This window comes from Oerskovia enterophila (assembly GCF_044748475.1).
GTDB classification, from domain to species: domain Bacteria; phylum Actinomycetota; class Actinomycetes; order Actinomycetales; family Cellulomonadaceae; genus Oerskovia; species Oerskovia enterophila.
The window spans coordinates 593,293-706,026 of record NZ_JBIVFZ010000001.1; the positions used below are offsets into that span (position 1 = coordinate 593,293).

At 72.0% G+C, this 112,734-nt stretch carries 100 protein-coding genes and 3 tRNA genes (1 of these 103 only partly in view); 58 read left to right on the forward strand and 45 right to left on the reverse strand.

Features of this window, described 5'->3' with window-relative positions; translation table 11 throughout:
- Positions 1-311: 311 nt before the first annotated feature.
- Positions 312-1,199 (forward strand): VOC family protein, encoded by an 888-nt coding sequence (locus ACIPWA_RS02560; RefSeq protein ID WP_400288456.1) that lies wholly within the window; start codon positions 312-314, stop codon positions 1,197-1,199.
- 87 nt (positions 1,200-1,286) lie between these two features.
- On the opposite strand, the gene ACIPWA_RS02565 is transcribed toward ACIPWA_RS02560, so the two are convergent.
- The 3 genes from ACIPWA_RS02565 to ACIPWA_RS02575 all read right to left on the reverse strand — a co-directional run bounded on the left by ACIPWA_RS02565 (position 1,287) and on the right by ACIPWA_RS02575 (position 3,372).
- Positions 1,287-1,889: a DUF4203 domain-containing protein gene (locus ACIPWA_RS02565; RefSeq protein WP_400287947.1), complete on the reverse strand. Its 603-nt coding sequence runs from the start codon at positions 1,887-1,889 to the stop codon at positions 1,287-1,289.
- Positions 1,890-1,913: 24 nt separating this feature from the next.
- Complete coding sequence (locus ACIPWA_RS02570) at positions 1,914-2,309, reverse strand: universal stress protein (RefSeq protein ID WP_056647815.1); 396 nt, start codon at positions 2,307-2,309, stop codon at positions 1,914-1,916.
- 208 nt (positions 2,310-2,517) lie between these two features.
- Entirely contained in the window at positions 2,518-3,372 is an 855-nt protein-coding gene (locus tag ACIPWA_RS02575) for an IclR family transcriptional regulator (RefSeq protein WP_400287948.1), read from the reverse strand.
- Positions 3,373-3,445: 73 nt separating this feature from the next.
- Between ACIPWA_RS02575 and eda the strand changes: the two genes are divergently transcribed.
- The 13 genes from eda (at position 3,446) to ACIPWA_RS02640 (ending at position 18,953) form a co-directional block, all read left to right on the forward strand.
- Complete coding sequence (gene eda, locus ACIPWA_RS02580; RefSeq protein WP_400287949.1) at positions 3,446-4,165, forward strand: bifunctional 4-hydroxy-2-oxoglutarate aldolase/2-dehydro-3-deoxy-phosphogluconate aldolase; 720 nt, start codon at positions 3,446-3,448, stop codon at positions 4,163-4,165.
- Positions 4,166-4,171: 6 nt separating this feature from the next.
- Positions 4,172-5,299 carry a sugar kinase gene (locus ACIPWA_RS02585; protein WP_068625219.1) on the forward strand — a complete coding sequence of 376 codons (1,128 nt, stop codon included), beginning with the start codon at positions 4,172-4,174 and terminating at the stop codon, positions 5,297-5,299.
- A 250-nt stretch (positions 5,300-5,549) separates the two neighbouring features.
- Entirely contained in the window at positions 5,550-5,918 is a 369-nt protein-coding gene (locus tag ACIPWA_RS02590) for a hypothetical protein (protein ID WP_068625220.1), read from the forward strand.
- 623 nt (positions 5,919-6,541) lie between these two features.
- Positions 6,542-6,634, forward strand: coding sequence for a potassium-transporting ATPase subunit F (locus ACIPWA_RS02595; protein ID WP_139107727.1), 93 nt, complete (start codon positions 6,542-6,544; stop codon positions 6,632-6,634).
- A gap of 53 nt (positions 6,635-6,687) precedes the next feature.
- Entirely contained in the window at positions 6,688-8,361 is a 1,674-nt protein-coding gene (kdpA, locus tag ACIPWA_RS02600; RefSeq protein WP_400288459.1) for a potassium-transporting ATPase subunit KdpA, read from the forward strand.
- A gap of 152 nt (positions 8,362-8,513) precedes the next feature.
- Entirely contained in the window at positions 8,514-10,718 is a 2,205-nt protein-coding gene (kdpB, locus tag ACIPWA_RS02605; RefSeq protein WP_400287950.1) for a potassium-transporting ATPase subunit KdpB, read from the forward strand.
- A 1-nt stretch (position 10,719) separates the two neighbouring features.
- The gene (gene kdpC / locus ACIPWA_RS02610; protein ID WP_082608640.1) at positions 10,720-11,442 is read left to right on the forward strand and encodes a potassium-transporting ATPase subunit KdpC; all 723 of its coding nucleotides are present in this window, start codon (positions 10,720-10,722) and stop codon (positions 11,440-11,442) included.
- A 144-nt stretch (positions 11,443-11,586) separates the two neighbouring features.
- Positions 11,587-14,328: a DUF4118 domain-containing protein gene (locus ACIPWA_RS02615; protein ID WP_400288462.1), complete on the forward strand. Its 2,742-nt coding sequence runs from the start codon at positions 11,587-11,589 to the stop codon at positions 14,326-14,328.
- Positions 14,325-15,014, forward strand: coding sequence for a response regulator (locus tag ACIPWA_RS02620; RefSeq protein ID WP_056647830.1), 690 nt, complete (start codon positions 14,325-14,327; stop codon positions 15,012-15,014). Before ACIPWA_RS02615 ends, ACIPWA_RS02620 begins: the two co-directional genes overlap by 4 nt.
- Positions 15,015-15,113: 99 nt before the next feature.
- Entirely contained in the window at positions 15,114-15,539 is a 426-nt protein-coding gene (locus ACIPWA_RS02625; protein WP_068625223.1) for a TFIIB-type zinc ribbon-containing protein, read from the forward strand.
- 108 nt (positions 15,540-15,647) lie between these two features.
- Positions 15,648-16,418, forward strand: coding sequence for an SDR family NAD(P)-dependent oxidoreductase (locus tag ACIPWA_RS02630; RefSeq protein WP_400287951.1), 771 nt, complete (start codon positions 15,648-15,650; stop codon positions 16,416-16,418).
- A gap of 365 nt (positions 16,419-16,783) precedes the next feature.
- On the forward strand, positions 16,784-17,827 hold the full coding sequence (locus ACIPWA_RS02635) for a multicopper oxidase domain-containing protein (RefSeq protein ID WP_400287952.1): 1,044 nt from the start codon (positions 16,784-16,786) through the stop codon (positions 17,825-17,827).
- Positions 17,828-17,984: 157 nt separating this feature from the next.
- The gene (locus ACIPWA_RS02640; RefSeq protein ID WP_400287953.1) at positions 17,985-18,953 is read left to right on the forward strand and encodes a bile acid:sodium symporter family protein; all 969 of its coding nucleotides are present in this window, start codon (positions 17,985-17,987) and stop codon (positions 18,951-18,953) included.
- 120 nt (positions 18,954-19,073) lie between these two features.
- Here the strand turns inward: ACIPWA_RS02640 and ACIPWA_RS02645 are convergent, their stop codons facing one another.
- On the reverse strand, positions 19,074-19,445 hold the full coding sequence (locus ACIPWA_RS02645) for a DoxX family protein (protein ID WP_068625225.1): 372 nt from the start codon (positions 19,443-19,445) through the stop codon (positions 19,074-19,076).
- 167 nt (positions 19,446-19,612) lie between these two features.
- Here ACIPWA_RS02645 and ACIPWA_RS02650 point away from each other — a divergent pair, with 167 nt between their 5' ends.
- Complete coding sequence (locus tag ACIPWA_RS02650) at positions 19,613-20,080, forward strand: winged helix-turn-helix transcriptional regulator (RefSeq protein ID WP_400287954.1); 468 nt, start codon at positions 19,613-19,615, stop codon at positions 20,078-20,080.
- A 101-nt stretch (positions 20,081-20,181) separates the two neighbouring features.
- Here the strand turns inward: ACIPWA_RS02650 and ACIPWA_RS02655 are convergent, their stop codons facing one another.
- Positions 20,182-20,631: a SufE family protein gene (locus tag ACIPWA_RS02655; RefSeq protein WP_056647981.1), complete on the reverse strand. Its 450-nt coding sequence runs from the start codon at positions 20,629-20,631 to the stop codon at positions 20,182-20,184.
- A gap of 169 nt (positions 20,632-20,800) precedes the next feature.
- On the opposite strand from ACIPWA_RS02655, the gene ACIPWA_RS02660 reads away from it, so the two are divergent.
- Complete coding sequence (locus ACIPWA_RS02660; protein WP_068625226.1) at positions 20,801-22,129, forward strand: DUF1254 domain-containing protein; 1,329 nt, start codon at positions 20,801-20,803, stop codon at positions 22,127-22,129.
- Between the two features lie 151 nt (positions 22,130-22,280).
- Here ACIPWA_RS02660 and ACIPWA_RS02665 read toward each other — a convergent pair whose 3' ends face one another.
- The 3 genes from ACIPWA_RS02665 to ACIPWA_RS02675 form a co-directional block, all read right to left on the reverse strand.
- Entirely contained in the window at positions 22,281-23,189 is a 909-nt protein-coding gene (locus tag ACIPWA_RS02665) for a sulfurtransferase (protein WP_056647844.1), read from the reverse strand.
- Between the two features lie 221 nt (positions 23,190-23,410).
- Positions 23,411-23,911, reverse strand: a complete 501-nt coding sequence (ybaK, locus tag ACIPWA_RS02670) for a Cys-tRNA(Pro) deacylase (RefSeq protein ID WP_056647847.1) — start codon at positions 23,909-23,911, stop codon at positions 23,411-23,413.
- Positions 23,912-23,926: 15 nt separating this feature from the next.
- On the reverse strand, positions 23,927-25,192 hold the full coding sequence (locus ACIPWA_RS02675) for an MFS transporter (RefSeq protein ID WP_056647849.1): 1,266 nt from the start codon (positions 25,190-25,192) through the stop codon (positions 23,927-23,929).
- 75 nt (positions 25,193-25,267) lie between these two features.
- On the opposite strand from ACIPWA_RS02675, the gene ACIPWA_RS02680 reads away from it, so the two are divergent.
- The gene (locus ACIPWA_RS02680) at positions 25,268-25,921 is read left to right on the forward strand and encodes a FadR/GntR family transcriptional regulator (protein ID WP_400287955.1); all 654 of its coding nucleotides are present in this window, start codon (positions 25,268-25,270) and stop codon (positions 25,919-25,921) included.
- Between the two features lie 19 nt (positions 25,922-25,940).
- Here the strand turns inward: ACIPWA_RS02680 and ACIPWA_RS02685 are convergent, their stop codons facing one another.
- On the reverse strand, positions 25,941-26,669 hold the full coding sequence (locus tag ACIPWA_RS02685; protein WP_056762462.1) for a VIT1/CCC1 transporter family protein: 729 nt from the start codon (positions 26,667-26,669) through the stop codon (positions 25,941-25,943).
- 219 nt (positions 26,670-26,888) lie between these two features.
- Here ACIPWA_RS02685 and ACIPWA_RS02690 point away from each other — a divergent pair, with 219 nt between their 5' ends.
- The gene (locus tag ACIPWA_RS02690; RefSeq protein WP_400287956.1) at positions 26,889-27,839 is read left to right on the forward strand and encodes an Acg family FMN-binding oxidoreductase; all 951 of its coding nucleotides are present in this window, start codon (positions 26,889-26,891) and stop codon (positions 27,837-27,839) included.
- Between the two features lie 6 nt (positions 27,840-27,845).
- On the opposite strand, the gene ACIPWA_RS02695 is transcribed toward ACIPWA_RS02690, so the two are convergent.
- A complete protein-coding gene (locus tag ACIPWA_RS02695) occupies positions 27,846-30,509 on the reverse strand; it encodes a DEAD/DEAH box helicase (RefSeq protein ID WP_400287957.1) in 2,664 nt (887 codons plus the stop codon).
- A 218-nt stretch (positions 30,510-30,727) separates the two neighbouring features.
- Between ACIPWA_RS02695 and ACIPWA_RS02700 the strand changes: the two genes are divergently transcribed.
- From ACIPWA_RS02700 to ACIPWA_RS02715, 4 genes are all read left to right on the forward strand, one after another.
- Positions 30,728-34,336, forward strand: a complete 3,609-nt coding sequence (locus ACIPWA_RS02700) for a GH92 family glycosyl hydrolase (RefSeq protein WP_400287958.1) — start codon at positions 30,728-30,730, stop codon at positions 34,334-34,336.
- A gap of 162 nt (positions 34,337-34,498) precedes the next feature.
- Entirely contained in the window at positions 34,499-37,987 is a 3,489-nt protein-coding gene (locus tag ACIPWA_RS02705) for a GH92 family glycosyl hydrolase (protein WP_400287959.1), read from the forward strand.
- 135 nt (positions 37,988-38,122) lie between these two features.
- Positions 38,123-38,719 carry a YdeI/OmpD-associated family protein gene (locus tag ACIPWA_RS02710; protein WP_400287960.1) on the forward strand — a complete coding sequence of 199 codons (597 nt, stop codon included), beginning with the start codon at positions 38,123-38,125 and terminating at the stop codon, positions 38,717-38,719.
- Between the two features lie 79 nt (positions 38,720-38,798).
- On the forward strand, positions 38,799-40,250 hold the full coding sequence (locus tag ACIPWA_RS02715; protein WP_068625233.1) for an alanine/glycine:cation symporter family protein: 1,452 nt from the start codon (positions 38,799-38,801) through the stop codon (positions 40,248-40,250).
- Here the strand turns inward: ACIPWA_RS02715 and ACIPWA_RS02720 are convergent.
- The 7 genes from ACIPWA_RS02720 to map form a co-directional block, all read right to left on the reverse strand.
- A complete protein-coding gene (locus tag ACIPWA_RS02720; RefSeq protein ID WP_400287961.1) occupies positions 40,229-41,113 on the reverse strand; it encodes an endo alpha-1,4 polygalactosaminidase in 885 nt (294 codons plus the stop codon). The genes ACIPWA_RS02715 and ACIPWA_RS02720 overlap by 22 nt on opposite strands.
- Positions 41,114-41,220: 107 nt before the next feature.
- Complete coding sequence (locus ACIPWA_RS02725; RefSeq protein WP_400287962.1) at positions 41,221-43,890, reverse strand: fibronectin type III domain-containing protein; 2,670 nt, start codon at positions 43,888-43,890, stop codon at positions 41,221-41,223.
- A 210-nt stretch (positions 43,891-44,100) separates the two neighbouring features.
- A complete protein-coding gene (locus ACIPWA_RS02730; protein ID WP_400287963.1) occupies positions 44,101-44,937 on the reverse strand; it encodes a phosphotransferase in 837 nt (278 codons plus the stop codon).
- A gap of 246 nt (positions 44,938-45,183) precedes the next feature.
- Positions 45,184-45,504: a hypothetical protein gene (locus tag ACIPWA_RS02735; RefSeq protein ID WP_400287964.1), complete on the reverse strand. Its 321-nt coding sequence runs from the start codon at positions 45,502-45,504 to the stop codon at positions 45,184-45,186.
- A complete protein-coding gene (locus tag ACIPWA_RS02740; RefSeq protein ID WP_400287965.1) occupies positions 45,501-46,526 on the reverse strand; it encodes a 3-methyladenine DNA glycosylase in 1,026 nt (341 codons plus the stop codon). The genes ACIPWA_RS02735 and ACIPWA_RS02740 overlap by 4 nt, the downstream gene beginning before the upstream one ends.
- 151 nt (positions 46,527-46,677) lie before the next feature.
- A complete protein-coding gene (locus tag ACIPWA_RS02745) occupies positions 46,678-47,052 on the reverse strand; it encodes a DUF1622 domain-containing protein (protein WP_400287966.1) in 375 nt (124 codons plus the stop codon).
- Positions 47,053-47,173: 121 nt separating this feature from the next.
- Positions 47,174-47,950, reverse strand: coding sequence for a type I methionyl aminopeptidase (gene map, locus ACIPWA_RS02750; protein WP_400287967.1), 777 nt, complete (start codon positions 47,948-47,950; stop codon positions 47,174-47,176).
- Between the two features lie 66 nt (positions 47,951-48,016).
- Between map and ACIPWA_RS02755 the strand changes: the two genes are divergently transcribed.
- Positions 48,017-48,319, forward strand: coding sequence for a helix-turn-helix transcriptional regulator (locus ACIPWA_RS02755; RefSeq protein ID WP_400287968.1), 303 nt, complete (start codon positions 48,017-48,019; stop codon positions 48,317-48,319).
- 14 nt (positions 48,320-48,333) lie between these two features.
- Here the strand turns inward: ACIPWA_RS02755 and ACIPWA_RS02760 are convergent, their stop codons facing one another.
- A complete protein-coding gene (locus ACIPWA_RS02760; RefSeq protein WP_400287969.1) occupies positions 48,334-48,714 on the reverse strand; it encodes an MmcQ/YjbR family DNA-binding protein in 381 nt (126 codons plus the stop codon).
- Between the two features lie 32 nt (positions 48,715-48,746).
- Positions 48,747-52,187 carry an FUSC family protein gene (locus ACIPWA_RS02765; protein ID WP_400287970.1) on the reverse strand — a complete coding sequence of 1,147 codons (3,441 nt, stop codon included), beginning with the start codon at positions 52,185-52,187 and terminating at the stop codon, positions 48,747-48,749.
- Positions 52,188-52,451: 264 nt separating this feature from the next.
- On the opposite strand from ACIPWA_RS02765, the gene ACIPWA_RS02770 reads away from it, so the two are divergent.
- The 8 genes from ACIPWA_RS02770 (at position 52,452) to ACIPWA_RS02805 (ending at position 59,464) form a co-directional block, all read left to right on the forward strand.
- Positions 52,452-52,757, forward strand: a complete 306-nt coding sequence (locus tag ACIPWA_RS02770; protein WP_400288464.1) for an urease subunit gamma — start codon at positions 52,452-52,454, stop codon at positions 52,755-52,757.
- A gap of 3 nt (positions 52,758-52,760) precedes the next feature.
- Positions 52,761-53,717: a sirohydrochlorin chelatase gene (locus ACIPWA_RS02775; RefSeq protein ID WP_400287971.1), complete on the forward strand. Its 957-nt coding sequence runs from the start codon at positions 52,761-52,763 to the stop codon at positions 53,715-53,717.
- 78 nt (positions 53,718-53,795) lie between these two features.
- Entirely contained in the window at positions 53,796-54,212 is a 417-nt protein-coding gene (locus ACIPWA_RS02780) for an urease subunit beta (protein WP_400287972.1), read from the forward strand.
- Complete coding sequence (gene ureC, locus ACIPWA_RS02785) at positions 54,212-55,936, forward strand: urease subunit alpha (protein ID WP_056648216.1); 1,725 nt, start codon at positions 54,212-54,214, stop codon at positions 55,934-55,936. The genes ACIPWA_RS02780 and ureC overlap by 1 nt, the downstream gene beginning before the upstream one ends.
- Positions 55,937-55,944: 8 nt before the next feature.
- A complete protein-coding gene (locus ACIPWA_RS02790; RefSeq protein WP_056648274.1) occupies positions 55,945-56,655 on the forward strand; it encodes an urease accessory protein UreF in 711 nt (236 codons plus the stop codon).
- Positions 56,656-56,740: 85 nt separating this feature from the next.
- Positions 56,741-57,376 carry an urease accessory protein UreG gene (gene ureG, locus ACIPWA_RS02795; protein ID WP_056648213.1) on the forward strand — a complete coding sequence of 212 codons (636 nt, stop codon included), beginning with the start codon at positions 56,741-56,743 and terminating at the stop codon, positions 57,374-57,376.
- Positions 57,373-58,437 carry an urease accessory protein UreD gene (locus tag ACIPWA_RS02800; RefSeq protein ID WP_400287973.1) on the forward strand — a complete coding sequence of 355 codons (1,065 nt, stop codon included), beginning with the start codon at positions 57,373-57,375 and terminating at the stop codon, positions 58,435-58,437. The genes ureG and ACIPWA_RS02800 overlap by 4 nt, the downstream gene beginning before the upstream one ends.
- A gap of 94 nt (positions 58,438-58,531) precedes the next feature.
- Positions 58,532-59,464, forward strand: coding sequence for an urea transporter (locus tag ACIPWA_RS02805; RefSeq protein ID WP_400287974.1), 933 nt, complete (start codon positions 58,532-58,534; stop codon positions 59,462-59,464).
- Between the two features lie 113 nt (positions 59,465-59,577).
- On the opposite strand, the gene crcB is transcribed toward ACIPWA_RS02805, so the two are convergent.
- Genes crcB through ACIPWA_RS02820 form a run of 3 tightly spaced genes read right to left on the reverse strand, consistent with a single transcriptional unit; the run spans position 59,578 to position 60,919 of the window.
- Positions 59,578-59,955, reverse strand: a complete 378-nt coding sequence (gene crcB, locus ACIPWA_RS02810) for a fluoride efflux transporter CrcB (RefSeq protein WP_400287975.1) — start codon at positions 59,953-59,955, stop codon at positions 59,578-59,580.
- Entirely contained in the window at positions 59,952-60,401 is a 450-nt protein-coding gene (locus ACIPWA_RS02815; RefSeq protein WP_400287976.1) for a fluoride efflux transporter FluC, read from the reverse strand. Before ACIPWA_RS02815 ends, crcB begins: the two co-directional genes overlap by 4 nt.
- Positions 60,401-60,919 carry a universal stress protein gene (locus tag ACIPWA_RS02820; protein ID WP_400287977.1) on the reverse strand — a complete coding sequence of 173 codons (519 nt, stop codon included), beginning with the start codon at positions 60,917-60,919 and terminating at the stop codon, positions 60,401-60,403. Before ACIPWA_RS02820 ends, ACIPWA_RS02815 begins: the two co-directional genes overlap by 1 nt.
- A gap of 209 nt (positions 60,920-61,128) precedes the next feature.
- Between ACIPWA_RS02820 and ACIPWA_RS02825 the strand changes: the two genes are divergently transcribed.
- Complete coding sequence (locus ACIPWA_RS02825) at positions 61,129-61,935, forward strand: hypothetical protein (protein ID WP_400287978.1); 807 nt, start codon at positions 61,129-61,131, stop codon at positions 61,933-61,935.
- Between the two features lies 1 nt (position 61,936).
- On the opposite strand, the gene ACIPWA_RS02830 is transcribed toward ACIPWA_RS02825, so the two are convergent.
- Positions 61,937-62,944: an aldo/keto reductase gene (locus tag ACIPWA_RS02830; RefSeq protein WP_400287979.1), complete on the reverse strand. Its 1,008-nt coding sequence runs from the start codon at positions 62,942-62,944 to the stop codon at positions 61,937-61,939.
- Positions 62,941-64,254: a heparan-alpha-glucosaminide N-acetyltransferase domain-containing protein gene (locus tag ACIPWA_RS02835; protein ID WP_400287980.1), complete on the reverse strand. Its 1,314-nt coding sequence runs from the start codon at positions 64,252-64,254 to the stop codon at positions 62,941-62,943. The genes ACIPWA_RS02830 and ACIPWA_RS02835 overlap by 4 nt, the downstream gene beginning before the upstream one ends.
- Positions 64,255-64,521: 267 nt before the next feature.
- Here ACIPWA_RS02835 and ACIPWA_RS02840 point away from each other — a divergent pair, with 267 nt between their 5' ends.
- Entirely contained in the window at positions 64,522-65,331 is an 810-nt protein-coding gene (locus ACIPWA_RS02840) for a class I SAM-dependent methyltransferase (protein ID WP_056648269.1), read from the forward strand.
- Between the two features lie 143 nt (positions 65,332-65,474).
- On the forward strand, positions 65,475-66,257 hold the full coding sequence (locus ACIPWA_RS02845) for a fumarylacetoacetate hydrolase family protein (protein ID WP_056648194.1): 783 nt from the start codon (positions 65,475-65,477) through the stop codon (positions 66,255-66,257).
- A gap of 90 nt (positions 66,258-66,347) precedes the next feature.
- Here ACIPWA_RS02845 and glsA read toward each other — a convergent pair whose 3' ends face one another.
- Positions 66,348-67,748, reverse strand: a complete 1,401-nt coding sequence (gene glsA / locus ACIPWA_RS02850) for a glutaminase A (RefSeq protein ID WP_400287981.1) — start codon at positions 67,746-67,748, stop codon at positions 66,348-66,350.
- Here glsA and gltX point away from each other — a divergent pair.
- Entirely contained in the window at positions 67,747-69,336 is a 1,590-nt protein-coding gene (gene gltX, locus ACIPWA_RS02855; RefSeq protein WP_400287983.1) for a glutamate--tRNA ligase, read from the forward strand. The genes glsA and gltX overlap by 2 nt on opposite strands.
- The gene (locus ACIPWA_RS02860; protein ID WP_400287985.1) at positions 69,333-70,169 is read left to right on the forward strand and encodes an HAD family hydrolase; all 837 of its coding nucleotides are present in this window, start codon (positions 69,333-69,335) and stop codon (positions 70,167-70,169) included. The genes gltX and ACIPWA_RS02860 overlap by 4 nt, the downstream gene beginning before the upstream one ends.
- Before the next feature lie 152 nt (positions 70,170-70,321).
- Here ACIPWA_RS02860 and ACIPWA_RS02865 read toward each other — a convergent pair whose 3' ends face one another.
- On the reverse strand, positions 70,322-71,395 hold the full coding sequence (locus tag ACIPWA_RS02865) for a LysR family transcriptional regulator (RefSeq protein ID WP_400287987.1): 1,074 nt from the start codon (positions 71,393-71,395) through the stop codon (positions 70,322-70,324).
- A 69-nt stretch (positions 71,396-71,464) separates the two neighbouring features.
- Between ACIPWA_RS02865 and ACIPWA_RS02870 the strand changes: the two genes are divergently transcribed.
- Positions 71,465-72,682 (forward strand): YeiH family protein, encoded by a 1,218-nt coding sequence (locus ACIPWA_RS02870; protein ID WP_400287989.1) that lies wholly within the window; start codon positions 71,465-71,467, stop codon positions 72,680-72,682.
- Positions 72,683-72,721: 39 nt separating this feature from the next.
- Here ACIPWA_RS02870 and ACIPWA_RS02875 read toward each other — a convergent pair whose 3' ends face one another.
- Positions 72,722-73,387 carry a hypothetical protein gene (locus tag ACIPWA_RS02875; RefSeq protein WP_400287991.1) on the reverse strand — a complete coding sequence of 222 codons (666 nt, stop codon included), beginning with the start codon at positions 73,385-73,387 and terminating at the stop codon, positions 72,722-72,724.
- Entirely contained in the window at positions 73,384-74,202 is an 819-nt protein-coding gene (locus tag ACIPWA_RS02880) for a class I SAM-dependent methyltransferase (RefSeq protein WP_400287993.1), read from the reverse strand. Before ACIPWA_RS02880 ends, ACIPWA_RS02875 begins: the two co-directional genes overlap by 4 nt.
- Positions 74,203-74,464: 262 nt before the next feature.
- Between ACIPWA_RS02880 and ACIPWA_RS02885 the strand changes: the two genes are divergently transcribed.
- The 4 genes from ACIPWA_RS02885 to ACIPWA_RS02900 all read left to right on the forward strand — a co-directional run bounded on the left by ACIPWA_RS02885 (position 74,465) and on the right by ACIPWA_RS02900 (position 75,218).
- A tRNA-Gln gene (locus ACIPWA_RS02885) sits at positions 74,465-74,536 on the forward strand.
- 94 nt (positions 74,537-74,630) lie between these two features.
- Positions 74,631-74,703: transfer RNA gene (locus ACIPWA_RS02890), tRNA-Glu, on the forward strand.
- A gap of 81 nt (positions 74,704-74,784) precedes the next feature.
- Positions 74,785-74,860, forward strand: a tRNA-Glu gene (locus tag ACIPWA_RS02895).
- Between the two features lie 100 nt (positions 74,861-74,960).
- Positions 74,961-75,218: a hypothetical protein gene (locus ACIPWA_RS02900; protein ID WP_400287995.1), complete on the forward strand. Its 258-nt coding sequence runs from the start codon at positions 74,961-74,963 to the stop codon at positions 75,216-75,218.
- Here ACIPWA_RS02900 and ACIPWA_RS02905 read toward each other — a convergent pair.
- The 5 genes from ACIPWA_RS02905 to ACIPWA_RS02925 form a co-directional block, all read right to left on the reverse strand.
- Positions 75,205-76,704: a beta/alpha barrel domain-containing protein gene (locus ACIPWA_RS02905; RefSeq protein ID WP_400287997.1), complete on the reverse strand. Its 1,500-nt coding sequence runs from the start codon at positions 76,702-76,704 to the stop codon at positions 75,205-75,207. The genes ACIPWA_RS02900 and ACIPWA_RS02905 overlap by 14 nt on opposite strands.
- Positions 76,705-76,872: 168 nt before the next feature.
- Positions 76,873-77,895: a PH domain-containing protein gene (locus ACIPWA_RS02910; RefSeq protein WP_157257440.1), complete on the reverse strand. Its 1,023-nt coding sequence runs from the start codon at positions 77,893-77,895 to the stop codon at positions 76,873-76,875.
- A gap of 8 nt (positions 77,896-77,903) precedes the next feature.
- Positions 77,904-78,071: a hypothetical protein gene (locus ACIPWA_RS02915; protein ID WP_169834240.1), complete on the reverse strand. Its 168-nt coding sequence runs from the start codon at positions 78,069-78,071 to the stop codon at positions 77,904-77,906.
- A 212-nt stretch (positions 78,072-78,283) separates the two neighbouring features.
- The gene (locus ACIPWA_RS02920; RefSeq protein ID WP_400288000.1) at positions 78,284-78,649 is read right to left on the reverse strand and encodes a nuclear transport factor 2 family protein; all 366 of its coding nucleotides are present in this window, start codon (positions 78,647-78,649) and stop codon (positions 78,284-78,286) included.
- Between the two features lie 138 nt (positions 78,650-78,787).
- Positions 78,788-79,507, reverse strand: a complete 720-nt coding sequence (locus ACIPWA_RS02925) for an IclR family transcriptional regulator (RefSeq protein ID WP_030150819.1) — start codon at positions 79,505-79,507, stop codon at positions 78,788-78,790.
- A 164-nt stretch (positions 79,508-79,671) separates the two neighbouring features.
- On the opposite strand from ACIPWA_RS02925, the gene leuC reads away from it, so the two are divergent.
- A complete protein-coding gene (gene leuC / locus ACIPWA_RS02930; RefSeq protein ID WP_056648171.1) occupies positions 79,672-81,153 on the forward strand; it encodes a 3-isopropylmalate dehydratase large subunit in 1,482 nt (493 codons plus the stop codon).
- Between the two features lie 79 nt (positions 81,154-81,232).
- Positions 81,233-81,871, forward strand: coding sequence for a 3-isopropylmalate dehydratase small subunit (gene leuD / locus ACIPWA_RS02935; RefSeq protein ID WP_056648168.1), 639 nt, complete (start codon positions 81,233-81,235; stop codon positions 81,869-81,871).
- A 157-nt stretch (positions 81,872-82,028) separates the two neighbouring features.
- Here leuD and ACIPWA_RS02940 read toward each other — a convergent pair whose 3' ends face one another.
- Together ACIPWA_RS02940 and ACIPWA_RS02945 are read right to left on the reverse strand one after the other, a co-directional pair.
- Positions 82,029-82,868 carry an LLM class flavin-dependent oxidoreductase gene (locus tag ACIPWA_RS02940; protein ID WP_400288002.1) on the reverse strand — a complete coding sequence of 280 codons (840 nt, stop codon included), beginning with the start codon at positions 82,866-82,868 and terminating at the stop codon, positions 82,029-82,031.
- Between the two features lie 133 nt (positions 82,869-83,001).
- A complete protein-coding gene (locus tag ACIPWA_RS02945) occupies positions 83,002-83,937 on the reverse strand; it encodes a DUF808 domain-containing protein (protein ID WP_056648165.1) in 936 nt (311 codons plus the stop codon).
- 217 nt (positions 83,938-84,154) lie between these two features.
- Here ACIPWA_RS02945 and lpdA point away from each other — a divergent pair, with 217 nt between their 5' ends.
- On the forward strand, positions 84,155-85,558 hold the full coding sequence (gene lpdA, locus ACIPWA_RS02950) for a dihydrolipoyl dehydrogenase (RefSeq protein ID WP_068707924.1): 1,404 nt from the start codon (positions 84,155-84,157) through the stop codon (positions 85,556-85,558).
- A 74-nt stretch (positions 85,559-85,632) separates the two neighbouring features.
- Here the strand turns inward: lpdA and ACIPWA_RS02955 are convergent, their stop codons facing one another.
- The 5 genes from ACIPWA_RS02955 to ACIPWA_RS02975 form a co-directional block, all read right to left on the reverse strand.
- Positions 85,633-86,520: a SprT-like domain-containing protein gene (locus tag ACIPWA_RS02955; protein ID WP_400288005.1), complete on the reverse strand. Its 888-nt coding sequence runs from the start codon at positions 86,518-86,520 to the stop codon at positions 85,633-85,635.
- A 361-nt stretch (positions 86,521-86,881) separates the two neighbouring features.
- The gene (locus tag ACIPWA_RS02960) at positions 86,882-87,235 is read right to left on the reverse strand and encodes a DUF6578 domain-containing protein (protein WP_400288468.1); all 354 of its coding nucleotides are present in this window, start codon (positions 87,233-87,235) and stop codon (positions 86,882-86,884) included.
- 210 nt (positions 87,236-87,445) lie between these two features.
- Positions 87,446-87,874 carry a GNAT family N-acetyltransferase gene (locus ACIPWA_RS02965; RefSeq protein WP_400288006.1) on the reverse strand — a complete coding sequence of 143 codons (429 nt, stop codon included), beginning with the start codon at positions 87,872-87,874 and terminating at the stop codon, positions 87,446-87,448.
- A 152-nt stretch (positions 87,875-88,026) separates the two neighbouring features.
- Positions 88,027-89,724, reverse strand: coding sequence for a DUF726 domain-containing protein (locus ACIPWA_RS02970; protein ID WP_400288007.1), 1,698 nt, complete (start codon positions 89,722-89,724; stop codon positions 88,027-88,029).
- A 193-nt stretch (positions 89,725-89,917) separates the two neighbouring features.
- Complete coding sequence (locus tag ACIPWA_RS02975) at positions 89,918-90,535, reverse strand: TetR/AcrR family transcriptional regulator (RefSeq protein WP_400288008.1); 618 nt, start codon at positions 90,533-90,535, stop codon at positions 89,918-89,920.
- Positions 90,536-90,612: 77 nt separating this feature from the next.
- On the opposite strand from ACIPWA_RS02975, the gene ACIPWA_RS02980 reads away from it, so the two are divergent.
- From ACIPWA_RS02980 to ACIPWA_RS02990, 3 genes are all read left to right on the forward strand, one after another.
- Complete coding sequence (locus ACIPWA_RS02980) at positions 90,613-93,087, forward strand: glycoside hydrolase family 3 C-terminal domain-containing protein (RefSeq protein ID WP_400288009.1); 2,475 nt, start codon at positions 90,613-90,615, stop codon at positions 93,085-93,087.
- A gap of 5 nt (positions 93,088-93,092) precedes the next feature.
- Positions 93,093-95,837 carry a glycoside hydrolase family 3 protein gene (locus ACIPWA_RS02985; RefSeq protein WP_400288011.1) on the forward strand — a complete coding sequence of 915 codons (2,745 nt, stop codon included), beginning with the start codon at positions 93,093-93,095 and terminating at the stop codon, positions 95,835-95,837.
- 195 nt (positions 95,838-96,032) lie between these two features.
- Positions 96,033-96,497 (forward strand): luciferase domain-containing protein, encoded by a 465-nt coding sequence (locus ACIPWA_RS02990; protein WP_400288013.1) that lies wholly within the window; start codon positions 96,033-96,035, stop codon positions 96,495-96,497.
- A gap of 97 nt (positions 96,498-96,594) precedes the next feature.
- Here ACIPWA_RS02990 and ACIPWA_RS02995 read toward each other — a convergent pair whose 3' ends face one another.
- Entirely contained in the window at positions 96,595-97,941 is a 1,347-nt protein-coding gene (locus ACIPWA_RS02995; RefSeq protein WP_056648415.1) for a PP2C family protein-serine/threonine phosphatase, read from the reverse strand.
- 167 nt (positions 97,942-98,108) lie between these two features.
- Positions 98,109-99,476: an MFS transporter gene (locus tag ACIPWA_RS03000; RefSeq protein ID WP_400288015.1), complete on the reverse strand. Its 1,368-nt coding sequence runs from the start codon at positions 99,474-99,476 to the stop codon at positions 98,109-98,111.
- A 190-nt stretch (positions 99,477-99,666) separates the two neighbouring features.
- Between ACIPWA_RS03000 and ACIPWA_RS03005 the strand changes: the two genes are divergently transcribed.
- The 9 genes from ACIPWA_RS03005 (at position 99,667) to ACIPWA_RS03045 (ending at position 108,835) form a co-directional block, all read left to right on the forward strand.
- Positions 99,667-100,704 (forward strand): adenosine deaminase, encoded by a 1,038-nt coding sequence (locus ACIPWA_RS03005; protein WP_400288016.1) that lies wholly within the window; start codon positions 99,667-99,669, stop codon positions 100,702-100,704.
- Between the two features lie 345 nt (positions 100,705-101,049).
- Complete coding sequence (gene murA, locus ACIPWA_RS03010) at positions 101,050-102,366, forward strand: UDP-N-acetylglucosamine 1-carboxyvinyltransferase (protein WP_056648421.1); 1,317 nt, start codon at positions 101,050-101,052, stop codon at positions 102,364-102,366.
- Between the two features lie 182 nt (positions 102,367-102,548).
- Entirely contained in the window at positions 102,549-102,848 is a 300-nt protein-coding gene (locus ACIPWA_RS03015; protein ID WP_400288018.1) for a hypothetical protein, read from the forward strand.
- A gap of 66 nt (positions 102,849-102,914) precedes the next feature.
- Positions 102,915-103,949: an ABC transporter ATP-binding protein gene (locus tag ACIPWA_RS03020; RefSeq protein WP_400288020.1), complete on the forward strand. Its 1,035-nt coding sequence runs from the start codon at positions 102,915-102,917 to the stop codon at positions 103,947-103,949.
- Positions 103,946-104,818, forward strand: coding sequence for an ABC transporter permease (locus tag ACIPWA_RS03025; RefSeq protein ID WP_400288022.1), 873 nt, complete (start codon positions 103,946-103,948; stop codon positions 104,816-104,818). Before ACIPWA_RS03020 ends, ACIPWA_RS03025 begins: the two co-directional genes overlap by 4 nt.
- A 220-nt stretch (positions 104,819-105,038) precedes the next feature.
- Positions 105,039-106,379 (forward strand): sensor histidine kinase, encoded by a 1,341-nt coding sequence (locus ACIPWA_RS03030; RefSeq protein ID WP_400288024.1) that lies wholly within the window; start codon positions 105,039-105,041, stop codon positions 106,377-106,379.
- On the forward strand, positions 106,376-106,981 hold the full coding sequence (locus ACIPWA_RS03035; protein WP_400288026.1) for a response regulator: 606 nt from the start codon (positions 106,376-106,378) through the stop codon (positions 106,979-106,981). The genes ACIPWA_RS03030 and ACIPWA_RS03035 overlap by 4 nt, the downstream gene beginning before the upstream one ends.
- A 91-nt stretch (positions 106,982-107,072) precedes the next feature.
- Positions 107,073-107,801 (forward strand): lysophospholipid acyltransferase family protein, encoded by a 729-nt coding sequence (locus ACIPWA_RS03040; protein WP_400288028.1) that lies wholly within the window; start codon positions 107,073-107,075, stop codon positions 107,799-107,801.
- Complete coding sequence (locus tag ACIPWA_RS03045) at positions 107,798-108,835, forward strand: NAD(P)H-dependent glycerol-3-phosphate dehydrogenase (RefSeq protein ID WP_400288030.1); 1,038 nt, start codon at positions 107,798-107,800, stop codon at positions 108,833-108,835. The genes ACIPWA_RS03040 and ACIPWA_RS03045 overlap by 4 nt, the downstream gene beginning before the upstream one ends.
- A gap of 6 nt (positions 108,836-108,841) precedes the next feature.
- Here the strand turns inward: ACIPWA_RS03045 and ACIPWA_RS03050 are convergent, their stop codons facing one another.
- Positions 108,842-109,558, reverse strand: a complete 717-nt coding sequence (locus ACIPWA_RS03050; protein WP_400288032.1) for an AMIN-like domain-containing (lipo)protein — start codon at positions 109,556-109,558, stop codon at positions 108,842-108,844.
- A gap of 190 nt (positions 109,559-109,748) precedes the next feature.
- On the opposite strand from ACIPWA_RS03050, the gene ACIPWA_RS03055 reads away from it, so the two are divergent.
- Positions 109,749-110,099 carry a DUF6191 domain-containing protein gene (locus ACIPWA_RS03055; RefSeq protein WP_400288034.1) on the forward strand — a complete coding sequence of 117 codons (351 nt, stop codon included), beginning with the start codon at positions 109,749-109,751 and terminating at the stop codon, positions 110,097-110,099.
- On the opposite strand, the gene ACIPWA_RS03060 is transcribed toward ACIPWA_RS03055, so the two are convergent.
- Both ACIPWA_RS03060 and ACIPWA_RS03065 read right to left on the reverse strand, forming a co-directional pair.
- Positions 110,096-111,274 carry a trans-sulfuration enzyme family protein gene (locus ACIPWA_RS03060; protein WP_400288036.1) on the reverse strand — a complete coding sequence of 393 codons (1,179 nt, stop codon included), beginning with the start codon at positions 111,272-111,274 and terminating at the stop codon, positions 110,096-110,098. The two genes, ACIPWA_RS03055 and ACIPWA_RS03060, sit on opposite strands and share 4 nt — an antisense overlap.
- Positions 111,275-111,347: 73 nt before the next feature.
- Complete coding sequence (locus ACIPWA_RS03065; protein WP_400288037.1) at positions 111,348-112,520, reverse strand: acyl-CoA dehydrogenase family protein; 1,173 nt, start codon at positions 112,518-112,520, stop codon at positions 111,348-111,350.
- Positions 112,521-112,604: 84 nt separating this feature from the next.
- Between ACIPWA_RS03065 and ACIPWA_RS03070 the strand changes: the two genes are divergently transcribed.
- Positions 112,605-112,734 carry the start of a D-alanine--D-alanine ligase family protein gene (locus ACIPWA_RS03070; RefSeq protein ID WP_056762372.1) on the forward strand. Its footprint extends 1,010 nt past the window's final position, so only the first 130 of its 1,140 coding nucleotides appear in the window; the start codon lies at positions 112,605-112,607; the stop codon falls past the right edge of the window.

The window sequence follows — 112,734 nt, forward strand, 5'->3', positions numbered from 1 at the left end:
GGGGGGGGGGGGGGGGTGGGCGGGCGCCCCCCCCCGGGGGGCGGGGGGGGGGGGGGGGGGGGCCCCCCCCCCCCCCGGGGCGCCCCCCCCACAACCACGCACTCGACGCCGACGGGCGGGCGCCGGGAACACCTCAGGCTTCCATTTAGTTTAACCTTCAACTATTCTGGAGGACAGAGGTCGGGACCCGGCCCTGGACGGAGGACATCATGACTGACCGAACGAACAGCCCCGCGGAGACCGCTTCTCGCCTGCCCGGCACCGACGCCACCGCCTTCGCGACCAAGGACCTGCTGTCCGCGGAGACCTCGATGGACGCCGTGACGCTGCACGTCGCGGACCTCGACCTCATGACCCGCTACTACCGGGACGCGCTCTCCCTGGCTGTGCTGACGCCGTCGGACGCCCTGCTCGCGGCGATCCCCGGCGCCGGGGCCGGCTCGCGCGACGAGACCGTGGTCCTCGGGCGCGGCGCGACCCCGCTCGTGGTCCTGCGCCGCGGCAAGGACCTGCCCCGCGCACGCCGCGGCGAGGCGGGCCTGTTCCACACGGCCCTGCTGTTCGACGACGCGCCCGCGCTCGCCGCAGCCGTCGCCTCGGTCGCGCGCACCGCGCCCAGCACGTTCGTCGGCAGCGGCGACCACCTGGTCTCCGAGGCGTTCTACTTCACCGACCCCGAGGGCAACGGCGTCGAGCTCTACCACGACCGCCCGCGCGAGACCTGGAGCTGGCAGGACGGCCAGGTCGCGATGGACACGCTCTACATCGACCCCAACGCGTTCATGCAGGAGCACCTCACCGACGCGGCGCTCGAGCGCGCGCTCTCGACCGACGTCGTCGGGCCGGACGACACCGTGGTGGGGCACGTGCACCTCCAGGTGGGCGACATCCCCACGGCCCGCGCGTTCTACGTCGACACCCTGGGCTTCGAGGCCACGGCCTCGCTGCCGAGCGCGCTGTTCGTCTCGGCGGGCGGGTATCACCACCACATGGCCATGAACACCTGGAACAGCCAGGGGGCGGGGCCGCGCGCCTCGACGCTTGGACTGGGGCAGGTCGCGATCTCGGTGCCCTCCGAGGACGACGTCACGGCGCTCGTCGACCGGCTGTCCCGGCGCGGGATCCAGATGCGTCACGACGGCGCGACGCTGCGGTTCGACGACCCGTGGAAGAACCTCATCGAGGTCGCGGTGCGCTGAGGCGCGCTCGCCCCCCCGCTGGGTGCGGCTCGTGCGGTGCGCGCCCGGCGCGGGCTCGCACGAGCCCCGCACCCAGCGGACCCCGTGTCAGCCCTTGGTGGCCTCGGCCTCGCCGCGTGTGATGCCCAGACGCTTGGCGAACAGCCTGCGCTGCACGAGCCACCCGGCGAGCGCGAGCGCGGCCCACGCCAGGAACGACACGACCTGCTCCCAGCCCGGGGACGGGTCGCGCAGGAACCCCAGGGTGTCGGGGGAGACGCGGCCGAGGCCGCCCAGCACGATGCCCGCACCACCGATCGTCGTGAGCCACAGCAGGGCCCGGCGCCGGTACTTGTCGGCGAGGAAGCCGCAGGCCGCCGCGACCGCGATGACGATGATCGCCGCGAGGACCCAGTTGCCCGAGTCGCCCGAGACCGTGCCGTAGAGCTTGGCGCCGATCACGGCGCCCGTCACGATCCCGATGAAGAACGACGCGAGCTTGAACACGAACGCCACGGCGATCCAGGCGACGAGCCCGCCCAGGACCCCGAGCAGCAGCGCGGTGGACTGGCTCGCCCCGAACAGGTCGCCGAGCATCCAGCCGAGGCCGAACCCGGAGGCGATCACCGCCAGGTGGACCGAGCCGATGCCGAAGAAGCACAGCAGCAGGCCGACGGCGACGATGACGAGACCTGCGACGACCGGGTCCATGAGACCTCCTGGCGTGAGGTGGGGCTAGTGCTTGGCCTTGATGACCAGCACGGGAGCGTGGGCGTCGAGCAGGACGCGCTGCGTGGTGCTGCCGAGCAGGAACTTGCCGACGGGGGAGCGCTTGCGCGAGCCGATCACGACGAGGCTCGCGGTCAGGCGCTCGGCCTCGTCGAGGATCGCGTCCGCAGGGTCGACGCGCGACTCGCGGTAGGTGACGCTCGCCGCGGGGGTGCCCGCGGGGAGGGCGTCGAGCAGGTGCGCCAGGTCGGGCGGGAGGGGCGGGTCGTCCTGCGGCGGGCCCTCGAGCGGGGTCAGGACGAAGATCGCCAGCGGAAGGTCTCGGCGGACCGCCTCGGCGGCTCCGGCATGCAGGGCCGCCTCACCCTGTGGCGAGTCGTTGTAGGCCACAAGAACGGTCATCGCCGTTGTGCTCCTCGTTCGTCGTGCCCGGATCAGCGGGCAGATCGCGTGTGCCCTCGCACTCTCTCACACCCCGGGGGTGCGCGCAGGGAGCGTGGGAGCGCGTCGCCAGTCCGGATGCCCGACGGCGCCGCGGGCCGCGCGGCGCTCGAGCCTCGTCGCGGGCTCCCCGACGGGAAGCGGGTGGCGCCGGACGTCCCGTCGCAGGTCAGGCGTTCGCGTCGAGCGCGTCAGGGAGGCTCAGTGACGAGGGCAGGAGCGGCGGGGCCACGGAGCGGACGATCCGGGCGAGCTCACGGTGCCGGTCCGGTCCCATGCGGTCGGCCGGTGCCGTGACGGACAGTGCGGCGACGGCCTGTCCAGCACGCAGCAGCGGCACGGCGAGGCAGCTGATCCCTGGCTCGTTCTCCTCGGTCTCGGTCGCATAGCCGTCGGCCCGGGCGGCGGTCAGCGTGTCCCAGAGCGAGTCCGCGGTGATCGTCGTGGGGCCCGTGTCGCCGGTCGCGGCGGCGTACCAGGACATGGCCGAGCGATCGGTGGTCCGGAATGCGAGGAGCGCCCGTCCGAGCGCGGTCGTCGCGGCGGGGCGGCGTCGTCCGATCGCCGACCAGACCCTGACCGCCCGTGCCGGCTCGACCTTGTCGAGGTAGACGATCTCCGGGCCCGACAGGACGCCCAGGTGGATGAGCTCGCCCGACGCCTCGCACACGGCCGTGAGAGCCGGTCCCAGGAGCGCCGGCAGGTTCTCCTCGCCCAGGAACGTGTCGCCGAGCGCGGTCGCGGCAGGGCCCAGCCGGTAGCTGCCCGTCGCGGGGTCCTGGTCCGCGTAGCCGCGGAAGCGCAGGGCCGACAGGGTGCGGTGCAGCGAGGTCTTGTTGAGGCCCAGCTCGGCCGCGAGCGAGCCCAGGGTGAGCCCGCCCGGCCCGGCGGCCGCGAGCCGTTCGAGGGCGAGCAGGGCCTTGTCGACCGAGCCGAGCGGGCTGCTCGCGGCGGCGTGGTCTGCCGGTGCGTGGTCCGCCGGGGAGTCGGCGCGCGGGGTCTCGGTGCTCGGGCGGGCTACCACGCGGGCGCGCCGCTCACGTAGAGTGATTTCGTATTCCAGAACATCCGTTCACTATAACGAAACGCGAGGCCTCATGTCACCCGCTGCGCCCCCGACCGACCTCGACCAGCTCTTCGCCACGGTGCGGGTCGTGCCCGTGGTCGTCGTGGAGGACGAGGCCCAGGCGCTCGCCCTCGGAGCCGCTCTCCTGGACGGCGGCCTGCCCATCGCCGAGATCACCTTCCGCACCGCCGGTGCCCGCGCAGCGATCGCCGCCGTCACGCGCGAGCTGCCCGAGCTCGTGACGGGGGCCGGCACGGTCGTCAACGCCGACCAGGTCGACCAGGCCGTCGACGCCGGTGCGCGCTTCCTGGTCTCGCCCGGGCTGAGCGCCGACGTCGTGCGCCGAGCGCAGCACCACGGCCTGCCGATCTTCCCGGGCGTCGCGACGCCGTCGGACATCATGGCCGCCCTGGCGCTGGGGCTCGACGTCGTGAAGTTCTTCCCCGCCGCGATCAACGGGGGAGTGCCCGCGATCAAGGCGCTGTCCGCGCCGTTCCCCGGCCTGCGGTTCGTCCCCACGGGTGGTGTGAGCGCGGCCAACGCGACCGAGTACCTCTCGGTGCCCTCCGTCCTGGCCGTGGGCGGCTCGTGGATGGTCGAGAAGTCCCTCGTGGAGGCTGGAGACTTCGCCGAGATCGCGCGCCGCTCGGCGCAGGCCGTCGCCCTCGCGGCGTCGCTCGCGCCCGCAGTTCCCACCGTCTCTCCGGCGCCCGTCGCCGGAGACCCCGCCGTTGCCGCCGCAGGAAAGTGAGCTGACATGACCGACACGACCACCCTTCCCGCGGGCGCCCCCCTGGAGCTGCGCCCGGCCGCGGACTGCACCTACGACGTCGTCTCCCTGGGCGAGGTCATGCTGCGCCTGGACCCGGGCGAGCGACGCATCAAGACGACCCGCTCGTTCGACGCGTGGGAGGGCGGAGGCGAGTACAACGTCGCGCGCGGTCTGCGCCGCTGCTTCGGTCTGCGCGGCGCGATCGTCACGGCGCTCGCGGACAACGAGGTCGGCCGCCTGGTCGAGGACCTCATGCTCACGGGCGGCCTCGACACGAGCTACGTGCAGTGGGTCCCGTACGACGGGATCGGTCGCACGGTCCGCAACGGGCTCAACTTCACCGAGCGCGGATACGGCGTGCGCGGCGCGGTGGGCGTGAGCGACCGCGGCAACACCGCGATCGCCCAGATGCGGCCCGAGGACGTGGACTGGGACGAGCTGTTCGGTCGGGGCGTGCGCTGGCTGCACACGGGCGGGATCTTCGCCGCGCTGTCCGCGTCGTCCGCGGACGTCGCCGAGGCCGCGATGCAGGCCGCGCGCAAGCACGGCACCGTCGTGTCCTACGACCTCAACTACCGTCCCTCGCTGTGGCAGGGCATCGGCGGGCCTGCGCGTGCGCAGGAGGTCAACCGCCACCTCGCGCAGTACGTCGACGTCATGATCGGCAACGAGGAGGACTTCACCGCGAGCCTCGGGTTCGAGATCGAGGGCGTGGACGAGAACCTGACGGACCTCGACACCGCGGCTTTCCGCGCCATGATCGAGACCGCCGCAGCCGCGTACCCGAACTTCCAGGTCATCGGCACCACGCTGCGGGCCGTGCGCTCGGCCACGCGCAACGACTGGGGGGCCATCGCGTGGTCCCGGGTCCAGGGCTTCGCCGAGGCCACGCACCGCGCCGACCTCGAGATCCTCGACCGCGTGGGCGGGGGAGACTCGTTCGCCTCGGGCCTCGCGTACGGGCTCATGGAGCTCGGCTCGATCCAGGAGGCCGTCGAGTACGGCGCGGCCCACGGGGCGATCGCGATGACCACGCCGGGCGACACGTCGACGGCGTCGCTCGCCGAGGTCCGCAAGCTCGCCTCGGGCGGGAGCGCGCGCGTGCAGCGCTGACCGTGCTCGTCGAGATGCGGCGAACGGGGGTCCGGGAGCGTTCCGGGCCCCCGTTCGCCGCATCTCGGGGTGGCTGGGGGCGGCCCCGGGGGGCGTCGCGCTCGCACTTCGCCCGGTCGCCGTTCGTCGGCGGCGCGCCGTCCCCATCCCGAGCGGTGCCCGGAGGTCGCGGCTAGGGTGGACGAGGACGGACAGATCGGACACGGTGCGTCGGGAGCCTCCGTGGCCCGACGCACACGAGGAGGTTCACGTGGTGCAGCGTGGTGAGGTGCCGTTGGGCCGCCTCCCGCGTCGCACGGTCGACGCGCCGTCCGACATCGCCCGAGCGGTCGAGCACGCGCGCATCCTGCGCGGGGCCGGGGACCCCACCGGCGCGGCCCGCGTGCTCGACAGGGCGTTCGACGCCGAGGGCGTCAGGACCCGCACCGTGTCCGAGCGCCTGCGCTTCCGGGCGCTCGTCCTGCGGGCGGACCTCGCGCTCCAGCTGCACGACGACGTCGCGGCCGCCCGGTTCCTCGCAGGCGCCGAGGCGCTGCCCCTGCTCGCGGACGCGCTCGCGGCGCTCGACGACGACCTGCACCTGGCGGAAGAGCTGCGCGAGCGTCTCGACGTCGACTGACGCTCGACGTCGACTGCTGCTCGACGTCGACTGCGCCGCTGCCCTGAGCCCGCCCGGTGGGTCTCGACGGAGGCTTCCCTTCCCACGGCTTCGTTGTCAGAACTGGGCCGGGGGATAGCCAGGTGTGGTTCTGACAACTCATCGGGGCGGCGCGAGTTCGCGGCGACCCCGGCGTGACGTGGTGACGTCGTCGACATGGCGGTGCACGACGCGGAGCGGCGAGGCGGTGGCGCAGCGTGGACTAGTTGTCAGAACTGGGCCGGGGGATAGCCAGGTGTGGTTCTGACAACTCATCCGTGCGGGCGCGTCCCCCACGCCGCCCCCAACCCCTCCCGTCAGGGTTGCGTCAACACCCGCGGCACCCCCGTCAAGAACCCGTCAACGTCCCGCCCCACGCCGTCCCGCACGGCATAGACCTGGGGTGTGCGCAGGAGCTGCGCACCGGCACGGCGCCTCCCCGCCGACCACGGCACCTGTCCGCGGTCCCCGAGATCCGCCCGCCGCACGACGTTCGAAGGCAGAACTCAGATGGCCGACCTGGCCTACATCCTGCTGACCGTGGTGTTCTTCACCGCCGTCGGCCTCGTGGCCCGCCGCCACGGCTCCTCCGGGGGGTCCACGTCATGACGGTCCTCGACTGGGTCGGGCTCGGTGCCGTCGTGGTGCTGCTCGGCTACCTGTTCGTCGCCCTCCTCCGCAGCGACAAGGTCCGGTGAGCGCGACCGTGCTGACCCAGACCAGCGTGCTGACCCAGACCGCAGCCACCCAGGTGACGCAGGCGCCCGGCGTGTGGCTCGCCGTCGGGCAGCTCGTCCTGCTGCTCCTCGCGCTCGCCGCCGTGCACGCCCCGCTCGGCGCCTACATGGCACGTGTCTTCACCTCGCCCCGGCACCTGCGGGTCGAGCGGGCCGGGTACCGGCTCATGCGCGTCGACCCCGACGCCGAGCAGAAGTGGAGCACCTACCTGCTCTCGCTCCTCGGCTTCTCGATGGCCTCGCTCCTTCTCCTCTACGGGATCGCCCGCCTCCAGCAGCACCTGCCGATGAAACTCGGCTTCGCCGCGTTCGACCCGGCCGGCGCCTGGAACACCGCGGTCTCGTTCGTCGCCAACACGAACTGGCAGTGGTACTCGGGCGAGGCCGCCGCGGGGCACCTGCTCCAGATGAGCGGGCTCGCGGTGCAGAACTTCGTGTCCGCGGCCGTCGGGATCTCGGTCGCGGTCGCCCTGATCCGCGGCTTCGTACGCTCGGGCACCGACGGGCGCGTCGGCAACTTCTGGTCCGACCTGACCCGCACGTGCGTGCGCATCCTGCTGCCCCTGGCGTTCGTGGGCGCGATCGTGCTGCTCGCGACGGGTGTCATCCAGAACTTCGACGCGCACACCGCGATCGACACGGTCGCGGGCGGCACGCAGCATGTGCTCGGCGGCCCCGTCGCCTCGCAGGAGGTCATCAAGGAGCTCGGCACCAACGGCGGCGGGTTCTTCAACGCCAACTCGGCGCACCCGCTCGAGAACCCCACCCCGTTCTCCAACCTGTTCGAGATCTTCCTGATCCTCGTGATCCCGTTCACCCTGCCCCGCACGTTCGGCCTCATGGTCGGCGACAAGCGCCAGGGCTGGGCGATCCTCGGGGCCATGGGCGCGCTGTGGTTCGTCGCGGTCGCGCTCATCACCTGGGCCGAGATGGCCGGCCCCGGTGCCGCCCCGCTCGCCGCGGGCGGCGCCATGGAGGGCAAGGAGACCCGCTTCGGCCTCGCCGCGAGCGCGCTGTTCGCCGCGTCGACCACGGGCACCTCCACGGGCGCGGTGAACGCCATGCACGACTCCCTGACCGCGCCGGGCGGCGGCGTCACGATGTTCACCATGATGCTCGGCGAGATCGCGCCGGGCGGCGTGGGCTCGGGCCTGTACGGGATGCTCATGCTCGCGATCGTCGCGGTGTTCGTCTCCGGGCTCATGGTCGGGCGCACGCCCGAGTACCTCGGCAAGAAGATCGGGCGCCAGGAGATCACGCTCGTCGCGCTCTACATCCTCACGGTCCCGTTCCTCGTGCTCGTCGGGACGGCCCTGGCGATCGCGCTGCCTGCCGGGCAGGCAGGCATCCAGGAGGCCGGCCCGCACGGGCTCTCCGAGGTCCTGTACGCCATCACGTCCGCGGCCAACAACAACGGCTCGGCGTTCGGCGGCCTCACGTCCGGCACGCCCTTCTACAACACTGCGCTCGGCATCGCGATGCTCGCCGGCCGCTTCATCCCCATGGCCCTCGTCCTGGCGCTCGCCGGACGCTTCGCCTCCCAGAAGACGGTCCCCGCCACCGCGGGCACCCTCCCGACGCACCAGCCCCTCTTCGTGGGCGTCTTGGGAACCGTCGCCCTGGTCGTCGTCGGGCTCACCTTCGTCCCCGTGCTGTCGCTCGGTCCCATCGTGGAGTCGCTCTCATGAATCGTTCCTCTTCCGTCGCTCCCTCCGGGCGCGTCCCCGCGGGGGGCGGGGCGGGTCTTCCAGAGGACCTCGTTCCTCGGTCCTCCGCCAGACCCGCCACGACCCGCCCCACCCCCCGCGGGGATGCGCCTGCTGGTGTATCCGATGCGGTGTTGCTTCCTGTCGCTCCAGGCTCGGACGGTGCTGTCGAGGAAGGTGCTGCCGGTGCTGCCCCTGCCTCCTCCGGTCGCAAGCCCGGGCCCGGGCGCGGCGCCTCGCTCTCGTGGGCGCAGGTCCGGGCCGCGCTGCCCGGTGCGTTCCGCAAGCTCGACCCGCGCGAGCTGGTCGCCTCTCCCGTGCTGTTCGTCGTCGAGCTCGGCGCCGTGGCCACGACGGCGCTCGCGGCGTTCGAGCCCAGCGTCTTCGCGTGGGCCATCGCGCTCTGGCTGTGGGCGACCGTGCTGTTCGCGACGCTCGCCGAGTCGGTCGCGGAGAGCCGGGGCAAGGCGCAGGCGTCGAGCCTGCGCGCGACCCAGCAGCAGACGACCGCGCGGCGTGTCATGGCTCCGTCCGACACCCTGGCGACCGGGACGGGCCTCGCGAGCTGCCCGACGGCGGAGGTCCCCTCCTCGACGCTCGCCGTCGGGGACGTGGTGGTCGTCCGGGCGGGCGAGATCGTCCCCGGTGACGGCGACGTCATCGAGGGGGTCGCGTCGGTCGACGAGTCCGCGATCACGGGCGAGTCGGCCCCGGTGATCCGTGAGTCGGGCGGTGACCGGTCGGCGGTCACGGGCGGGACCGTCGTCCTGTCGGACACGATCGTCGTGCGGATCACCGCGCCCGCTGGCCACACGTTCGTCGACCGGATGATCGCGCTCGTCGAGGGGTCGGAGCGCCAGCGCACGCCCAACGAGATCGCGCTCAACATCCTCCTGACCTCGCTCACGATCATCTTCCTGCTGGCGGTCGTGACGCTGCAGCCGTTCGCGGTGTACTCGGGGTCCAAGCAGTCGATGATCGTCCTCATCTCGCTGCTCGTGTGCCTCATCCCCACGACCATCGGGGCGCTGCTGTCGGCGATCGGCATCGCGGGCATGGACCGTCTCGTCCAGCGCAACGTGCTCGCGATGTCGGGCCGCGCGGTCGAGGCCGCGGGCGACGTCGACGTCCTGCTGCTCGACAAGACAGGCACCATCACGTACGGCAACCGGCAGGCGGCCGACCTCCTCGCGGTCGGCGACGTCACGACGGCGCAGCTCGCCGAGGCCGCCCGGCTCTCCTCGCTCGCGGACGAGACGCCCGAGGGCAAGAGCATCGTGGTGCTGGTCCGTGAGCGGTACGGGCTGGGTGACGCGCACGCCGACCAGACGGAGGCCCTCGCCGGGGCCGAGATGGTGCCCTTCTCCGCCCACACGCGCATGAGCGGGATCGACCTGCCCCTGCCCGACGGGCGGGTGCGCCGCATCCGCAAGGGGGCCGGCAGCGCGGTCCAGCGCTGGGTCCACTCGACCGGTGTCCGGACGAGCAGCGGGCCCGGCGCCACCGTCGCCGAGCAGCTCGCAGCCCACGTCGACGCCGTGAGCTCCTCGGGCGGCACGCCGCTCGTCGTGGCCGAGCAGGTCGGCGAGGGGCCCGCGCGCGTCCTGGGCGTCGTCCACCTCAAGGACGTCGTCAAGGCGGGCATGCGCGAACGGTTCGACGAGCTGCGCGCCATGGGCATCCGCACCGTCATGGTCACGGGCGACAACGCCGTGACCGCTCGGGCCATCGCCGCGGAGGCAGGCGTCGACGACGTCCTGGCCGAGGCGACGCCCGAGGACAAGCTCGCGCTCATCCGGCGCGAGCAGGCCGGCGGGCGGCTCGTGGCCATGGCGGGCGACGGCACCAACGACGCGCCCGCCCTGGCCCAGGCCGACGTGGGCGTCGCGATGAACACCGGGACCACCGCCGCCAAGGAGGCGGGCAACATGGTGGACCTCGACTCCGACCCGACCAAGCTCATCGAGATCGTCGAGATCGGCAAGCAGCTCCTCATCACGCGCGGGGCACTGACGACCTTCTCGATCGCCAACGACATCGCGAAGTACTTCGCGATCCTGCCCGCGATGTTCATGGTCGTGTTCCCGCAGCTCGCGGTGCTCAACGTCATGCGCCTGTCGAGCCCCGAGTCGGCCATCCTGTCGGCCGTCGTGTTCAACGCGCTCATCATCCTGGTGCTCATCCCGCTCTCGCTCAAGGGCGTGCGGTACCGGCCGTCGTCGGCGTCCGCGATGCTGCGCCGCAACCTCCTGGTCTACGGCGTGGGTGGGCTCGTGGCCCCGTTCGTCGGGATCAAGCTCATCGACCTCGTGATCTCCCTCATCCCCGGGATTGGCTGACATGCCTGGAACTCTGACCACCCCCGCGGGCGTCCCCGGACGCCCCGCACCCCTCGCGCGCCCCTCGGCCTCGGCCGGCGCCGCCTCGCTGTTCCGCCAGACGCTCGCGGGCCTGCGCGTCCTGCTCGTCCTGACCGTGCTCCTGGGCGTGGCCTACCCGCTCGCGGTATGGGGCGTCGGGCAGCTCGCCCTGCCCTGGCAGGCGAACGGCTCGCTCGTGCGCAGCGACGGCACGCACGCCACGTCCCTCGCCGACACGGGCGCGGACGGCGCGCCCGTCGTGGGGTCCGCGCTGATCGGGCAGGACTTCGCCGCGGCCGACGACGCCGAGCGCTGGTTCCACGGGCGGCCCTCGGCCGCGGGCGACGGGTACGACACGCTCGCGTCCGCGGGCACCAACCTCGGGCCTCTGAACCCCGAGCTGGTCGCGTCGATCGACGAGCGCCGGGCGGCGCTGGCCGACCTGAACGGCGTGGACCCCGCGTCGCTGCCCGCCGACGCGCTCACGGCATCGGCCTCGGGGCTCGACCCGCAGATCAGTCCTGCGTACGCGGCCTTGCAGGTCGCGCGGGTCGCCGAGGCGAGGGGCCTGGACGAGGCCGTCGTCGCGGACCTCGTGGCCCAGCACACCGCCGGGCGGGACCTCGGCGTCCTGGGCGAACCGCGTGTCAACGTGCTCGAGCTCAACCTCGCGCTCGAGAACTCGGAGAAGATGAACCCATGACGACGAGCGCGAGGCCCTCCGCCGTGGACCGGACGGCGCGGGTGCCCCGTGCCTGAGGGACGCGGCGGCCACGAGGCCGCAGGGTCCGGGAGCCCCCAGGAGGGGCGCCCGGACCCCGGCGCGTCCCCGGGCGGGGAAGGGCAGGTGGGTCGAGGGGCAGGGGGGCCCGACGGCGCCGCTCGCCGTCCCGGGCTGCTCACCGTGTACCTCGGAGCCGCGCCGGGCGTGGGCAAGACGTACGCGATGCTCGGCGAGGCGCACCGGCGCAGGTCGCGTGGCACGGACGTGGTCGTCGGCCTGGTCGAGACGCACGGGCGCGCCGCGACGATCACGCAGATCGGTGACCTCGAGGTCGTGCCGCGGCGCGTCGTGAGCCACCGGGACGTCGAGCTGACCGAGCTCGACGTCGAGGCCGTGCTCGCCCGCGACCCCCAGGTCGTCCTGGTCGACGAGCTCGCGCACACCAACGCACCCGGCTCGCGCCACCGCAAGCGCTGGCAGGACGTGCAGGACCTCCTGGCGGCGGGCATCGACGTGGTGACCACCGTCAACGTGCAGCACCTCGAGTCGCTCACCGCGGACGTCGAGGCCATCACGGGCGTGCGCCAGCGCGAGACCGTGCCCGACCAGGTGGTGCGCGACGCCGACCAGATCCAGCTCGTGGACCTGTCGCCGCAGGCGCTGCGGCGCCGGCTCGCGCACGGCAACGTCTACCGGGCCGAGCAGATCGACGCCTCGCTGTCGTCGTACTTCCGCACGGGCAACCTCACGGCCCTGCGCGAGCTCGCGCTGCTGTGGCTCGCCGACCGAGTCGACGACGCCCTGACCCGGTACCGGGCAGACCACGCGATCTCGGGCACGTGGCCGGCGCGCGAGCGCATCGTCGTCGCGGTCACGGGCGGCCCCGAGGGCGAGACGCTGCTGCGCCGCGGCGCCCGGATCGCCCAGCGCGCGGCCGGCTCCGAGCTCGTCGCGGTCCACGTCCTGGCGACCGACGGGCTGCCCAGCGCGCCGCCCGCGGCCATCGCGGCCTCGCGCGAGCTCGTCGAGTCGCTCGGCGGGACGTTCCACACGGTCGTGGGCGAGGACGTCGCCTCGGCGATCGTCGACTTCGCGCAAGGGGTCAACGCGACCATGATCGTGGTGGGCGTCTCGAGGCACTCGCGCTGGCGCGAGGCACTCCTGGGGTCCTCGAGCGCCGAGATCGCCCGCCTGGCCGGGACGATCGACGTCCACCTCGTGACGCACGAGAAGGCGCGCGCGGGCAGGCTGCTGCGCGGCCGGTGGTCGGCGCTGTCCCGACCGCGCCGGACCGCCGGGTGGGCGCTCGCGTTCGTGGTGCCCGCCGTGCTGACCGGGATCTTCTGGCTCCTGCGCGACGTCGTCTCGCTCTCGACCGAGCTCATGCTGTTCCTCGCCGGGTCGGTGGCCGTCGCGCTCGTGGGCGGGCTGTGGCCCGCCGTGGCCGCAGCCGTCGTCTCGTTCCTGTGCCTCAACTGGTTCTTCACGCCCCCGACCGGGTTCCTCACCGTCCAGGACCCCGAGAACCTCCTTGCGCTCCTCGTGTTCGTCCTGGTCGCCGCGGCCGTCGCGTCGGTCGTGGACCTCGCCGCTCGCCGAACCGCGCAGGCCTACAGGGCGCGGGCAGAGGCCTCGACGCTCGCGGCGCTGTCGCGCTCGGTGCTCTCGGGCGAGGACACCGCGCAGGCCATCGTCACGCGGCTCGCCGAGACGTTCGGACTGTCGAGGGTCGAGCTCGAGACGCGGGCGGGGGAGCGCGGGCCCTGGCGCACGGTCGCGAGCACGGGCCGGGTCGAGGGGGACGTACGCCTTCCCGAGGGCGACGGGGGTTTCGCCGAGGGCGACCTGACCCCCGCCAAGGGTGACGGGCGCACCGGGGCGCGCTCCGCCGTCGGGCACCTGGACGACGCCGAGCGGACAGAGCTGCGCGTCGACGACTCGCACCGGCTGTCACTGTGGGGGCGGGCCCTGCCTGCGAGCGACCGTCAGGTCCTCGAGGCGTTCGCGGCCCAGGCCGGGCTCGTCCTGGAGTACCGGCGCCTGCGCGAGCAGGCTGCCCAGGCCGCGGTCCTCGAGGAGGCCGACGCGACGCGCACCGCGCTGCTCGCGGCCGTCTCGCACGACCTGCGCACCCCGCTCGCCTCGATCCGCACGGCCGTCGACGGCCTCGCGTCCCCCGACGTGCACCTCGACGCCGAGGACACCGACGCGCTCACCCGCACCATCCAGGACTCGACCGGGCGCCTCGAGAAGCTCATCGACAACCTGCTCGACCTGTCCCGGCTCCAGACCGGGAGCGTGCGGCCCGTGCTGCGAGCGGCGTCGGTCGACGAGATCGTGCCGCTCGCGATCGAGCCCTACGGGCCCGGCGTCGTGCGCCTCGACGTGCCCGACGACCTGCCGCTCGTGCGCACCGACCCCGGGCTGCTCGAGCGTGCGGTCGCGAACCTCACGTCGAACGCGGTGCGGCACAGCCCGCCGGGCGAGCCCGTGCGGATCACGGCCTCGGCCGGGCCCCGGGAGATCGAGCTGCGGATCGTCGACACGGGCCGGGGCCTGTCGGACGAGTCCAAGGTCCGCATGTTCGAGCCCTTCCAACGGCTCGGCGACACGACCGGGGAGGGCCTGGGCCTGGGGCTCGCGGTCGCGGACGGGCTGGCGCGGGCAGTGGGTGCGAGCATCACGCCGGAGGACACGCCCGGCGGCGGCCTGACCATGGTGGTCACCGTGCCGCGCGAGGCACGGGAGGATGACGACGTGAGCACGGACGGCACAGGCAGGCGCAGAGGCGTTGGTACAGGCACGGCGGACGGCGGCACCCGCGACACGAGCAGCACGAGCGAGACGGGCGAGGTGCGCGGATGAGCGGCGAAGGCAACCGGGTGCTCGTCGTCGACGACGACGCGGGGCTCGTGCGCGCGCTCGCGATCAACCTGCGCGCGCACGGCTGGGACGTCACGGTCGCCATGACCGGGACCGAGGCCCTCGACGCGGCCGCGAGCGCGCGCCCCGACGTGATCCTGCTCGACCTGGGCCTGCCGGACCTCTCGGGGTTCGAGGTCATCGAGGGCATCCGCGGGTGGAGCGCGGTGCCGATCGTGGTGCTCTCGGCGCGTCAGCTCGGCGACGACAAGGTCGACGCGCTCGACGCGGGCGCCGACGACTACGTGACCAAGCCGTTCGCCATGAACGAGCTGCTCGCGCGGCTGCGGGCCGCGGTGCGCCGCGCCCAGCCCGCCGAGGTGTCGGAGCCCGTCGTGGAGGCGGGCGACCTGCGGATCGACCTGGCTCGGCGCCGTGTGCTTCGGGCCGGGCAGGAGGTCCGGCTGAGCCCCACGGAGTGGTCGCTGCTCGAGGTGCTCGTGCGTCACCGGGGCCGCATGGTGGGGCGGCTCCAGCTCCTGCACGACGTGTGGGGGCCGGCGTACTCGGCCGAGACGAACTACCTGCGCGTCTACACCGCGCAGCTGCGGCGCAAGCTCGAGGACGACCCCGCGAACCCCCGGCACATCATCACCCAGCCGGGCATGGGCTACCTCTTCGAGGTCTGACCCGCCGTCCTGCCCTGTGGCTCGTGCCTTTCCGGCGCGCGCGGGAACCCCCGCGGCGCGCCGACCGTTGTGCGTTCGACCCGACGAAGGAGACCCGTCATGCTGTGCCCTCTCGATCAGACCGTGCTCGTGATGTCCGACCGCAAGGGAGTGGAGATCGACTACTGCCCCACCTGCCGCGGCGTGTGGCTCGACCGGGGTGAGCTCGACAAGATCATCGACCGCAGCCTCGAGGCAGAGATCGCCGCCGAGGCAGGCGGCCCGGCGGCAGCGGCGGCTCCGCGTGCTGCGACGCCACCGCCCGTGCAGTACCCCCCGACCCAGCAGCTGCCGGTCCCGCCGCCGGCGCCCTACGGCTACGCGGACGACCGTCGCCGGGACGAGTACCGCGGCGACGACCGGCGTCGCGACGAGTACCGGGGCGACGACCGGTACCGCAGCCCGGAGCAGTACCGCAGCGACGACCCGCGCTACCGCAAGCGCAAGAAGAAGGAGTCCTGGCTCGAGGACCTCTTCGACTTCTGAGCCACGCACGGCGCCGTCCCTCCCCGGGGCGGCGCCGTCGTCGTGCGTCCCTGGAACTCTGTACCCTCTCCACCTGCTGGCTCCTCCTGACCTCCGGATCGGATCGACATGGCTGTTCTCGACACGTTCTCCCTCGCCGGCCGCACGGCGCTCGTCACGGGCGCGAGCCGCGGGATCGGGCGCGGGCTCGCGCATGCGCTGGGGGAGGCGGGGGCCCAGGTCGCGCTGACGGCGACGACGCTCGAGGCCGCGCAGGCGGCGGCAGACGAGCTGCGGGCGCTGGGGGTCGCGGCGCACGGCTACGAGCTCGACGTCACGGACCGCGAGCAGGTCGACGACGTCGTGGCGCAGGTCGGGCGCGAGGGCGGCGGCGTCGACGTGCTCGTCAACAACGCGGGGATCTCGATCGGGGGAGCGGCCCTCGAGATCGAGGACGACGTGTGGCACCGGACGCTCGCGACGAACCTCGACGGTGTCTGGTACTGCTCGCGGGCCGTGGCCCGGCAGATGGTCACGGACGGTCGAGGCGGGGCGATCGTCAACGTGGGGTCGATGTCCGCGCAGATCGTCAACCGCCCGCGGTGGCAGCCCGCGTACCTGGCGTCGAAGGCCGCGGTGCACCAGCTGACCAAGGGGCTCGCGGCGGAGTGGGCACCGCACGGGATCCGGGTCAACGCGATCGCGCCCGGGTACATCCTGACCGAGGCGTCACCCGTGGACCAGCCCGAGTACTACGACGACTGCGTGGCTCCCGCCGCGATGAAGCGGTGGGGTACCCCCGCCGAGCTGGGGCCGGTCGTGGTCATGCTCGCGAGCGAGGCGTCGAGCTTCATGACGGGGGCCGTCGTGACGGTCGACGGCGGGTACACGCTCTTCTGATCGGTGACATGTCGGCGGGCGGCCTCGCGGTCGCCCGCTCGGACTCCGCTCCTCTTCTGGGATATGAATCGCAAAACAAAAAGGGTGAACCTTCTACTTCTGCTTGACGGTTGTCAGAAGTCTCCCTAGGGTCGGGCGTGCACCGGGACCCCCTCACCGTGGGGGCCGGACCGAGGCCAGGGCCCACGACGCCGTGGGCCGCGGGGTCGGTCACGCAGCTCGTGTGCAGTCATGCTCGTCCGTCCGACCTCGCGTGCCTGCCATCGCGCGAGGTCACCGGTGCGAGCGCGCAGGGATTCAACGACGAATACCTGACCGCCACCGGCCCCCACGACCGGTCCGGCGGGCAGAGGAGAGGGAGAACCATGACGCAGGACACCGCCGCCCCCGACGGACTGCTGAAGCGACAGATCTCGCGCCGGTCGATGCTGGCAGGAACGGTCGCGAGCCTCGTGGCGCCCACGGCGCTCGGCCTCGGCGCGGCTCCCGCCGCGGCGCACGGCAACGGGAACGGGAACCACGGCAAGCCCGACAAGGACAAGGGCAAGCCGGACAAGAACAAGGTCCGCCGCCTGACGATGTACGCCGAGGCGCTGCCCGTCGGCCTCGTCGGCTACGGCCTCGAGCCCGGCAAGGCCACGGTCCCCGGCCCGACCCTCGAGATGTGGGAGGGCGAGACCTTCGAGATCACCCTGGTCAACACCACGGACAAGCGGCTCTCGCTGCACGCGCACGGTGTGAGCTACAGCTACGACTCCGACGGCAGCCCGCTCAACGCGTCGTTCAACGAGCCCGGCCAGTCACGGACCTACGTGTGGCGCACCCACGCCGCCTACACGACCAAGGGCGGTCAGTGGATGCCCGGGAGCGCGGGCTACTGGCACTACCACGACCACGCGCTGGGGACCGATCACGGCACCGAGGGCGTCAAGGTCGGCATGTACGGCGCGCTGATCGTCCGGCGCAAGGGCGACGTCCTGCCCGACCGCACGTACACGGTCGCCTTCAACGGCATGTCGATCAACAACCAGGTCGCGCCGAACGTGCCGGTGTTCGAGGCGAACGAGGGCGAGCGGGTCGAGTTCGTGGCGATCGGCCACGGCAACGCGTTCCACACCTTCCACCTGCACGCGCACCGGTGGGCGAACAACCGTACGGGATACCTCAGCGGCCCCAACGACCCGACCCAGGTCGTCGACACGCGCGACCTCAACCCCGGCGACTCGTTCGGGTTCCAGGTGATCGCGGGCGAGAAGGTCGGCCCCGGCGCGTGGATGGTCCACTGCCACGTGCAGTCCCACTCGGACATGGGCATGGGCGGGATCTTCCTGGTCGCGAACAAGGACGGCAGCGTGCCCGAGCATGCGCAGGCCGCGCTCCACCGCTACCAGGGGCACGCGCACCCGTAGCCCGGGCGCACCCACGGAACGACGGACCAGGACCGGCGGGGCCTCGAGGCCCCGCCGGTCCTGGTCCGTCGTAGGAGCCGCCCGCGGGTCGACGGTCGACGGTCGCCCGGCGGGCAGCCGGCGGGCCCTCGCCCCGCGACACCTAGACTCGGTCCTCGTGCGCCAGGTTCTCAAGCAGTGGGTCGATCCGTTCATCGTGGCGCTCGTCGCGACCATGGTCCTGGGGCTCGTGGTCCCGGTCCCCGCAGAGGCCCAGCGCGTCGTGGACGCGGTCGCGGACGTCGCGGTCGCCGTCCTCTTCCTGGTCTACGGCATGCGCCTGTCGACCACCGAGGTGTGGGCGGGTCTCAAGAACGTCCGCCTCCAGGGCGGCATCCTCGCCTCGACCTACGTCGTCTTCCCGCTCGTCGGCCTCGCGGTCTCCTGGGCCGTGACCCCGCTCGTCGGCGCGCCGCTCGCGGCGGGCATCCTCTTCCTGTCGTTGCTGCCCTCGACCGTCCAGTCGTCCGTGGCGTTCACGTCGGTCGCGCGCGGGAACGTCGCCGGGGCGATCTGCGGCGCCACGGTCTCGAACGTCGTGGGCATGGTCGTGACGCCGCTGCTGGTCCTGTGGTTCATGTCGTCGAGCGGCGCGACGGGTGGGCTGAGCGGCCTGCGTGACGTCCTGGTACACCTGCTCGCCCCGTTCGTCGTGGGCCAGCTCCTGCAGCCGTTCGTCGGCCGGTGGGTCCGGGCCCGGCGGTGGCTCACGCTGTCCGTGGACCGCGGCACGATCCTGATCGTGGTCTTCGGTGCGGTCGCCGCTGCGACGAGCGCGGGGGTGTGGGCCGGGATCTCGGCGTGGACGATCGTCGCGCTCGTCGGGATCAGCGCCCTGATCCTGGTGGTCATGCTCGCTGTCACGTGGTGGGGCGGGGCCGGGCTGCGGCTCGGCGTGGAGGACCGCATCGCGCTGCTCATGTGCGGGTCCAAGAAGAGCCTGGCCACGGGGCTGCCCATGGCCGCCGTGCTCTTCCCGGTCGCGGTCGCGGGCACCGTGGCGGTGCCCGTGATCGTCTTCCACCAGCTCCAGCTCATCGTGTGCGCGGTGCTCGCGCGGCGCCTCGCGCTGCGCGACGCGGCCTGAGGGCTGGGCCGGCCGGGCCGTGGGACGGCCCGCGGGGAGCGGGCCGTCCAGGCAGTCCCCGGTCGAGGGGCCGGACGCCGCGCCCGCCGCGGTGCGTCCGCTCTCATCCGCCCGACGGCGTCACGCGCCCCAGCCGGCGAAGCGCCCCACGGCGACGAACACGGCGAGCAGCAGCAGGAGGGCGTTGACCGGCACGGACTGCTTCTCGCCGAGGCGCGCGTGCAGGGGGATCGCGCCGATCTGCGTGATCGCGAGGCCGGTCGCGGCGATCGGGGTCAGGATCGGGGCGATGCCCGTGACGATCGGGAGGATCAGGCCGATCGCGCCGAGCAGCTCGAGCGCCCCGAGCACGCGCACGGCCGTGAGGCGCTCGGGCGTGACCCAGCGCATCTGCTCCATCAGCTTGCCGGCCGGGGTCGTGAGCTTCATGAAGCCCGCGCCGGCGAAGGCGACGGCGAGCAGTCCAGCGGCGATCCAGAGGGCGACGTTCATGTGATTCCTTCGAGGTCGGTGGCGCGACGTGCGCCACGGTGGAGAGGGCCACGAGTAACTGCCCGTCTGGTCAGTCACCTTTTGTGCCGGAGGACATCATGGGTAACCTGAAGGAGGTCTACAAAAGGCACACCGGTGTTCCCGGTGGGTCAGGAAACGGAGAGTCCATGACCACGACGGCCACGGGCGCCCATCAGGAGCCGGTCCCCGACGCCTTACAGGTGCCGGTCCCCGACGCCTTACAGGTGCCGGTCCCCGACGGTGGCGGCTGCGGCGCCGACCACGCGACCAGCGAGGTCCGGCGCGTGCTCGACCGGGTCGGCGACAAGTGGAGCGTCCTCATCCTCGGTACGCTCTCGGGTGGTCCGTTGCGGTTCACCGAGCTCCTGCACGGGATCAGCGGCATCTCCCAGCGGATGCTCACGCTCAACCTGCGCCAGCTCGAGCGGGACGGGCTCGTGAGCAGGACGGTCCACGCGGTCGTCCCGCCGCGGGTCGACTACGAGCTCACGGACCTGGGGCGCACGCTGCTGCCGCCGGTGCTCGCGCTGGTCCAGTGGGCGATGGAGAACACCGACGAGATCCAGGGGCACCGCGAGGGCTTCGACGCGCAGGCCGCGGGCGGTCAGGCGTGACGTCGGTCGGGTGGACGAGCCGGGCGACGTGATCGCTCAGCGAGGCGACGTGCGGTACGCGTCGTCTCGACCCCGGGGCCGGGCGTCCCCGCGGCGGCTCCTCAGCCCGCCGCGACCTGGTCGCGGATCTGACGCTTGGCGCGCAGCAGGATGCCCGTCATGCCGTTGAGGCGCAGGGGGCTCACCGCGTTGGTCAGCCCGATCGTGAACGGGTAGTCGTCGGGCACCGCGAGGGCCTGCTCGGGCGTCAGCCCCTCGAGCCCCTGGGCCAGGATCGAGGCGAACCCGCGGGTCGTGGGGGCCTCGGCCGGGGCGGTCGCGTAGAGGTGGACGCCGTCGGCCTCGACCTCGGCGAACGCGCGCACGGGGGACTGGCACTCCTCGACGCGCTCGAGCAGCCCCGGGGCGTTCTGGTAGCGCGCGGGCAGGTCCGGCAGCTCGCGCGAGAACTCGAGCAGGAGCTGGAGCCGGTCACGCTCGCCGAGCGCGAGGAAGTCGTCGCGGATCTCGGCGAGGACCGGGGGCAGCTCGGTCGTGGCGTCGTCAGTCATCCGTCGATCCTCCCACCCGAGGGCGCGGAGCGGCAGCCCGCGCCCGCCCTGCGGACGGGCTCACCGTGATGCTTCCGGAAGATCGCCCACGCTCGCCGCGCACCGCCCGACGGCCGTGGATACGTTGGGCCCGAGCGCGCCGACCCTCGGCGCCGAGGGACGGAGCGTCATGGGAAAGCTGTCGAACGATCTGCGCACGCTGAGCCAGGAGGCGTACCTCTATCTCTACCCGCTCGTGACGATGGACCTGACGCGTCGCCAGGGCACCAACGTGGAGGCGGGGGTCCGCCCGGGGTTCGGGCCGCCCAACACGTTCCACCACCTGCGCGCGTTCCCGCCCGCCGACTTCCGGGCGGTCGTCCGCCCGAACTTCGACACCCTCTACGCGAACCTGTGGCTCGACCTGACCGACGGCCCGGTGCTGCTGCACGTCCCGGACACCGACGACCGCTACTACATGCTGCCCCTCCTGGACATGTGGACCGACGTCTTCGCGACGATCGGCAAGCGCACCACCGGGACGGGTGCTGGCGACTACCTGGTCGTGGGGCCCGACTACGAGGGCGACCTCACCGAGTTCTACGACGACCTGCCCGAGGAGGTCGCGCTGATCGTCGCGCCGACCCCGCACGTGTGGGCCATCGGTCGCATCCAGACCAACGGCCCCGCGGACTACCCGGCCGTGCACGCGGTGCAGGACGGCATGAGCGTGCGCGCGCTGGGTGATCGCCCGCCGTTCGTGATCGACCCCACCGCGGACACGCGGACCGAGCCGCTGCGGCAGGTCGAGGCCCTCAGCGCGGTCGACTTCTTCACCTACGCGACCCGCCTGCTCGACACCAACCCGCCGCACCCCACGGACTTCTCGGTCCTGGCTCGCATCGGTTCGCTGGGCATCGTCCCGGGCGACGAGTTCGACCCCGGCCAGTTCGACGAGGCCGAGATCGTCGAGATCGAGGCGGGCGCAGCGAGCGCGCGCGAGCTGCTGGCGCAGTCCCAGCCGACGCTGGGGATCACAGCCAACGGGTGGTCGCTCTTCCGGGAGCCGATGGGCGTCTACGGCAACTACTACCTCCAGCGAGCCTTCGTCACCCTCGTGGGTCTGGGAGCGAACCCGGTCGAGGACGCGATCTACCCGATGCTCGTCACGGACGCGGACGGTGAGCCCGTGAACGGCGACCACGACTACGTGCTGCACTTCGAGGCCGACCAGCTCCCGCCCGCAGCGGCCTTCTGGTCGGTCACCATGTACGACGCCGAGGGCTTCCAGGTCGCCAACGCCCTGGACCGGTTCGCGATCGGGGACCGGGACGACCTGCGCTACGGCCCCGACGGGTCGCTCGACCTGTATCTCCAGCACGAGAGCCCCGGGGCGGACCGTGAGTCGAACTGGCTCCCGGCCCCGCGGGGACCCGTGGGCGTGACCATGCGGCTCTACGCGCCGCTGCCCGAGGCGCTCGACGGCCGCTGGGTCCCGCCGGTCGTGCGCAAGGCCTGAACGGAGGCGCCGGGCAGGCGAGCGGCCAGGTCGTGCCGTCTCCCCGGCGTCCGGCCGTGAGAACGCGAGATGCCCGACGGCGGTGGGCCGGGTGCGCGACCCGGCCCACCGCCGTCGGGCATCAGGAGGGTGCCCCGCGCGGGGCGTCACCTCAGAGGCGCGCGGGGACCTCGCCCGGCTCGGCGCCCTTGACGATCGGGACGCGGACCGCGTTGCCCCACTCGGTCCACGAGCCGTCGTAGTTGCGGACCTTGTCGAAGCCCAGCAGGTACGTCAGCGCGAACCACGTGTGGCTCGAGCGCTCGCCGATGCGGCAGTACGTGATGACGTCGTCGTCGGTCGACAGTCCCAGGCCGCCGTCCTGGTAGATCGCCTCGAGCTCCTCGCGCGACTTGTACGTGCCGTCCTCGGCGACCGCGGTCGCCCACGGGACGTTGCGCGCCGTGGGGATGTGACCGCCGCGCAGCACGCCCTCCTCGGGGTAGTCCGGGATGTGCAGGCGCTCGCCCGTGAACTCCTGGGGCGAACGGATGTCGACGAGCGGGCCGTTGCCCAGGTGAGCGAGCACGTCCTCCTTGAAGGCACGGATCGTCTCGTCGTCGCGCTCGACCACGGGGTACTCGACGGGCTCGGGCGTGGGGACGTCGGTCGTGGTCTCGCGGCCCTCGGCGATCCACTTGCCGCGCCCGCCGTCGAGGAGACGGACGTCCTCGTGGCCGAACAGCGTGAAGACCCACGCCGAGTACGCGGCCCACCAGTTGTTCTTGTCGCCGTACAGGACGACCGTGGTGTCGCGCGAGATGCCCTTGGAGCCCAGGAGCTGGGCGAAGCCCTTGCCGTCGAGGTAGTCGCGCAGGTCGGGGTCGTTGAGGTCGGTGTGCCAGTCGACCTTGACCGCGCCCGGGATGTGCCCGGTCTCGTAGAGCAGCACGTCCTCGTCGGACTCGACGACGACCACGTTCTCGTCGTGCAGGTGCTCGGCGAGCCAGTCCGTGGAGACGAGGCGGTCGGGGTGGGCGTAGGCGGCGATCTTCTCGGTCGTGTCGAGGGGAGCGGACATGGTGTCCTCCTGAGGGCTCATGGGCTGGCAGAGGCGGGTGGCGGAGATGCACGCAGGACGGCGCAGGCGGGGTCGAGCGGAGCGTGCCGGCGCGGTGGGTACCGCTCGGGCACGTTCGTCACTCTAGGAACGCTGTCCACGGACCGGAAGGCCCGTCGCACATGCTGAGACAGTGTTACCCGGGGGAGAGCAGCGCCGCGGGCGGCCGGGAGGGCGGCCCGTCAGTCCCGCGCGATGGGAGCGGTCACCGCGCCCGTGAGCGAGACCAGGTCGGAGGGCGCCAGGCCGACGTCGAGCCCCCGGCGCCCGCCCGAGACGTAGACCGCGTCGAACGCGAGCGCCGACTCGTCGATCACGGTCCGCAGCCGCTGGCGCTGGCCGAGCGGCGAGATGCCGCCCACGACGTACCCGGTCGCGCGCTCGGCCGCGGCCTGCTCGGCCATCGCGGCCTTCTTGCCGCCGGCCGCGTGCGCGAGCGCCTTGAGGTCGAGCTTGCGGTCCACGGGCACGACGCCCACGACGAGCGTCCCGTCGACCGAGGTGACCAGGGTCTTGAACACCTGCTCGGCCGGGATGCCGATCGCCGCGGCGGCCTCGAGCCCGTAGCTCAGGTCGGAGGACGGGTCGTGCTCGTAGGGGTGCACGGTGTGCGGGACGCCGGCCTTCTCGAGCGCGACGAGCGCGGGCGTGCCGGCGTGGGACGACTTCTGCTTCTTGGCCACAGGGAGATTGTGCCCCTAGGTGCGGGTCTCCGGCCGCGGCGAAGGAGCGGAGGCGGGCTCCGGCCGCGTCGCCGAGTCCTCCACGAAGCGCGGGCGGCACGCGAACCAGCCGGCGATCACTCCGGGGACGGCGGTCGCGGCGAGCGCGAGGAGCGGGACCGACCACGAACCGGTCGCCTCGCGGAGGAGACCCAGGCCGAGCGGGCCGAAGCAGGCCAGGCCGTAGCCGATTCCTTGGACGAAGCCGGACACCGCCGAGGCGGACTCCGGGGTCCTGGTCCGACGGTTGATCAGCGTCATGCAGAGCGGGAACGTGCTCACCCCGATGCCCAGCGCGCACACCCAGAGCAGCGTGCCGTCGAGCGGGGACAGGATCAGGCCCAGGTATCCGACGGTCAGGACGACCGAGCACGCGACGACCACGACGAAGGGGTTCGCCATGCGCGTGGCGACGTGCGGGACCACCAGGGCGGCGGCCACGCCCCAGGCCGAGTACAGGGCGATCATGGAGCCGCCCAGGGCCGGGCTCCCGCCCGCGTCGGTGAGCACGGCCGGCACCCAGGTGATGATGCCGTAGTTGGACAGTGCCATCATCGCGAACAGGACGACCAGGCCCCAGGCGGTCGACGACCGGCTGATCCTCGGCCTCGCGCCGGTCGTCGCCGGCGCCTGGGGGCGGTGGTGGTCGGCGGGCAGCCTGGATGCCAGGACGAGCCAGACCACTGCGGCGAGCGCGGCCGGGACCGCCCAGACTCCAACCGAGAGCCGCCAGCTCGTCGCCTCCGCCACCGGGACGGCCAGCAGCGGGGCGACGAACTGGCCCGTCTGCATCAGGAGCAGGTAGAGCGAGGTCCACAGGGCGATCCGGTCGGGGAACCAGGCCTTCACCAGGGGGACGATCACGACGTTCGCGGCGCCGATCCCGGCCAGGGCCAGCACGGTCGACAGCACGAGCGCGAGGGGCGTCGGAGAGTAGGCGCGCACCAGGAGCGAGAGCGCCGTCAGGCCCAGCGCCACCGTGGCCGTGCGCTCGAGCCCGAACCTCCTCGTCACGACCGGGGCGAGGAAGCCGAAGACGGCGAACGACGCCGCGGGCACGGTCCCGAGCAGGCCTGCCAGGGCCACGCCGAACCCGAGGTCCGCTCCGATGATCTCGAGGAGCGGGGTGAATCCGGTCACGGCCGTCCGGAGGTTGACCGCCGTCAGCGCGACGGCAAGGCCGGCCCACACGGTCAGGCGTCCGCGGCGGACCGGGATGCGCGCTGGAGAGAGTGTCGTCACGCTAAACTCCACGATGAGATCGGTGAATGATGGGATCATGGGATGAATTCTGGTGAGTCTGACACACGGCGGCCCGTGCGTCGAGCAGGCCTGATCGACCAGGCCGTCGAGCGCTTCCGCGAAGAGGTGGTCTCCGGCCGCTGGCCGGTCGGCGAGCGGATCCCGACCGAAGCCGATCTGGTGTCGGAGTTCGGGGTCGGGCGGAACACGGTCCGCGAGGCGATCCAGTCGCTGGTGCACGGAGGACTGCTGCGCCGTGAGCAGGGCCGGGGCACCTTCGTCATCTCCAGCTCCGAGCTGACGGGCACGCTCGAACGGCAGCTCGCCGGGGGATCCCGTCGTCACTACCTGGAGCTGCGCCGTGCCCTGGACAGCACCGCGGCCTCGCTCGCCGCATCGAGTCGCTCGGAGGCCGACGTCGAGCTGCTGCGCGAGCTGCGCGACCGACGGGAAGAGGTCTGGTCGACCGGCGATCGCGACCTTCGGGCCAGTGCTGACCTCGCCCTGCACCGCGCGATCGTGGCGGCGACGCACAACCCGCTCTACCTGCAGCTCTACTCCAGCATGCTCGACGTCTTCGCGGTCCACATGCGCGACGAGGAGCGCGAGGGCGACGACGAGGAGGCGGCCCACCGCCGCCACCACGAGCTGGTCGAGGCGATCGCCGACGGTGACCCCGACCGTGCGGCGGCGATGGTCGCCGCCATCTTCGGGCCGTTCATGCGCTGAACCGCGACGCCGGCTCCCGCTAGACGTTCACGTCGACGAGCGACCCGATCCCGTACGTCACGGCCATGGCGATCGCCCCGCCGAGGACCGTGCGGATCGTCGCGCGCCGGGTCGGGGACCGTCCCAGCCTCGCGCTGCCCCAGCCCGTGAGGACCAGGGCCAGGACGACCGCGACGAACGTCACGGGGATCCGGGCCGCGGTGGGGGCCAGGAGGATGGCGGCCAGGGGGAGCAGCCCGCCCACGGTGAACGAGACGATCGAGGCGAGCGCGGCCTCCCAGGGGGACGTGAGGTCGTCGGGGTCGATGTTGAGCTCGGCGTCCGCGTGAGCCGCGAGCGGGTCGTGAGCCGTGAGCTGGACGGCGACCTCGTGCGCGAGCTCGGGTGTCAGTCCCTTGGCCCGGTAGATCCCGGCGAGCTCCGCGAGCTCCTCGTCGGGCATGGTTGCGAGCTCCTGGCGCTCCTTGGCGAGCATGGCCTCCTCGGTGTCGCGCTGCGTGCTCACCGAGACGTACTCGCCCGCGGCCATCGACAGGGCTCCGGCGAGCAGGGCCGCGGCGCCCGCGGTCGCGATGACGGGGATCGACGTGCTGGTGGCGGCGACGCCCACGACCACGCCCGCGGTCGACACGATCCCGTCGTTCGCGCCGAGCACCCCGGCCCGCAGGCGATTGAGCCGTGCGCCCGTGCCCTCGCTCCGGTGCTGCTCTCCCTCGTGCGGTGTCGTCTCCTGGTCCCGTGCGCTCATGAGGCCACGGTAGGGCGGGGGAGCGAGCCTGTCGTGGCGGGCCACGACGTGCTCGCGTCCGCCTCGCGTCCCGGGCTGCCGTGCGTGTGACCTGCACCTCAGGCCTGCGAGGACCTTCGTCCCTGGCCGATCGGTGCTCGTCCTGAGAGGCTCGAGGTGGCAGAGGTGACCGCCGGCAGGGGATGCGTCAGGGGCGCATCGGAAGCAGGGAGAACGCACATGAGCATCGACGACCCCCGAATCGAACGGATCCTCGCGGCCGCGTCCCGGGCCCCCAGCGTGCACAACACCCAGCCGTGGTCCGTCCACGTGCACGGCACGACGCTCGACGTGCGCGCCGACGACTCGCGCCGGCTGACGCACGCCGACCCTGCGGGCCGCGAGATGTTCATCAGCTGCGGAGCGTTCCTCGCGAACCTGCGCGTCGCGGCACGCCGCGAGTCCTTCCGTCCGGTGCTGACGCTGCTGCCCGACGACGCCGACCCCGCCCTGGTCGCCCGCGTCGACCTGGTCCCGGGTGTCCTGCCCGACGCCGACGAGCTGGACCTCGCGGTCGCGATCGAGCGCCGCGCGACGTCCCGTGTGCCGTTCGAGGACCAGCCGCTCGACGCCGACGTGGTCGACGACCTCGACAAGGCCGCGACGTCCGAGGGGGCGCGGTTCGTGACGCTCGCCCCCCAGGCCCCCGAGCGGACGGTCCTGCTGGACCTCGTGCGCGAGGCCGAGGAGGCCGCCGGCATGGATCACACGGGCCGGGTCGAGCAGGCGCGCTGGGTCACGAGCGACCCCGACCGGCTCGACGGGATCCCGGTCGCGGCGCTCGGTCCCGCGAGCGACGACGCGCTGGCCCCCGTGCGGCACTTCGGCGGCGACTCCACGAGCGACCGGGCCGCGTTCGAGCACCGTTCGACGCTCGCGGTCCTCACGACCCCGGGCGACTCCGTGCGCGACTGGCTCGTTGCCGGCCAGGCGCTCGAGCGTGTCCTGCTGACCGCGACGACCTACTTCGTGCACGCCTCGTTCGCGACGACCGTCCTCGAGAACCCGACCACGCGGGCCGCGCTCGCAGCGGCGCTCGACGCCGGGGCGCCGCAGATGGTGCTGCGGCTGGGGTACAGCGCGACGTCTCCGCGGACGCCCCGCCGCCCGGCCGACGACGTGCTCCGGTAGGTCGCGTCAGATCGTCCCGACCGCCACGACGCTCAGCACCACGGCGCCGGCCTCGTCGCTCGCCGCGAGGTCGACGACGGCGCTGATCGCCCAGTCGTGGTCGCCGGCCGGGTCGTCGAGCACCTGGCGGACGAACCACGTGCCGGGCTCGACGCGCTCGCCGTCGGGGCGCACGCCGTTCTCGACGATCTGCACGAGGGCCGACGACCGTGCTGCGGCGTCCACGCCGATCGCGTCGTTGCCGTGCAGGTCGAACATCGGGTCGAGGGCGTCGGCCCACGCGTCGCCGTCCCAGCCGCTCGCCTTGTCGAGCGCCTCGAGCGCGTCGTAGTTCTCGCGCGCCGCGAGCTCGACCCGGCGGAACAGGGCGTTGCGGACCAGGACGCGGAACGAGCGCGGGTTGCCCGTGACGGGCCGGACCGGCGCCTCGGCGCCCGTTCCGGACAGCGGGCCGTCGCCGAGGTGGGGGTCGACGTCGTCGCCTGCGCTCACGTCAGGGTTGGCCAGGCGCTCCCACTCGTCGAGCAGCGACGAGTCGGTGCCACGTACCAGCTCGCCCAGCCACTCCGTGATGTCCTGGACCTCCTCGGTGCGGTGCTCCTCGGAGACCGTCTGGCGCATCGAGCGGTACGCGTCGGCGAGGTAGCGCAGCACGACGCCCTCGGTGCGGTCCAGGCCGTACACCGAGACGAACTCTCCGAAGGTCATGGCCCGCTCGACCATGTCGCGCACGACCGACTTGGGTGAGAGCTCGGCGTCGGAGACCCACGGGTTCGAGTGCTTGTACGTGACGAACGCAGGCTCGAGCAGGTCTGCGAGGGGCTTGGGCCACGTGATGGTCTCGAGCAGCGCCATGCGCTCCTCGTACTCGTACCCCTCGGCCTTCATGGCCGCGACGGCCTCGCCGCGGGCGCGGTGCTGCTGCGCGACGAGCACCTGGCGCGGGTCGGACAGCGTGGCCTCCAGGACCGAGACGACGTCGAGCGCGTGCGTGGGGGACTCGACGTCGAGCAGGTCGAGCGCCGCGAGCGCGAACGGCGACAAGGGCTGGTTGAGCGCGAACTCGCGCGGCAGATCGACCGTGAGGCGCACCGTGGGGCGCTGCCCGCTCGGGTACGTCGGGTCGGGCACGCGCACGCGCTCGACGATGCCCGCGACGCGCAGCGACCGGTAGATGCGGAACACCTGGCGCACGTGGCGCTCGCGCTGGGCCTCGGTGTCGTGGTTGGCCGTGAGCAGGTGCTTCATGGCTCGGACCGGGTCTTCGCCCTTGTCACCGCGCGCGAGCACGTTGAGCACCATGGCGTGGTTGACCGTGAAGTGGCTGGTCAGGGCCTCGGGGTCGGCGTCGCGCAGGCGCTCGAACGTCGCGTCGGTCCAGTTGACCGCTCCCGCCGGCGCCTTCTTGCGCACGATCTTCTTGAGCTTCTTGGGGTCGTCCCCGGCCTTGGCGAGCAGCTTGCGGTTCTCGATCACGTGCTCGGGGGCCATGACGAGGACCTCGCCGAGCGTGTCGTAGCCCGCCCGGCCCGCGCGGCCCGCGATCTGGTGGAACTCGCGCGCCGTGAGGTGGCGCATGCGCTCGCCGTCGAACTTCACGAGGCTCGTCATGAGGACCGTGCGGATGGGGACGTTGATGCCGACGCCCAGGGTGTCGGTGCCGCACACGACCTTGAGCAGCCCGGCCTGGGTCAGGCGCTCGACCACGCGACGGTACTTGGGCAGCATGCCCGCGTGGTGCACGCCCACGCCGTGGCGCAGGAACTTGCTGAGCGTCTTGCCGAACCCCGAGGTGAATCGGAAGTCGCCCAGCTCGGCCGCGATCGCGTCCTTCTCGGAGCGGCTCGCGACGTTGATGCTCAGCAGGGCCTGGGCGCGGTCCACCGCGTCCTTCTGCGTGAAGTGCACGACGTAGACCGGCGCGCGGTGCGTCGTGACGAGCTCTTCGAGGACCTCGTTGAGCGGCTCGACGACGTAGCTGAACGTCAGCGGCACGGGACGCTCGGCGCTCGTGACCTCGGCGACGGGGCGTCCCGTGCGGGTCTCGAGGTCCTCGGTGAACGTCGAGGTGTCGCCCAGGGTCGCGGACATGAGGACGAACTGCGCCTGGGGCAGCTCGAGGAGGGGGACCTGCCAGGCCCAGCCGCGCTGGGGGTCCGCGTAGTAGTGGAACTCGTCCATGACGACCTGCGCGACGTCCGCGTCGGCGCCGTCGCGCAGCGCGATGTTCGCGAGGATCTCCGCGGTGCAGCAGATGATCGGCGCGGTCGGGTTGACCGACGAGTCGCCCGTCATCATGCCGACGTTCGCGGAGCCGAACACCGCGACGAGCGCGAAGAACTTCTCGCTCACGAGCGCCTTGAGCGGAGCCGTGTAGTAGCTGCGGCCGGGGACTCCCGCGCGGTGCGCGGCGAGGGCCGCGTAGTGCGCGCCGACCGCGACGAGCGACTTCCCCGAGCCCGTGGGCGTGGCCAGGATGACGTGCGCGCCCGAGAAGATCTCGATGACGGCCTCGTCCTGGTGGGCGTAGAGGTCGATCCCCGTCTCGGTGGCCCACTCGGTGAACCCTTCGTAGAGGGCGTCAGGGTCCGGGGTACCCGAGCCGTCCGGTGCCGGCAGGTGACGAACCAGGCCGGGCTCGGGACGGGTGGTGGGGGTCGTGGTGCTCATCGTGGCCATTGTCGCAGAGCGGGCGCCGGGCGGTGGGCCGCGCTGCGCCTGCCCGCGGGTGCCGTCCTCGGTGCGTCGCAGGGCTGTCGTCCGACCTGGCGGCAACCTTATGGCTCCTGTGGACAGCGCTGTCATGCCATGCAAAGGTGCAGAACGCCCAGCACTGACGCTGGGTACACCGAGCAGCCCGCGCCGTGGTGGGCAGGAGGGCGAGCCGTATGACTCCTCGTCAGCACGCGACAACTCGTTCGAAGCAGCACCGTCGGAGCCCGATCCCGTCGACCGCCCTGGCGCTCGCGCTCCTCGTGGGGGCCGCGCCCGCAGCGACCGCGATCCCGGCCGCGGGCGCGGCGCCGGCCGCCGCCCCGACGGCGGTCCAGGCCGAGGTCGGCCCCGTGGACCAACCCCTCGTCTCCTACGTCAACCCGTTCATCGGGACCAAGGACGACGGGAACACCTACCCCGGGGCGAGCGTCCCGTTCGGCATGGTGCAGTTCTCGCCCGACAACGGCCACAACGTCGGGTACGACTACGGGCGCGACCGCATCCGAGGCTTCTCGCTCGTGCACCTCTCGGGGGTCGGGTGCGGGCTGGGCGGGACGCTTCCGGTCCTGCCCACGACAGGCGACGTCACCTCGACCGACTACGGGCAGTACGCCCTGAAGTACTCGCACGACGACGAGGAGGCCTCGCCCGGGTACTACCGCGTAGGGCTCCAGGCGTCGGCGGGCACGATCGACGCCGAGCTCACGGCCGGAGAGCACACCGCGGTCCAGCGCTACACGTTCCCGTCGACCGACAAGGCGAACGTGCTGATCAACACCGGGCAGGCCCTCAACCGGGTCACCGGGTCGACCGTGACCGTGATCGACGACCGCACGGTCGAGACGACCATCACCCAGCGCGGCTTCTGCCAGGACACGCAGCCCTTCACGATCCACACGCGCACGACCTTCGACCGCCCCTTCACGACCTACGGCACCTGGCAGGGCGGCGCCGTCACGGCGGGCGCGGCGACCGCCACGGGCGACGGCCGCGTGGGCGCCTACCTCCGGTTCGACACCACGGGCGGCGACCTCGACGTCGAGGCGACCACCTCGATGAGCTACGTCGACGCGGCCGGGGCGGCCGCGAACCTCGACGCCGAGGCGGGCACGTTCGACGAGGCTCGCACCGCCGCGACCGCGGCATGGGAGGAGCGGCTCGGGTCGGTCGCCGTCCAGCGCGGCGCCGAGGACGACCTGCGCACGTTCTACTCCTCGCTCTACCGGAGCTTCCTGGCCCCCAACACGGGCACCGACGTCGACGGGCGCTACCGCGGCTGGGACCAGGAGGTCCACGTCGCCGAGGACTTCACGTACTACCAGAACTTCTCGCTGTGGGACACGTACCGCACGCAGCAGCAGCTGCTCGCGCTGCTCGCCCCGCAGGAGTCGCAGGACATGGCGCTGTCCGTGGTCCGCGCCGCGGAGCAGGGCGGCTGGCTGCCGCGCTGGGGGTACGGCACGGTCGAGACCAACATCATGACGGGCGACCCGGCCACGCCCTTCCTCGTGAGCGCATGGAGCCAGGGGCTGCTCGCGGGGCACGAGGAGGAGGCCTACGCGGTCCTCCAGCAGAGCGCCGACAACATGGCCCCCGCCGACTCCCCGTTCAACGGGCGCGCGGGCAACGACACGTACCTGGCGAGCGGGTTCGTCCCGCACGAGCCAGGACGTTCGGGCAAGCCCGGTGACTACGACCTGCAGCACGGCGGTTCGGCCACGCTCGAGTACGCGCTCTCGGACGCGATGCTCGCGACCATGGCACGGGGCCTCGGCCATGACGAGGACGCCGACCGCTACGCTGCGCGCGGCCAGAACTACCGTTCGGTGTTCGACCCGCGCACCGGGGCCTTCCGCGCCCGCAACGCCGACGGCCTGTTCGTGGGCGACCCCGACCCGGCCAAGAGCGACGGGTTCCACGAGGGCACCGCCGTCCAGTACCAGTGGCTCGTCCAGCAGGACGTCCCGGGCCTCGTCGACCTGATCGGCGGCACGGCCGCCGCCAACGAGGCGCTCGACGCGTTCTTCGCCTACGACCAGCTGCTCGTGGACCCCGAGAAGACGGCCCGCGAGGTGTGGGTCAACGGCACCTACTCCTACTACGACCAGGACACCTACAACCCCAACAACGAGCCCAACCTCCACGCGCCGTACGTGTACCTGTGGACCGGGCAGCCGTGGAAGACCAACGACGTGGTCCGCGCGGCCCTGACCCTCTTCACCGACGGCCCCGACGGCGTCACGGGCAACGACGACCTGGGCACCATGTCCGCGTGGCACGTCCTGTCGGGGCTCGGGATCTACCCGATCGTGCCCGGCACGGACACGTGGGGCCTCTCGACGCCCCTGTTCGACGACGTCCGGATCGACCTCGACGAGTCGTTCTACCCTCGTAGCGAGCTGCACATCACCGCCCCGGGGACGTCGACCGAGAACCGCTACACGGCCTCGGTCACCGCAGGGGCCACCGCGGTGGACCGCGCCTACCTCACGGGCCCGGAGCTGACCGCGGCGGGCACCTTGTCGTTCACCACGAGCGCCGAGCACACCGCGTGGGCCACGGGGTCCGACGCCGCGCCGGGCGCGGTCGACCGGGTCGACGCCGAGGTGAGCCGCCTGTTCGCGGGCCTCTCGACCGCGCACCCGGTCATCCGGCCGGGCGCGACGGTCGACCTGGTGGCGAGCGTCGTCGCGCAGGGCCCGGGTACCGTCTCGGGCGAGATCCAGGTGACCGGGAGCGACGCCGTCCAGGTCCAGGACGGCTCGGGCCCGTGGTCCGTCGTCTCGGACGGCCTGCCTGCCACGAGCGAGATCCCGCTGAGGCTCTCGGCCGCGCCGGGCGTCGCGCCCGGCGCGTACCCCGTCACGGTCGTCGTGACGGACGCCGCGGGGCACGAGGTCTCCCGCGAGGTGACCGTCGTCGTCGCGCAGGAGTCGTGGCTGCGCAGCAGCTTCGACAACGCCGGGATCGGCGACGCCGGTGCGGCCAACGCGAACTTCGACGGGCAGGGGGCCTACCTGCTGCGCGACCTGCTCGCCGAGCAGGGCGCGGTCCAGGGCGTGCCGGGACTCGTCCCGGGCACGCAGCTGGGCTACGTGCTCGCGGCCGAGGAGCCGGGTGCGCCCGACAACGTCCGCGCGAACGGTCAGGTGCTCGACGTCCGCGCGAGCATCGGCACGGCACGCCAGGTCTCGCTCGTCGGCTCGAGCAACAACGGCACGCACGGGGGCGACCTGGTCCTGGGCTTCACGGACGGCACGAGCCAGACGTCGCGCGTCGAGCTGAGCGACTGGTGCACGGGGTCGCCCGTGGCCGGCAACATCCTCGTCGCCAAGGCAGGGGCACGAGGCAGTGGCACGGGGACGCAGCGCATCGGCTGCGGCCTGTACGCCACGGCTCCGGTCGCCGTCCCCGAGGGCAAGGCCCTCGCGACGATCACCCTGCCGCGCGCGACCAACATGCACGTGTTCGCGGTGGCGAGCGATGCGGTGGTGGTGGCTCCTGAGTTCGACGTGGTGGTCTCGGCGAGGACGCAGTGCGTGGCGGGGCGTGTGGTGGTCTCGGTGCGTGCGGTGAGCGGTGAGGACCTGCCGGTGGACGTGAAGGTGTCCTCGGTGTTCGGGTCCAGGTCGTTCGTGGGGCTGGCGCCGGGCAAGAGTGCGTCGGCGTCGTTCGCGACGCGTTCGGGCGCGGTCGAGGCCGGCCAGGTCACGGTCGTGGTCTCCCAGGACGGTCGCTCGCAGGAGGTCGTGGCCTCCTACGACGCCACCACCTGCGACTGACCCACCACGTGCCCGCCCGGGGAGAGGGAACCCCGGGCGGGCCCGTCGGCGCGCCCCGCCCGACGCGCAGGACACGGGCGGGCGCGCCTCGGTCCGCCGGTGCGACCGGCGTACCGCAGCAGCACGTCACGAGGTCAGGGACGACCAACGAGGGAGCAGAGCGTGAGAACAGCACGAGGCAGGACACGAAGGGTCGTCGCGGCACTCGCCGCGGCAGCCGTCGCGGGCGCGGGGCTCGTGGGCGGGGCGGCGGCCGCCGCCCCGGCGGCGCCGGCGGTCGGGGCGTCCGACGCCGGGCTCGTGGCCGACCCGGTCGACCTGGTCGACCCGATGGTCGGTACGGGCCAGGCGAACGGCGTCGTCGGGGAGATCAACAACTTCCCCGGACCGTCGATGCCGTTCGGCATGATGCAGCTCTCGCCCGACACCCAGGTGTCGGTCGGGAACGGCGACCGGGCGTACGCGGGGTACCGGTACTCGCACCAGGCGATCCGCGGGTTCTCGATGAACCACGCGTCGGCGGGGTGCTGGGTGTTCGGCGACGTCCCCATCCTGCCGGTCGCGGGGGACGTGGGCAGTGCGCCGTGGGACCGCAAGGAGGAGTTCTCGCACGACCAGGAGAGTGCCGAGGTGGGCCGGTACGCCGTGACCCTCAAGAGCTCGGGCATCGAGGCCGAGCTGTCGGCCGCGACGCGCTCGGGGGGCATGACGTTCGAGTACCCGCAGACAGGTGACGCGCAGGTCATCGTCAACCCGGGCGGCTCGCTCGGCACGGTCTTCGGGTCCACGGTCGAGGTCACCGGCAGCCGCACCGTCACGGGCTCGGTGTCGAGCGGCGGGTTCTGCGGCAAGGGCAACCGCTACACGCTCTACTACGCGGTCGAGTTCGACCAGGACTTCTCGTCGTTCGGCACCTGGGAGGGCACGACCCTCACGACGGGTGACCGCTCGGCGCAGGGCCGCCGCGCGGGAGCGTGGACGACGTTCGCGCCGGGATCGACGGTCCAGGCCAAGGTCGCGATGTCGTACGTGAGCGTCGAGGGCGCGCAGGCCAACCTCGCGGCCGAGATCCCGGGCTGGGACTTCGACGCTGTCCGCGACGACAACCGTGCGGCCTGGTCCGACCTGCTGGGCAAGGTCCAGGTCGCGGGCGAGGACGCGGACGACAAGACCATGTTCTACACCTCGCTCTACCACTCGATGATGCACCCCAACACGTTCGACGACGTCGACGGGCGCTACGTCGGGTTCGACCAGCAGATCCACCAGGTCGCCGACGGCCGCACCCGGTACGCCAACTTCTCGGACTGGGACACGTACCGTTCGCTCGGTGCGCTCCAGGCGGTGCTCGCTCCTGAGCGCGCCTCGGACATGGCGCAGTCGCTCGTGAGCTCGGCCGTCGAGGGGGGCTGGCTCCCGCGCTGGCCCGTCGCCAACGGGTACACGGGGCAGATGACGGGCGACAGCTCGGTGCCGCTCATCGCGAGCATGTACGCGTTCGGTGCGCGAGACTTCGACGCCGAGACGGCGCTCGAGTACATGGTCAAGGGCGCCACGACCGAGGGCCGGACCCCGAGCGGGTACGTCCAGCGGCACGGGATCGGGACCTACCTCGAGCGCGGGTACGCCCCGCAGACCGAGGAGTTCCGGGGCGACCACCGCGTGGTCGGGGCGTCCATCACGCTCGAGTGGTCGGTCGCGGACTTCGCGATCGGTCGTCTCGCGGGGGCTCTGGGCCAGGACGAGACCGCGGCCGAGTACCAGGCGCGCGGCCAGTACTGGCAGAACATCTTCGACCCGAGCACGAGCACGGTCGCGGCCCGCAACGCGGACGGCTCGTTCGTGGTCCCGGACGGCAGCGGCGGGTTCGGGCAGGAGGGGTTCGACGAGGGCAACGCCGAGCAGTACACGTGGCTCGTCCCGCAGAACGTCGCGGCGCTGACCGAGGGGCTGGGCGGTCGGGAGGCCGTGGCCGAGCGCCTCGACCGGTTCACCACGACCCACAACTCGGGTCCCAACGAGCCCCGGCTCTGGATCGGCAACGAGCCGAACTTCGGTGTGCCGTGGCTGTACGACTACGTGGGTCAGCCCTGGCGAACGACCGAGCTGGTCGACGAGATCACCGCGACCCTGTTCTCCCCGACACCGGACGGGAAGCCGGGCAACGACGACCTGGGCGCGCAGGCGGGCTGGTACGTCTGGGCCGCCGCGGGCCTGTACCCCACGACGCCCGGGACCGACGTCCTGGCGATCAACACCCCGCGGTTCGACCGGGTCGTGATCGACCTCGGCGACGGCAAGACGCTCGACCTGCGGGCGCCCGGCGCGTCGACGGGCCAGCGGTACATCACGGGCATGACGGTCGACGGGCAGCCCTGGGACAGGACCTACCTGCCCGAAGGACTGATCCACGAGGGTGGTGTGGTCGAGCTGGCCTTGTCGGCCGAGCGCGACACGACCTGGGGCACGTCGCCCGAGGCCTCGCCACCGTCGTTCCGCGAGGGCGAGCAGGGGCTCGTCGCGAACGCGGGGAGCGCGCTCGTCTCGGTGGCTCCGGGCGGCACGGCGACGTCGCCGGTCGACGCCCAGCTCTTCGGGGACCTCGACGCCCAGGTCACGGTCGCGGTCGACGCGCCCGCGGACATCACGGTCACGGGCGAGACCCTCGTGCCCGACGGCGCAGGTCACCTGCGCGGTGACCTCACCTTCGCGGTGGGTCAGGACGTGCCCGAGGGCTTCTACGACGTCGAGGTCACGCTCACGGCCGGAGGCACCGAGAGGCGTGTGCCGGTCACGGTGCGGGTCGCGGCCGAGGGCAGCCTGTTCGCGGCGTTCGACACGGTCGGGAGCGCGAGCCAGGCCCAGCGGGCAGGTGCCAACTTCGACGGTGCGGGGAACTCGTTCTCGCGCGAGGCGCTCGCGCAGGCGGGGCTCACGCCGGGCTCGGCGCACGACGTCGGCGGCCTGCCGTTCGTCTGGCCCTCCTCGCCCGAGGGCCGACCGGACTCGCTCACGCTCGACGGCGAGACGATCGTCCTGCCGGCACCGAGCGCGGGCTTCTCGCTCGTCGGGGCTGCGACCAACGGGACCCAGCAGGGCCAGGCGACCGTGACGTTCCAGGACGGGACCACGGCCACGACGACCGTCGGGTTCGGCGACTGGGTCCTGCCGAGCGCGGACGGGAGCCCCGTCCTGGGGAACGCGGTGGTCGCGCGCATGGACCGCCGCAACGGGGACAAGGACAGCGCGTTCGTGTTCTCCACGGCCCCCTACGTGGCTCCCGAGGGGAAGAAGATCGTCTCGATCACCTTCCCGCGGAACAAGGATCTGCACGTGTTCGCGGTGGCGAGCGATGCGGTGGTGGTGGGGCCGGTGTTCGACGTGGTGGTCTCGGCCAGGGCGCAGTGCGTGGCGGGGCGTGTGGTGGTCTCGGTGCGTGCGGTGAGCGCGGAGGAGCGCCCGGTGGACGTGAAGGTGTCCTCGGCGTTCGGCAGCAGGTCGTTCGTGGGGCTGGCGCCGGGCAAGAGTGCGTCGGCGTCGTTCGCGACGCGTTCGGGCGCGGTCGAGGCGGGGCAGGTCACGGTCGTGGTCTCCCAGGACGGGCGGTCGCAGGAGGTCGTGGCGTCCTACGACGCCACCACCTGCGGCTGACCCACGAGCCGGGGAGGTGCTGGTCCGGACGCGTCCCGGACCAGCACCTCCCCTCGTCGTCCGCGGGGGCCGGGCCCCGACGGGACCCGCTGGTCTCGCCGGGACCCACGGGAGGTCCCGTGGCAGTCTGGGCGGATGGTGACCGACCGGCGCGCGGACGCGCCCCGCTTCCACCCCGAGACCGCGGCCGAGTGGCGCGCGTGGCTCGTCGAGCACCACGACGACGAGGTCCCCGGGGTCTGGGTCGTGCAGTGGCGGCGGGCCAGCGGTCGCGCCCCGATCGACTACGACGCGCTCATCGAGGAGGCGCTGAGCTTCGGCTGGATCGACGGGACCGTGCAGACGATCGACGACGACCGCTCGATGATGTGGCTCACACGCCGGCGCCCCGGCAGCCGCTGGACGCGCCTGAGCAAGGAGCGGGTCGCGCGGGCCGAGACGGACGGGAGGATGACCGACGCGGGGCGCGCGGTCGTCGAGGCCGCGCAGGCCGACGGTTCCTGGACGAGGTACGACGACGCCGAGGCGCTGATCGTCCCCGACGACCTGGCCTCGGCGTTCGCCGCCGTGCCGCCTGCCCGGGAGCACTGGGACGCCTTCCCGCCCGGGGTGCGCCGACTCGTCCTCGGCTGGATCGCGGACGCCCGGCGGGCGCCGACCCGCGCCGCCCGGATCGCCGAGACCGCGCAGAAGGCCCAGCGCGGCGAGCGCGCGCGCGAGCAGCCGCGCTGAGTGCCCGTCGCGACAAGGACCACCGCGAGAGGTTAGCGTCCTGCGGACGGCAGAACCGCCGTCGGGCTGGAGGAACCCCATGGACGTCCTGCAAGAGGCGCTGATCGACCCGGTCAGCAACTTCCTGTACTCCTACGTCCTGATCTACGTCCTCATCGGCGCGGGCATCTACTTCACGGTGCGCACGCGCGCCGTCCAGGTCCGGATGTTCGGGCTCATGTTCCGGCTGGTCGGCGGCTCGACCGGCGCGGCCGAGGGCGGCATCTCGTCGTTCCAGGCCTTCTGCGTGGGTCTCGCCTCGCGCGTGGGCACGGGCAACATCGCGGGCGTCGCGATCGCGCTGACGCTCGGCGGGCCGGGCGCGATCTTCTGGATGTGGTGCGTCGCGCTCATCGGCATGGCTACGGCGTTCGTCGAGGCGACCCTGGGGCAGATCTTCAAGGTCCGTGCCGACGACGGCTCCTTCCGCGGCGGCCCCGCGTACTACATCCAGCGCGGACTGGGCTCGCGACGCTGGGGGATCGTGTTCGCGATCCTGCTGATCTTCGCGTTCGGCTTCGCGTTCAACATGGTGCAGGCCAACACGATCAGCGAGGCCCTGGACAACGGGCACGCCGTCTCGCCGGGCTGGACCGCGGTCTTCCTCATGATCCTCGCAGCGCCCGTGCTGTTCGGCGGGGTCAAGCGCGTCGCGAAGGTCGCGGGTGTCGTGCTGCCGATCATGGCGGGCATCTACGTCCTGCTCGCGGCCACGATCATCCTCATGAACCTCGGCGCCGTGCCGGGCGTGGTCCGGCAGATCGTCGAGGGCGCGTTCGGGCTCGACCAGGCCGTCGCGGGCACGGCCGGGGGGATCCTCGCGGCGCTGCTCAACGGGGTCAAGCGTGGCCTGTTCTCGAACGAGGCCGGCATGGGCAGCGCACCGAACGCGGCCGCGACCGCGACGGTCTCGCACCCCGCCAAGCAGGGCTTGATCCAGTCGCTCGGCGTGTTCGTCGACACGATCGTGGTGTGCTCGGCGACGGCCTTCATCATCCTCATGGCGGGACCCGAGGTGTTCGACCCGGGGAGCACGACCGACGCGGCAGGGGCCTCGCTCACGCAGGAGGCCGTCGCGGCCCAGCTCGGGTCGTGGACCGTGTGGCCCATGACGATCCTGGTGTTCGTCTTCGCGTTCTCCTCGGTGCTCGGCAACTACTCGTACGCCGAGGTCAACCTGACGTTCCTCGGCATCCGCGCCAAGGCGCTCACCGCGCTGCGCACGCTCGTGCTCGCGGCGATCGGGATCGGGTCGCTCGTCGAGCTCGAGGCCGTGTGGGCGGTCGCGGACGTCGCCATGGCGCTCATGGCCCTCGTGAACCTGGTCGCGATCACGCTGCTGGGCCGGTGGGCCTTCGGGGCGCTCAAGGACTTCGAGCGCCTGCGGGCGAGCGGGGCGGGCGACCGGTTCGTCGGGGTCGGGAACCCCGACCTGCCCGGGGACGTGCCGGGCGACGTGTGGGCGCCGGTTCAGCAGGACTCGAAGGCGTAGCCCGGGTCGTCGGGCGTCGAGAGCGCGCGGTCGCGTCCCACGACCGAGACCCCGCGCGCGCACGCGTCGGCGAGGCGGGCGGAGAGGTCCGGCTCGTCGTCGTACTCGATCTCCAGGACGCGCGTGCCGTAGGCGGCGGCGTAGTCGCCGCACTCGTCGTGGACGGCGCAGTCCTCGGCGACCACGAAGTCGAAGCCGAGCGCTGGACCGTCCTCGCCCAGCTCGACCGTGTTCTTCTGCCCGATCGCGAGCCCTCGCGCGTGCGCGCGGTCGATCAGCAGCGCGGCCAGGGCGAGGTTGTCGTCGCGCGTGAGCGCCCCCGACGACCGGGTGAACGAGTCCAGGTTGTCGGGCTCGACCGCGTCGAACCCGGCGTCCGCGCACGCGTCCAGCTGTGCGCCGACGACCTGCGCGATCTCGCGGCGCGCGGTGTCGGTCGAGGTGTCGAGGAGCAGCTCGTCGGGCCAGCCGAGGTCGGCGACGGGTTCGCCGTCGTCGTCGCGCAGGACCAGGTCGGGGTGGTCGCGCAGCCAGGTCTCGTTCTCGCCGGGCTGGGTCTGGAACCCGTTGACGTAGCAGACGTCGTAGCCCGCGCCCGCGGGGGAGTCGGTGACGTCGCGGACGACGACGGTCACGCCGTCGGGCGGCGGGTAGGCCCCGCCCAGCTGGTAGTCGAGCCCGGCCCCGGCGGGCGGGGGAGCGGGTGCCGCGCCCTCCTGCCCGACGGCGTCGCTCACCGAGGTGGTCGGCTCGAGGTCGTCACGGGCCGAGGTGGGCGCGGGCGCCGGAGCGGTGCACCCGGCGAGGAGCGCGAGGGTGAGGGCCGAGAGGGCGAGCGGGAGCGCGGAGCGGGTCGGGAGCACGGGACCATGCTCGCACCGCGCACCCGTGCGCAGGTGTCCCGCGAGGCACGGCCGGCCGACCCCCGCAGAACGCGGGAGCCGGCCGGCCGAGGTGCAACCGACCGGTGTCAGCCGATCTTCGTCGTGAACCCCGCGGTCGTGCCGGCGAACTCGACGGAGTCGGTCGGGGTGAGCGTCGCGGTGACCTGGACGGTCGCACCGCTCACGCCGAAGGGCAGCGACTGGGGCAGCGTGACCGTCGTCGTGGCACCCTTCGCGACGGGGACGCTCGCGGTCGTCAGGAATATCCCCGAGACGACCGTGACCTCGACCGTCCCGGCCACGGACGCGTTGGCGGTCACGCGCGGCTTGGCGCCCGTGCGCAGCGAGGACGCGGCGAGCTTGAGCGTCGTCGGCGCCTTGGTCACGGTCACGGTGCTCACGGCCGAGGTCGTCGAGGACTTCCCGGCCGTGGCGACCACGCGGTAGCGGTGCTGGTCGGTCGTGGCCGAGACCTTCTTGAGCAGGAGGTTCTTCGACGTCGCACCGGCGATGTCGGTCCACGCGTCGGTGCCCGCAGCGGCGGTCTGCCACTGGTAGGCGACGCGGGGAGCGGGCGTGGCCGTCGAGGTCGAGACGGCAGTCGAGGAGATCGTCACGTTCTTGCCCGACTCGACCGTGGTGGCGGCGGCGGGCTGCGTCGTGAACGTCACCTCGCTCGGGACGGCGACGCCGGCCTCGGTGACCCACTTGGTGCCGTCGTCGCGCTTGGTGACCGTGAACTCGTCGTAGACCGCGCCCACGGGAAGGTCGGTGCTCGCGCCCGCGACCTTCTCGGCGATGTAGGACTTGTAGGTCAGGGTGTCCGCCGTGACGTCGACGACCTGGTAGGTCGTGATCTTCTCGCCGCGCAGCACCTGGGTCGCGCCGTTGTTGGTCCAGACGTTCTTGTCGGGGGCCGCGAGGTCGTAGTGCTTGGCTCCCGAGTTGGACACGATGTAGACGGGGCCGTCGGTCACGCCCTCGGTGTCGGTGCGGTCCTCGTCGTTGTAGCCGCGCGCGTAGGTGTGGTCGTGACCCATCATGACGAGGTCGATGTCGTGCTCCTGGAACACGGGGACCCAGTACTTGCGCAGCACGGGTTCGTCACGGCCCGACGACGTCGAGTAGACGGGCTGGTGGAAGGTCACGACGTTCCACTTCGACGGGCTCTCGGTGAGCACGGTGTCGAGCCACGCGGCCTGGAACTGGGTCCAGAGCTCGGCGACCTTGGCCTGCGGGCAGTCGGTGCCGGTGCACGCGGGCAGCGCGTCGGGCGTGAGGAACGCGGTGTCGCGGGTCGCGTTGATCGTGATGAAGCGCATGCCCTGGTAGTCGGTGAAGTACACGGTCTCGGCCGCGAACTCGCTCCAGTGCGCGAAGTAGGCGGCGTACTGGCGGGCCACGGGGGTGTCGCCCACGGCGAGCTGTGCGAGCTCGCCGACGGTCTCGGTCGTGGGGTTGTTGAGCGGGTACTCGAAGTTCGCCTTCCAGGCGGCGAGCTTCTTGTCGCCCGAGTACTCGTGGTTGCCGGGGGCGGCCATGACGTTGCTGGTCGCCGCGGCGTCCTCCATGCCCTTGAACCAGTTGACCCACTGGGTCTCGTTGCTCGCCGAGTCGATCAGGTCGCCCGCGTGGACCGAGCCGATCGCGTCGGGGGCCGTGGCCTGCGCCTGGGCGACGACCTTGGGCCAGGTGCTGTCGAGGCCGATCTGCGCGTCGCCGTAGTAGATGAAGGAGAAGTCCGTCTCGGCCGGGTCGGCCGTCCCGAAGGTCTTCCACCCGGTCCATGCGCCGGGCACGCCGACGCGGTAGGAGTACTCGGTCGCGGGCTTGAGGCCGGGCACGGTCACCGAGAAGTGCTGCTTGGCGTTGCCGTTGACGGCGCCAGCGGCGTAGGCGCGCAGCGTGCGGGTCGCGCCGCCGGAGGCAGGCCGGATCTCGACCTGTCCCGTGGTGTCGGCCTCGCTGCCCGCGAGCCACGAGATCGACTGCGAGGTCTCGGGCGTCTCGGTCGGGGTGAGAATGACGCGGGTCGGCGGGGCGACCACGACCGGGGCGTCCTCGGCGACCGGCGTGAGCGAGGTCAGGTCGAAGTAGACGTCCGAGCTCGACGCGCGGTCCTGGTAGAGCGCGACCGCGATCGTGTTGGTCCCGTCGAGCAGGGCCTCGGGGTCGAGGTCGAACGAGGCCGCGACCGGGTCGGAGGCGCCCGAGCCCGCGTACTGCAGGTTCGTCGTCGTGCTCGTGACACGCTCGTCGTGGAAGCCGGCGACCTTGGCGCCGTTGACGTAGACGACCAGCCCGTCGTCGTAGACGACGTTGCCGACGACCTTCTCGAGCTCGTCCGCCGTGTCGGCGTCGAACTCGAACGTCGAGCGGAAGAAGAACGTGGGGACGTCGGTCGTGGTCCCCTCGATGTACTGGGTCAGTAGGGTCGTGGGGGTGTGCGGCCCGACGGCCGCGAGCTTGCCGCCCTTGGCCCCGAACGACCCCTTGGCCGACTTCCACGCCGAGGCGTCGTAGGCGGGCTGGGTCCACGACAGCAGGTTCTCGGGCGTGCCCGGGTCCGTGTTGTCGTCGAGGTACTTCCAGGTGGTGTCCGCCGTGGTGAGCAGCGGTGCGGCGGGTGCGGTCGCCGCGGAGGCGTCCTGGGTGGGGGTGGCGGCGAGCACGAGCCCGCCGACCAGGGTGAGGAGGGCGAGCGCGGGCACGCTTCTCCGCACCGGGCGGACAGGGGTGTCCATCGTCTGCGTCATGTCAGTCCTTCGTCCGGTCCCGCGCGCGAGCGCGGCAGCTGGGCGGCGCGACCTTGGCGCCATCCCGATCCCACCTGACCCGGGTGGCTACGGGGTGAGCCGACGATGAACGCGAAACGTCCGCTTCGTGCCCATTCCCTGCCCGACGGCGTGGCGCGCCTCGCGCGTGGCGGTGCGCCCCGTCGTCGGGCAGGGGAGGGGGGGAGCGTCTCAGCCCAGGTCCCAGAGCAGCCGGTAGTAGGCGATCCGTTCCTCGTCCGGTTCGATGCCGTAGGCGTCGTAGACGATCCGGTCGTAGCCGGGCCCGTAGTTCCACTCGGTGCTCCAGGCCGCGACGGCCAGGTCGGCCCAGCGGTCGGCGACTCCCAGCGAGCCGAGGTCGACGTGCGCGGCGAACGACCCGTCGGTGTGCACGAGCGTGTTGGGTGCGCACGCGTCGCCGTGGCACACGACGAGGCGGTCCACGGGCGGCGCGAGGTCGAGCCGGGCGCGGGCCTCGGTGACCGTGAGCGCTGCGTGCTCGGGGAACCACTCGGTGGGGCCTTCGCCGTCGGCGATCCGTTCGTCGGCGTGCGCGACACGCTCCTCGACGCTCCAGGTGAAGGGGCAGCCCTCGACGGGCAGGGCGTCGTGCAGGACGCGGAGCCCGTTGCCGATCGCGGCTGCCGCGGTGGCAGGCTCGGCGACCCAGCGCGGGTCGACGGCCGAGGCCGCGTCGATGGCCTCGGTCACGAGCCAGGTGCCCAGCTCGTCCTGCCCGGCGTCCAGCACATGGGGCACGGCGGTGTGCTGCGACCCCCACGCGAGCCGCTCTGCCTCGGCGAGGAGGTCGATCTCGGGTGTGCCCGCGGCGACCCACTTGACGTACCGGTCCGTGCCACCTGTGCCACCTGTGCCGCTCGTGCCCCAGCGGAACGTGAGCCCGCCGAGGTTGTTCCGCCACACCGGGACGAGGTCGCCGCCCCCGGCGGCGTCGACGAGAGAGCGGACGGCGGGTGGCACGGGCACAGGGCCGGTCGGGATCATGGCAAGGGGCGGACGCGACATGCCCTGATCCTGCCAGGACCCGCCCCGTGCCTCATGACTCGCCGGGCTTCGGTGGTGAGGGAGCCCGGGGAGGGTCGGCCCCCGGTGGTGCAGGTACCCAGGGTGGGATGTGTTTTCTGCGTAGCCACCACAATTGTGGTGGCTACGCAGAAAACACTCCCCACCCCCTGGAATGCGGAACAGCCCGGCGCGCCTCGCCGGTGGTCTTCGGGGAGCACGAGCGATGCGGACGAGCGAGTGAGCCCGTCAGGCTGGACTGATCTCGAGCCGTGAGGGTTCGGGAAGCTCGGTCGGCCTGTCGTCGCTGACCCCGACCCATTCGATGCCGCCGAGCTCGCCGTCGATCAGATAGAGGAACAGGCTGTCGAAGGAGCCGGCCACGGTCGCGTTCACCATGACACGCATCCCGGTGCCGGGCCGGAAATCGATCGAGGGGCAGCCGCAACCGCACGTGCCGGACACCACGGTGCGCCGGGCTGCACGGCGAAGCTCGGCAGCCCCATCCACGTCGACGGACAGCAGAGCGTCGAGCACGCTGCGCTCGCGGTCCGTGAGAGGCCTGGTCATGCGGGCAACTGTCGCACGGCTCCGGCTCCGGCTCTCGACGGGACGACACGGGCTCGTGATGTCCCTCCGCTCAGCAGGCGCTCGCAGGCCTCGAGCAGCCGGGAGCGCAGCACGGCCGAGCGCTCGGCGAACCCGCGCTGCAGCCGCACGTACTCGGCCTTCCCCTCGGGCGTCTCGATCGCCACGGGCGCCTCGCCGTAGGACGAGACGTCGTAGGGGCTCGCCCTCATGTCGACCCAGCGGATGTCCCGAGCGAGCTCGAACGCGTCGAGCACCAGACCGCTCGGCACCGCGGGGGACAGCTTGGTCGCCCACTTGTAGAGGTCCATGTTCGCGTGCAGGCAGCCCGGTTGCTCGAGCGCCGGCTGAGTCTCCCGGGTGGGCTGCAGCCGGTTGAGGCTCACGGCCTCCGGGGTGAAGAAGCGGAACGCGTCGAAGTGCGAGCACCGGACCGGGTGCGACGCGACGACCTCGTCCGTCCCCTGCGCCCCGAGCCGCAGCGGCAGCGGGTGGCGGTGGTCACGCCCTTCGGCGTGGTCGCGGTAGACCATGGCCCACTCGTGCAGCCCGAAGCACCCGAGCGTCGCCGGGCGCGACGCCGTAGCAGCGAGCAGCTCGCGCGCGTAGCGCACGGTGTCGCCCCGGTCGGCGAGGAACGCCTCGACGTCGAGGCTCACCCGGCCGGCCGCGTCGGCCCGGTGCCACCGCCAGTCCGCACGCTCGGCGAGAAGGGGAGCGACGTCGTCGGGCGTGAGCCCACCGGAGGGCGAGAGCACGACGCCCGCACCCGGGTGCCAGCGGCGCAGCTGAGCCGGGCGCGTGGGGTAGTAGGTGAAGAGGAAGTCCTCGACCGCGTGCTTCTCGCCCTGGGCCTTGCGCTCGCGCCAGCCCGCGGTCAGGGCGTCGGCACGCGTGGCATGCGCCGCAGCGAGCGGGAGCCACGTGTCGCTGCCCAGGACCTGCCCGACGGCGCCGCGCACCTCGGGCGCGACGGCGCGGTCGGAGACGTCGAGGGAGGGCATGGTCCCAGGGTAGGCGGCTCGGCGAGCGAAGTTCACCCCGCCAGCAGGAGCGGAAGGGCGCGAGGACGAGGTCAGCCCCGGAGCGTCGAGTACGACTCGGTCATCTTCTCGACGGCTCCCTGAGCAGGGGGCACGCCGGTCGCGCCACGGCTCAGGACGCGGCCGGCCCCTCCTGCGCGCCGGGCTCTTCCCCTGCGGGCACCTGCTGCCACGGCCACCGGCCCGTGATCTCGAGCTCGAGCGAGAAGCTGAGGAACGTCCGGATGAGGACGATCGCCGCGAGCACCCCGACGCTCTCGAGCGTCGGGGTGATGGCGACCGTCCGGATGATGTCGGCCGCGACCAGCAGCTCGAGCCCGAGCAGGATCGACCTGCCGAGGCGGCGCCGGAACAACCGGTAGACGTTGCCCTCGTGGCGCCGGGTCACCGACAGGAACGTCGCGTACAGGGCGCCGACCACGATCGCGGCGACCCCTGCGGCGTCGACCACCTTGCCGACGACCTCGATCACCTCGGCGAACGTCATGAGCCGAGCCTAGGACGGAACGGCCCGGCGGGCCGGGCGAGAGCGTCGGGGGAGCGCCGGGGTGCACCGGGGCGTCCCGGTCGACCGCGTCAGGCCGGCAGCGGTGCACGGAGCCTCGACCTCACGAGGGGGTCGGCAGCGTGAGGATCTCGGCCCCCTCGTCGGTGATCGCGATCGTGTGCTCGCTGTGTGCGGTCCGGCAGCCCGTCGCACTGCGGAGCGTCCATCCGTCCGCATCGGTGACGAGCTCCGCGGTGTCCTCCATGACCCACGGTTCCAGCGCGAGCAGCAGGCCGGGGCGCAACCGGTACCCCCGGCCGGGACGTCCCGTGTTCGCGACGTGAGGGTCCTGGTGCATGGTCGACCCGATCCCGTGCCCACCGAACTCGGTGTTGATCGGGTACCCCGCCTCGCCGAGGACCGAGCCGATGGCGTGCGAGATGTCACCGACACGGGCCCCGGGCCGCGCGGCCGCGACACCGGCGGCCAGGGCCCGTTCGGTCGCCCCGATGAGCGCGACGCTCTCGGGAGGTTCCGAGCCCCCCACGACGAAGCTGAGGGCGGAGTCCGCAGCGACCCCGCCCAGCGACACGGCGAGGTCGAGCGTCAGCAGGTCGCCGTCGGCGAGCGTGTAGTCGTGCGGCATCCCGTGCAGCACGGCGTCGTTGACGGCCGTGCACACGTAGTGGCCGAACGGTCCCCGCCCGAACGACGGGGCGTAGTCGACGTAGCAGGACTGTGCTCCCGCCTCGGTGATCATGGCCTGCGCCCACCGGTCGACGTCCAGGAGGTTCGTGCCGACGGTGCTGCGGGCCTTGAGGGTCTGCAGGACGTGGGCGACCAGGGCGCCCGTCTCGCGTGCCTGGGCGAGCTCGGTGGGGTTCAGGATCTCGATCATGGAGTGCCTCTCTCGTGTTTCCGATAACTATACCGGTCATATCATCCCGGTACTAGAATCGGCACCATGGTCAGGTTGCCCCTCACAACAGCCGAGGTCGAGCGCGGACAGCGTCTCGGCGCCCTCCTGCGTCGGGCCAGGGGGGATCGCTCGATGCTCGAGGTAGCGCTCGACGCCCGCGTCTCGCCCGAGACCCTCCGGAAGATCGAGACGGGCCGGGTCGCGACCCCTGCCTTCCCGACCGTCGCTGCGATCGCCGACGTCCTCGGCCTCTCGCTCGACGCCGTCTGGGCCGAGGTCACCCAGGCGGAACCTGGCGCTCAGGGGACCGGAGCGCGCGAGGGCGCGCGCGAACGGTGGGCCTCCTAGGCGTCAGGCCGTACCTACTCGGACGCGTCGAGGAACGACTGGGCCAGGCGCTTCGGTGCCCGCGCCAGCCACGCGTCCTCGACGAGCTCCTCGAGCTCGGGGACCGCGACCAGGTCGAGGCGAGCCAGGACGATCGGGTAGCCCGCGAAGTGGGCCGTCGTGAAGAACGTGCCGGGCTCGTCGCCCACGAGGGCGAGCTTCTCGCCCTCGTGGGCGACGTAGAACGCGAGGGGAGCGGCATCCGGCGCCAGGTCGCCCAGCTCGTCGAGGTCCCGACGGCGCAGCGGCCTCTCCCACACGAAGTTCCGGCCGTGCACGGCCCACTCGCGCGGCCGGTGCTCCTCGGTGTCGGGGAGGACCGACGCGACCCGACCGACGTCGTCCCAGGTGGCCATGCCTCCGACGCTACGCCTGCCGGGCCCGGAAGTCAGAGCGTCGACCTCGCCGCGGTGTCGTCCTTCTCGGTGGCCCCGGGGGCGACGCTCTCGATGAGCACCACGAGCGTCTGGTTGATGCGCTCGAGCTGGCGCAGCACGACGTCCTCGCTGCGTGTCGTGGGCCCGGTCGGGTCGTAGTCGGCGCTGACGTCGAGGTTCTCCTCGACCTTGGTCGGGAGCCTGTCGGCGAGCGCGGCGCGGAGGGCGCCGATGTTGTGGCTCGTGGTGCGGCGCAGGTTCTCCCAGTCCTCGGACGTGAGGTCGCTCCCCGCCTCGATCATGCGTTCGACCGCGTGCGCGAGATGGCGGGTGTAGTAGGTCAGGGACCAGACGGCTGTGAGGCGACCCTCGATGCCGTCGACCTCGAGCGAGCCCGACGTCCGACGCAGCGGCGCGGCCGTGGCGTTGACCTGCCGGACGTCCTTGTTGATGAGCAGGAGCCGCTTGTCGATGGCCTTCCTCGAGATCTTGCTCCCGCCCTCGAGCCGCTCGAGGCCCGCGACGATCACGATCTCGATGTCCGTGACCAGCTGGGTGATGTCCTTGTTGAGCTTGGTGCGCGTGTGCGTCGGGAAGACGAACCACGCGACGAGCAGAGCGACCGCGGCCCCGAAGAGCGTCTCCAGGATCCTGATCTCGAGCGCCTGCGTGGTGAGCCGTCCGAGGAACTCGTACAGGAGCGCGAAGATCATGGTGGTCCAGAAGTTCGACACCGCGGGTGAGACCGGCCGGTAGTACGTCGACGCGAACACCGCGATGGCCAGCAGCGGCACGATGATCGCGGGGTCTGCTCCTGTCCAGATCGCGATGCCGAAGCCCACGGCTGCACCGACGACGGTGCCCGCGATGCGCTGGGCGCCCTTGACGAACGTCTCGCCGTCGGTGCCGCCCAGCACCTGGTACGCCGCGAGCGTCGCCCAGTACTGGTGGGTCGCAGACACGGCCTCGCCGACGCCGAGCGCCGCGCCTGTCGCCACGGCGACCTGTGCGGCCCGTCTCGTCATGGGCGACAGGGGCTTCTTCCCGTCCGTCGGTGGTACGGACGTCGCCAGCTCGTCGAGGCCCGCGTCGTCGACCTGCGCGTCGTCGGGATCGACCGTGGTGAGCGGGGGTGCGTCGGGGTCGAGGCCCGCGGTCTCGGCCGTCCGGAGCACGTCGGCCGCGCGGTAGAGCTCGTTGGCGGCCTGGTAGAGCAGACGGGCTGCCGGGGGCCAGTCCGCCGGCGGGCGATCGTCCTGCCAGGGTGCGAGGTGGGGTGTGGTGGGGGTCGGCGCGGAGCCGTCGAGCGGCCGGGCCGCGATCTCCGCGAGGTGGGCCTGCAGCAGCTCGAGCCGTCCCGCGAGCCGGCCCCGGAGCTCGAGAGGGATCGCGGTACCCGTGACGTTGCGAGCCGCCGTCTTGAGGTTGACCGCGGCGAGCTCGGTGTCGAACACGTGCAGGCGCAGCTCGGCGCTGCGGGCAGGATCGAGGCCCGTCGCGTTCTCCTCGCCGGTCAGCTGGCCCGCGAGGAACGCGGCCCCACGGTGCAGCTCGCGCATGTCGAGGCTCACACGCTTGCGGATGTCGGGGTCCCAGCGCGCCCAGGACACGGCGTCGATGAGGGAGTCCATCGAGGCCACCAGGCGCTGCCCGAAGCCTTCGATGCCACCCTGCAGCACCTTGCGGGGGCGCTCGGGGAGGATCACGTAGTTCAGGAGGAACGCCCAGGCGATCGCGAGCGCGGCCGCGGTCACGTACAGGAGCACGTCGGAGAGGTGCAGGCGCAGGATGAGCGCGAAGTAGTACGCCACGAACGTGACCTGGCCCAGGGCGCCCCAGCGTGGCCCGAACCGGCCGAGCCACACCCCGAGCGTCGCGACGGACACCACGAGCACCGCGGTCCAGGCCGGGGAGTCGGAGACCAGCGCGCCGAGCGCGACCACGAGGCTGATCGGCACGATCAGCAGGATGCTGGTGATCTTGCGCCCGCGCAGCGTCTTGTCGACCGAGATGCCGGTGCTGAGCATGGCCACGAACCCGCCGAACATCGCGGGTTGCATCCCGTCGCGCCCCGTGGCCTCGAACAGGAAGTACAAGGAGACGACGGCGGCGCTCGCCGCGAGCACGGAACGTCCGGCCGCGCGGAGGCGCGCGTAGCCGGGGTCGACGAGCGAGACGTGCTGGTCGACGAAGGTCTCCCAGCGCGAGAGCCGGCTGCGAGCGCCGCGGTCGCGGGGGCCGAGCGCCTCGACGACAGGGCCCGGGACGTCCTCCTCGAGGTTCTGGAGCGCCAGCGCGTCGTCGCTGTGCAGGATCGAGATCGGCTTGTCGGTGACGATGATCGGCTGGTAGTCCAGGTCCTGGCTGACCGCGAGCGTGATCTGCTGGGCGCGGTAGGCGAAGGGCAGCCACTCGGTGTAGCGACGGTAGGAGTCGTCGAGGTCGATGAGCGGCTCGATCGCCGCGAGCTCCGCCATGTCGCGCTCCAGGTCCACGAAGCGCGTGACCCACTCGTCCCGCCGGCCGCGGTGCCGCTTCTCCTGCGCGAGGCGCGCGAACTCCTCGGCGCTCACGATCTCCGGGACGTCGACGCTCGACCAGCGCAGCCTCTTCTGCAGATACTCCCCGAACTCCAGGAACTGGAACGAGAGGGGTATCAGGTCCGGTTCGGTCGACGCGGTGTGCCCGGTCGGCAGGCCCCAGCGGAGGGCGCCGAGGGTGCCGCCCAGCATCCGGATCGCGTACGGGAGAGCGAACTGGTCGCGCCCGCTCTGGAAGTAGTAGGCAGCGTGGTGGAGCCGGATCCCGTCCGTGTAGCTCGAGAACGTGCTCGCGATCCCGTCGAGGTGCCCGTCGAGGCCGGTGGGCTGCCCCTGCTGGAAGTACGGGGCGAGGCTCGCGACGGCCGAGCCGGCGCCCCGCTCGGCACTGAAGAACTGTGCCGACAGAGCGCGCAGGTCGCGGATCACGTCGTAGACCCCGAGGAGGAAGGTCAGGATCAGCGAGACGAGGACGACGCCGGTGAGCGTCTCCGCGATGCTCAGGAAGCGCAGCACGTCCGTCTCGGCGGTCAGGGACGATCCGCCGACCGTCGAGAGCTGCGCGGCGCTGAAGTACATCGCGTTGAAGAAGTCGAGGCTCGCCCCGGTGCCCGACACCGAGAACGCCGTCTTGGTCATCTGGCCGTAGTAGATCAGCCCGAACCCGAGGATCACCCCGAACAGCCAGGCGATCACCGTGATCATGATCTGCAGCCCCGTGACCTGGCGCAGCGCGAGGGGGCGCCACCGCCTGGACATCCGGCGTGTGACGCGACGCAGCAACCGCCACTGACCCGACGCGAGCGGCCCGGCGATGAATCCCGACTCGTCGTAGTTCAGCGCGGTGAGGAAGACGTCGAGCAGGACGAGACCAAGAATGACGATTCCGAGGACGAGCCACACGGTTTCCACGCGTTCAGGCTATACGGGGCGTTCCGTTCCGGCCCGACAGGAATGTCCGGGCGCCTCGGCGTGATCGTTTCGGGTGAATTGTGATGACGATCTGTTGCGACGACGTCGCATCTAGGTCGGGATTAACGGGCGATAAAACGCCTGCTCAGAGCCCTTTCTCTCCTCGGGTTGCAGTCCCGTGCGCCCCGCGTAGGGTCGATGACATCAGACGCGAAGACCGATGGCTTCCGGCTGCCGGTCGCACCCCGAAAGGTCGTGCAGGCAATGAATCTCACCCCACGAGAAATCGACAAGCTGTATGTGTACCAAGTGGCAGATCTCGCGCGGAAGCGTCGTGAGCGTGGTACCAAGCTGAACCTCAGCGAGGCACAGGCGTTGATCTCGGAAGCAATTCTCGAGGCCGCACGGGACGGAAAGTCAGTGGCCGAGTGCATGGAGCTCGGGAAGAAGGTCGTCGCCGAGAAGGACTGCATGCCGGGCGTGCGCGAGAGGCTCTCCCTTCTCCAGGTCGAGGCGACGTTCGTCGACGGCAGCAAGCTGGTCTCGTGTCACGACCCCGTGGCGGCCTGACATATGTCGGCAGGGGCACACGACGAAGCGCGGCTGGTCGTCGTCGGGGGGCACGAGAGCGACGACGGGGTTGACCTCGGATTCTTCCGGGACGCACTGCCCGGTGCGGTCGTCTCGCCGGCGGGGCGCGTCCTGCACAACACGGTGAGTGCACTGCTCACCTCCGGGGACACACCGGTCGCGGTACTGCCCATGACGTTCGGTAGGAACCCGACGATGGTCGCGGACGTGGCCAAGACCCTCAAGTGGCTGAGCACGGGGGACGGTGCGGGCCGAGTGGTCCTGTGCGACGACTTCGGGACGATCGACCACCTGATCGCGTGGCTCCGCAAGGCCGCTACCGAGACGGCCAAGCGCCGCCCCGGGGCGGCCCTCGTGATCACGGCCCGGGCGTCGAACCCGTTCGACGATGCGGACCTGTACCGCGTGGCGCACCTGGTGCGGACGCACGGGGCGGGACTCGAGGTCGAGGTCGCATGCGTCGAGGAGGACGGCGACGTCGCGGACGCGGTGCGTCGTGCCCGGCTGCTGGGCTCGGAGGAGTCCGTCGTGGTCCCGGCCGGATTCGCCAGGACCAGCTCCGCGCCGTGGGGGAGCGGTGAGCTCGCGAGGGCCAGGTTCTACGGTCCGCTCATGTCGGAGCAGGCGATCCTCCAGGTCGTCCGGCAGCGGCTCGCTGCCGCCGAGCACAGCCTGAGCCACGGGCACGACGGCATCGAGACAGGTTTGCTCGCCGACCACGGTCACGGGTACGCGCACTCCCACGCGTTCGAGGAGAGCCAGGGCGGTCATGCCCACCCGCATCCCCACCCGCATCCCCATCCGCACCCGCACCCGCACGGCGGAGGGGAGCCCACGCACGCCCCGGCTAACACCGCGCACGGGCACGACAGCAAGCATCACGAGGCACCTGCAGCCCACGGCGCCTCCAACGACGAGGTACTCACACATCGTCACTGAGCGGTCGCCGAGACCGTCTGGTCACTGCGTCGGCAGGCAGCACCCCGACGCGAACAGCAGCAAGTGGAGGGAAGAACGATGCTAGGTAGCCCCAAGTACCACCACACCGACGAGGACATCGAGATCAACGCGGGCCGGGAGACGGTGACGCTCAAGGTGAGCAACACCGGTGACCGCGCGGTACAGATCGGTTCGCACTTCCACTTCTTCGAGGTGAACCGTGCCCTGCTCTTCGAGCGGGAGAAGGCATACGGGATGCACCTGGACATCCCCGCCGGCACCGGCGTGCGCATCGAGCCGGGCGACACCCGAGAGGTCACGCTGACGGCCTACTCCGGTTCCCGTCACCTCGTCGGCTTCAACAACCTGGTCGACGGCGGGCTCGACTCGGGTCAGACCCGGATCGACTCGCTCGCGCGGATGACCGAGGGACAGTTCAAGGACGGCAAGCCGGCAGCGCGGACCACCGGAGCTGCGAAGAAGGGGAAGAAGTAATGGCCATCATCTCCCGCAAGCAGTACACGGACCTGTTCGGTCCGACCACCGGTGACAAGGTGCACCTCGCCGACTCGAACCTCGTGATCGAGATCGAGAAGGACTACAACGAGGGTCACTACGGCGACGAGGTCGTCTACGGCGGTGGGAAGAGCGCCCGTGACGGCATGGCCGCCGACCCGCAGGCCACCAGTGCTCAGGGTGCGCTCGACCTGGTCATCACCAACGCCATCATCCTCGACCCCGTCCTCGGCGTGATCAAGGGCGACATCGGCGTCAAGGACGGCAAGATCGCCGGTATCGGCAAGTCGGGCAACCCTCATCTGCAGAGCGGCGTCGACCCGCGGCTGGTGGTCGGCGCCACGACCGAGGTTCTTGCCGGTGAGCACTGCATCGCGACCGCCGGGGCGATCGACTCCCACGTGCACTACATCTCGCCGCAGCAGGCGCAGGCTGCTCTGTCGAACGGCATCACGACGCTGTTCGGTGGCGGCACGGGGCCGACCGACGCGACGAACGGCGTCACCACGACGCCCGGCGCATGGCACCTGCACCGCATGATCCAGGCCGCGGAAGAGATGCCCGTCAACATGGGCTTCCACGGCAAGGGGAACGGGTCCCTGCCCGCTGCGCTCGTGGAGCAGATCGAGGCCGGAGCCTCGTCGCTCAAGGTGCACGAGGACTGGGGCGCCACCCCGGCGGTGATCCGGAACGCGCTGACGGTGGCCGACGAGTTCGACGTCCAGGTCTCGATCCACACCGACAGCCTCAACGAGGCGGGCTTCGTCGAGGACACGATCTCGGCGATCGACGGCCGGACGATCCACACCTACCACACCGAGGGGGCGGGCGGTGGGCACGCGCCGGACATCATGAAGGCCGCGGGCTTCCCGAACGTGCTGCCGTCCTCGACCAACCCGACGCTGCCGTACACCGTGAACTCGGTCGACGAGCTCCTCGACATGGTCATGGTGTGCCACCACCTGTCGCACGACATCCCGGAGGACGTCGCGTTCGCCGACTCGCGTGTCCGTGCCGAGACGATCTCGGCCGAGACCGTGCTCCACGACGAGGGCGTCCTGTCGATGTTCTCGTCCGACTCCCAGGCCATGGGGCGTATCGGTGAGTCGGTGACACGTGCCTTCCAGACCGCCCACCACAACAAGGCGGTGCGCGGCCCGCTGCCCGAGGAGACCGGGGACAACGACAACTTCCGTGTCCTGCGCTACCTGGCGAAGGTGACGATCAACCCGGCGATCACGCAGGGCGTCTCCGACTACGTCGGCTCGCTCGAGCCCGGCAAGATGGCCGACATCGTGCTGTGGCCCGTGGACTCGTTCGCCGCGAAGCCCAAGGTCGTCGTCAAGGGCGGTCTCATCAACTGGGCCCTCATGGGCGACCCGAACGCGTCGCTGCCCACGCCCCAGCCCGTGTACTACCGGCCGATGTTCGGCGCGTTCGGGCAGGCACTGCAGAAGACCCGCATCACGTTCATGTCCCAGGCCGCGATCGACAAGGGCGTCCCGGAGCAGCTCGGCCTGAAGAGCCAGGTCCTGCCCGTGCGCCGCTGCCGGGGGATCGGCAAGGAGCACATGGTCCGCAACGACGTCGCACCCGTGATCGAGGTCGACCCGGAGACGTACAAGGTGACGTTCGACGGGAAGCCCGCGCACATCGAGCCGGCCGAGTCCCTGCCCATGACCCAGCTCTTCTTCCTCGCCTGAGGATGGTCATGATCGAGACGGCCCGGACGAGGACCGACGTGAGTGCCCTCCTCGTCAGCCTCCAGCTGTCGGACTCGGCCTTCCCGAGCGGCTTCTACACGATGTCGCACGGGTTGGAAGGGTTCAGCCAGGCGCGCCTGGTCGACCGCGGAGACGTCGAGGGGCTGCTCACCGGTCTGTTGCTGCACTCCGTGGGCCCGGGCGACGCGACAGCGCTCGCCCGGGCCCACGAGGCGGCGATGGACGCCGACTGGGACCGGGTCCAGGAGGTGGACCAGATGCTCTTCGCCTCGAAGCTCAACGCCGAGATGCGCAAGGCCTCGGTCCGCAGCGGGCACCAGCTCACCGACATCGCCCGTGAGGCGATCGGAGGGCCCGAGCTCGAGGAGTGGGGGCGACGGATCACGGCCAAGGAGACGCCGGGATGTCAGCCCGTCGCGACCGCGGTCGCGTACGCCGGCACCCGCGTGAGCACCGAGCAGGCGGTGGCGTCGGACATGTTCGCGTTCGCGGTGAGCTTCGTGGGTGCGGCGCTGCGCCTGCGTCTCACGGACCACCGGCACGCACAGGTGGTCCTGCACGCCGTCGGGCCGGTCATCGAGGCCGCGACGGCCGATGCGGTGACGCGAGACCTGACGGACATGGGTGGGTGCGTGCCTCTCGCCGACGTGATGTCGGCACAGCACGAGCGTGCCGAGGCGCGGTTGTTCGCCAGCTGAGCGGTGCCCGCGAGGAACCGTGGACAGGGCGTCGGACGAGACGTAGACAAGAGATACAGGCAGACGAGAAAGACGAGGCAGTCGAATGAGCGAGAACGTCCTGAGGATCGGCATCGGCGGACCGGTGGGTTCGGGCAAGACCGCTCTCACGGAGGCGCTGGTGCCCAAGCTGTTCGCGGCCGGGCGTCAGCCGGCCGTCATCACCAACGACATCTACACGCAGGAGGATGCGCAGCACGTGCGACGCGAGCTCGCGGGGATCCTCGACCCCGAGCGGGTCGTGGGCGTCGAGACGGGGGCGTGCCCGCACACCGCGGTGCGCGACGACCCGACCATGAACCTCGCGGCGGGCGCGGAGATGCTCGAGAAGTTCCCCGAGGTCGACACGCTGATCTACGAGTCGGGGGGCGACAACCTGACGCTCACCTTCTCGCCCTCGCTCGCGGACGTGTTCATCTTCGTGCTGGACACCTCGGAGGGCGAGAAGATGCCCCGCAAGAGGGGTCCGGGTATCACGGAGTCGGACATCCTGGTGATCAACAAGATCGACATCGCGCAGTACGTGCGGACCGACCTCGGGGTCATGGAGTCGGACGCGCGACGGGTCCGCGACGGCAAGCCCGTCGTGCTCACCAACTCGCTGACGGGGCAGGGGCTCGACGAGCTGTACGAGCAGATCTTCACGCTGTGGAACGGCCGACGAAGCGCGCTCGTCGGATGAGTGCGGAGCTCGTGACCGACGTGCCGGAAGCGGCACCCCTGCACGCGGTGCCCGGCGAGCCGACCGGCTCGCCGGGACCCGCGGGCCCTCGAGGGGACTCGTGGGCGAGCGCGGACGCCTACGGCGGCTATCGCCTCCAGCCCCCGCACTACGAGCCGGACCGTGTCCCGCGGGAGGTCCTGCAGCACGGCAGCACCCTGGACACGCTGGCGACGGGCAGTCCGGGCAAGGTGGGGCTCCTCGAGATCGAGTTCGGCAAGAACGAACGTGGCACCGAGGTGGTCCACCACTACCAGAAGTCGCCGCTCCAGATCATGCGTCCGCTGTACTACGACCCGCTGCGCCCCGACATGCCGTACACGTACCTCATGTCGACGGGCGGGGGCATCCTCCAGGGTGACCGGCTCCGGACGGACCTCACGTTCGGTCCGGGGACGTCCGCGCACGTCACGACGTCGGCGCACACCAAGGTGTACCGGATGGAGCACGACTACGCGGTCGCCCAGACCAACATCGAGGTCGGTGCGGGCGCGTATGCGGAGTACCTGCCTGATCCCGCGATCCCGTTCGCCGACTCGCGGCTCTACCAGCGGACGCGGGTCACGCTCGACGAGTCGGCCACGCTCGTGGCGGGGGAGACGGTCTTCGCGGGCCGGCTGGCACGGGACGAGCGGCACCGGTACACGGTCTTCGCCTCGGACTTCGAGGTCCGACGACCGGACGGGAAGATCGTCGCGCTCGACCGCGTGCGGCTCACGCCCGAGGACGGGCGGACCGGTGGCCTCGCGGTGCTCGGCGACAGGGACGTGCTGTCGATGCTCTACGTCCTCACGCCCCTGGCCCCTGCGGCCCAGCTCGCCGACCTGCTGCACTCGGTGCTCGCCGAACGGTTCGAGGAGGACCTGTTCCTCGGCGTGAGCGCCCTGCCGGGGGACACGGGCGTCTGGGTGCGGATCGTCGGGGACGACACCGAGGCGGTGGCCCACGCGAACACCGCGGCCTGGCAGGCGGTGCGCCTGCTCCTCACGGGGGTCGAGGCTCCGCTGATCCGGAAGAGCTGAGGTCCCATGAACGCCAAGGCCTCGTCCCTCCTGACCCAGGACGCCCCCGCCCCACCGACCGCTCGACCCGACACCCGACCAGCAAGGAGATGACATGTCAGCGACGAACGCAACGACAGCACCTTCGAACGCGGCGGCGGTGACGGCCGGTTCCCTGGCCCACGGCCTGTCGCAGATCTTCTTCCAGAAGAACGTCTGGACGGGTCTGCTGATCCTCGCGGCCTTCGTGGTCGCGGACTGGCGCATGGCCCTGCTGGTCGTCGTCGGGACGGTCGCCTCGACGGCCGCGGGCTACCTGATGAAGGTCGGCGCGGACAACGTCGAGATGGGCCTGCAGGGCTTCTGCGGCGCACTGGTCGGTGCCGCGGTGTTCGCGGCGATGGGCGGCGACCAGGCGTGGTCGTACGTCGTCGCGCTCATCGGTGGCCTGCTGTGCGCCCCGGTGACGTGGTTCTTCGTGTGGCTGTTCGGTACCGAGCCGCTCAAGCGGTTCGCGCTGCCCGCCACCACGGCCCCGTTCTGCACGGTCGCCGGGATCATGTACGTCACCACCACGAGCCTGCACGTCTCCTCGGCCGGCACGCACGTGGCCGACGACACCACGACGGCCTTCTTCCGCTCGTTGCTGACCAACGTGTCGGAGGTCGTGCTGGTCAACAGCCTGTGGGGCGGCGCGCTGATCCTGCTGGGACTGTTCGTCGCCTCGTGGAAGGTGGGCCTCGCGGCCGTCATGGGCAGCGTCGTCGGGAGCCTGTGCGCCCTGGCGTTCGGCGAGAACCTGCAGAACACGGCCAACGGGCTCGAGGGCTACTCGGGCGTCCTGACGGCGATCGCGCTCGCGGTGGTCTTCCTGCGCAGCACGACCGCGTCCTGGGTCTACGCGCTGATCGGCACGGTCGCGACGGCCGCGGTCACGCTCCTGATGCACGACCTCACGAGCGGCCCGGTCTACACGTGGCCCTACATCCTCACCACGTGGGTGTTCCTGATCATCGCGGCGTTCGTCCCGGCGCTCAAGCGGTCCTGAGCGGCGTTCTCACAGCACGCACGGCCTGACGGCGGCGCTCCCCGAGAAGGGGAGCGCCGCCGTCGGGCGTGACGGGAGTTCTCGCACCTGCCCGACGGCGACGGATGGGCTCCTCAGAGCGAGGCGCCCCAGCGATAGCCCACGTAGGCGAGCGCGACGCACACGACGAGGATGCCGATCGAGTAGGCGAACGCCGTCCCGTAGCGCTTCTGCTTGATGAGCTGGACGGCCTCGTAGCTCGCGGTGCTGAACGTCGTATAGCCGCCCAGGAAGCCCGTGCCGATCACGGCGCTGACGTCGGTCGAGGCGATCTTGCTCACGACCAGTCCGGTCAGGACGCCCAGGACGAGCGAGCCCGACATGTTGATGATCGCGGTGGGCCAGGGGAAGGCCGACTTGACCTTCGAGCGGATCAGCCCGTCGACCACGAAGCGCGTCCCGGCTCCCAGACCACCGGCGATCGCGAGGAGGAGGAAGATGCCGAGCGTCATCGCGCCGTCCCCTCGTCGCTGGTCTGCTTCTGGGCGTTGACCTTGGTCGCCACGACGATCCCCGCGAACGTCGCGACCGCACCGATCAGCACGGTCGCCAGGACGTAGACGAGGGCCAGGTCGACGCGCGACTTGTCGAGCAGGATCGCGGTGTCGGTCGCGAGCGAGCTGTACGTCGTGAAGCCGCCGCAGAAGCCGGTCCCGAGGAGCAGCTTGAGCCGGGGCCCACGCGGGTCGCCCGGCAGGCGGCGGGCCACGGCCTCGTAGAGGTAGCCCAGCAGGAACGCCCCGACGATGTTGACGATCGGGATCGCGATGGGCAGCTGGTCGATGTCGGGGACCGCGAGCGAGACGCCCTCGCGCCCCGCGGCGCCGAACGCTCCTCCGATCATGACGAGACCGATCGAGGCCCAGCGCAGGTAGCTGGGCCTCGTCGCCGCGGCCATCAGCGCGTCACCCAGGGCAGCGGAGACTCGACCCTGGGGGGCCGGGCCGGGACGACCACCACGGGCCGGTTCTGCCGGTGCGCGAGGTGGACCGCGATCGAGCGGTTGAAGAACTCCTGGACGCCCCCGCCGAACCCGCGCTCGTGCGTGCCCACGACGATCATCGCCGCGTCGACCGTCTCGGCGAGGTGGGCCAGCGCATCGGCGGTGTCCCCGACCAGGAGCCTCGTGCTCCAGCGCACACCGCTCGGGTCGAGCACCGCGGCGAGACGGGCCGCGAGCGCAGGGTCGAACTCGTCCTCGCGCTCGTCGTGGTAGTCCGGGTCGATCGGGGCCGACGTCACCGCCCCGGCCGAGTCCTCCGACACCGCGAAGCGACCGGCGTTCACGTGCGCGCAGATCAGCTCGGTGCCGAACTGCGTCGCGAAGCGGGCCGCGTCGTGGAGGATGTGGTCGGGTTGCCCGGGGGCAACGCCGAGGACGACTGGTTGCGGGTCGAGCCCCGTGTTCTCTCCCATGCTTCGAGGGTAGGTCGGAAGCGGAGGGCATGCCCGAGGAGGTGCTGCGGGCGCAGGATCGAGAGCGGACCGCGTCCCGGCGAGCGGTCGTGTCCTCCCAGGTGCTGGTTCTTCGGCACAATGGGGCCCGCCGCGGGGCAGTCGACCGGCCGCGGCGCCAGGCAGGGGTGGTGCCGCCTCTCGTGATCGACCTTCCTCCGAGGAGATACATGTCAGACCAGTCCCGCAGCGCTGCCCCGGGCAGCACGCTCGACCGGGGCGCTCCCGCTCCAGCGGCCCCGTCCGCGCCCGCAGCGCCGAGCCTGGCGCCCCTCGCAGCCGTGCTGCTCGTGGTGCTCGCCGTCCCGCTGTGCTTCCTCCCAGCGCTCCGGGTCCTCGCCGTGGTCCCGGCGGTCGTCGCGGTCGGGCTGGCCGTCGTCGGCATGGTCCAGGAGCGCCGGTCGGCGGGCGGCCGGCAGGTGCTCGCGGTCGCCGCCGCCGTCGGGGGGCTGGTCGTGCTGGTCGTCGCGGTGACGCTGCTCGTCGCGGGGAACGGGACGCCCCCCGCTCGCGCGGGGGTGGGTGACGAACCGTCCGCAGGTGGCGTGCTCGACGAGCAGGAGCCCGCACCGACTTCGACGGGACTCCCGGTCGAGCCCCCGGCGGCGACGGGCGACACGGCCCTCGTGCTCGGCACCGGCGTCGTGGTCCCCGAGTACCTCGCACTCACGGCCGCCGATCCCACGGGGCACCTGAGCGACGACGGCACGCGCGCCGAGGACGCCGGGCTGCCCGTGACGATCACCAACCTCGACGAGGAGGAGCACGTGCTGGCCTTCGAGATCCACGCGCTGGACGCCGCGGGCGACGTGCTCCTGTGGGGCGCCGCGACCGAGGTCGTGGTGCCCCCGGGCGAGAGCGCCCAGCTCCAGGTGTTCGACTTCGACAAGCCGTCGGCCCTGGCCGCCCTGGAGCGCGCCGTGACGTTCCGGGTCAGCAGCCTCTACGTCGACGTCGAAGCGCCCTTCGCGTCCTGACCTAGAACGGCGCCACCTTGCGGGCCGGCGGGAAGATCGCGTCGAGGGCCGCGAGGTCGTCGGCCGACGGGACCCAGGCGCCGGCCTGGGCGTTCTGGGCGACCTGCTCGGGCCGGGTCGCTCCCGCGATCACGCTCGACACCTGCGGCTGGGCCAGCAGCCACCCGAACGCGACCTCGACCTCGGTCACGCCGCGCTCGCGCGCGAACGTGTGGAGCGCCTTCAGTGCCTGCCAGGGCGCGGACTCGAGGAGGTGCGGCTTGCTGTGGACCAGGCGGCCGTCGTCGGGCCCCGTGCCGTCCGCGTACTTGCCCGTCAGCAGGCCGTTCGCGAGCGGGAAGAACGGCAGCACGCCCAGCCCGTACGCCTTCGCGGCGGGCAGGACCTCGAGCTCGGCCTCGCGGTCGATCAGGTTGTACTGGTTCTGCGCCGACACGAAGCGGACGGTGCCCGCCAGGCGCGCCTGGTACTCGGCGTCGGCGATCTGCCACCCCGCACGGTTCGAGTGCCCCACGTAGCGGACCTTGCCCGCGCGGACCAGGTCGTCGAGCGCGGACAGCGTCTCCTCGACGGGCGTGCGCTTGTCCGGCGTGTGGAACTGGTAGAGGTCGATCCAGTCGGTCCCGAGGCGCCGCAGCGACGCCTCGACGGCCTTGACGACGTACCGGCGCGAGCCGCGTGCCCGGAAGTCCTCGCCGTTCGCGCCGTGCATGGGCATGCCGAACTTGGTCGCGACCACCACGTCGTCGCGGCGGCTGCCCAGCGCCTTGCCGAGCAGCTCCTCGCTCAGGCCGGGGCGGGCGCCGTAGACGTCTGCGACGTCGAAGAACGTGATGCCCGCGTCGAGCGCGGCGTCGATCAGGGCCGTCGCCCCCTCGAGGGTCTCGGTCGCGGTGCGCGGGCGGCCCAGGTTGTTGCAGCCCAGGCCGACCGCGGAGACCGCGAGGCCGGACGAGCCGAGGCGACGGACCTCGGGGCGGACAGGGGCGGTGGGTGAAGACGTCGTCATGCGCCCGACTGTACGTCGCCTCGCGGGGTGGGCGGCGCCGTCGGGCCGTCGTCCCGGCTGGTGGGATCCGGTGCCGGTGCCGCGGGGATCGATGCCGCACGCCCGGCCACCCAGCCCACGAACCGTTCGAGCGGACCGCGCCCCAGCGCCCAGCGCCACACCGTCGCGAAGACCAGGCTCGCCACGACGAGCAGCGCGAGCTCGCCGTTGCCGGTCGCGCTCATGAGCTGGTCCTCCCACGCCCAGATCGCGAGGACCTGCAGGCAGTACACCGTCAGTGCCATGGACCCCACGGCCGCGAGCGGGGCCAGGACGCGCAGCACCGCACGGCTCGATCCCAGCAGGAGGCACAGGCCCAGGACCGCGAGCGCGAACCCACCCGATCCCAGGACCTCCAAGGTCGTGTTCGTGTGCGGCCCCGCGAGCCACAGGTACTCGGGCGTCGGCAGGGGAGCGGACCACGGCAGCGGCTCGGGCTGGTAGACGCCCGACGCGTCCGCGGCCTGCTGCTCGATCAGTGCCGTCGGGCCGCTCCCCGCGAGCACCGCCGTCAGCCAGCTGCCCGTGACGAGCGCCGACGCCATGTAGGCGACGAACGACGTCACGAGGCCGCCCCCGAGCAACGACACCTGCAGACGGCGCGAGGCCAGGTCGAGCCGCCCGACCGCGAGCCCCGCGAGCACGAACGCCATCCACACGAGGGCCGGGTACGTGCCCGTCAGGAGGAAGTCCGTCAGAGCGCCCGAGCCGTCCATCGGCAGCCAGAGCTCGGCCCGCAGCATGATCTCGGGCCACCAGTACGCGACCGGTGGGCCCAGGACCGCCACGACCAGCGCGAGACCCGCGAGCCGCGGCGGCGGCCACCGCAGGAACGGCAGCGCCAGGACGAAGTACGCCGCGTAGAAGCCCAGGATCAGCGCGACCGGGGTGCCCAGCAGATCGAGCAGTCCCGCGAGCGCGAGGAGCAGGACGGCCCGCACCAGGATGCGCGTGCGCGCCTGGAGCGCCGGGACCCCCGTCAGCGGGGTGCGACGCCCCGAGACCAGCGCGAGCGAGACGCCCGCGATCACCGCGAACAGGATCGAGGACCGTCCGTGCACCAGGGAGAGCCAGCCCTCCCCGGTCGAGAAGTCGTCCGACGTGACGCCCACGTGCGCCGCGAACATCCCGAGGATCGCGAGCCCGCGCGCCAGGTCCACCCCGGGGACGCGGTCTCCCGCGGGCAGGAGAAGGTCGGCGTGCCGCCGCCAGAACCCGCCCGACGGCGTCGCGAGGCTCGGGAGGGACAGGTCGGCCGCGGGGGTGGTCACGGGAGAATCCTGCCCCCCGGAGCCGGCTCGCACGTGCAGGACGCACCGGCCGCGGGGGCGCCCGACCGGGCCTCGCGACGACGCGCGACCCGCACCCCGACCCTCCACCGCCCATGATGTGAGAACGGGGCTGTGGGAACCGTGGAAGCGTTCTACCGTGCAAGCATGACCCACACCCCCACGCCGGACCAGGACGTCACCGTCGACGCCTCGCCCGACACCCACGCACCCGATGCCCCCACCGGGGCCCTGGGCAGCACTCCCAGCATGGAGTCCGAGTCGTACACCCACGGCCACCACGAGTCCGTCCTGCGTTCGCACCGGTGGCGCACCGCGGAGAACTCCGCCGGGTTCCTCCTGCCGCACCTGCGCCCCGACCACTCGATCCTCGACGTCGGCTGCGGTCCCGCGACCGTGACCGTCGACCTCGCGCGGCACGTGCCCGGAGGCACCGTGATCGGTGTCGACGCCTCGGCCGCGGTGCTCGACAGCGCCCGTGAGCTCGCCGCCGGCTCAGGACTGAGCAACGTCTCGTTCCAGCAGGCCAACGCCTACGAGCTGCCGTTCGCGGACGACACGTTCGACGTCGTGTTCGCCCACCAGCTCCTCCAGCACCTCTCCGACCCGCTCGCCGCGCTGCGCGAGATGAAGCGCGTCGCCAAGCCGGGCGGCCTCGTCGCCGTGCGCGACGCCGACTACGCCGCCATGACCTGGTACCCCGAGTCCGCGGGCCTCACCGAGTGGAACGAGCTCTACCACGAGGTCACGCACGCCTACGGCTACCAGGCCGACGCAGGCCGTCGCCTCCTCGCCTGGGTCCAGGAGGCCGGGTTCGACCCCGCCGGGATCGTGCCGTCCGCCGGCGTCTGGTGCTACTCGACCCCCACCGACCGCGCCTGGTGGGGCGGCCTGTGGGCCGAGCGCTGCATCGCCTCCAACTTCGCCGTCCAGGCCAAGGAGTCGGCGCTCGCGGACGACGTCGCCCTCGAGCAGCTCGCGCAGGAGTGGCTGCGCTGGGCCGAGGAGCCTGCCGGATGGTTCGCCGTCCTCAACGGCGAGGTGCTCGCCCGGGCCTAGCGCCGCCGTCGGGCCTCGCCGCTGCGACGGACACGCTGACGAACCGCAGGCGCGACGCGCCGCACGCACCAGCACGACCACCACGAGAAGGCCGCGGACCCCCGCCCAGGGGACCGCGGCCTTCTCGTCGGTAGGCTGGGCTCGTGCGCATCGCCAGATTCACCACCGGAGAAGACCCCCGCTACGCCCTCGTGCAGGAGGAGGCGGGCAAGACCTATCTCGCCGTCCTCAACGGCGACCCCCTCTACATGCCCGTCCTGCCGACGGGCGAACGGATCGAGCTCGGGGACGGCGTCCGCCTCCTCGCGCCCGTGATCCCGCGCTCCAAGGTGGTCGCGGTCGGCCGCAACTACGCGGCCCACGCCGCGGAGATGGGCAACGACGTCCCGACGTCGCCGCTCATCTTCTTCAAGCCCAACACCTCGGTCGTGGGTCCGGACGACCCCATCGTGCTGCCCGACTTCTCGGAGGAGGTCAGCTACGAGGCCGAGCTCGCGGTCGTGATCGGCCGCATGGCCAAGGACGTGAGCCCCGAGCACGCCGCGTCGTACATCCTGGGCTACACGATCGCGAACGACGTGACCGCACGCGACGCCCAGCGCACCGACGGCCAGTGGGCCCGCGCCAAGGGCTTCGACTCGGCCTGCCCGCTCGGCCCGTGGATCGACACCGACCTCGACATCGACGACGTCGCGGTGCGCTCGCGCGTCAACGGCGAGATCCGCCAGGACGGCCGCACGCGCGACATGATCTTCGACATCCCCTACCTGGTGTCGTACATCTCCGAGGCGTTCACGCTGCTCCCGGGCGACGTCATCCTCACGGGCACGCCCGCGGGCGTGGGCCGCATCGAGGCGGGCGACCGCGTCGAGTGCGAGGTCGAGGGCCTGGGCGTGCTGGCGAACCCGGTGGTCCGCCGCAACTGACCGTCGTGGGGGCGGAGGGCCGCCGTTCCTCGCGGGACGGCGGCCCTCTCTCGGCCCACGACGGGCGTCGACCCGGTCGAGCGCCCCGGGTCAGGCGGCCCGTGCCGCCTCGAGCAGCCGGTCCTCGCACCAGCGCTGCGCGTCCTCGAACGTCGTGAGCTCCTGGTCGACCCCGGGCAGCAACCCGCGCTCGAACGGGTCGACCACCACGACGTGCACGCCCTGCCCCTGCAGGCGTGCGACGAGCCCGCGCAGGAGCTGGGCCCCGAGCGTCACGACGCGCGAGGTGCGGTGCAGGTCGAGGATCAGCCATCGTTCGCCGCTCGGCAGGGGCGAGGGGAGCTCGTCGACCGAGCGCAGGATGGTCTCGGCGGCCGCGAACTCGACCGTGCCCTGGACTGCCCGCACCGAGATCGCCGAGCCCAGGTCGCGGAGCCGGCGGAGCTGGGAGGGCGTGCGGTGCGCGAGCTGGCGCAGCCGGTCGGCGCGCGTGCTCCGGTAGAGCGTCGGCACGTCGCGGTCGGGGCGGTGCATGAGGTGCAGGTCGAACTGCCGCGAGATCTCCTGCGCGGCCGCGACCGAGCGGACGCTGTTGCCGCGCGCGTCGAGCGGCGGGCTGAACAGGCCCAGGCCGAACTGCCCCACGCCCACCGACACGAGCCCGCCCGAGACCCCGCTCTTGGCCGGCAGTCCCGCCCGCAGCAGCCACTCGCCCGCGTAGTCGTACATGCCGCTCGTGGCCATGACGGCCAGGACCCACTCGGTCACGACCTCGTCGACCACGCGCTCGCCCGTGACCGGGTTGACGCCCCCGTTCGCGAGCGTCGCCGACATCACCGCGAGGTCGCGGGCCGTGACCAGGACCGAGCACTGGCGGAAGTACGTGTCGAGCGTGGCCTCGACGTCCGCGGTGAGCGAGCCGGCGCTGTGCATGAGGTAGGCGATCGCGCGGTTGCGGTCTCCCGTCTCGGACTCGCTCACGTAGACGCGCCCGTCGACGTCGAGCGGGCGACCCGCGAACGCGCCGAGCAGGTCGAGGATGCGCGCGAAGCGCTCCTCCTCGGAGGCCCCGCGGACCAGGGACGTCGTGACGATCGCGCCCGCGTTGACCATGGGGTTGGGCGGGCGCCCCGTGGCGGGGTCCAGGCGGATCGAGTTGAACCCCTCGCCGCTCGGCTCGGCACCCACGTGCTCGAGGACCTCGGCGAGCCCCCGGTCCATGAGGGCCAGCGCGAACACGAACGGCTTGGACAGCGACTGGATGGTGAAGGGGGTGTCGGCGTCGCCCGCGGTGTAGATGCTGCCCGTGACTCCTGCGAGGGCCACGCCGAACAGCGAGCGGTCGGCCGTGGCGAGCTCGGGGATGTACGTCGCGACCGTGCCCTCGTCGAGGTCGCGGAACGCCTCGTGGACCGCGGCGAGCGCGTCGGCGATGAGCTCGCTCGCACCGGTGCGGCCCGGGTCGGGCGGGGACTGCGAGGAGGAGGGCATGTACGCGATTGTGCCCGCGGGGCGTGCTCGGTGCCCGGCGACGGGCCGCGCACGGTCCCCGGGACCCAGCGGCGATAGGCTGTGGGACGTGATCCCTGCACCTGGTTCCTCGCCCGTCCGCGTCCGCTTCTGCCCGTCGCCCACCGGTACGCCGCACGTCGGCCTCATCCGCACGGCGCTGTTCAACTGGGCGTACGCCCGGCACGTGGGCGGGACGTTCGTCTTCCGCATCGAGGACACCGACGCCGCGCGCGACTCCGAGGAGAGCTACCAGCAACTCCTCGAGGCGCTGCGCTGGCTCGGCATGGACTGGGACGAGGGAGTCGAGGTCGGCGGCCCGCACGAGCCCTACCGCCAGTCGCAGCGCGGTGACATCTACCAGGACGTCATCCGCCGGCTCGTCGAGGGCGGCTACGCGTACGAGTCCTTCTCGACGCCCGAGGAGATCGAGGCGCGCAACGTCGCGGCCGGTCGCCCCAAGGCCATGGGCTACGACGGGTTCGACCGCACGCTGACCGACGAGCAGAAGGCGGCGTTCCGCGCCGAGGGCCGCGAGCCCGTGCTGCGCATGCGCATGCCGGACACGGACGTGGCGTTCACGGACCTGGTGCGCGGCGAGATCTCGTTCGGTGCGGGCTCGGTCCCGGACTACGTGATCGTGCGCGGCAACGGCCAGCCCCTGTACACGCTGGTCAACCCGGTCGACGACGCCCTGATGGGCATCACGCACGTGCTGCGCGGCGAGGACCTGCTGTCCTCGACGCCGCGCCAGGTCGTGCTGTACCGCGCGCTGCTCGAGCTGGGCGTCGCGCACGTCATGCCCCAGTTCGGCCACCTGCCGTACGTCATGGGCGAGGGCAACAAGAAGCTCTCCAAGCGCGACCCCGAGTCGAACCTGTTCCTGCACAAGGAGCGCGGCTTCACGCCCGAGGGGCTGCTCAACTACCTCGCGCTGCTGGGCTGGAGCATCTCCGCGGACAACGACATCTTCTCGGTCGAGGAGATGGTCGCGGCGTTCGACGTCGCCGACGTCAACCCGAACCCGGCCCGCTTCGACCTGAAGAAGGCCGAGGCCATCAACGCGACGCACCTGCGCATGCTGGCCCCCGAGGACTTCCGCGACCGCCTGGTCCCGTACCTGCACCAGGGCGGGTTCGTCCCGGCCGACTCGTTCGCGGACCTCTCGGCCGAGCACCAGGCGCTCGTCACGGCGGGCGCACCGCTCGTGCAGGAGCGCATGGTCCTGCTCGGCGAGGCCAAGGGCATGCTCGGCTTCCTGTTCGTGGCCGACGACGCGGTGCCCGTCGAGGACGAGGCGCGCGCTGCGCTGCGCGAGGAGGCCCCGGCCGTGCTCGACGCCGCGATCCGCGTGCTCGACGCCCTGGCCGACTTCTCGACGGACCCGATCCAGGAGGCGCTCAAGGCCGTCCTGGTCGAGGAGATGGGCATCAAGCCCCGCTTCGCGTTCACGCCGCTGCGCGTGGCCGTGACGGGTCGCCGCGTGTCGCCGCCGCTGTTCGAGTCGATGGAGATCCTCGGCAAGGAGTCCACCCTGGCGCGTCTGCGGGCGCTGCGCGCGTCGCTGTGACCGCGTCCGAGCCGTCGCCCGGCGCAGTGCTGCCCTCGCTCCCCGACGGTGTCGCTCCCCTCGCGGGGGACGTGGCGCCCGGCGGTGCTGTCGACGGTGTGGACGGTGTCCTGTTCGACGTCGACGACACGCTCGTCGACACCCGCGGCGCGTTCGCGCTCGCGATCGACGCGGTGTGCGCGGTGTACCTGCCCCACCTGCCGGTCGAGCGGTACGGCGAGGTCCTCGCGCTCTGGCGGAGCGACCCGCACGGCTGGTACCGCGCGTACACGCGCGGCGAGCTGACGTTCGACGGGCAGCGCATGCTGCGTGCGAACGAGCTGCAGGAGACGTTCGGCGGTGCGGTCCTCGACGAGGACGGGTACGCGGCGTGGAAGACGGTCTTCTGGGGCACGTTCGAGGAGAGCTGGCGCGCGCACGAAGACGCCGCACCGGTCCTCGGGCGGCTCGCCGCCGCAGGGGTCAAGGTGGGCGCGCTCTCCAACGCGTCGGTCGCGCTCCAGACGGACAAGCTGGCCCGGTCGGGGCTCTCGGACGTGCCCATGCTCGTGGGCGTCGACACCCTGGGCTTCGGCAAGCCGGACCCGCGGGTCTTCCTCGAGGCGTGCGCGCGCCTGGGCACGGACCCGGCGCGCACGGTCTACGTGGGCGACGAGCTCGACGTCGACGCGCGGGCCGCGGCCACCGCAGGTCTGACGGGCGTGTGGATCGACCGCCCCGGCACCCGGCGTGGTGGCCCGCACGAGGAGGACCCCGAGGCCGCGCGCGCGGCGGGGGTGCACGTCGTGGCGACGCTCGACGAGGTCGGCGACCTGGTGCTCGCGGGGCGCTGACCGGTCGGGCCCCTGCCGCTGTCACCGGTCCGGCACACGGCTGTGGGCTTGCCGGTCGCGAGGTAGAACGTGCTGCGTGAGGTAGTGCGCGGCGCGTCCTACCTCGCGCAGCACGTTCTATCTCGCGGTGAGGTTGATCGCTGGCCCGTGACCTACCGCACGGTCCTCGAGCGCGGCGCTCCGGCGCTCCCGGCCGCGACCGCCGCGATGCGTCTGGCCGCCGCCGAGAGCTCGGTGCCGTCTTTCCAGACCACCCGCAGCCGCCGTGAGAGGTCGAGACCGGGCACCTGGATCTCTGCGAGCGTGCCGCGAGCAAGGTCGTCCGCGACCGTCAGCCGGGACAGCACGGCGACCGCGCCGCCGTACTGCACCGCGGTCTTGAGCGACGCGGTCGAGCCCAGGTAGGGCAGGTGGTCGGGGAGGCGGGCGCCGGCCGCCACGAGCGACTTCTCGAGCGTCTCGCGTGTTCCCGAGCCGCGCTCGCGGACGACGAGCCCACCGGTCACCAGCTCATCGACCGTCGCGGTGCGCCGTCGCCGCCCGGCCCACGGGTGCGTCGCCGCGACGACCACGACCAGCTCGTCGTGGGCCAGGGTGCGGCTGTGCAGCCCGCGCCGCAGGGTCGAGCTCTCGATGAAGCCGAGCTCGGCGTCGTCCGACAGCACGAGCTCCATGACGCTGCGGGAGTTGCGCACGAGCAGCTCGACGTCGGGGGAGGCGGGCCCTCGGGCGGCCACCGACGGGCCGCGCTGCTCCGACGAGCCGCCCGGTCTCGACGCCGGACCGGTCGCCGCTCCGGCCCCGGGCGCCGGGGTCAGTCCGTCGAGCGCGAGCGTCGCGAGCCAGCGAGGGGCGAGGTACTCGGCGATCGTCAGGCTGGCCGCCAGGCGGATCCGGGCCGAGGGGGCCTCGCGCAGCGCCGCGGCCGAGGTCTCGAAGCGGTCCGAGGCGTCGATGACCTCGCGGGCCCAGGTCGCGGTCGCGCGCCCGGTCTCGGTGAGGCGGGCGCCGCGCGTCGAGCGTGCGACGAGCTCGAGCCCCAGGTGCTTCTCGAGGCGCCGCATGCCGGCCGAGGCGCTGGGCTGGGAGATGCCCAGCGCTCGTGCGGCGGCGCTGATCGAGCCGTGGCTGTCGGTCGCGACGAGCAGCTCCAGGAGGCCCAGCGACGTCCGGTCCCGGCGCGGGGGAGGGGTGTTCGGGAGGTGCTGCGGGGCGGTCTCGGCCATAGCTTCATCCTATGGCTCGGTCGCCAGGTAGGCCTTCCGGCGCCGTTCTCGTCGCGGCACGGTGGAAGCATGACCCCCACGACCGACCTCGACACCCCCACCCCGGACGTCGACCCCGCCGCCCGCCGGCCCACCACGCCCGGCCCCGCCCCCTCGGCCGTGGCCGCCGCTCCGGCCCCCTGGATCCGCCGCGCAGCCCCAGGGCTCGCCCTCTGCGCGCTCGCGACCGTCGTCGCCTACCTCCTCGCCCAGGTGGTCCCGCTCTCGCCCCTCGTGCTGTCCCTGCTCGTCGGGGCCGTCGTCGGCTCGGTGCTCGGAAGCCTGCGCCGCGTGCACGGGGCGAGCGACGCCGTCGGGCGGACGACGCGTGCCGGGCGGTGGGCGGACGCCCTCACCGCCCGGACCCAGGAGGGGACGCGGTGGACCGCGATGCGCGTCCTGCGCGCGGGCGTGGTCCTGCTGGGGCTCCAGCTCTCGCTGCCCGAGGTCCTCGCGCTCGGTTGGCGCGGCCTCGCGGTCGTGGCGATCACGGTCGCCGTGACCTTCAGCGCGACGCTCGCCCTGGGGCGGGCGCTGCGCGTCCCGCGCGTGACGTCGCTGCTCGTCGCGACAGGGTTCTCGATCTGCGGCGCGGCCGCTATCTCGGCCATGCAGGGCGTGGTCGGGGGAGGCGACGACGACGAGTCGCGCCGCGAGGCCGACGACGCCGTGGCGACGGCCCTCGCGCTCGTGACGATCTTCGGGTCGCTCGCGATCTTCGTCCTGCCGTGGCTCGCCGGGCTGCTCGGGCTCGCCGACGACCGCGCGGGGCTCTGGATCGGGGCGAGCGTCCAGGAGGTCGCCCAGGTCGTGACCGCAGGAGGTGCGATCTCCGCCGCGGCGCTCGCGACCGCGACCGTGAGCAAGCTGGCCCGGGTCGTGCTGCTCGCGCCGCTCGTCGCGGGTGCCGGGGTGCTGCGGGCGCGTCGGGAGCGCGTGGCGCGCCCTGCGGACGTCGAGGCCGCCACGGGGGCCCGTGCGGCCCGCAGGACGCCACCCGTGCCCCTGTTCGTCGTGGGCTTCCTCGTGGCCGTGCTGGTGCGCAGCACGGGCCTGCTGCCCGCGTCCGTCGTGGAGGTGACGACCGTGGTCACGACGTTGCTCTTCACCGCCGCGATGTTCGCGATGGGCCTCGGGGTCGACGTCGCGCACCTGGTCCGCACGGGCCGGCGCGCGCTCGTGCTCGGGACGGCCTCGGCCGCGGTCGTGACCGGAACCTCGCTCGTGGCGGTGCTGGCGCTGACCTGAGCCTCCTCGCGCACGGTGGAGGAAGGTTCGACGCTTGCTCTACCGGACCGTCGCGTCCCAGCGCCAGCGGGTGCGGCGCGCGAGGCCGGGCAGCTCGCTGCGGCCCGTCGCCCACACGAGGACCTCGGTCGCGGGGAGGCCGCGCGTCGCGTCCGGCAGGTCGGGGAAGAGCCGCGTCAGCACCCGTGCGCTGAGCCCCTCGGGCAGGGAGGGGGCGACGCCCGTGAGCCCTTCGAGGATGTCGCGCCCGTGCACGAGGATCTCGACGATCCCCATGGCCGCGAACCCCTGCGGGTCCGAGAGTCCGTACGGGTGGTAAGCGCGGGCCGAGTCCGGACGCGCGACCACCTGGGCCGCGAGCAGCTCACCGCTCGCGCGGAGCACCTCGGCCATCCCGGCTGGGCCGGCCTCGCGCTTGACGTGCGCGATCTCGTCCTCACCCTTGGGGCCGGCGAGCGGCAGGTAGTCGAGCAGGGGGAGTCCCGCGACCTGGAGCGCGTAGGCCAGGAGGTCGTCGACGACGTGCTCGGCCGTCGCCCAGCACGACCACCGCACGGGCCCTGCCTGCGCGTCGAACGCGGCGTCCGGATGGTGTGCCACGCCGTCGGCGAGCCAGCGCGCCGCGGCACGGACGTCGTCGGGCGTGACGGGAGCCGGTACGAGACGGACCGGCGAGAGGTCGGCGTCCTCGGGCTGCGCGCTCACTCGTCGACCATGCCCGCGTCGGCACCGAGGACACGGTCCGCGCGCCAGCACTCGGCCCGGTAGGGGAGGTCGATCTCGGTGAGCCCCGCGAGCGCGGGGTGCGTCGCCGCGAGGTGGTCGACGGCGTCGAGCAGCTCGTCGCGCTCGGCAGGAGGCAGCGTGAGCAGGTGGCTCCGGGTCGCGGCGAGCGTGCGCAGGCCCGCGGCGGGGAGGCGGTCCACCCAGGGGAAGGTCGCGTGCATGAGCGGCGTGAAGGCCTCGTCGACCCCGTCGAGCGACGGCGTGCGGTGGACGGGCTCGAGCGAGTCGCCGCGGTGGATGATCTCGGTGAACTGCTCGACCCAGTCGACCGTGTGGTCGCGGACGTTCCAGACGACGCCGAGCCGCCCACCGGGGCGCAGCACGCGTGCGATCTCCGGGACGGCGGTCGCGACGTCGAACCAGTGCCAGGCCTGGGCCACGAGGACCGCGTCGACGCTCCCGTCCTCGAGCGGGATGCGTTCGGCCGTGCCAGGCAGCACGTGGGCGCCGGGCACGGCGTCCTGGAGCTGGGCGCGCATGCCGTCGGAGGGCTCGACCGCGGTCACGTGGAGGCCGCGGGCGACCAGCTTCTCGGTGAGCTTGCCGGTCCCGGCCGCGAGGTCGAGCACGTGGCGGGCCCCGGCGGGCAGCATCCAGTCGATCGCGGCGTCGGGGTAGGAGGGGCGGACGGCCCGGTAGTCGCCGGCGCCCGCGCCGAACGAGGACGCGCGTTCCGCGTGGGACGCGCGCGGGATGCTGGGGGACGACGGCTCGGGAGGCGCTGCGGTGCTCATGTCTTCGACGGTGCCACGTCGGGAGGGCGTGGTCCACCGTTTCCGAGCGGTTGCGTGCGACGTGTCGGACGCGGCGGTGCCCGACGGCGGCACGTCCGTTCCGGACGGAGGCTCACCGCGGGTGCGGGAGGGATCGGGCAGGGGCTGACAGGGCAACCGAGGGCGATTTGGCCGGACCGGGACTCTCCGGTAATGTTTTCTCTCGGTGAGGCGCTCACCCGAAGCCCGGGAACGGGAAGAGGACGCGGCGCTGATACCTCCTTGGGGTATGGTGTAATTGGCAACACAACGGTTTCTGGTACCGTCATTCTAGGTTCGAGTCCTGGTACCCCAGCGCAGAGCAAGTAGCGCATCGCGTCGGTCAAACCGACACGAATCGTGCAGTACAGTTCTCAACGGCACGGCGCCCCTCGGGGTGACGAGCTTAGGCCCCCATCGTCTAGCGGCCTAGGACGCCGCCCTCTCACGGCGGTAACACGGGTTCAAATCCCGTTGGGGGTACGTAGTACGAGGCCTGGCCATCGTCAGATGACCGGGCCTCGATGACGCTCGATCACTCTTCGGAGTGTGAGAGCGGTCCAGGCCCCCATCGTCTAGCGGCCTAGGACGCCGCCCTCTCACGGCGGTAACACGGGTTCAAATCCCGTTGGGGGTACCAGCGCAAAGCCCGATCATCGAGAAGATGGTCGGGCTTTCGTCGTTCGTGGGCCAGGGCAGTCTGCCGATGGGCGACATCTCGGTGGTGCTAGGTTCCTGTGATGTTCGTCGAGACGGCCTGCAGGGTCTGCGGATGGTCCGATCCGGCGCTCCCGGAAGACCTGTGGCGCGGGGGGACTCCTCTCCACGTGATCTGCGACTGCTGCGGTTCCGAGAGCGGGGTCGAGGACATCTCCTGGCGCACCGCGCTGCGGGCCCGGAAGGCGTGGCTCGATGCGGGGGCGCAGTGGTTCGCGCCCGAGGAACGGCCGGCCGACTGGGACCTGACCGCTCAGCTCGTGCGTCTCAGGAGCCGATGACCGCCGGTTCTGCGGTGAGGTCCGTCACGCCCTCCGCAGGCTCGTCGCCGAGCAGCCAGTCCAGGGCGTCACGGGCCGTCCATGCGCCCGCGTGCCGCTCGGCGAGCCGGGAGGCACCGGCGACGTCGACCCCGAGCGTGACGAGCGGTGGCTCGACGTACCCGTCGGCGCGGGTCTGCCCCAGCCCGACGTTCGCTGCCAGCGAGTTGCACAGGCAGGACCGGCCGACGGTGTCCGCTGCATCGCCGCCCTTGCGCTCGTACATGTGGACCGGCTCGGCGGGGCACCGGTACGCGACCTTGCCGTCGTCCTTCTGCACGGGGGTGCGCAGGTAGCCCAGGTCGCACAGCCGGGGACGGGCGGCGGTGAGGCCGGCGTCGGCGAGCGTGCCGGGGAGCTGCGCGACCTTGAACGGGAACCCCGTGGGTGACGTGAGGGCCTCGGTCCGGACGTCGAGCGTCCCGTCGCGCAACCGGGCCAGGACGTCGTCGCGCAGCACGGGGTCGAGTCCCGACTCGGTCGCGAGCGCGAAGAGGCTCCCGACCTGGACGCCGGCCGCTCCCGCCTCACGGGCGGCGACGAGCGCCTCGGGCGACCCCTGCGCGCCCGCGATCCAGAAGGGAAGCCCCAGGGCCGCGACCTTCGAGAGATCGGCCTGGTCGCGGGGACCGAACACGGGCTGGCCGACCTCGTCGAGGGTCAGGCGTCCGCGGGGAGGCGCGTTGTGACCGCCTGCTGGAGGCCCCTCGACGACGAACCCGTCCGGGCGGGTGCGGTCCTCGCGCACCAGGTGCTCGGCCAGGGCATGAGCCGAGACGATCGCGAGGAACGTCGGCCGGGACACGGCCGGCAGCGACTCTCCGAGGAGCGCCTCGGGATCGAAGTCGACCGTGTGGTTGCTCCCTCCGACGACCGTCACCGGGAACTCGACGTGCTCGTGCTCGGCGAGCTGGTCGAGCAGGTGCGGGACGTCCCGGGGGATCCCGGCCCCCGTGACGACGTAGTCGGCGCCCGCGAGCATCGACCCGTAGGCCGCGGCGGGGGCCGCCATCTGGATCTTCTCGAGGAAGTTGATCCCGACGCGCCCGTCGTGCCCCTCCTTGGCGAGCCACACCTCGACGAAGCTGCCCAGGACCATGAGCTCCTGCGCGAGCCGGGTCTGACGGAGCGCGAGGCGTGGCACCGGGGCGTAGGGCTGGCCCGCGCTGCGCCCCTCGGGGCGGAAGTAGCGTGAGAGGACCCGCTGCGCGAACCGGGGGACCGGGAAGGCAGCGAGGGCTCGGCGGACCGCGCCGTCGCGGTCGCCGTTCTGCAGCCTGCGCGCCAGCACCAGGTCGAGGGCCGTGCCGGACACGAGGCCGAGCTGCCCCGCGTGGGCGACCGCGGACGCGAGTCGCCAGGACGAGACCGCCATGCCCATCCCGCCCTGGATGACCCGCGGGAGCGGCGGGCACGACGACGGGACGGTCAAGGAAAGCGTGGTCACAGGTGGACCCTTCTCATGCCTGGTGCGAGCGCTGCCGCCACCGCCGAGCGGGTGGTTACTGCACCGTAGGTTGTGGGGCGGCGCGCAGCCAGGGTCCAAGGACCCGAAGGTTCGGGGACATCGACGAGACGCACCGCCGCAGTGGCGACGGTGCGGCGTCTCCCGAGGTCAGACCGGCGGCGGAGGGACCGGGGGCTCGGTGCGCCGCACGGGCGAATCGGTGCGGTGGTCGATCCGCACGAACGCCGCACGGTCCTCGTCCGAGACCTCCCAGGCCGGACCGTCCGCCTCGCCGTCGGTGCCGTCTGGGAGGTCCGCTGGAGGGGGCGGGGGGACGGGTGGTGCCATGACCGGCCGGTCGGTCCCGGCGAGGCGTGGCGCGCTCCCGCGGGGCGCCACGAAGAGGTGCCCCTGGCCGTCCTTCTGCATCGACCGCACGGCGACGGGCTGCGTCGCGGCCGCCGCCGGGTCCCGTTCCGGCCCGACGCTCGTCGGCGCCCACGCGAGGTGCGCCGAGGCGGGCGGAGGAGGTGGCGGTGGTGGGGGAGCCGGGGTCGCGGGTCCCGACGTCGGGGGACCGGGCTGCTGCTGGCCGGCAGGTCCGCCGGCGCTGCCCGAGCCGTTCTGACCGTTCGCGGCGCCCGGTCCGCCTCGACCGCCCGGGATGAAGATCGTGTCGCACAGCTTGCGGTACGTCGCGTCGGGCTTGGCGACCCAGTTGATGCGGCTCATCGCCTGGTCCTGCCCCGCGGACTCGAGGATGAACTGCCCGTACCCGAGCACGCGACCCACGATCGAGCGGCTGTAGCTCATGTCGGTGACCTTGCCGAGGGGCATCATCGCGACCTTGTGCGTCACGAGCCCGAACATCAGCAGCATGCGCTTGTCGGTCGCGACGAACCACTCGTTGCGCCAGTCCAGGACCTTCCACAGCAGCCGCACCGCGACCGCGAGCCAGACCCACCAGAGCATGAGGGCCCCGTCGCCCACGGTCGGTCCGGAGGCGCTCACGAGCCACGCGACGACGAGGAACGCGGCGAAGGTCGTGGCGACCGGCTCGGCGAGCTTGCCCCAGTGGGCCCGTGTGGCGAGCACGACGCGTTCGCCGGGAAGGATGTAGCGGCGCAGGTGACGCGCGCTCAGACGCGGAGGGCGCCCGGGCGCCTCCACCTCCAGCTGCTCGCGCGCCATGGCGTCGACTACTCGATGAGGGACTGGACGAACTGTCCGAAGCTCGCGAACGCGCCCATGATGACGTCCCAGATCGCCTGGACGATGTCGGCGGCGCGGTCGGGGCTCTTGATGACCGCGTAGAGCAGGAAGACGATGACGACCCACATCAGGATGGTCTTGGCCTTGCCGGGCATCGTGTGGTCCTCACGTGGTCGTCGATCGGGGCGGTGGTGCTCTGCTCGACATGGTGACCAGAGCAGACCGGGCGCCGTCGGAGGCGCGCCGACGACGAGTCTAGCGTTTCGCCCGAATCGGTCGTGGGTCCCGTGTCAGGACAAGGTCGCACAGAGGGCGCGGAGCGCCGGACATGGCGGCACAGAGGGCGCGGAGCGCCGGACGGGCGCGGTCAGCCAGGCTCAGCGGCCGGTGCGAGCGTGGCGGCCAGAACCAGCCATCCCTCGTCTGTGCGCACCCAGAGCCGCGTGTAGACCAACCGCGCGGAGACCGCGGTGCCGCCCTGGACCGCCTCCACGGCGGCGACCAGCCTGGTCACTCCGCTCGCGACGTCCTCCTGGACGTCCAGCGACTCTTCCTCCAGGCGGGTGATCTGCAGCGACCCCGAGCGGTAGCTCTCCAGGTCGTCCTCCTTGGAGAAGACGGACCCGTCCGGGCCGGCGCCGACGCACCGAGGGTGCAGCAGCGCCTCCAGCGCGTCGACGTCGCCGGCGCGCTGGGCGGCTTGGAGCGCGTGCTCGGCAGCGAGAAGGCTCATCGCCCGAGTCTACGCACCGGAACCTGCCCCGGGGGCGGGCGCTGATGGGTGCGGCGAGGACCGGCAGGAACGCCAGTCAGGAACGCCGAGGGGCGGGCGCCTCGCGGCGCCCGCCCCTCGGTCAGGGTCGGTGGACGGTCACTCGCCAGCGCGGCGGAGGACCTCGGTCAGGCGGTTGGCCGCGGCGACGACGGAGCCCGAGTGCAGACGGCCCGGCTGGCGCGTCAGGCGCTCGACCGGTCCCGAGATCGAGACCGCGGCGACGATCCGCCCCGACGGTCCGCGCACGGGCGCCGACACCGAGGCGACCCCGAGCTCGCGCTCCGAGACGGACTGTGCCCAGCCGCGCCGTCGGACCCCCGAGAGGATCGTGGCCGTGAAGACGGCCTCGCGCAGGCCGCGGTGCAGGCGGTCCGGCTCCTCCCAGGCGAGCAGCACCTGGGCGGCCGAGCCCGCGCCCATCGTGAGGGTCGCCCCCACGGGGATAGAGTCACGGAGTCCGACCGGGCGTTCTGCCGCGGCGACGCAGATGCGATGGTCGCCCTGGCGGCGGTAGAGCTGGGCGCTCTCGCCCGTGTGGTCGCGCAGCGCAGTGAGAACCGGGTTGGCGGCGGCGAGCAGGCGGTCCTCGCCTGCTGCGGTCGCGAGCTCGTTCAGGCGCGGTCCGAGGACGAAACGGCCCTGCATGTCGCGAGCCACCATGCGGTGGTGCTCGAGCGCGACAGCGAGGCGATGAGCCGTCGGACGGGCGAGTCCGGTGGCGGTGACGAGCTGGGCCAAAGTGGCTGGTCCGGACTCCAGAGCGCCCAGAACGGACGCCGCCTTGTCCAGCACGCCGACTCCGCTAGAATTGTCCATAGGTCGATATTGACGTCTCGCACAGTGAGATGCAAGTTAGCGTGTGTCGGTGTCGCCGAAGGACCGGGAAGATCACCCGGACCACGACCGAGTTGTACCCCCCGATCGTCGCCCACGGCCCCCGCGTGAGCGACCACCGCAGGACACAGGTAGGAGAAACCAACATGGCCGGCACGCTGGCGGAGAAGGTCTGGGACGCGCACCTGGTGCGACGTGGCACCGACGGGTCGCCCGACCTCCTCTACATCGATCTGCACCTCATCCACGAGGTCACCAGTCCGCAGGCCTTCGAGGGCCTGCGTCTCGCCGGCCGGCAGGTGCGCCGCACCGACCTGACGATCGCGACCGAGGACCACAACACCCCCACGCTCGACATCGACCTGCCGATCGCGGACCTCACGAGCCGCACCCAGATCGACACGCTGCGCAACAACGCCAAGGAGTTCGGCGTGCGCATCCACTCGCTCGGTGACGCGGACCAGGGCATCGTGCACCAGGTCGGTCCTCAGCTCGGGCTCACCATGCCCGGCCTGACGGTCGTGTGCGGCGACTCGCACACCTCGACCCACGGTGCGTTCGGGGCCCTCGCGTTCGGCATCGGGACCTCGGAGGTCGAGCACGTGCTCGCGACCCAGACCCTGCCGCTCGCGCCCTTCAAGACCATGGCGATCACGGTCAACGGCGAGCTGCCCCCGGGCGCGACGAGCAAGGACATCATCCTCGCGATCATCGCGAAGATCGGCACGGGTGGCGGCCAGGGCTACGTCCTGGAGTACCGCGGCGAGGCCATCCGCAAGCTGACCATGGAAGCTCGCATGACGGTCTGCAACATGTCGATCGAGGCGGGCGCGCGTGCCGGCATGATCGCACCGGACGAGACCACGTTCGAGTACCTCAAGGGCCGTCCGCACGCGCCCGAGGGCGCCGACTGGGACGCCGCGGTCGAGTACTGGAAGACGCTCAAGACCGACGACGACGCCACGTTCGACGAGGAGGTCGTGCTCGAGGCGGCCGACCTCGAGCCGTTCATCACCTGGGGCACCAACCCCGGTCAGGGCCTGCCCCTGTCCGCGAACGTCCCCGTCCCGGCGGAGATCGCCGACGAGAACGAGCGCGTCGCCGCCGAGCGTGCGATCGAGTACATGGGCCTGACCCCGGGTGCTCCGCTGCGCGACATCGCGATCGACACGGTCTTCATCGGCTCGTGCACCAACGGCCGCATCGAGGACCTGCGCTCGGTCGCCAAGGTCGTCCAGGGCAAGAAGAAGGCCGACTCGCTGCGCGTGCTCGTCGTGCCCGCGTCGGCCCGTGTCCGCCTCCAGGCGGAGGCCGAGGGGCTCGACCAGATCTTCCTCGACTTCGGTGCCGAGTGGCGCAACGCCGGCTGTTCCATGTGCCTGGGCATGAACCCCGACCAGCTTGCCCCCGGCGAGCGCTCGGCCTCCACGTCCAACCGCAACTTCGAGGGTCGCCAGGGCAAGGGCGGACGCACCCACCTGGTCTCGCCGCTCGTCGCGGCCGCGACGGCCATCCGCGGGACCCTGTCCTCGCTGGCCGACCTGGACCTGCCGGCCGACGTCGACATCACGTCGTTCGACGGCACGCCGCTCGCGCCGCTCGACCCGCGCGTCCCGCTGCAGGTCTGACACCGGGATCCGGCGCCCCACGCGGGGCGCCGCCCGGCAGGCCCCCTGACGACCGACTCATCGAGGAAGCAGAAGCATCATGGAGAAGTTCACCACCCACACCGGTGTCGGTGTCCCGCTGCGCCGCAGCAACGTCGACACGGACCAGATCATCCCCGCCGTCTACCTCAAGCGCGTGACGCGCACGGGCTTCGAGGACGCGCTGTTCGCGGCGTGGCGCGGGGACCCCGCATTCATCCTGAACCAGCCCGCGTACTCGTCGGGCTCCGTGCTGGTCGCTGGCCCGGACTTCGGCACCGGCTCGTCGCGCGAGCACGCCGTGTGGGCCCTCAAGGACTATGGCTTCAAGGTCGTCCTGGCCTCGCGCTTCGCGGACATCTTCCGCGGCAACTCGGGCAAGCAGGGCCTCGTCGCGGGCATCGTCGCGCAGGAGGACATCGAGCTGCTGTGGAAGGTCCTCGAGACCAAGCCCGGCACCGAGGTCACGGTCGACCTGGTCGAGCGCACCGCGACGGCAGACGACGTCGTGGTCCGTTTCCAGATCGACGACTACACGCGCTGGCGCCTCATGGAGGGGCTCGACGACATCGGTCTGACCCTCCAGCACGAGGCCGACATCACGGCGTTCGAGCAGACGCGCGCGTCGTGGCGCCCCAAGACGCTGCCGGCGAAGCACCTGCCGACGGTCGACATCGAGGCGGCTCGCCCGTCCGCGTGACCTGACGGTCGCGAACGGTTCGCACGGCCCGACGGCGCCGCTCCCCTGGGTGGGGAGCGGCGCCGTCGGCGTGTGCGGGGCGAGGGCGACGGGCCGCACCGCGAGGGTGACCGGGGCCGTCGCCGACGGTGACGAACGCGCCCGCCGAGGGTGACACCTACGGGCGCGGCGGTCCCTGGCGGATCCTCGCGAGCTGCGACTCGGCGGTGACCTTGGACGGGTCCCAGCCGGCCTCGATCCACCACGTCGCGCCCGCGGCCTCGAGCGCCCGCGCGTCCTGCGCTGCGGCGTCGAGGTCGGTCACGAAGTCCCGCTGGACCACGAGCTCGAACGGACCGGCCGACGGGTCGCGGTGCTCGGCGACCCAGGTCGCGACCTCGCGCGTCTCGTCGGGTGTGAGTGAGTCCATGCCGCGGTCGCCCCGGAGCTGGACCGTCACGCCGTCCCAGCGGACTGCGCGGCTCATCGACTTCTCGCTCGGGAACACCCCCACGGGCCACACGGGGATGCGCCCGTTGACGGGCTGCGGTGAGATCGTCATCTCGCCCGTCGAGATGTGCTTCCCGTCGAACGAGAACGCCTCGCCCGACCAGGAACGCTCGAGGAAGGCCAGGACGTCGTCGAGCAGCTCGGCGCGTTCGCGCAGCGACGTGAGCTGGCCGGGGACGGCGCTGAAGCCCGCGTCGTCGAGCACCCCGACCCCGGCGGGCAGCACGAGCCGCCCGCCCGAGAGGTGGTCGACCGTCAGGGCCTGGCGCGCGAGCTCCCACGGGCGCCGACGCGGCAGCGCGAACACGAGCGCCCCCAGCGTCACGCGCTCGGTCTGGACGGCTGCCGCGGCGAGGATGCCCCACGGGTCGTAGCCCTCCATGCCGGGCAGGCTGATGCCGTCCCACGTGAAGTAGCCGTCCCAGCCGTGCTCCTCGGCCTCGCGGGCCATGGAGACCAGCTCTGATGCGGAACCGAAGCTCCCGACGAACCCGAACTTCAAGCCCATGACGTCCTCCTGCGACTCGTTGGCGGTCCTCCCACGGTAGGACCGGCCACCCACACGCGTCGCGGGCGGGACGACGAAGGCCCGCTCGTCCGCGAAGTCGCGGGCGAGCAGGCCTTCGGACGTGGTCAGAGGATCAGTGGTGCGCCTTCTTGCGGGGGATGAAGTGCACGACCGTGACGACGACCGCACCCACGATGGTGCCGACGATCGCCGAGCCCAGGGTGTCGACGAGCCACGTGAGCACGCCGCCGACGACCGGGACGCCGTGCACGCCCGACTCGAGGAAGTGCAGCAGGTCGTACGGGCCGTGCCAGCCGAGGTCGTACGTGCCCTGCAGCAGGATGTGCCCACCGACCCACAGCATCGCCACCACGCCGACGGTCGAGATGACCGCCATGACGCGCGGCATCGCGGTCACGAGGCCGCGGCCGAACGACTGGACCCACCCCGTGCGCTGCCGGGCGAGGTGCAGGCCGATGTCGTCCATCTTCACGATCAGGCCGACGATCCCGTAGACGAGGACCGTGATGAGCAGCGCGACGACCACGAGGATGATCGCGCGCGACCAGAACGCCTCGTCGGCGACCTCGTTGAGCGCGATGACCATGATCTCCGCGCTGAGGATGAAGTCGGTGCGCACCGCGCTCGACACGACCCGGTCCTCGTCGACGGCCTTCTTCGCGGCCGCGTCGTCGATCGCCTTCGTGTGCTTGCCCGAGATCATCTCCCAGAGCTTCTCGGCCCCCTCGTACGCGAGGTACGTCCCGCCGACCATGAGCAACGGGGTCAGGAGCCACGGCAGGAACTGGCTGAGCAGCAGCGCCGCCGGGAGGATGAACAGGAGCTTGTTGCGCAGCGAGCCCAGGGCGATGCGCTTGACGACCGGGATCTCGCGCTTCGCGGCCAGACCCTCGACGTAGCGGGGCGTGACTGCGGTGTCGTCGATCACGACGCCGGTCGCCTTGACGCTCGCGCGCCCCGCGGCGGCACCGATGTCGTCGATGGACGCTGCTGCCAGCTTGGCGAATGCTGCGATGTCGTCCAGCAGTGCTACGAGTCCGACGGACATGAGGTCTCCACGAGGCCCGTGTCGCCGCCCACGAGCCCTTGAGGTCGGGATCCGACGCGGCTGTAGCGCATCGTAACGACTCGGGCGGTGCGCCGTCGCGGTGCGTCCGCGCGAGAGCACACCCCGGGCCGGCCTACGCGGACCCGGCCCCGTGCCCTGGTGACGTGTGACGCGATCGGTCGCACCGCCGTCGGGCAGACGATCTAGGCTGGTCCACATGGCTAACCACTACGACGTCGTCGTCCTCGGCGCGGGCCCCGGCGGCTACGTCGCCGCCATCCGCGCGGCCCAGCTCGGCCAGTCCGTCGCGATCATCGAGGAGAAGTACTGGGGCGGTGTGTGCCTCAACGTCGGGTGCATCCCCTCCAAGGCGCTCCTGCGCAACGCGGAGCTCGCCCACCTGTTCACGCACCAGGCCGACTTCTTCGGCATGACGGGTGACGTGTCGTTCGACTTCGGCAAGGCGTTCGACCGCAGCCGCGACGTCGCCGACGGCCGCGTCAAGGGCGTGCACTTCCTCATGAAGAAGAACAAGATCACCGAGTACGACGGCCGCGGCACGTTCCGCGACGCGAACACGATCGACGTCGCGCTGTCGTCCGGCCAGACCGAGACCGTGACGTTCGCGAACGTGATCATCGCCACGGGCTCGAAGGTCCGCCTGCTGCCGGGCGTCGAGCTGAGCGAGAACGTCGTCACGTACGAGAAGCAGATCCTGACGCGCGAGCTGCCGCGCTCGATCGCGATCGTCGGGGCCGGCGCGATCGGCATGGAGTTCGCGTACGTGCTGAAGAACTACGGCGTCGACGTGACGATCATCGAGTTCCTCGACCGCGCGCTGCCCAACGAGGACATCGAGGTCTCCAAGGAGATCGCCAAGCAGTACAAGAAGCTCGGCGTGAACATCCTGACGTCGACCGCGGTGCAGACGGTCGTTGATGGCGGGTCGTCCGTGACCGTCTCCTACAAGGGCGTCAAGGACGACAAGCCCGGCTCGATCGAGGTCGACAAGGTCCTCATGGCCGTGGGCTTCGCGCCCAACGTCGAGGGCTTCGGCCTCGAGAACACGGGCGTCGCGTTGACCGACCGCGGTGCGATCGCGATCGACGACGTCATGCGCACCAACGTGCCCCACATCTACGCGATCGGTGACGTCACCGCGAAGCTCATGCTCGCGCACGTCGCCGAGGCGCAGGGAGTCGTCGCGTCCGAGACCATCGGCGGCGCCGAGACCATGACGCTGGGCGACTACCGCATGATGCCGCGCGCGACGTTCTGCCAGCCGCAGATCGCGAGCTTCGGCCTCACCGAGCAGCAGGCCCGCGACGAGGGCTACGACGTCAAGGTCTCCAAGTTCCCCTTCACCGCCAACGGCAAGGCGCACGGCCTGGGCGAGCCCACGGGCTTCGTCAAGCTCGTCGCCGACGCCCGCTACGGCGAGCTCCTCGGCGGCCACCTGATCGGCCCCGACGCGTCCGAGCTGCTGCCCGAGCTCACGCTCGCCCAGAAGTGGGACCTCACGGCGTCCGAGCTGGGGCGCAACGTGCACACGCACCCGACGCTTTCGGAGGCCGTGCAGGAGGCTATTCATGGGCTCGCGGGGCACATGATCAACTTCTAGTTGATCTCTCGGCCGTCACCGGCCGTCGAACCTGGTCAGAGGCCCGGACCCGCGGAGTGCCGCGGGTCCGGGCCTCACACGTCGAGGTTGTCGTCGGGGACCGTCACCAGCCCGAACGGGACATGGAGGGTCGCACCGCTCTCGAGCTGGACGACGTACTGCGTGTCCAGCACCTTGGAGACGGTGCCCCTCTGGTCCCGCCATGGGTGGTCTCCGATGAGTTCCACCAGTCGCCCTGCCGACAGGATCGGGACGCCCCGCCAGAACCACGTGCGCACGTAGCGGTGGTCGAAGACGCGGGGCGCGCACGTGCCACAGGACGTTACGACGTGCTTCGGAGCCCGGTGGCGGTTGATGGTGTGCCCCGCGGGGCACGTGCCGACCCAGTCGCCCTCGACAGAGGGCATGGTCGAGTCGTAGCAGCGTTGAGGGCGCGCGCCGATCTCTGTGGCCTTTGCCCGCCAGGCATCACCATGGCCTTCGCCCTGCCCGGCAAGGGCATGTGCGATCTCGTGCAGGATCGTGTTGCGAGCCTCGTGCGAAGGGAAGAGCCGCATGAGGGGCGCAGAGAGGGAGATCGTCCGAGTGCGCCACTTGGTGGCACCAGCGCGCCGGACGGCTCGATCCCACGCGAAGGACCAGTCCACAAGTCCGTGCTCGTCCATCAGCGCGCGGGCGAGCCCGCTCAACTCGTGAAGGGATAGCGGATCACCCCGACTGGGCTCAGGCTCGGCTTCAGGCGGCGGGTCGACTGGGAGCGACGGAGAGCCCGTCCAGTTGTCCTCGTCGAAGAGGTCGGGCTGACCGCCGTCGAGGACCAGGGTGCCCTGGCCGACCATCACGGTATCGTTTCTGCGCTCCTCGTGAGAGGGGCCGGTTGCGGCGAGCGAGTCGAGGGCTGCGAGCTCGTCGAGGAGGTCGTAGTTGTGCAGACCTGGGGGCTCAGGCAGGGGATGCGCCATGGCAGGGGCCACTGCTCCTCACGATGGGTGGATTCTCCGGAGTGCGTAGAATAGCGAGAAAGTGTCGCAGGGAGCGTCGTGCACAAGCCGCGGAATCTCAACGATCCTGAACCCTCGCCAGGGCGATTAACTTCTGACCTAATTGGCCGGTCGGGCGTCGATCATCTGGTCGGAGGCCCGGATCCGCGGCACTACGCGGTTCCGGGCCTTTTCCTTTCGTCGGGAGGACTGGGCGCCTGGAGTGCCAAGTACTCGACGCCGGAGCCTCGCCGCCGCCACATCGAACGCTCACACCCAGATCATGGTGCCGACGGCCGACTGGACGTCTCGGAGATCAGGCTCGGCGGTCGAGGTGAGGTTCTCAGTCCGGGCTCACGATGTCGATGTCTACGAGGTAGCCGAAGAGGCGGTGATCGTCACGTTCGCCCTCCAGGCCGTTGGCACGTCGGATCGGATCGGCAGTGCCGGTCCCCTTTGAGGTGCCGCACATCCGAGGGTCTTCAGCCGCTTGCTCGAGTTGCGCGCGCACGACCGCGATCGCGGTCACTCTTCCCTGGATCGTCTCGTCGACATCGCCGTGGTGTTCCTCGCTGCCGAAGCACTGAGGCGCCGATGCCTCGTCGAAGATGTCCTCCAAGACCTCGTCGTGACCGCCGTGGGAGACTCCCCACTCGACGTCGTCCCCGACTGCGAAAGGTGTACCGCAGCACTGCAGCTGCCATTGGGGCTACCACACGCGGATCTGCACGGCCCCATCCTGAGTGTGTCCGAAAGACCTGTCCATCCGGTTTCACCGTCACCCAGGCACACCGTTGGAGCACCAGCGGTTATGCACCCGTCTGAGCAGAGCCACGTCGAGCGGGTCCTCGGCATCGTGCCGCTGAGACGCAGAGTCAAGTCGTCGAGATCGGCCCGGATCAACGGTCTAGACAGTCCTGGAGGGAGGCATCACGTGGTGCGCCGCCCGCACCATCCGAACCTCGCGCACACCGTCATCCACCTTGGTCACCCCGTCGGGCTCGAAGCCTCGCTTCGCGTAGAATGCTTGTGCCCGCGGGTTGGGGTCGGCGACCCAGAGCCCGGCGGAGCCGCCCACCGGGAGGACGGCCTCCATCAGCCCACGTCCCGCGCCGCTGCTGTGCAACGCATCCAGCAGGTACAGGACGTACAGCTGCGTGTCCCACTCGACGTCGGCTTCGGTGGCCGGTCCGGCGAGCGCGATGCCGACGACCGCGCCGTCGACCTCGGCGACTGCGGCTTGGAACGACCCGTACCGCTCCTCGGTGAGCACGGCCTGCCAGAACCGCCCGCGTGCCGGCAGCAGGCCCGGGTCGTCGAGCACCTCGTCACGCATCAGGCCTCGGTAGGTCTGCCGCCAGGACTCGACGTGGACGCCCGCCATGGCCTCCGCGTCGTCGGGGCGGGCCGGGCGGACATGGAGGAGTGAACGCATCGGCCCAGGCTAGTGGTGCAATGACGACTGAGGATTCACCGCGCCCCCACCTGTCACATGAGCTGTACGTGCCCCAGATACTCGAAGTGCGACTTCACGTGGTCAGAGACATCGACGTTGACGAGCTTGTCCGAGGCTGGGGTGAAGCCCGTGAGTCCGGCGGCGACCTGTCCCCCCTGTGCGACCCTGTAGACCACGTTCAGGACGTTGTCACGAGTCGAGTGGTACCCGTACACGGCCTCGTCGACCGCGCCCGTCAGGTCGCGCCAGTCGCTCTTGGCGCCGATGGCTGCGCCGAGCAGGTGCACGGACCGGATGCGCGGACCACCGGGCTTCGTGCCCAGCGCCTCGGCCGCGACCGCCATCACTCGAGCGCCGAGGCTGTGCCCGATGAGCACATAGGACTCTGCCTCGGTCCGGGCGAGGAGATCGCCGACGATGACGCCGGTCTTGTCAGCGCGGCTCTTCGCGACGTGCCAGGGATTCTTGGCGAGGTCGGTCGCGAGGAGCGCCGGTGCGATGGTCCGGCCGAGGAACTTCGCCCCGGCCTTGTGGGCGACAGCCGCGGCCCCCTTGACCGCGGTAGTGCCCCCGGCCTTCCCGATCAGTCCTGCGCCCATCACCCCGAAGTCCTTGAGCTCCTTGGCGCCCCAGCGCACGCGGTACACGGGGGAGTCGGGGTACCGCCCGTCGACGATCGACTTCCACCCACCCCACTTCTCCTGGTCGCCCTCGGTGAGGAACCCGTTGGCCACGAGGACGGGCACCCCACCGCGACCAGGACGCAGGAGCTCGATCCGGAACGACTTGTCCTCGCGGACGTAGGCGTTCGACACGGACGCGCCGAGAGTGCCTCCGACTGCAGCACCGACGGCGGTGACGACGGCGGTGCCTCCTGCCATGCCGAGCCCACCGGCGGCGAGGCTACCGCCACCGAGGACGGCGAGGCCGTGCGACGTCGCGGCGGCACCCGAGAGCCCGCCGAACATTCCGAGCGAACCGATCGCCCCGCCGATCGCCGGTGCAGCGAGAAGGGCGAGCGGTGCACCGGCAGCAAGGCCGACGATTCCGACCGCAGCGATCTTGGACGCCTTGTTCAGGTCAGGCTTCTCGTACTTGAGGAAGTCCTCGTAGTCGTGCAGCTCGCCGAACGTTCCTAGGGCTTTCTCGAAACCGGGGATGTCGTGTCGGTGCTCGGCACAGTACTGCGGGACACGGAGGGCCCCGCGGTCTCGGACCGCCATGTTCTCGCAGCCGGGGGCCACGCACGGAAGGGTCGGTGACCCGCAGGCCTGGCAGACGTACACGGGGAGCTGACCGGCAGGCCGGTTGGACTTGAGGTGCTCGGACCGTGCGAAGCACGCCGAGCACCATCCGTTCTTCGGGTCGTAGGGAGACACGTCGTCCGCGACGTCGGCGATCCACTGCGCGACCTTCGCATAGCCGTCGGCGCGCTTCTGGGCGCTCTTCTTGTTCTCCTCGGCCTGCTTGAGCGCGGCCTTCTCGCTCTCGCGGTCGAACGCAGCGAGCGCATCGGAGTAGGACGTCGTCCGCGCCACGTACCACGCCTTGGCATAGGCCCACATGTTGCTCAGGAGGGCAGGATTGCCCTGGAGGACCCCTCCGCTCTCGATCGTGGGGTGGAGGTCGGCAATGTCGCCGGAGAGGGTGAGTGTTGCGCCCTGGTCCGAGATGATCGCGACCGTGAGGCGCGTACCGTCGGCAACGTGGGCGTGAATCGAACCAGGCATGGTGGGATCGTTCCACAGCACGCGGCGGCAGATCGGTGCCGATCGGGTGAAATTACGCCTGCCGATACGCAACGGTGCTGCACCCGTCCGGCCACCCCGACCTACCCGACGCCCACCTTCCGCGCGGCGGCGCGCTCCGTCGTCGGGCCCTGGGGGACCGCCCGCGTCCCCGACGCGACCTGTCAGCCCAGCGTCACCCGATCCCGAACTCCCGCCGCAGCATCTCCCCGACCATCGCGGGCACGTCGACCGCCCCGGGGTGCAGGGCGTCGTAGACCTGGAGCCCTTCCCAGGTGGAGATGACGAGCCCGGCGCGCTCCTCGGGTGAGGCCCCAGTGTCCGCGAGGACCCCCCGCGAACGCTGCGACCGGATCATCCCGCCGATGACCCCGACGAGGACCTGGTGCCGCTCTTGGAGCACGGGCCGCGCGGGATGCCCCTCGGTGCCGGCCTCGGCCGAGAGGGTCGAGAGGAGCTGGACCAGCCCGGGCGCTGATCGGTTGCGCTCGGCGACGTGGACGAACCCGTCGACGAGGTCCTCGGGGGCGAAGTTCGTGGGCATCTGGGGCGGCGCGTGCTGCGCGTCGTGCCACTCGATGACGGCCAGGAGCAGCGCGGTCTTGGTGCCGAAGTGGTGCAGGAGCGTCGAGTGGTCGACCCCGGCCTCGCGCGCGATGCCTCGCAGGGAGGCTCCGTAGAACCCCTTCTGGGCGAAGGCTTCTGCGGCGCGGGCGACGATCGACTGCTTGGTCGCTCGCCCGGTGGCGTACCCCTCGGGCCGCCCCGTGGTGGCTGCTTGCTGTGTGGTCACGACGATCCTCTCCGAGGTCAGAGGCTACCCCCTCCCGTAATTCCACCAAGTGGTGGAGGTTGGGCTATCCTGACGCCGTGCTTCCTCCTGACGCCCGACGACGTGCCCGTAGCGAGATGACCCTCACCGAGAAGGCCTCGCTCACCTCAGGCGCGAACTTCTGGAACACCAAGCCGGTCGACCGGCTCGGCGTTCCCTCGATCATGCTCACCGACGGCCCTCACGGTCTGCGCAAGCAGGGCGGGGCGGCGGACCACCTCGGTCTCAACGCCAGCCTGCAAGCGACGTGCTTCCCGACCGCGGCCACGCTCGCCAACAGCTGGGACCCGGGCCTCGTGGAGCGGGTGGGCGAGGCGCTCGGCGCCGAGGCCGCCGCCGAGGGCGTCAGCGTCCTGCTCGGCCCCGGCCTCAACATCAAGCGCAACCCGCTCGCGGGCCGCAACTTCGAGTACTTCTCCGAGGACCCGCTGCTCGCGGGCCGGCTCGCCGCGGCACAGATTCGCGGCATCCAGTCCCGCGGCGTGGCCGCGAGCGCCAAGCACTTCGCGGTGAACAGCCAGGAGACGCACCGCATGACGATGGACGAGGTCGTCGACGAGCGCGCGCTCCACGAGACCTATCTCGAGGCGTTCCGCATCGCGGTCACCGAGGGCCGGCCCTGGACCGTCATGAGCTCGTACAACAAGGTCAACGGGACCTACGCGAACGAGCACCGCGAGCTCCTCGACGAGATCCTGCGCAAGCAGTGGGGCTTCGACGGCCTGGTCGTGACGGACTGGGGCGGCAACAACGACCGCGTCGCGGGCCTGGTCGCGGGCAACGCGCTCGAGATGCCGTCGACCGACGGGGTGACCGACGCCGAGGTCGTGCGCGCGGTCGAGGAGGGTCGCCTCGACGAGGCGGTCCTCGACGCCCGCGTCGACGAGCTGCTGACGCTCGTCGAGCGCACGGAACGTGCCCGCGCCACCAGCCGTACGCCCGACGGCGCCGCACCGGTCGACCTCGACGCGCACCACGCGCTCGCGGTCGAGGCGGCACGGCGCTCTGTCGTCCTGCTGCGCAACGCGCACGGGACCCTGCCGCTCGGGTCGCACTCGGGCCGTGTCGCAGTGATCGGCGACTTCGCTGCCGACCCGCGGTACCAGGGCGCGGGCAGCTCGCTCGTGAACCCGACCCGGGTGGACGTCGCGCTCGACGCGCTGCGCCGCAGCGACCTGGACGTCGTCGGCTACGAGCCCGGCTATGCACGCCGCGACGGCGGGCGGGGTGCGTGGGACTCGGCCGCGTCGGCGCGCCGCCGACGCCAGGCGGTCCGGCTCGCCGAGCGCGCCGACGTCGTGCTCCTCTTCCTCGGGCTGGACGAGTCGGCCGAGGCCGAGGGCGTCGACCGCGAGCACATGCGCCTCGCGCGCAACCAGCTCGCCCTCACGCGCGAGCTGACGGCGCTCGGGGTGCCGGTCGTGGTCGTCCTGGCCGGCGGCGCGCCCGTCGAGCTGCCGTTCGCCGAGCACGTCGACGCGATCGTGCACGGCTACCTCGGTGGCCAGGGCGGCGGGCAGGCGATCGCCGACGTGCTGACCGGCCGGGCGGACCCCGCCGGGCGCCTCGCCGAGACGTACCCGCTGCGCTACACCGACGTGCCGTCGTCGGCGACGTTCGGGCGGACCGAGGCGACGTCCGAGCACCGCGAGAGCATCTACGTCGGGTACCGCCACGCCGACAAGGTCGGCCTGCCGGTCCGCTACCCGTTCGGCCACGGCCTCAGCTACACGACGTTCGAGCACAGCGACCTCGCCGCGGACCGCGAGAGCGTGCAGGTCACGGTCACCAACACCGGGGACCGCGCCGGGACCGAGACCGTGCAGGTCTACGTCGAGGCGCCGGGCGCGGCCGAGGGCGCGTTCCGCGCGCCCCGCGAGCTCGCGGGCTTCGCGAAGGTCGCCCTGGCACCGGGCGAGAGCGCGAGCGTGAGCGTCGAGCTCGCCGAGCACGCGTTCGACGCCTACGACACGGGCGTCCACGAGTGGCGCACCGTGCCCGGCACCTACACCGTGCAGGTCGGGGCGTCGTCGCGCGACCTCCGCCTGACGGCGTGCGTCGAGATCGACGGCAAGCCCTGGACGCCCGACACCACGGATCTGCCGCACTACGTCAGCGGCAAGGTGGACCGCGTCCCTGCCGCCGAGTTCGCTGCGCTCCTGGGGCGGACGCCCCCGTCCCCGGACTGGCCCGTCGGGCAACCGCTCACGCGCGACGACATCGTCGCCCAGGCGCGAGGCCGCGGCGGCTTCGGGGGCCTGCTGGTCGGGCTCATCGACACCGCCGGCCGACTGCTCATGGCACTGGGCCGCCCCCTGGCGGCGAACAACACCCGTTTCGCGCTCGACCTGCCGTTCCGGTCGGTGGCGCGGATGAGCGCGGGCAAGGTCGACGACGCGATGCTCGACGCCCTGCTCGTGATGGTCAACGGCCGGTTCTGGCGCGGCATGCGCCGCCTGGTCCCGGCATGGCGTGCCCACGCGAAGGCCGCGCGGGCTCCGAAGAAGGACTGAGAACGATGGCGACACGCACAGAGATCAAGCGGGACGCGGTCGCGCGCGCACAGGAGCTGCGCGCGGCCAGGCGAACCCGGCGCGCCGAGCTGAAGGCCTTGGCGCCCGAGGACCGGAAGGCGGCCAAGGCCGCTGACAAGGTCGCGGTCCGCGAGGCGAGGAAGGCCGCCAAGGCGGAGCGGGCCGAGGCGCGCGCCGGGATGACCCGGGCCGAGCGTCGCGAGGACAAGCGCCGCGCCCGCGTCAATCGCAAGGTCGAGCACCGTCCCCGCCGCGCGGTCGGCTGGGGAGTCACGGCCGTGGCCGTGGTCGGGATCGGCGCCCTGGTCGCGCCGTTCGCGAGCTCGATCGGGTTCCTCATGTCGATCGAGTACGACTCCGCGTCCCCGGCGGGCGTGGCCGCCCGGGAGAACGCCGCCCGGGTGTCGGAGGAGATCTCCGACGAGGGCATCGTCCTGCTGAAGAACGAGGAGAACCTCCTCCCGCTCGCGGACGACGCGCTCAACGTGTTCAGCTTCGCGTCGTTCAACCTGATCCTCGGCGGTGGCGGGTCCGGCGGCAGCAACCAGTCGCAGTCCGTGCCGTTCTACGACGCGCTCGCGGACCAGGGGATCGCGGTCAACCCCGACCTCAAGGCGACCATGGAGGCGGCCGGCGCCAAGACCGACACCGGCGGCGCCAACGGCCTGGTCCAGATCGCGGGCGCCATGCTGGGTGGCGGCGACGAGGGCGAGCCCGCCCCCGACTACCTGACGGACGACGTCATGGCCCAGGCCGCCGAGTACTCCGGCACGGCCCTGGTGGTCATCGGCAACGACGGCGTCGAGGGGCAGGACATGAGCCCCGAGCAGCTGCGCCTGACGGATGCGCAGCGCGCGCTGTTCGACCGTGTCACGGGCACGTTCGACGACGTCGTGGTGGTCGTGAACTCGGGCAACCAGCTCGAGCTCGGGTTCCTCGACGCGTACCCGCAGATCAGGTCCGCGGTGTGGATCGGCACGCCCGGTCCCCGCGGCGCCGTCTCGCTCGCCAAGGTGCTGACGGGGGACGTGAACCCGTCCGGCCGCCTGACCGACACCTACGCCTACGACGTGACGAGCGCCCCGGCGGTCGCCAACGTCGGTGACTTCGACTACGCGAACACCAAGCGCTCGTACATGGACTACGAAGAGAGCATCTACGTCGGCTACCGCTACTACGAGACGCGCTACGCGGGCGACGAGGCGGGCTACGCCGAGGCCGTGCAGTTCCCGTTCGGCCACGGCCTGAGCTACACCACGTTCGCGCACGAGGCCACGGCACCGCGCGTCGACGGCGAGACGGTCAGCATCGACGTCACGGTGACCAACACGGGCGACGTCGCGGGCAAGGACGTCGTGCAGGCGTACTTCTCCGCTCCGTACACGCTGGGCGGCATCGAGAAGTCCGCGATCGAGCTCGCGGGCTACGACAAGACCAGGATGCTCCAGCCGGGGGAGTCCGAGACTCTGACCGTCACGTTCGACGTGCGCGACATGGCCTCGTGGGACACCGAGGGCCACGGCGCGTACCTGCTCGAGGCCGGGACGTACCAGATCTCGGTGCGCACCGACGTGCACACGCCGGTCGCGCAGTTCGAGCACGTGGTGGCCGAGGACGTCGTCTACGACACCGACGCCGACACCGGTCACGAGCTGACCAACCGCTTCGACTACGTCGAGGGCGACCTGACCTACCTCTCGCGCGCCGACTGGGACGGCACGTTCCCGCAGGCTCCCGAGGCCGGGGCCACGGCCTCCGACGAGCTGCTCGCGCGCATGGACCCGCAGATCGAGCCCGCGGAGGGTGAGACCCCGACCTACGGCGCCGACAACGGCCTCGTCCTGGCCGACCTGGCCGGCCTCGACCGTGACGACCCGCAGTGGGAGGAGTTCCTCGACCAGCTCACGCTCGACGAGCAGATCGACCTCTTCGCCAAGGGCGCCTACCGCACGCACGAGGTCGAGCGGCTGGGCATCCCCGCGATGGACCTGCTCGACGGGCCTGCGGGACTCAACTCGCTCTTCAGCCCGCTCGAGGCGGCCGCCTACCCGACCCAGGTCGTCGTGGGCGCGACGTGGAACGACGAGCTCGCGTACGCGCTCGGCGAGTCCGTGGGGACCGAGGCCAACGCCTACGAGATCGAGGGCTGGTACGCCCCCGGCATGAACCTGCACCGTTCCGCGCTGGGCGGGCGCGACTTCGAGTACTTCTCGGAGGACCCGCACCTGTCGGGCATGCTGTCCGCCGCGATGGTCTCGGGCGCCGAGAGCAAGGGCGTCCTGACGTTCATGAAGCACTTCGCGCTCAACGAGCAGGAGGTCAACGCCCGGTCCGGCGTGAACGTGTTCGTCGACGAGCAGGCCCTGCGCGAGCTGTACCTCGAGCCGTTCGAGATCACGGTCAAGGAGGCCGGCCCGACGGGCGCGATGAGCTCGTTCATCAACATCGGCGGCGTGTGGGCCGGTGGCAACGAGCAGCTCCTGCAGGACGTGCTCCGCGGCGAGTGGGGCTTCCAGGGAGTCGTCTCGACCGACGCGGTGCTCGGCTCCTGGATGGACCCCGGCCTCGCGGCCCGCTACGGCAACGACCTCATGCTCGCGATGCTCCCGGGGTCCGACAAGGCCACCAGGGCCGCGGTCGAGGAGGACCCGGTGGGGGTCGGGAACGGTCTGCGCGACCGCGTCCACACCATCCTGTACACGGTCCTGCAGACGAACCTGTTCGACTGATCCGGGCGCCCGCCCCGGGCCCCGGTGGGAGGCTCCACCTCCCGCCGGGGCCGGCAGGGCTTGCACCACCCAGGCGCCCGACGACGGAGCGCACCTTCCCCGCGACGGTGCGCTCCGCCGTCGGGCGCCTTCAGCATGCCCGCGCCGGGGCAATTCCCTCGCCGCAGCCGTGCCGGTCCCGCTAGCGTCCCGCCCATGACTCTCACCCCGCGCCGAGGCCCTCGTCCCACCACGTCCGACGAGGGGCCGCACCGGCAGGTCGACCAGCAGGCACCCGCTCCGCTGTGGGGCGAGCTCGTGCTCGCGGCGACCACGATCGAGGGCGTCCGCGAAGGGCACAGCTCGGTCTCCCCGGCGTCCTCCCGGGCGCTGTTCCTCGACGGCCACGAGCGCACCACGAACCCCACGACGTCCCTCGCGGCGCCCGACCAGCGACTCGAACCGGTCCACCTGCACGGCGTGACCGACACGAGCCTGCACCTGTGCCTGCCGCGTGAGCGAGCCCAGGAGGTCTGTGCCGCGGGCTGGGGCGAGGCGCACCAGTACGCGGACCACTCGACCGAGATCATGGTCTACGGGCCGCGGGACGTCGACGAGCTGGCCGTGGTCCTGGGGCTGGTGCGCGAGAGCCTGGACCTCGCACGGGCGCTCAACGCGTAGCCCCGGGCCGAGGAGCATCGAGGTAGAGGGTCCGCGTCGAGGTAGAGGGCCCCAGGCCTCTACCTCGGCCCCAGGCCTCTACCTCGGCCCCAGCCCTCTACCTCGCGCCCCCGGGCGCCAGCACCTCGACCGACACGAGCGCGATGTCGTCCTCGGTGGTCTGCGGCACGAGCCGGGCGAGCAGCGCGTCGAGGAGGTCCTCCCGCGAGCGGCCGGCGAGCTCCTCGACGACGCCCGGCAGCCGGTCGAGCGCCTCCCGCAGCCGCGTGCCGCGCCGCTCGACGAGGCCGTCGGTGTAGAGGAGCAGCACGTCCCCGGGGTGCACGAGCGTGGTGTGGTCCGTCCGGGACGCGTCCGAGCCGATGCCGAGCAACCGGTCGTTGTGCCGCGCGAGGAGCTCGGCCGAACCGTCGGCCCGCACCATGACGGGCGGTGGGTGCCCGGCCGAGACCCACGTGAGCGTCCGGTCGCCGGTCGGCCCGGGGAGCCCCACGAGCGCCGCGGCCACCGTCGCGACCGCGTCGATGCCGAGCCCGTCGGCTGCCCGCTCGGTGCGTTCGAGGATGCCCGCGGGCGAGTCGCCCGACTCGTACGCGACGCCCCGCATCACGCCCCGGAGCTGGCCCATGGTCGCGGCCGCGGAGATGTCGTGGCCGACGACGTCCCCGACGACCACGAGCGTGCACCCGCACGAGAGCTCGAACGCGTCGTACCAGTCGCCGCCGACGTGCATCTCGCGCGAGGCGGGCCGGTAGCGGACGTCGATGCGCAGCCCCTCGGGCTGGGCGGGCGGGGTCAGGATCGAGTCCTGGAGCGCGAGCGCGGCACGCCGCTCGCGGTCGAAGCTCTCCTGGAACCTGCCGAGCGAGGACCCCAGGTGCAGGGCGTGGTCGACCACCGCGGCGTCGAGCCCGATCTGCTGGCCCGCCGCGGTCCGCTGCGAGCTCTGCACGATGTCGGTCACGTCCTCCGCGCGGTGCACGAGCGCGGCCACGCGGCCGCTGGCGTCGAAGACGGGGATGTTGGTCATGAGCCAGTGGCGTTCGAGCCACTCGTCCGGCCGGTCGCCGGGCACGTCGATGCGCAGCGGCCCGAGCAGGTCGATCCGCCCGGTCTGCAGGACGCGCTGCAACGAGTCGACGACCCGCGCGACGCGCTCGTCGTCAGCGGGGGAGAAGGCGAAGCCTGCGTTGAGCGGGCGTCCGACGAGCGCGGTCGCGGGCAGCCCGAGCATGTCGAGGTAGGCGTCGTTGACGTCGAGGACCGTCAGGTCGGGGGACAGCAGGACCTTGGGCGCGGACAGGGCGGCGAAGACCGCGCGGTAGTCGAGCCTGTCGGCTGCGGGCGAGGGGCTCGCGTCGTCGGCCGGGCGCTCGGTGCGCGGCGCGGACCCCCGTGCCGCCCTCGCGCGGCCGCTCGTCACGTCTCGCGCGTCGTCCGTCATCGGATCGGCCTCTTCCCCTGCGTCCTTCCCTCAGCATGGCGGACAAGTCGTGCGTCCGCAGAAGTGCGCGCGCAGGGGTCCGCAAGGGTCTCGCGGAACGGATGCCCGACGGCGGGGCGCGCCGTCCGTGGGAAGGTGCGCCCCGCCGTCGGGCCGCTGAGCGAGCGTCAGCTCACGTTGTCCGTGTAGTCGACGTCCTTGGTCTCCTTGCTCACGAGCAGCGCCACGAGCGTCAGGACCGACATGGCCGACAGGTAGACCCCGACGAGCACGGGCGAGCCGTCGGCCTGCTCCCACAGCGCGACCGCGATGAACGGCGCGACGGCCGCCCCGAGGATCGACGACAGGTTGTAGGCGATCGCGGAGCCCGTGTACCGGACGTTGGCGGGGAAGAGCTCGGGCAGGATCGCGGCCATGGGGCCGAACGTCAGACCCATGAGCGTGAAGCCCACGATCAGGAGCGTCATGACGCCCACGGTCCCGCCCGTGAACAGCGGCACGAACAGTGCGCCGAACACGATGATCGCGACGGTCGTCCAGATGAGGTGCTTGCGGCGGCCGAACCGCTCGGCCATCGGGCCCGAGACGAGCGTGAAGATCCCGAAGAACACGACGCCGACGATGAGCATCACGAGGAAGTCGGTGCGTGCGTAGCCGAGACCCGGCGCGCCGCCGCTGCCCGCGGCGACCTCGGCGGGCGCGGTGCCGAACGTCAGCGTGAACGTCGTCATGAGGTAGAACAGCACGTAGGTCGCGAGCATGATGAACGTGCCGAGCACGATCTGGCGCCACGACGAGCGGAACACCTGCGCCACGGGTAGCTTGGCGACCGCGCCGGTCTCCACGACCTTCTGGAACGCGGGCGTCTCGACGAGCCGCAGGCGCACCCACAGGCCCACGATCACGAGGAGCGCGCTGGCCAGGAAGGGCACGCGCCAGCCCCACGCGGAGAACTGCGCGTCGGTCAGCGTCTCGGCGAGGACCAGGAACGTGGTGTTCGCGAGGATGAAGCCGATGGGCGCCCCGAGCTGGGGGAACGTGCCCCAGATCGCGCGCTTGCCCGCGGGGGCGTTCTCGGTCGCGAGCAGTGCCGCGCCGCTCCACTCGCCGCCGAGCCCCAGGCCCTGGCAGAAGCGCATGAGGACGAGCAGCGCGGGCGCGAGCACGGCCCACCCGGGCGTGGTCGACGGCGGCAGCAGGCCGATGAGGAACGTCGCGACGCCCATGGTCAGGAGCGAGGCGACGAGCGTGCCCTTGCGTCCGATCCGGTCGCCGTAGTGGCCGAACACGATCGACCCGAGCGGACGCGCCACGAACGCGACCCCGAACACCGCGAACGACGCGAGGAGCTGGGAGGTCCCGCCGTCGAGCGCAGAGAAGAAGACGGTCGGGAAGACGAGCACGGCCGCGGTCGCGTAGGCGTAGAAGTCGTAGAACTCGATCGACGTGCCGATGAGGCTCGCGAAGATCACGCGGCCCTTGCTGTTGACCGGTGCCTCGGGGTCGGCGGACGGGTGGGCGGCCGTAGTGGTCACGGGGGTGTGCTCCTGGTGCAGACGATGGGTTCGGGGAGGTCTCCCTGCGCGCCGGAGGGGACCGTACTACCCGGTAACTTCCCTCCCACGGTAAGGACCGTGACCACATGGCGAAGTGGCCGTCTCGCGATGTGGTCATCACGAAGGCCAGGGGCATGATGGGAGGACGACCCCCTCACGAAGGAGAACCATGCCCCTGCCCCTCCAGCCGACTCTGGACTTCGTCACCGGGCTGCCCAAGGCCGAGCTCCACCTGCACCTCGAAGGCACGCTCGAGCCGGACCTCAAGCTCCGCCTCGCCGAGCGCAACGGCATCGACATCGGCCAGAGCACCGTCGAGGAGGTCCAGGCGACCTACCGGTTCACCGACCTCACGAGCTTCCTCGCGGTCTACTACCCGGCCATGGACGTGCTGCAGACCGAGGACGACTTCTTCGAGCTCGCCCACGCGTACCTCCTGCGCGCGGCGGCCAACGGTGTCCAGCACGCCGAGATGTTCTTCGACCCCCAGGCCCACACCTCGCGCGGCGTCCCGTTCGAGGCCGTCGTCAAGGGCTACCACCGCGCCGCGGCCGCCGCGGCAGACTTCGGCGTCGACGCCGACCTCATCCTGTGCTTCCTGCGCGACCACTCGGCCGAGAGCGCGGCCGAGACCCTCGAGGCGTCGGTGCCGTTCAAGGACCTGATCCTGGGCGTGGGCCTGGACTCCGACGAGCGGGGCAACCCGCCCGAGAAGTTCGCCGCGGTCTTCGAGCGCGCCCGCGAGCTCGGCTACCGCCTCACGATGCACTGCGACATCGACCAGGTCGGGAGCATCGACAACATCCGCACGGTCCTCGAGACCATCCAGGTCGACCGCATCGACCACGGCACCAACATCGTCGAGGACCCGGCGCTCGTCGCCGAGGTCAAGGCGCGCGGCATCGGCCTGACGAGCTGCCCCGTGTCCAACAGCTTCGTGACCGACGACATGAAGGCCGCCGAGGTCGCCCAGCTCCTGCGCGACGGCGTCAAGATCACGATCAACTCCGACGACCCCGCGTACTTCGGCGGGTACGTGGCCGACAACTACGCGGCGGTCGCCGCCAAGGCCGGACTCACGTCCGAGGAGGTCGTGACGCTCGCGAAGAACTCGTTCGAGGCGTCCTGGATCGACGAGGACCGCCGGGCGGCCTACCTCGCGGCGGTCGACCGCTACGTCGAGCAGTACGAGCCGACCCGCCCGTAGCACGCCACAGGTGCCCGACGGCGGAGCGCGCCTCGCGCGTGAGGCGAGCCTGCGCCGTCGGGCACCTGGGTGACGGGCGCCCCTGGCGCCCACCGAGCGGGTCCGGCCGGTGTCCCTGCTGGTCAGCGAGCTCTCGCGGGCCTCGCCGTCGTCGGATCGGCCCCGGTGGGTGAATAATCTTCGGATGCCCCGCGTTGGGGGACAGGGAGCACGGCGCCGCGAGCGGCGTCCGCGCACCGACGCCCGAGCGGCCCACCAGGCCGCCGGCGGCAGGGGACGCACGGACCGAGTCGGACGCAGGACCCATCCGCACGACCATCGAGAGAGCTAGGCGACGACGACCACATGAACGATCTGCTGTACGTCAACGGTGGCACACCGCTCAACGGGACCATCACCGTGCGAGGGGCGAAGAACTTCGTCTCCAAGGCGATGGTGGCCTCCCTGCTCGGCGAGGGACCCAGCGTGCTGCGCAACGTGCCGCAGATCCGCGACGTCGGCGTCGTGACGGGGCTGCTCGAGCTGCACGGCGTCAAGGTCGTCGCGGACGAGGTCGCGGGCACGCTGCACCTCGACCCGACCGACGTCGAGTCGGCGCACGTCGCGGACATCGACGCGCACGCCGGGTCGAGCCGCATCCCGATCCTCTTCTGCGGGCCGCTGCTGCACCGCCTGGGCGAGGCCTTCATCCCGGACCTGGGCGGGTGCCGGATCGGCGACCGCCCCATCAACTACCACCTGGACATCCTGCGCCAGTTCGGCGCCGTGGTGGACAAGCGCGAGCAGGGCATCCACATCCGCGCCCCGCGCCGCCTCCAGGGCACCAAGATCGCCCTGCCGTACCCGAGCGTCGGGGCCACCGAGCAGCTCCTGCTCACCGCGGTCCGCGCCGAGGGCATCACCGAGCTCTCGGGCGCCGCGATCGAGCCCGAGATCATGGACCTCATCGCCGTCCTGCAGAAGATGGGCGCGATCATCTCGGTCGACACCGACCGCGTGATCCGCATCGAGGGCGTCGACAAGCTCATGGGCTACCAGCACACCGCGCTGGGCGACCGCATCGAGGCGGCCTCCTGGGGCTCTGCGGCCCTCGCGACCGGCGGCGACATCACCGTCAAGGGCGCGACGCAGCCGGAGATGATGACCTTCCTCAACACGTTCCGCAAGGTCGGCGGCGAGTTCGAGGTCCAGGAGGACGGCATCCGGTTCTACCACCCGGGCGGCGACCTCAACGCGATCGTGCTCGAGACGGCCGTGCACCCGGGCTTCATGACGGACTGGCAGCAGCCCCTCGTCGTGGCGCTCACGCAGGCCAAGGGCCTGTCGATCGTGCACGAGACGGTCTACGAGAACCGCTTCGGGTTCACCGACGCGCTGCGGGGCATGGGCGCGACGATCCAGGTCTACAAGGAGTGCCTGGGCGGGCTGCCGTGCCGGTTCGGGCAGCGCAACTTCCACCACTCGGCCGTCATCTCGGGCCCCACGCCGCTGTCCGCGGCGGACATCGAGGTCCCCGACCTGCGCGGCGGGTTCAGCCACCTCATCGCGGCGCTCGCGGCCAAGGGCACGTCGACCGTGCGCGGCATCGGCCTGATCGACCGCGGGTACGAGTACTTCCAGGACAAGCTCGACGCGCTGGGAGCCGACGTCAGCCGCGGCTGACGGGCGCCGGTCACCTGGGATCGACCCACGGGCGCGGGGCGTGCTGAGGCACGCACCGCGCCCGTCGTCGTCCGCCGGCCCGCTCACAGGTGCCGCACAGTCTCGTACCACCGGGCGCGCAGGTCGTACGGGCAGGGTGGGTCGTATCGGGCGAAGGGCTCGCCCGGACAGGAGGAGCAGCCATGCCGTCCGACACGTCCCCCGCGAACGACCCCGCGCCGCACGCGGGGACCACCGAGCCTGCTGGGCCCACGGACCACGTCGGGCCCGGGGCCCGGGCCGAGCCGCGCGGTGCCCGACGTCGGGCACTCACCTGGGGCGCGGGAGCCCTCACCTTCTCGGTGCTCACCCTGGGCGGCTTCGCGCTGACGAGCGCCCCGGCGGCCCCCGGGACGGGCACCACGACCGACGGCACGGGACCCGCCGTGGGTGCCACGTCGGACGCCCCGTCGGACATGACAAACCTCACCGACGAAGCATGAGGAAACCGACAGAACGGGTGAAGGGCTGCACTGCCTGAGCGCTCCGGCGGGCACCAGGCTGGAGGCATGGACAACGACAGCCTCGACCACGGCGCCTCGGGCCGCGACGCCCGCCAGGACGACCTCGTCATCGACGTGCAGGGCCTGCGCCGCAGGTACGCCAGCAGCACCCGCGGCGCCAAGGGGTTCGAGGCGGTGGCGGGCGTCGACCTCCAGGTCCGCCGCGGCGAGCTCTTCGCGCTCCTCGGGACCAACGGCGCGGGCAAGACCTCGCTCCTCGAGGTGGTCGAGGGGCTCTCTCGCCCCACGGCCGGCACGGCCAAGGTCTTCGGCAAGGACCCCTACCGCGAGCGCGCCCAGGTCCGCCCGCGGATCGGGATCATGCTGCAGGAGGCCGGCTTCCCGTCCGACCTGACCGCGATCGAGACCGCGCGCATGTGGGCCGGGACGCTCGCGGCCCCGCGCCCGGTCGAGGAGGCGCTCGACCTCGTCGCGCTCCGCGGCCGCGCCGACGTGACGGTGACGTCGCTCTCGGGAGGCGAGCGGCGCCGTCTGGATCTCGCCCTGGCGCTCCTCGGACGCCCCGAGGTGCTGTTCCTCGACGAGCCGACCACGGGCCTGGACCCGGAGAGCCGCCGCTCGGCCTGGGACCTGGTCCAGTCTCTGCTCGACGACGGCACGACCGTCGTCCTGACGACCCACTACCTCGAGGAGGCCGAGCGCCTCGCGGACCGGCTCGCGATCATGCACGGCGGCAGGATCGTTCAGGAGGGCACGGTCGCGGAGATCGTCGACGCCGAGCCCGCGCACGTTTACGTCGACGAGGCGAGCGTGCGCCCCCACCTCGCGGACCTCCCGCTCCTGCCGGGCGAGAGCCTCGATCGCGTCGAGGGCGGCACGCTCTCGATCGCGACGCGTGACCTCCAGCGCAGCCTCGCGGTGCTGCTCGCCTGGGCCGCCGACCGCGACGTGACGTTCGGCCGCATCGAGGCGCGCCCCGCGTCGCTCGAGCAGGCGTTCCTCGCGATCGCCGACGGGCCCGGCGCCTCGCGCCCCGGCCTTGCCTCCTCCACCATCGACCCGACGGAGCGTGCAGCATGACCACCCTCGCCCAGACCCCCCGCCGCACCAGCCGAGCGTCCTCGGCCCCCCGCGGCACGACCGGCCTCGCGGGCTCGCTGCGCCGCGTCGGCTCGCTCGTCCGCGCCGAGACCACGCTGCTCCTGCGCAACCGCACGGCCCTGTTCAACGGGGTCGCGCTGGCCCCCGCGATGGTCGCGTTCCTGCACTTCTCCGGAGCGCTCGAGGCGGTCGTTGGCGACGGGGCCGGGGCGTCGGTCGTCGGGGCCTTCGCGCTCACGAGCCTCATCTGCTTCGCGCTCATGTTCGTCGTCTACTACAACCTCGCGAGCGCCTACGTCGCGCGGCGCGAGGAGCTCGTGCTCAAGCGTCTGCGGACCGGGCAGTGCTCGGACGCCGAGATCCTGATCGGCGCCGCGACGCCCGCGGTCGTGACGATGCTCGGACAGCTCGTGCTGGGCGGGGCCGCGATCGCGCTGTGGATCGGCCTCGACGCCCCCGCGAACGTGGTGCTGCTGCTCGTCGCGGTGCTCGGGGGGACGTTCGTCTTCGCGGCGCTCGCCGCCGCGAGCACCGCGTTCACGCGCACGCTCGAGTCGGTCCAGCTCTCGACCCTGCCCATCATGGCCCTCGCGCTGCTGCTCTCGGGGACCACGCTGCCACTCGCGCTCCTGCCGGAGAGCGTCCAGACGCTCGCCGCGTTCACGCCCCTGCACCCGGTCGGCGAGCTCCTGACGATCGGCCTCACGGGGCTGGGGCCCGACGGCGACGCGGTCGGCTTCGGGGAGACGTTCGCCCTGGCCGCGCAGCCGCTCGCGATCCTGCTCGCCTGGTGCGTGGTCGGCGCGTGGCTCGCGGCCCGGTACATGCGGTGGGAGCCGCGCCGCTGAGGTGCCGCTGAGGTGTGGCGACGTCGCTCGTGGTGGACCCGGGCTGGGCGGCGTCGTCGAGCACGAGGTTGCGATCGGTCGAGCACGAGGTTGCGGTCGCTCTCCTGCTGAGAGCGACCGCAACCTCGTGCTCGGCACCGGAGGACCGGAGCCCCGGAGGACCGGAGCCCCGGGAGCAACCGGAGCACCCTCGAAGATGCCCACGTGAAAGGCTGACCCCGTGAGCTGGAACCCCCTCGTCGGCGCGTGGTCGCGTCGCAGCAACCCCGAACGGTTCGACACCTACACGCGCTGGTCGCTGTACGTCGTCGCGACGTTCGAGCTCTTCGTGGTGCTCTGGGTCGTGGGCGAGGTGCCCACGGGGCACCCGGCCCTGCTCGCCCCCCTGATCGGGCTGTGCCTCGCGCACACCGCCTCGTGCGTCGTCGTGATCCGGTACGGGGTCACCCGGTTCCTCGGCGGTCCGCCGCCTCCCCGGTGGGCCCTGGGCGCCATGTGCGGGCTCGCGCTCGCGACCTGCGTGGTCGGCCTCGCGGCGTACCCGACGGGTGAGGGATCCATGTTCCAGGGCAACACCCCGGTCCTGGTCGTGACCGCGGCGACCGCGTTCTCGGTCGCGGCCTGCGCGCCGCTCCTGACCTTCCGGTGGTTGGCGCTCGGGGCGGTCGGCGTCGCGGCGGTCTCGGGGCTCGTCTCGTGGTCCGTCGCCCCGGTCCGCGACGAGACGGCGGCGGGCATCGCGGTGGGCCAGGGGATCGGCGTCGTCCTCATGTGCGTCGGGATCTTCGCGTCCTACCGGGTGTCGGTGTGGATGCTCGGGATCGTGTGGGAGCAGGAGCGCAACCGCGTCCTGCACGCGCGCCTTGCCGTGGCCGAGGAGCGGCTGCGCTTCTCGCGCGACCTGCACGACGTGTTCGGTCGCACGCTCTCGGTCGTGGCCGTCAAGAGCGAGCTGGCCGCGGAGCTCGCCTCGCGCGGACGCCCCGGAGCGGCCGAGCAGATGCTCGAGGTGCGCCAGATCGCGCAGGACTCGCTGCGCGAGGTCCGGGCGGTCGTCGCGGGCTACCGTGCCGCGGACCTGGCCGCGGAGCTCAGCGGCGCCCGCTCAGTCCTGCGGTCGGCCGACATCGAGACCACGATCGGGTCGTACGGTGACGGCGAGGAGGGGTCGCTGCCCGAGGCCACGCAGGAGGCGCTCGCCTGGGTCGTGCGCGAGGCCGTGACCAACGTGGTCCGCCACTCCCACGCGACGCGCTGCGAGATCACCCTGCGCGTCGAGCGCGGCGAGGCGGTCCTGACCGTGACCAACGACGGCGTCCCCGACCTCGACCGCACCACGACCAGCCCGGGCAGCCCCAGCGGGTCCGGGCTGATCGGGCTCGGCGAGCGGCTCGCCGGGGCCGGCGGTCGGCTCGAGACCGACCTCGAGCCCCCCACGTTCCGTCTCACGGCCACCGTCCCGATCCCGGGGGTCGGTAGCCTCGTGTCGCGCATGCCGCTCGTCCCCCGGGGCCGCGGCACCGGCACCCCTCGCCCCGCCCAGGAAGGCCCCACCGCGTGATCCGCATCCTGCTCGCCGACGACGAGAACCTCATCCGCGACGCCCTGGCCACCCTGCTCTCGCTCGAGGACGACCTCGAGGTCGTCGTCCAGGCCGCGTCGGGGACCGAGGCGCTCGCGGCCGCACGCAAGCACACGCCGGACGTCGCGGTGCTCGACCTCCAGATGCCCGGCCTCGACGGGATCGAGGTCGCCCAGGCCCTGGCCACCGAGGTGCCCGGGTGCGGGGTCGTCATGGTCACGAGCCACGGCCGACCGGGGTACCTCAAGCGCGCGCTCGAGGCCGGGGTGCGCGCGTTCCTGCCCAAGACCGTCTCGTCGCGCGTCCTGGCGGACGTGGTGCGTCAGGTCCACGCGGGCGGACGGTACGTGGACCCCGAGCTCGCCGCCGAGGCCATCGCGGCCGGCGCGAGCCCCCTGACGCCCCGCGAGGCCGACGTGCTCGAGCTCGCCGCCGGGGGAGCGCCCGTCGAGGAGATCGCGACGCGCGCCTCGCTCGCACCGGGCACGGTGCGCAACTACCTCTCGTCGGCCGCGGCCAAGCTGGGCGCGACGAACCGCCACGAGGCCGTCCACCTCGCCCGCCGGCACGGGTGGATCTGACGGTGCGTCCCGGCCGGGGTGAGGGTCTCACCCCGGGCGCGCGGCGGCGTCGGGCCCGACGACGGCACGCGGCCCGGTAGGCTCGGTGACCGTGCCGAAAGCTCATCCTGACAGCCGTGCGTACCGACTCGTCGCGATCGTCGTGCGACCCCTGATGTTCGCGATCACCCGCCGTGACTGGCAGGGTGCGGAGAACATCCCCGCCACCGGCGGCTTCATCGCCGCGGGCAACCACATGTCGAACATCGACCCGCTGACGTTCGCCCACTTCCTGTACGACCACGGCCGGGCGCCCAAGATCCTGGCCAAGGCGTCGCTCTGGAAGATCCCCGGCCTGCGCTGGCTCCTGGACCGGACCGGGATGATCCCGGTGCAGCGCAACACCGCGGGGGCTGCGTCCTCGGTGAGCGCGGCGGTCGACCAGCTCGCGCTGGGCGAGTGCGTCGCGGTGTTCCCCGAGGGCACCCTGACCCGTGACCCGGACCTGTGGCCCATGGTCGGCAAGACCGGTGCCGCGCGCCTCGCCCTCGCGAGCCGCATGCCCGTGGTGCCCATCGCGCAGTGGGGCATGCAGGACATCCTGCCTCGCTACAGCAAGAGGTTCCGGCCGATCCCGCCCAAGGACGTGGCCGTGCACGCGGGCCCGCCCGTCGACCTGTCGGACCTCTACGAGCGTCCCATCGACACCGCGACCCTGCGCGAGGCCACCAACCGCATCATGGACGCCATCACCGGGCTGCTCGAAGAGATCCGCGGCGAGAAGGCCCCGGCCGAACGGTTCGACGTCCGCAAGAACCCCGGCTCGGAGGAACGCAAGTGAGCGCCACCACCCACTCGTCGCCCGTCACGGCCGCCGTGCTCGGCTCCGGCGCCTGGGGCACCACGTTCGCGGCCGTCCTCGCGGACGCGGGCTGCGAGGTCCGGCTGTGGGGCCGCAACGCCGACGTCGCCGCCGACGTCAACGCCACGCGACACAACTCGGCCTACCTGCCCGGCATCGAGCTGCCCCCGGGGCTCACCGCGACGACCGACGCGGCCGCGGCGCTCGCGGGCGCCCAGCTCGTGGTCGTCGCGATCCCCTCGCAGAGCGCCCGCGCGACGCTCGCCCCCTTGCGCGAGCACCTCGCCGAGGGCGCGGTCGCGGTCTCGCTCATGAAGGGCGTCGAGCTCAGCACCGACCGTCGCATGAGCGAGGTCGTCGCCGAGGTGTGGGGGCTCCCGCTCGACAAGGTCGCCGTGGTCTCGGGCCCCAACCTGGCCCGCGAGATCGCCGAGCACCAGCCCACCGCGACCGTGGTGTCCGCGACCGACCCGGAGACGGCCCGCTTCGTCGCCGCGGCCTGCTCGTCGTCCTACTTCCGGCCCTACACCAACTCGGACGTCGTGGGCGTCGAGCTGTGCGGCGCGGTGAAGAACGTCATCGCGCTCGCCGTGGGCATCGCCCAGGGCCGCGGGTTCGGGTACAACACGACCGCGACGGTCATCACGCGCGGCCTCGTCGAGATCACGCGCCTCGGGCTCGCGCTGGGCGCGGACGCCGAGACCTTCTCGGGCCTCGCGGGCATGGGGGACCTGGTCGCGACCTGCACGTCGCCCCTGTCACGCAACCACACGCTCGGCAAGCACATCGGGCAGGGCATGAGCCTCGAGGAGGCCGTCGCGGCGACGGGCGGCACCGCGGAGGGCGTCAAGTCCTGCCGCTCCGTCCTCGAGCTCGCGCAGAAGGTGGGCGTCGACATGCCCATCACGGCCGGCGTCGTGGCCGTCCTGCACGAGGGCATGCCGGTCGACGACATGGCCCGCGGGCTGCTCGCGCGTCCGCAGAAGTCCGAGGGCGTGACGTCGGGGCGCTGACCTCGGTCAGTCGTCGTCACGCACCTCGACGACGACCCGCGTCGGGTCCGTGAGGGCGTAGACCCTGAACGGGTTGTCGGTGTCGTCCGTCCCGATGAACGACTGCGTGTACCCCTCGAACACACCGCGGAGAGCGACCTCCTCGACCTCGTCGGTACCGGCGACCCGCAGGGGGTTGGGGCCCGAGTACTCGGCGACGCCCGTGTCCATGGGGTACCCCGAGCCCGAGATCATGACCTGCAGCGTGCCGTCCCCGGCGAGCGGGAAGACGTTCCCGCTGCCGTCGTCGATCGCCTCCGGGACGTACTCGACGCGCCACCCGGGCGTGCCCGTGCCGCCCAGCTCGTAGACGACGCGGTCGAACCCGTCGTGGCGTCCGACCCGCAGGTCGGTCACGGTCAGTGCCGCGCCGGCGGAGGGCTCGGAGACGTCCGGGTCGGTGTTCGCGGGGAACGCGGGAGCCGTGGTCGAGCCGTCCCCCTCGGTGGAGCCGGTCGACCCGGGCGCTTCGGTGGGGGTGCCGGAGGCGCCGTCGGTGGGGAGCGGGCTGGTGTCCGGAGACGCCGAGCGTGACGGGGACTCGACGGGCGTCGCGTCGTAGCCGCCGTTCCCGCCGGAGCACGCGGTCAGTACGACGAACGCCCCGAGGCTCACGGCGGCGAGGGCTGGTCGCCGCTGCCCGCGGCGAACCGTCCGGGTGGCCGTTCGGGTGGCGCGGTCCATGACTGCCTCCTGCTCGACGCGTGCGGCCGGGAGCGGTTCCCGGCTGTCTCGAGCCTAGGCCGGGCAGGACACGGACGCATGGAGGGAAGGTCTCGATCAGGTGCCTCCTTCGACCGGCGCGCACCGTCGTTCCACGGCGCCTCGCGGCCGAACGATGACAGGGACCGGTCCCACGCCCTAGCCTGGCCCCATGCCGTGGTTCAGCAGCGTGGGCGCGCCTCTCTTCCTCGTCGTCGTGCTCGTGGTCGTCGCGGTGGTCGCGATCGAGCGCATGGTGAGCGGGCGTTCCAGGGAGAGGCGGCTCGGGGACGGACGAGGGGCGGGCGAGACCGCGGGGGCCGGCGCATTCGGCGAGCTCGTCGACGTCTTCCAGCCGAGCAGGGTCCACCTCACCGAGGAGAAGGAGCGGCAACGGCTCGACATCGCGCAGGCGCCGTCCACCGCCCCTCCGATCGACGTCGACCTCGAGTCCGGGGTCGTCGTCTTCAGTGCCGACGCGTACGAGCCGCGGGCCGCCGACGGGACGGCCTCCGCGCGCTAGCTGCCCGCGGCGAACCGGAGCGCGCGGTCGAGGTCCGCCCACAGGTCCTCGACGTCCTCGATGCCGACGCTCATGCGCAACAGGTCCTCGGGGACCGTGAGCGACTCGGTCGCGAACCGTCGCCGCCGCTCGAGGCTCGACTCGACCCCTCCCAGGCTCGTGGCGGGAACCCACAGCTCGACGGCCTCGACGACCGCGTCCGCGGCCTCGCGGCCACCCCGGGGCCGCAGCCCGATGATCGCCCCGAAGCCCGTCATGGTGCGGGCCGCGCGCTCGTGGCCCGGGTCGGTCGGCAGGCTCGGGTGACGGACCTCCTCGACGAGCGGGTGCTCGGCCAGGCGCCGGGCGATCGCCGCGGCGTTGGCCTGGGACCGCTCGACGCGCAGCGCGAGCGTGCGCAGCCCGCGCAGCGCGAGCCACACCTCCCACGGGCCGGCGATCGCGCCATGCAGGGTCCGGTAGGCGCGGACCTTCGCGGCCAGGTCCGGGTCGCTCGTCACGACGGCACCGAGCACGACGTCGGAGTGCCCCGCGAGGTACTTCGTGACCGAGTGCACGACGACGTCCGCGCCGTGAGCGAGGGGCTGCTGGCCCAGCGGGGTCGCGAACGTGTTGTCGACCGCCGTGAGGACCCCCCGATCGCGCGCCGCGGCGAGGAGCACGGGCAGGTCCGCGACCTCGAGCATGGGGTTGGTCGGCGACTCGATCAGCAGGAGGTCCGCCCCGCCGATCGCCGCGAGCACCTGGTCGGTGTCGGCGACGTCCACGCGGACGACCTCGACCCCGTGGCGGGCCGCGAGGTCGTCCGCGAAGCCGAGCGTCACCTGGTAGGCGTGCCGGGGCACGACGACCTTGCCGCCCGCCGGGACGAACGAGAAGACCGCCGCGATCGCCGCCATCCCGCTGCTGAAGACGATGCCCGGCTCCGAGGCGCCCTCGAGCGTGGCCAGGGCCTCCTCGAACGGGTGCCAGGTCTCGGTGTCCATGCGCGTGTACAGGAGCTCGCCCGGCTGCTGCACACCGCGAGACACGTACGTCGAGGACAGGACGACGGGCGGGTTCACGGGCCCGCCCTGCTCGCGGGGCGGGCGTCCGGCCGCGACCGCGATCGTGGCGGGGGACAACGGTGAGCGGTGGGGGAAGGCCTCGGTCGGCTCGATGGGCTCGGTCGTCATGGGGGTGAGATTACGCCTGGGCAGCGAGTGGGTGCCGCGAGCAACCGACGGACGGAACGGCGGCGCCCCCGGTTCAGTCCTCGACCGGTCCGAGCAGCGCGCTCGCGAACGTCGAGTGCGCGGACTCGTCGTCCGAGGGGTGGAAGATCCCCGCGAGCACGTCCCGGTAGAGGCGCCCCAGCTCGGAGGACGCGAAGTACGAGGACCCGCCGGACACGCGGATCGCCTGGTCGACCACGACGCGCGCGGTCTCGGTCGCGCGGACCTTGAGGCCTGCGACCGCCGTGAACCAGCCGGCCCCCCGGTCCACGAGGGCGTCGATCTCGCCCGCGACCTGGTCGATCTGCGGGTAGATCCCGTCCATCGCGATGCCCGCGTCCGCGACGCGCCAGCGGATGTCCGGGTCCTGGGAGAGCGGCCTGCCGCCGTTCTTCATCGAGGTGCGCCGGTGCGCGTTCTCGACCGCGAGCTCGAGGGCACGCTTGCCGATCCCCGTGTAGACCGACGCGAGCAGCACCTCGAACGTCGTGAAGATCGCGAGCACGAGCGGGTCCGTGGAGGGGCCGGGCGCGAGGCGCCGGACGACCCGGTCGGCCGGGGCGTGCGCGCCCACCAGCAGGGTCGTGCGGCTCTGGCTCGCGCGCATGCCGACCGTGTCCCAGTCGTCCAGGACGTCGACGCCGCCGCCCTCGCGCGTCACGAACGCGTGCACGAGGCGAGGGTCGCCGTCGAGCCCCGGGCCGTCCTCGGCCGCCGTCTCGATCCCGAGCACACCCAGCCGCGTCCACGCGGGCGAGAGCGACGTGAAGATCTTGCGGCCGTGGAACGAGTAGCCGCCCTCCCCGTCGGGGCACGCCTGGGTCCGGGACCCGAACAGGACCAGGTCGTTGCCCGGCTCCGAGTACCCGAACGCGAAGACCTCGCCGCGCGCGGCCTCCTCGAGCACGAAGTCGAGCGAGTGGTCCCCGCGCTCGTAGAGGTAGCGTGCGACGCCGGTCCACACGTGGTGCATGTTGACGGCCAGGGCGGTCGCGGGGGCCGCGCCCGCGAGGCGGATCTGCTCGTGCGCCACGTCGCGCAGGCCGAGGCCCGGGCCGCCCATCGCGGTCGGGACGAAGGCCCGGAGGTAGCCGGCTGCTGTCAGCTCCTCGAGGTCCTCGGTGAAGAAGGCGTTCTCGCGGTCGTAGCCCGCGGCACGCGAGCGGATGCGGTCGAGCAGGTCGTCGGTCAGCAGGGGGAGGCTCATGCCCCCGTTCTATCACCGCTCCTTCACGAGCGGGGACCGTTCCTGTTCTCTCGGGGAAGCAGGGTTCCGGTAGGGTCGTCCGCGATGTCCAGCCAGCCAGAACCCAGTGCTCCCGCGCGCAAGACGCGCGTCCTCATCCTCTTCGGCGGACGCTCCGGCGAGCACGTCATCTCGTGCGCCACCGCGGGCGGCGTCATGCGTGCGATCGACCGCG

What these genes read in the sequence shown, in the direction of transcription:
- ACIPWA_RS02715 (WP_068625233.1), top strand. Translation starts at nt 38,799, where the DNA reads ATGGACGTCCTGCAAGAGGCGCTGATCGACCCGGTCAGCAACTTCCTG.
- ACIPWA_RS02940 (WP_400288002.1), bottom strand. Translation starts at nt 82,868, where the DNA reads ATGGGCTTGAAGTTCGGGTTCGTCGGGAGCTTCGGTTCCGCATCAGAG.
- map (WP_400287967.1), bottom strand. Translation starts at nt 47,950, where the DNA reads ATGATCGAGATCCTGAACCCCACCGAGCTCGCCCAGGCACGCGAGACG.
- ACIPWA_RS02755 (WP_400287968.1), top strand. Translation starts at nt 48,017, where the DNA reads ATGGTCAGGTTGCCCCTCACAACAGCCGAGGTCGAGCGCGGACAGCGT.
- ACIPWA_RS03050 (WP_400288032.1), bottom strand. Translation starts at nt 109,558, where the DNA reads ATGGACCGCGCCACCCGAACGGCCACCCGGACGGTTCGCCGCGGGCAG.
- ureC (WP_056648216.1), top strand. Translation starts at nt 54,212, where the DNA reads ATGGCCATCATCTCCCGCAAGCAGTACACGGACCTGTTCGGTCCGACC.
- ACIPWA_RS02815 (WP_400287976.1), bottom strand. Translation starts at nt 60,401, where the DNA reads ATGGCCGCGGCGACGAGGCCCAGCTACCTGCGCTGGGCCTCGATCGGT.
- ACIPWA_RS02970 (WP_400288007.1), bottom strand. Translation starts at nt 89,724, where the DNA reads ATGCCTGGTTCGATTCACGCCCACGTTGCCGACGGTACGCGCCTCACG.
- ACIPWA_RS03005 (WP_400288016.1), top strand. Translation starts at nt 99,667, where the DNA reads ATGCCCCTGCCCCTCCAGCCGACTCTGGACTTCGTCACCGGGCTGCCC.
- leuD (WP_056648168.1), top strand. Translation starts at nt 81,233, where the DNA reads ATGGAGAAGTTCACCACCCACACCGGTGTCGGTGTCCCGCTGCGCCGC.
- ACIPWA_RS02730 (WP_400287963.1), bottom strand. Translation starts at nt 44,937, where the DNA reads ATGTCGCGTCCGCCCCTTGCCATGATCCCGACCGGCCCTGTGCCCGTG.
- ACIPWA_RS02915 (WP_169834240.1), bottom strand. Translation starts at nt 78,071, where the DNA reads ATGCCCGGCAAGGCCAAGACCATCCTGATGTGGGTCGTCATCGTCTTC.
- ACIPWA_RS02565 (WP_400287947.1), bottom strand. Translation starts at nt 1,889, where the DNA reads ATGGACCCGGTCGTCGCAGGTCTCGTCATCGTCGCCGTCGGCCTGCTG.
- eda (WP_400287949.1), top strand. Translation starts at nt 3,446, where the DNA reads ATGTCACCCGCTGCGCCCCCGACCGACCTCGACCAGCTCTTCGCCACG.
- ACIPWA_RS02900 (WP_400287995.1), top strand. Translation starts at nt 74,961, where the DNA reads ATGTTCGTCGAGACGGCCTGCAGGGTCTGCGGATGGTCCGATCCGGCG.
- ACIPWA_RS02925 (WP_030150819.1), bottom strand. Translation starts at nt 79,507, where the DNA reads ATGGACAATTCTAGCGGAGTCGGCGTGCTGGACAAGGCGGCGTCCGTT.
- ACIPWA_RS02790 (WP_056648274.1), top strand. Translation starts at nt 55,945, where the DNA reads ATGATCGAGACGGCCCGGACGAGGACCGACGTGAGTGCCCTCCTCGTC.
- ACIPWA_RS03025 (WP_400288022.1), top strand. Translation starts at nt 103,946, where the DNA reads ATGACCACCCTCGCCCAGACCCCCCGCCGCACCAGCCGAGCGTCCTCG.
- glsA (WP_400287981.1), bottom strand. Translation starts at nt 67,748, where the DNA reads ATGCCCTCCTCCTCGCAGTCCCCGCCCGACCCGGGCCGCACCGGTGCG.
- ACIPWA_RS02770 (WP_400288464.1), top strand. Translation starts at nt 52,452, where the DNA reads ATGAATCTCACCCCACGAGAAATCGACAAGCTGTATGTGTACCAAGTG.
- ACIPWA_RS02955 (WP_400288005.1), bottom strand. Translation starts at nt 86,520, where the DNA reads ATGGCGCATCCCCTGCCTGAGCCCCCAGGTCTGCACAACTACGACCTC.
- ACIPWA_RS02985 (WP_400288011.1), top strand. Translation starts at nt 93,093, where the DNA reads ATGGCGACACGCACAGAGATCAAGCGGGACGCGGTCGCGCGCGCACAG.
- ACIPWA_RS02800 (WP_400287973.1), top strand. Translation starts at nt 57,373, where the DNA reads ATGAGTGCGGAGCTCGTGACCGACGTGCCGGAAGCGGCACCCCTGCAC.
- lpdA (WP_068707924.1), top strand. Translation starts at nt 84,155, where the DNA reads ATGGCTAACCACTACGACGTCGTCGTCCTCGGCGCGGGCCCCGGCGGC.
- ACIPWA_RS02880 (WP_400287993.1), bottom strand. Translation starts at nt 74,202, where the DNA reads ATGAGCACCGCAGCGCCTCCCGAGCCGTCGTCCCCCAGCATCCCGCGC.
- ACIPWA_RS02910 (WP_157257440.1), bottom strand. Translation starts at nt 77,895, where the DNA reads ATGGCGCGCGAGCAGCTGGAGGTGGAGGCGCCCGGGCGCCCTCCGCGT.
- ACIPWA_RS02920 (WP_400288000.1), bottom strand. Translation starts at nt 78,649, where the DNA reads ATGAGCCTTCTCGCTGCCGAGCACGCGCTCCAAGCCGCCCAGCGCGCC.
- ACIPWA_RS03015 (WP_400288018.1), top strand. Translation starts at nt 102,549, where the DNA reads ATGCCGTCCGACACGTCCCCCGCGAACGACCCCGCGCCGCACGCGGGG.
- ACIPWA_RS02840 (WP_056648269.1), top strand. Translation starts at nt 64,522, where the DNA reads ATGGAGTCCGAGTCGTACACCCACGGCCACCACGAGTCCGTCCTGCGT.
- ACIPWA_RS02945 (WP_056648165.1), bottom strand. Translation starts at nt 83,937, where the DNA reads ATGTCCGTCGGACTCGTAGCACTGCTGGACGACATCGCAGCATTCGCC.
- ACIPWA_RS02740 (WP_400287965.1), bottom strand. Translation starts at nt 46,526, where the DNA reads ATGCCCTCCCTCGACGTCTCCGACCGCGCCGTCGCGCCCGAGGTGCGC.
- ACIPWA_RS02805 (WP_400287974.1), top strand. Translation starts at nt 58,532, where the DNA reads ATGTCAGCGACGAACGCAACGACAGCACCTTCGAACGCGGCGGCGGTG.
- ACIPWA_RS02780 (WP_400287972.1), top strand. Translation starts at nt 53,796, where the DNA reads ATGCTAGGTAGCCCCAAGTACCACCACACCGACGAGGACATCGAGATC.
- ACIPWA_RS03020 (WP_400288020.1), top strand. Translation starts at nt 102,915, where the DNA reads ATGGACAACGACAGCCTCGACCACGGCGCCTCGGGCCGCGACGCCCGC.
- ureG (WP_056648213.1), top strand. Translation starts at nt 56,741, where the DNA reads ATGAGCGAGAACGTCCTGAGGATCGGCATCGGCGGACCGGTGGGTTCG.
- ACIPWA_RS02585 (WP_068625219.1), top strand. Translation starts at nt 4,172, where the DNA reads ATGACCGACACGACCACCCTTCCCGCGGGCGCCCCCCTGGAGCTGCGC.
- ACIPWA_RS02725 (WP_400287962.1), bottom strand. Translation starts at nt 43,890, where the DNA reads ATGACGCAGACGATGGACACCCCTGTCCGCCCGGTGCGGAGAAGCGTG.
- ACIPWA_RS02660 (WP_068625226.1), top strand. Translation starts at nt 20,801, where the DNA reads ATGGGAAAGCTGTCGAACGATCTGCGCACGCTGAGCCAGGAGGCGTAC.
- ACIPWA_RS02825 (WP_400287978.1), top strand. Translation starts at nt 61,129, where the DNA reads ATGTCAGACCAGTCCCGCAGCGCTGCCCCGGGCAGCACGCTCGACCGG.
- ACIPWA_RS02630 (WP_400287951.1), top strand. Translation starts at nt 15,648, where the DNA reads ATGGCTGTTCTCGACACGTTCTCCCTCGCCGGCCGCACGGCGCTCGTC.
- ACIPWA_RS02735 (WP_400287964.1), bottom strand. Translation starts at nt 45,504, where the DNA reads ATGACCAGGCCTCTCACGGACCGCGAGCGCAGCGTGCTCGACGCTCTG.
- ACIPWA_RS02775 (WP_400287971.1), top strand. Translation starts at nt 52,761, where the DNA reads ATGTCGGCAGGGGCACACGACGAAGCGCGGCTGGTCGTCGTCGGGGGG.
- ACIPWA_RS02560 (WP_400288456.1), top strand. Translation starts at nt 312, where the DNA reads ATGGACGCCGTGACGCTGCACGTCGCGGACCTCGACCTCATGACCCGC.
- ACIPWA_RS02965 (WP_400288006.1), bottom strand. Translation starts at nt 87,874, where the DNA reads ATGCGTGACGAGGTGCTCGACGACCCGGGCCTGCTGCCGGCACGCGGG.
- ACIPWA_RS02700 (WP_400287958.1), top strand. Translation starts at nt 30,728, where the DNA reads ATGACTCCTCGTCAGCACGCGACAACTCGTTCGAAGCAGCACCGTCGG.
- gltX (WP_400287983.1), top strand. Translation starts at nt 67,747, where the DNA reads ATGTACGCGATTGTGCCCGCGGGGCGTGCTCGGTGCCCGGCGACGGGC.
- kdpC (WP_082608640.1), top strand. Translation starts at nt 10,720, where the DNA reads ATGCCTGGAACTCTGACCACCCCCGCGGGCGTCCCCGGACGCCCCGCA.
- ACIPWA_RS02995 (WP_056648415.1), bottom strand. Translation starts at nt 97,941, where the DNA reads ATGACGGACGACGCGCGAGACGTGACGAGCGGCCGCGCGAGGGCGGCA.
- ACIPWA_RS02620 (WP_056647830.1), top strand. Translation starts at nt 14,325, where the DNA reads ATGAGCGGCGAAGGCAACCGGGTGCTCGTCGTCGACGACGACGCGGGG.
- ACIPWA_RS03060 (WP_400288036.1), bottom strand. Translation starts at nt 111,274, where the DNA reads ATGACGACCGAGCCCATCGAGCCGACCGAGGCCTTCCCCCACCGCTCA.
- murA (WP_056648421.1), top strand. Translation starts at nt 101,050, where the DNA reads ATGAACGATCTGCTGTACGTCAACGGTGGCACACCGCTCAACGGGACC.
- ACIPWA_RS02745 (WP_400287966.1), bottom strand. Translation starts at nt 47,052, where the DNA reads ATGACGTTCGCCGAGGTGATCGAGGTCGTCGGCAAGGTGGTCGACGCC.
- ACIPWA_RS02830 (WP_400287979.1), bottom strand. Translation starts at nt 62,944, where the DNA reads ATGACGACGTCTTCACCCACCGCCCCTGTCCGCCCCGAGGTCCGTCGC.
- ACIPWA_RS02690 (WP_400287956.1), top strand. Translation starts at nt 26,889, where the DNA reads ATGAGCATCGACGACCCCCGAATCGAACGGATCCTCGCGGCCGCGTCC.
- ACIPWA_RS02710 (WP_400287960.1), top strand. Translation starts at nt 38,123, where the DNA reads ATGGTGACCGACCGGCGCGCGGACGCGCCCCGCTTCCACCCCGAGACC.
- ACIPWA_RS02760 (WP_400287969.1), bottom strand. Translation starts at nt 48,714, where the DNA reads ATGGCCACCTGGGACGACGTCGGTCGGGTCGCGTCGGTCCTCCCCGAC.
- crcB (WP_400287975.1), bottom strand. Translation starts at nt 59,955, where the DNA reads ATGACGCTCGGCATCTTCCTCCTCCTCGCGATCGCCGGTGGTCTGGGA.
- ACIPWA_RS02695 (WP_400287957.1), bottom strand. Translation starts at nt 30,509, where the DNA reads ATGAGCACCACGACCCCCACCACCCGTCCCGAGCCCGGCCTGGTTCGT.
- ACIPWA_RS03055 (WP_400288034.1), top strand. Translation starts at nt 109,749, where the DNA reads ATGCCGTGGTTCAGCAGCGTGGGCGCGCCTCTCTTCCTCGTCGTCGTG.
- ACIPWA_RS02570 (WP_056647815.1), bottom strand. Translation starts at nt 2,309, where the DNA reads ATGACCGTTCTTGTGGCCTACAACGACTCGCCACAGGGTGAGGCGGCC.
- leuC (WP_056648171.1), top strand. Translation starts at nt 79,672, where the DNA reads ATGGCCGGCACGCTGGCGGAGAAGGTCTGGGACGCGCACCTGGTGCGA.
- ACIPWA_RS02625 (WP_068625223.1), top strand. Translation starts at nt 15,114, where the DNA reads ATGCTGTGCCCTCTCGATCAGACCGTGCTCGTGATGTCCGACCGCAAG.
- ACIPWA_RS02870 (WP_400287989.1), top strand. Translation starts at nt 71,465, where the DNA reads ATGACCCCCACGACCGACCTCGACACCCCCACCCCGGACGTCGACCCC.
- ACIPWA_RS02645 (WP_068625225.1), bottom strand. Translation starts at nt 19,445, where the DNA reads ATGAACGTCGCCCTCTGGATCGCCGCTGGACTGCTCGCCGTCGCCTTC.
- ACIPWA_RS02655 (WP_056647981.1), bottom strand. Translation starts at nt 20,631, where the DNA reads ATGACTGACGACGCCACGACCGAGCTGCCCCCGGTCCTCGCCGAGATC.
- ACIPWA_RS03065 (WP_400288037.1), bottom strand. Translation starts at nt 112,520, where the DNA reads ATGAGCCTCCCCCTGCTGACCGACGACCTGCTCGACCGCATCCGCTCG.
- ACIPWA_RS02595 (WP_139107727.1), top strand. Translation starts at nt 6,542, where the DNA reads ATGACGGTCCTCGACTGGGTCGGGCTCGGTGCCGTCGTGGTGCTGCTC.
- ACIPWA_RS02820 (WP_400287977.1), bottom strand. Translation starts at nt 60,919, where the DNA reads ATGGGAGAGAACACGGGGCTCGACCCGCAACCAGTCGTCCTCGGCGTT.
- ACIPWA_RS02685 (WP_056762462.1), bottom strand. Translation starts at nt 26,669, where the DNA reads ATGAGCGCACGGGACCAGGAGACGACACCGCACGAGGGAGAGCAGCAC.
- ACIPWA_RS02635 (WP_400287952.1), top strand. Translation starts at nt 16,784, where the DNA reads ATGACGCAGGACACCGCCGCCCCCGACGGACTGCTGAAGCGACAGATC.
- ACIPWA_RS02865 (WP_400287987.1), bottom strand. Translation starts at nt 71,395, where the DNA reads ATGGCCGAGACCGCCCCGCAGCACCTCCCGAACACCCCTCCCCCGCGC.
- ACIPWA_RS02990 (WP_400288013.1), top strand. Translation starts at nt 96,033, where the DNA reads ATGACTCTCACCCCGCGCCGAGGCCCTCGTCCCACCACGTCCGACGAG.
- ACIPWA_RS02665 (WP_056647844.1), bottom strand. Translation starts at nt 23,189, where the DNA reads ATGTCCGCTCCCCTCGACACGACCGAGAAGATCGCCGCCTACGCCCAC.
- ACIPWA_RS02650 (WP_400287954.1), top strand. Translation starts at nt 19,613, where the DNA reads ATGACCACGACGGCCACGGGCGCCCATCAGGAGCCGGTCCCCGACGCC.